At 34.3% G+C, this 115343-nt stretch carries 93 protein-coding genes (2 of these 93 running past the window's edge); 76 read left to right on the top strand and 17 right to left on the bottom strand.

Going from position 1 to position 115343, the window contains the following annotated elements:
• From EDD66_RS11545 to EDD66_RS11520, 6 genes are all read left to right on the top strand, one after another.
• On the top strand, window positions 1-852 hold the 3' end of the coding sequence (locus EDD66_RS11545; RefSeq protein ID WP_123609738.1) for a methyl-accepting chemotaxis protein. 1275 nt of this gene lie to the left of the window's left edge; only the last 852 of its 2127 coding nucleotides appear in the window; its start codon lies off the left edge, out of view; the stop codon is at window positions 850-852.
• Window positions 853-947: 95 nt separating this feature from the next.
• Window positions 948-1682 carry a glucosamine-6-phosphate deaminase gene (nagB, locus tag EDD66_RS11540; protein ID WP_123609737.1) on the top strand — a complete coding sequence of 245 codons (735 nt, stop codon included), beginning with the start codon at window positions 948-950 and terminating at the stop codon, window positions 1680-1682.
• Window positions 1683-1763: 81 nt separating this feature from the next.
• Window positions 1764-2882: an N-acetylglucosamine-6-phosphate deacetylase gene (nagA, locus tag EDD66_RS11535; RefSeq protein WP_123609736.1), complete on the top strand. Its 1119-nt coding sequence runs from the start codon at window positions 1764-1766 to the stop codon at window positions 2880-2882.
• A 199-nt stretch (window positions 2883-3081) separates the two neighbouring features.
• Window positions 3082-3444, top strand: coding sequence for a YccF domain-containing protein (locus EDD66_RS11530; protein ID WP_123609735.1), 363 nt, complete (start codon window positions 3082-3084; stop codon window positions 3442-3444).
• A 189-nt stretch (window positions 3445-3633) separates the two neighbouring features.
• Window positions 3634-4122: an RNA polymerase sigma factor gene (locus EDD66_RS11525; protein ID WP_123609787.1), complete on the top strand. Its 489-nt coding sequence runs from the start codon at window positions 3634-3636 to the stop codon at window positions 4120-4122.
• A 1-nt stretch (window position 4123) separates the two neighbouring features.
• Window positions 4124-5092, top strand: coding sequence for an RsiV family protein (locus EDD66_RS11520; protein ID WP_243115346.1), 969 nt, complete (start codon window positions 4124-4126; stop codon window positions 5090-5092).
• Window positions 5093-5168: 76 nt separating this feature from the next.
• Here EDD66_RS11520 and EDD66_RS11515 read toward each other — a convergent pair whose 3' ends face one another.
• Together EDD66_RS11515 and EDD66_RS11510 are read right to left on the bottom strand one after the other, a co-directional pair.
• Window positions 5169-5765, bottom strand: a complete 597-nt coding sequence (locus EDD66_RS11515; protein ID WP_123609734.1) for an ATP-dependent Clp protease proteolytic subunit — start codon at window positions 5763-5765, stop codon at window positions 5169-5171.
• A gap of 7 nt (window positions 5766-5772) precedes the next feature.
• On the bottom strand, window positions 5773-6162 hold the full coding sequence (locus EDD66_RS11510) for a helix-turn-helix transcriptional regulator (RefSeq protein WP_123609733.1): 390 nt from the start codon (window positions 6160-6162) through the stop codon (window positions 5773-5775).
• A 279-nt stretch (window positions 6163-6441) separates the two neighbouring features.
• Between EDD66_RS11510 and EDD66_RS11505 the strand changes: the two genes are divergently transcribed.
• Window positions 6442-7224, top strand: coding sequence for a polysaccharide deacetylase family protein (locus EDD66_RS11505; protein WP_123609732.1), 783 nt, complete (start codon window positions 6442-6444; stop codon window positions 7222-7224).
• Window positions 7225-7346: 122 nt separating this feature from the next.
• Here EDD66_RS11505 and EDD66_RS11500 read toward each other — a convergent pair whose 3' ends face one another.
• From EDD66_RS11500 to EDD66_RS11480, 5 genes are all read right to left on the bottom strand, one after another.
• Entirely contained in the window at window positions 7347-9203 is a 1857-nt protein-coding gene (locus EDD66_RS11500) for a glycosyl hydrolase family 18 protein (protein WP_170164338.1), read from the bottom strand.
• 158 nt (window positions 9204-9361) lie between these two features.
• Entirely contained in the window at window positions 9362-10024 is a 663-nt protein-coding gene (locus EDD66_RS11495) for a VanZ family protein (RefSeq protein ID WP_207667780.1), read from the bottom strand.
• 263 nt (window positions 10025-10287) lie between these two features.
• On the bottom strand, window positions 10288-11220 hold the full coding sequence (gene secF / locus EDD66_RS11490) for a protein translocase subunit SecF (protein WP_123609730.1): 933 nt from the start codon (window positions 11218-11220) through the stop codon (window positions 10288-10290).
• Entirely contained in the window at window positions 11217-12497 is a 1281-nt protein-coding gene (secD, locus tag EDD66_RS11485) for a protein translocase subunit SecD (RefSeq protein ID WP_123609729.1), read from the bottom strand. Before secD ends, secF begins: the two co-directional genes overlap by 4 nt.
• 32 nt (window positions 12498-12529) lie before the next feature.
• On the bottom strand, window positions 12530-12937 hold the full coding sequence (locus EDD66_RS11480; RefSeq protein WP_123609728.1) for a hypothetical protein: 408 nt from the start codon (window positions 12935-12937) through the stop codon (window positions 12530-12532).
• A gap of 227 nt (window positions 12938-13164) precedes the next feature.
• Here EDD66_RS11480 and EDD66_RS11475 point away from each other — a divergent pair, with 227 nt between their 5' ends.
• A complete protein-coding gene (locus tag EDD66_RS11475) occupies window positions 13165-14379 on the top strand; it encodes an amidohydrolase (RefSeq protein WP_123609727.1) in 1215 nt (404 codons plus the stop codon).
• 5 nt (window positions 14380-14384) lie between these two features.
• Here EDD66_RS11475 and EDD66_RS11470 read toward each other — a convergent pair whose 3' ends face one another.
• Window positions 14385-14744, bottom strand: a complete 360-nt coding sequence (locus EDD66_RS11470; RefSeq protein WP_123609726.1) for a DUF2512 family protein — start codon at window positions 14742-14744, stop codon at window positions 14385-14387.
• A 201-nt stretch (window positions 14745-14945) separates the two neighbouring features.
• Between EDD66_RS11470 and EDD66_RS11465 the strand changes: the two genes are divergently transcribed.
• From EDD66_RS11465 to EDD66_RS11445, 5 genes are all read left to right on the top strand, one after another.
• Window positions 14946-15125 (top strand): hypothetical protein, encoded by a 180-nt coding sequence (locus EDD66_RS11465; protein WP_123609725.1) that lies wholly within the window; start codon window positions 14946-14948, stop codon window positions 15123-15125.
• A gap of 170 nt (window positions 15126-15295) precedes the next feature.
• Window positions 15296-15964 carry an L-serine ammonia-lyase, iron-sulfur-dependent subunit beta gene (sdaAB, locus tag EDD66_RS11460; protein ID WP_123609724.1) on the top strand — a complete coding sequence of 223 codons (669 nt, stop codon included), beginning with the start codon at window positions 15296-15298 and terminating at the stop codon, window positions 15962-15964.
• Between the two features lie 42 nt (window positions 15965-16006).
• Window positions 16007-16876: an L-serine ammonia-lyase, iron-sulfur-dependent, subunit alpha gene (sdaAA, locus tag EDD66_RS11455; RefSeq protein WP_123609723.1), complete on the top strand. Its 870-nt coding sequence runs from the start codon at window positions 16007-16009 to the stop codon at window positions 16874-16876.
• Window positions 16877-16945: 69 nt separating this feature from the next.
• Window positions 16946-17308: an ATP-binding protein gene (locus EDD66_RS11450; RefSeq protein WP_123609722.1), complete on the top strand. Its 363-nt coding sequence runs from the start codon at window positions 16946-16948 to the stop codon at window positions 17306-17308.
• A 24-nt stretch (window positions 17309-17332) separates the two neighbouring features.
• A complete protein-coding gene (locus EDD66_RS11445; protein WP_123609721.1) occupies window positions 17333-17746 on the top strand; it encodes a flavodoxin domain-containing protein in 414 nt (137 codons plus the stop codon).
• Between the two features lie 86 nt (window positions 17747-17832).
• On the opposite strand, the gene msrA is transcribed toward EDD66_RS11445, so the two are convergent.
• Window positions 17833-18363, bottom strand: coding sequence for a peptide-methionine (S)-S-oxide reductase MsrA (gene msrA, locus EDD66_RS11440; RefSeq protein ID WP_243115344.1), 531 nt, complete (start codon window positions 18361-18363; stop codon window positions 17833-17835).
• Window positions 18364-18593: 230 nt separating this feature from the next.
• Here msrA and carB point away from each other — a divergent pair, with 230 nt between their 5' ends.
• Window positions 18594-21812 carry a carbamoyl-phosphate synthase large subunit gene (gene carB, locus EDD66_RS11435; protein ID WP_123609720.1) on the top strand — a complete coding sequence of 1073 codons (3219 nt, stop codon included), beginning with the start codon at window positions 18594-18596 and terminating at the stop codon, window positions 21810-21812.
• Between the two features lie 127 nt (window positions 21813-21939).
• Here the strand turns inward: carB and EDD66_RS11430 are convergent, their stop codons facing one another.
• The gene (locus tag EDD66_RS11430) at window positions 21940-22620 is read right to left on the bottom strand and encodes a Crp/Fnr family transcriptional regulator (RefSeq protein WP_170164337.1); all 681 of its coding nucleotides are present in this window, start codon (window positions 22618-22620) and stop codon (window positions 21940-21942) included.
• A gap of 134 nt (window positions 22621-22754) precedes the next feature.
• On the opposite strand from EDD66_RS11430, the gene EDD66_RS11425 reads away from it, so the two are divergent.
• The 10 genes from EDD66_RS11425 to EDD66_RS11380 all read left to right on the top strand — a co-directional run bounded on the left by EDD66_RS11425 (window position 22755) and on the right by EDD66_RS11380 (window position 33314).
• Entirely contained in the window at window positions 22755-23933 is a 1179-nt protein-coding gene (locus EDD66_RS11425; RefSeq protein WP_123609718.1) for a cation:proton antiporter, read from the top strand.
• A gap of 77 nt (window positions 23934-24010) precedes the next feature.
• On the top strand, window positions 24011-24652 hold the full coding sequence (locus EDD66_RS11420) for a phosphoribosyltransferase (protein WP_123609717.1): 642 nt from the start codon (window positions 24011-24013) through the stop codon (window positions 24650-24652).
• 270 nt (window positions 24653-24922) lie between these two features.
• Complete coding sequence (locus EDD66_RS11415) at window positions 24923-26617, top strand: ammonium transporter (RefSeq protein ID WP_123609716.1); 1695 nt, start codon at window positions 24923-24925, stop codon at window positions 26615-26617.
• A 256-nt stretch (window positions 26618-26873) separates the two neighbouring features.
• Window positions 26874-28964, top strand: a complete 2091-nt coding sequence (locus EDD66_RS11410) for a methyl-accepting chemotaxis protein (RefSeq protein WP_123609715.1) — start codon at window positions 26874-26876, stop codon at window positions 28962-28964.
• Window positions 28965-29269: 305 nt separating this feature from the next.
• On the top strand, window positions 29270-29692 hold the full coding sequence (locus EDD66_RS11405) for a putative ABC transporter permease (protein WP_123609714.1): 423 nt from the start codon (window positions 29270-29272) through the stop codon (window positions 29690-29692).
• A 280-nt stretch (window positions 29693-29972) separates the two neighbouring features.
• Complete coding sequence (locus tag EDD66_RS11400) at window positions 29973-30185, top strand: FeoA family protein (protein ID WP_123609783.1); 213 nt, start codon at window positions 29973-29975, stop codon at window positions 30183-30185.
• An 18-nt stretch (window positions 30186-30203) separates the two neighbouring features.
• Entirely contained in the window at window positions 30204-30422 is a 219-nt protein-coding gene (locus tag EDD66_RS11395) for a FeoA family protein (RefSeq protein WP_330511116.1), read from the top strand.
• Window positions 30423-30462: 40 nt separating this feature from the next.
• Window positions 30463-32517 carry a ferrous iron transport protein B gene (gene feoB / locus EDD66_RS11390; RefSeq protein ID WP_123609712.1) on the top strand — a complete coding sequence of 685 codons (2055 nt, stop codon included), beginning with the start codon at window positions 30463-30465 and terminating at the stop codon, window positions 32515-32517.
• Between the two features lie 173 nt (window positions 32518-32690).
• Window positions 32691-33086, top strand: a complete 396-nt coding sequence (locus EDD66_RS11385; RefSeq protein WP_123609711.1) for a Fur family transcriptional regulator — start codon at window positions 32691-32693, stop codon at window positions 33084-33086.
• A 48-nt stretch (window positions 33087-33134) separates the two neighbouring features.
• A complete protein-coding gene (locus EDD66_RS11380; RefSeq protein WP_123609710.1) occupies window positions 33135-33314 on the top strand; it encodes a FeoB-associated Cys-rich membrane protein in 180 nt (59 codons plus the stop codon).
• Between the two features lie 87 nt (window positions 33315-33401).
• Here the strand turns inward: EDD66_RS11380 and EDD66_RS11375 are convergent, their stop codons facing one another.
• The gene (locus EDD66_RS11375) at window positions 33402-34091 is read right to left on the bottom strand and encodes a Crp/Fnr family transcriptional regulator (RefSeq protein ID WP_123609709.1); all 690 of its coding nucleotides are present in this window, start codon (window positions 34089-34091) and stop codon (window positions 33402-33404) included.
• Between the two features lie 141 nt (window positions 34092-34232).
• Between EDD66_RS11375 and hcp the strand changes: the two genes are divergently transcribed.
• Entirely contained in the window at window positions 34233-35870 is a 1638-nt protein-coding gene (gene hcp / locus EDD66_RS11370; RefSeq protein ID WP_123609708.1) for a hydroxylamine reductase, read from the top strand.
• A gap of 166 nt (window positions 35871-36036) precedes the next feature.
• On the opposite strand, the gene EDD66_RS11365 is transcribed toward hcp, so the two are convergent.
• Complete coding sequence (locus tag EDD66_RS11365; RefSeq protein WP_123609707.1) at window positions 36037-36243, bottom strand: DUF1858 domain-containing protein; 207 nt, start codon at window positions 36241-36243, stop codon at window positions 36037-36039.
• A 268-nt stretch (window positions 36244-36511) separates the two neighbouring features.
• On the opposite strand from EDD66_RS11365, the gene EDD66_RS11360 reads away from it, so the two are divergent.
• Window positions 36512-37135, top strand: coding sequence for a hypothetical protein (locus EDD66_RS11360; RefSeq protein WP_123609706.1), 624 nt, complete (start codon window positions 36512-36514; stop codon window positions 37133-37135).
• Window positions 37135-37689, top strand: coding sequence for a hemerythrin domain-containing protein (locus EDD66_RS11355; RefSeq protein ID WP_123609705.1), 555 nt, complete (start codon window positions 37135-37137; stop codon window positions 37687-37689). The genes EDD66_RS11360 and EDD66_RS11355 overlap by 1 nt, the downstream gene beginning before the upstream one ends.
• 58 nt (window positions 37690-37747) lie before the next feature.
• Here EDD66_RS11355 and EDD66_RS11350 read toward each other — a convergent pair whose 3' ends face one another.
• Entirely contained in the window at window positions 37748-39955 is a 2208-nt protein-coding gene (locus EDD66_RS11350) for an S-layer homology domain-containing protein (RefSeq protein ID WP_123609704.1), read from the bottom strand.
• A gap of 323 nt (window positions 39956-40278) precedes the next feature.
• On the opposite strand from EDD66_RS11350, the gene EDD66_RS11345 reads away from it, so the two are divergent.
• The 26 genes from EDD66_RS11345 to EDD66_RS11220 all read left to right on the top strand — a co-directional run bounded on the left by EDD66_RS11345 (window position 40279) and on the right by EDD66_RS11220 (window position 73852).
• The gene (locus tag EDD66_RS11345; RefSeq protein ID WP_123609703.1) at window positions 40279-42660 is read left to right on the top strand and encodes a CDP-glycerol glycerophosphotransferase family protein; all 2382 of its coding nucleotides are present in this window, start codon (window positions 40279-40281) and stop codon (window positions 42658-42660) included.
• A 15-nt stretch (window positions 42661-42675) separates the two neighbouring features.
• Window positions 42676-44955 carry a polysaccharide pyruvyl transferase family protein gene (locus EDD66_RS11340; RefSeq protein WP_123609702.1) on the top strand — a complete coding sequence of 760 codons (2280 nt, stop codon included), beginning with the start codon at window positions 42676-42678 and terminating at the stop codon, window positions 44953-44955.
• Between the two features lie 31 nt (window positions 44956-44986).
• Window positions 44987-45763 carry an ABC transporter permease gene (locus EDD66_RS11335; RefSeq protein ID WP_123609701.1) on the top strand — a complete coding sequence of 259 codons (777 nt, stop codon included), beginning with the start codon at window positions 44987-44989 and terminating at the stop codon, window positions 45761-45763.
• Between the two features lie 79 nt (window positions 45764-45842).
• On the top strand, window positions 45843-46838 hold the full coding sequence (locus tag EDD66_RS11330) for an acyltransferase family protein (RefSeq protein ID WP_123609700.1): 996 nt from the start codon (window positions 45843-45845) through the stop codon (window positions 46836-46838).
• A gap of 175 nt (window positions 46839-47013) precedes the next feature.
• Window positions 47014-47715, top strand: coding sequence for an ABC transporter ATP-binding protein (locus tag EDD66_RS11325; protein ID WP_408632110.1), 702 nt, complete (start codon window positions 47014-47016; stop codon window positions 47713-47715).
• Window positions 47716-47957: 242 nt separating this feature from the next.
• Complete coding sequence (locus EDD66_RS11320) at window positions 47958-49100, top strand: sodium ion-translocating decarboxylase subunit beta (protein WP_123609699.1); 1143 nt, start codon at window positions 47958-47960, stop codon at window positions 49098-49100.
• Window positions 49101-49111: 11 nt separating this feature from the next.
• On the top strand, window positions 49112-49234 hold the full coding sequence (locus tag EDD66_RS11315) for a sodium pump decarboxylase gamma subunit (RefSeq protein WP_123609698.1): 123 nt from the start codon (window positions 49112-49114) through the stop codon (window positions 49232-49234).
• 356 nt (window positions 49235-49590) lie between these two features.
• Window positions 49591-51183 carry a peptide chain release factor 3 gene (locus tag EDD66_RS11310; RefSeq protein WP_123609697.1) on the top strand — a complete coding sequence of 531 codons (1593 nt, stop codon included), beginning with the start codon at window positions 49591-49593 and terminating at the stop codon, window positions 51181-51183.
• Window positions 51184-51340: 157 nt separating this feature from the next.
• Window positions 51341-52648 carry a type I glutamate--ammonia ligase gene (glnA, locus tag EDD66_RS11305; protein WP_123609696.1) on the top strand — a complete coding sequence of 436 codons (1308 nt, stop codon included), beginning with the start codon at window positions 51341-51343 and terminating at the stop codon, window positions 52646-52648.
• Between the two features lie 44 nt (window positions 52649-52692).
• A complete protein-coding gene (locus EDD66_RS11300; RefSeq protein WP_123609695.1) occupies window positions 52693-53235 on the top strand; it encodes an ANTAR domain-containing response regulator in 543 nt (180 codons plus the stop codon).
• 19 nt (window positions 53236-53254) lie between these two features.
• Window positions 53255-54112, top strand: coding sequence for a diaminopimelate epimerase (gene dapF / locus EDD66_RS11295; RefSeq protein WP_123609694.1), 858 nt, complete (start codon window positions 53255-53257; stop codon window positions 54110-54112).
• Window positions 54113-54138: 26 nt separating this feature from the next.
• Window positions 54139-55353, top strand: a complete 1215-nt coding sequence (locus tag EDD66_RS11290) for an LL-diaminopimelate aminotransferase (protein WP_123609693.1) — start codon at window positions 54139-54141, stop codon at window positions 55351-55353.
• 47 nt (window positions 55354-55400) lie between these two features.
• On the top strand, window positions 55401-55766 hold the full coding sequence (locus EDD66_RS11285) for a YkvA family protein (RefSeq protein ID WP_123609692.1): 366 nt from the start codon (window positions 55401-55403) through the stop codon (window positions 55764-55766).
• Between the two features lie 807 nt (window positions 55767-56573).
• On the top strand, window positions 56574-57914 hold the full coding sequence (aspS, locus tag EDD66_RS11280; protein ID WP_123609691.1) for an aspartate--tRNA(Asn) ligase: 1341 nt from the start codon (window positions 56574-56576) through the stop codon (window positions 57912-57914).
• A 77-nt stretch (window positions 57915-57991) separates the two neighbouring features.
• A complete protein-coding gene (gatC, locus tag EDD66_RS11275; protein WP_123609690.1) occupies window positions 57992-58279 on the top strand; it encodes an Asp-tRNA(Asn)/Glu-tRNA(Gln) amidotransferase subunit GatC in 288 nt (95 codons plus the stop codon).
• Window positions 58280-58289: 10 nt separating this feature from the next.
• Window positions 58290-59750: an Asp-tRNA(Asn)/Glu-tRNA(Gln) amidotransferase subunit GatA gene (gene gatA, locus EDD66_RS11270; RefSeq protein WP_123609689.1), complete on the top strand. Its 1461-nt coding sequence runs from the start codon at window positions 58290-58292 to the stop codon at window positions 59748-59750.
• A gap of 11 nt (window positions 59751-59761) precedes the next feature.
• The gene (gene gatB, locus EDD66_RS11265; RefSeq protein ID WP_123609688.1) at window positions 59762-61189 is read left to right on the top strand and encodes an Asp-tRNA(Asn)/Glu-tRNA(Gln) amidotransferase subunit GatB; all 1428 of its coding nucleotides are present in this window, start codon (window positions 59762-59764) and stop codon (window positions 61187-61189) included.
• A 279-nt stretch (window positions 61190-61468) separates the two neighbouring features.
• Entirely contained in the window at window positions 61469-62506 is a 1038-nt protein-coding gene (locus EDD66_RS11260; RefSeq protein WP_123609687.1) for a S66 family peptidase, read from the top strand.
• A 182-nt stretch (window positions 62507-62688) separates the two neighbouring features.
• Window positions 62689-63585, top strand: a complete 897-nt coding sequence (locus tag EDD66_RS11255) for a Cof-type HAD-IIB family hydrolase (RefSeq protein WP_123609686.1) — start codon at window positions 62689-62691, stop codon at window positions 63583-63585.
• 334 nt (window positions 63586-63919) lie between these two features.
• Window positions 63920-64387, top strand: coding sequence for a methylated-DNA--[protein]-cysteine S-methyltransferase (locus tag EDD66_RS11250; RefSeq protein ID WP_123609685.1), 468 nt, complete (start codon window positions 63920-63922; stop codon window positions 64385-64387).
• Between the two features lie 17 nt (window positions 64388-64404).
• Window positions 64405-65238 (top strand): deoxyribonuclease IV, encoded by an 834-nt coding sequence (locus tag EDD66_RS11245; RefSeq protein ID WP_123609684.1) that lies wholly within the window; start codon window positions 64405-64407, stop codon window positions 65236-65238.
• 2 nt (window positions 65239-65240) lie between these two features.
• Window positions 65241-65924 carry a DNA alkylation repair protein gene (locus EDD66_RS11240; protein WP_123609683.1) on the top strand — a complete coding sequence of 228 codons (684 nt, stop codon included), beginning with the start codon at window positions 65241-65243 and terminating at the stop codon, window positions 65922-65924.
• Window positions 65925-65946: 22 nt separating this feature from the next.
• A complete protein-coding gene (locus tag EDD66_RS11235; RefSeq protein ID WP_123609682.1) occupies window positions 65947-66531 on the top strand; it encodes a bifunctional transcriptional activator/DNA repair enzyme AdaA in 585 nt (194 codons plus the stop codon).
• Entirely contained in the window at window positions 66528-67457 is a 930-nt protein-coding gene (locus EDD66_RS11230; protein WP_123609681.1) for a DUF1848 domain-containing protein, read from the top strand. The genes EDD66_RS11235 and EDD66_RS11230 overlap by 4 nt, the downstream gene beginning before the upstream one ends.
• 384 nt (window positions 67458-67841) lie before the next feature.
• Window positions 67842-72071: an Ig-like domain-containing protein gene (locus EDD66_RS11225; protein ID WP_123609680.1), complete on the top strand. Its 4230-nt coding sequence runs from the start codon at window positions 67842-67844 to the stop codon at window positions 72069-72071.
• A 104-nt stretch (window positions 72072-72175) separates the two neighbouring features.
• Entirely contained in the window at window positions 72176-73852 is a 1677-nt protein-coding gene (locus EDD66_RS11220; protein ID WP_123609679.1) for a methyl-accepting chemotaxis protein, read from the top strand.
• 90 nt (window positions 73853-73942) lie between these two features.
• Here EDD66_RS11220 and EDD66_RS11215 read toward each other — a convergent pair whose 3' ends face one another.
• The gene (locus tag EDD66_RS11215; protein WP_123609678.1) at window positions 73943-74845 is read right to left on the bottom strand and encodes a helix-turn-helix domain-containing protein; all 903 of its coding nucleotides are present in this window, start codon (window positions 74843-74845) and stop codon (window positions 73943-73945) included.
• 111 nt (window positions 74846-74956) lie between these two features.
• Here EDD66_RS11215 and EDD66_RS11210 point away from each other — a divergent pair, with 111 nt between their 5' ends.
• The 10 genes from EDD66_RS11210 to EDD66_RS11165 all read left to right on the top strand — a co-directional run bounded on the left by EDD66_RS11210 (window position 74957) and on the right by EDD66_RS11165 (window position 88784).
• Window positions 74957-77746: a glycoside hydrolase family 3 C-terminal domain-containing protein gene (locus tag EDD66_RS11210; RefSeq protein WP_123609677.1), complete on the top strand. Its 2790-nt coding sequence runs from the start codon at window positions 74957-74959 to the stop codon at window positions 77744-77746.
• A 177-nt stretch (window positions 77747-77923) separates the two neighbouring features.
• Window positions 77924-79273 carry a glycoside hydrolase family 30 protein gene (locus EDD66_RS11205; protein ID WP_123609676.1) on the top strand — a complete coding sequence of 450 codons (1350 nt, stop codon included), beginning with the start codon at window positions 77924-77926 and terminating at the stop codon, window positions 79271-79273.
• Between the two features lie 126 nt (window positions 79274-79399).
• Window positions 79400-80758 (top strand): ABC transporter substrate-binding protein, encoded by a 1359-nt coding sequence (locus EDD66_RS11200; protein WP_243115343.1) that lies wholly within the window; start codon window positions 79400-79402, stop codon window positions 80756-80758.
• A gap of 159 nt (window positions 80759-80917) precedes the next feature.
• On the top strand, window positions 80918-81799 hold the full coding sequence (locus EDD66_RS11195; RefSeq protein WP_123609675.1) for a carbohydrate ABC transporter permease: 882 nt from the start codon (window positions 80918-80920) through the stop codon (window positions 81797-81799).
• Window positions 81800-81815: 16 nt separating this feature from the next.
• Entirely contained in the window at window positions 81816-82667 is an 852-nt protein-coding gene (locus tag EDD66_RS11190) for a carbohydrate ABC transporter permease (protein WP_123609674.1), read from the top strand.
• A gap of 16 nt (window positions 82668-82683) precedes the next feature.
• The gene (locus tag EDD66_RS11185; protein WP_123609673.1) at window positions 82684-84507 is read left to right on the top strand and encodes a sensor histidine kinase; all 1824 of its coding nucleotides are present in this window, start codon (window positions 82684-82686) and stop codon (window positions 84505-84507) included.
• 14 nt (window positions 84508-84521) lie between these two features.
• Window positions 84522-86066 (top strand): response regulator, encoded by a 1545-nt coding sequence (locus EDD66_RS11180; RefSeq protein ID WP_123609672.1) that lies wholly within the window; start codon window positions 84522-84524, stop codon window positions 86064-86066.
• Window positions 86067-86116: 50 nt separating this feature from the next.
• On the top strand, window positions 86117-86716 hold the full coding sequence (locus EDD66_RS11175; RefSeq protein ID WP_123609671.1) for an anthranilate synthase component II: 600 nt from the start codon (window positions 86117-86119) through the stop codon (window positions 86714-86716).
• Window positions 86703-88022, top strand: coding sequence for an aminodeoxychorismate synthase component I (gene pabB, locus EDD66_RS11170; protein ID WP_123609670.1), 1320 nt, complete (start codon window positions 86703-86705; stop codon window positions 88020-88022). The genes EDD66_RS11175 and pabB overlap by 14 nt, the downstream gene beginning before the upstream one ends.
• A gap of 42 nt (window positions 88023-88064) precedes the next feature.
• Window positions 88065-88784, top strand: coding sequence for an aminotransferase class IV (locus EDD66_RS11165; protein WP_123609669.1), 720 nt, complete (start codon window positions 88065-88067; stop codon window positions 88782-88784).
• A 62-nt stretch (window positions 88785-88846) separates the two neighbouring features.
• On the opposite strand, the gene pdxT is transcribed toward EDD66_RS11165, so the two are convergent.
• Both pdxT and pdxS read right to left on the bottom strand, forming a co-directional pair.
• Window positions 88847-89275 (bottom strand): pyridoxal 5'-phosphate synthase glutaminase subunit PdxT, encoded by a 429-nt coding sequence (gene pdxT / locus EDD66_RS11160; protein WP_123609668.1) that lies wholly within the window; start codon window positions 89273-89275, stop codon window positions 88847-88849.
• A 26-nt stretch (window positions 89276-89301) separates the two neighbouring features.
• Window positions 89302-90165, bottom strand: coding sequence for a pyridoxal 5'-phosphate synthase lyase subunit PdxS (gene pdxS, locus EDD66_RS11155; protein ID WP_123609667.1), 864 nt, complete (start codon window positions 90163-90165; stop codon window positions 89302-89304).
• Between the two features lie 318 nt (window positions 90166-90483).
• Here pdxS and EDD66_RS11150 point away from each other — a divergent pair, with 318 nt between their 5' ends.
• From EDD66_RS11150 to EDD66_RS11095, 12 genes are all read left to right on the top strand, one after another.
• Complete coding sequence (locus EDD66_RS11150) at window positions 90484-92859, top strand: glycoside hydrolase family 31 protein (protein WP_123609666.1); 2376 nt, start codon at window positions 90484-90486, stop codon at window positions 92857-92859.
• Window positions 92860-92899: 40 nt separating this feature from the next.
• On the top strand, window positions 92900-95050 hold the full coding sequence (locus tag EDD66_RS11145) for a methyl-accepting chemotaxis protein (RefSeq protein ID WP_123609665.1): 2151 nt from the start codon (window positions 92900-92902) through the stop codon (window positions 95048-95050).
• A gap of 294 nt (window positions 95051-95344) precedes the next feature.
• A complete protein-coding gene (locus tag EDD66_RS11140; RefSeq protein WP_123609664.1) occupies window positions 95345-96640 on the top strand; it encodes an extracellular solute-binding protein in 1296 nt (431 codons plus the stop codon).
• A 120-nt stretch (window positions 96641-96760) separates the two neighbouring features.
• Window positions 96761-98152, top strand: a complete 1392-nt coding sequence (locus tag EDD66_RS11135; protein ID WP_123609663.1) for a carbohydrate ABC transporter permease — start codon at window positions 96761-96763, stop codon at window positions 98150-98152.
• Window positions 98152-99432, top strand: coding sequence for a sugar ABC transporter permease (locus tag EDD66_RS19015; RefSeq protein ID WP_330511106.1), 1281 nt, complete (start codon window positions 98152-98154; stop codon window positions 99430-99432). The genes EDD66_RS11135 and EDD66_RS19015 overlap by 1 nt, the downstream gene beginning before the upstream one ends.
• A 198-nt stretch (window positions 99433-99630) precedes the next feature.
• A complete protein-coding gene (locus EDD66_RS11125) occupies window positions 99631-105381 on the top strand; it encodes a right-handed parallel beta-helix repeat-containing protein (RefSeq protein ID WP_123609662.1) in 5751 nt (1916 codons plus the stop codon).
• 98 nt (window positions 105382-105479) lie between these two features.
• The gene (locus EDD66_RS11120; RefSeq protein WP_123609661.1) at window positions 105480-106511 is read left to right on the top strand and encodes a LacI family DNA-binding transcriptional regulator; all 1032 of its coding nucleotides are present in this window, start codon (window positions 105480-105482) and stop codon (window positions 106509-106511) included.
• A gap of 175 nt (window positions 106512-106686) precedes the next feature.
• Entirely contained in the window at window positions 106687-107358 is a 672-nt protein-coding gene (locus EDD66_RS11115; RefSeq protein WP_123609660.1) for a response regulator transcription factor, read from the top strand.
• Window position 107359: 1 nt separating this feature from the next.
• Entirely contained in the window at window positions 107360-108364 is a 1005-nt protein-coding gene (locus tag EDD66_RS11110; protein WP_123609659.1) for a sensor histidine kinase, read from the top strand.
• A 139-nt stretch (window positions 108365-108503) separates the two neighbouring features.
• Window positions 108504-109271, top strand: a complete 768-nt coding sequence (locus EDD66_RS11105) for an ABC transporter ATP-binding protein (RefSeq protein WP_123609658.1) — start codon at window positions 108504-108506, stop codon at window positions 109269-109271.
• Window positions 109264-111240: an ABC transporter permease gene (locus EDD66_RS11100; RefSeq protein WP_123609657.1), complete on the top strand. Its 1977-nt coding sequence runs from the start codon at window positions 109264-109266 to the stop codon at window positions 111238-111240. The genes EDD66_RS11105 and EDD66_RS11100 overlap by 8 nt, the downstream gene beginning before the upstream one ends.
• 88 nt (window positions 111241-111328) lie before the next feature.
• Window positions 111329-111682, top strand: a complete 354-nt coding sequence (locus EDD66_RS11095) for a PilZ domain-containing protein (protein ID WP_123609656.1) — start codon at window positions 111329-111331, stop codon at window positions 111680-111682.
• A 114-nt stretch (window positions 111683-111796) separates the two neighbouring features.
• Here the strand turns inward: EDD66_RS11095 and fliK are convergent, their stop codons facing one another.
• Complete coding sequence (gene fliK / locus EDD66_RS11090; protein WP_170164336.1) at window positions 111797-113725, bottom strand: flagellar hook-length control protein FliK; 1929 nt, start codon at window positions 113723-113725, stop codon at window positions 111797-111799.
• Between the two features lie 382 nt (window positions 113726-114107).
• On the opposite strand from fliK, the gene gltB reads away from it, so the two are divergent.
• Window positions 114108-115343, top strand: partial view of a glutamate synthase large subunit gene (gltB, locus tag EDD66_RS11085; protein WP_123609654.1) — the beginning only. The gene runs 3324 nt beyond the window's last position; 1236 of the gene's 4560 nt are visible here — the first part of the coding sequence; the start codon lies at window positions 114108-114110; its stop codon lies beyond the right edge, outside the window.

Here is a 115343-nt window from a genome sequence, read left to right as displayed (position 1 = left end):
CTGTCTATATCCACCAATGAAATAACAAGTGCAATTGGTGAAATAGAAAGAGGAGTTGCCAATCAGGCTAAAGATACACAAGGATGCCTGACCCAGATGTCTTCACTATCTGACAAAGTAAATATAGTCTATAAGAATACAGAAGTGATACATAAAATTGCAAAAGATACCAAGTCTATTACAGGTGAAGGTATTATTATGATGGACGAATTAAGCGGGAAGGCAAAAGAAACTACGAATATTACCCAGACAGTAATTAAGAACATTGAGACCTTAAATAACGAATCAGCAGCTATTGGAAATATTATAAATACAATCAATGATATTGCAGAGCAAACAAACCTCTTATCATTAAATGCTTCTATAGAAGCAGCCAGAGCAGGGGAATATGGGAAGGGATTTGCAGTTGTTGCAGATGAGATTCGTAAATTGGCTGACCAATCCTTAGAAGCATCCAGTCATATTAAGGAGATTATTAATCAAATCCAAAATAGGACAAAGGAGACAGTCCATACAGCAAGACAAGCGGAAAATATTGTTGAATCTCAAAGTCTGGCCCTATGGCATACCATTGAATTTTTTCATGATATTAATGACAGGGTGGAAAATCTGACACATACACTTGGAGACATCACCAGTGGAATCGGAGATATTGAAAAGGCGAAAAATGAAACTCTTGAAGCGATGGAAAATATCACATCCATTGTACAGGAAACTGCAGCAATTGCAGAGCAGATGAACGGGTGTGCCGGTAATCAGGTAATAGCAGTGAAAAAACTTAATGATGCAGTAGATGGATTAAAAAAGGACACCAATATTTTAGATGATTCTGTACAGATTTTTGTCATATAAGTGGTACAAATGTTCATAATAAGAAACAAACCTTGCGTATATTGCAACAAAATGGTATAGTATGTAATTAGATAAAACTGAGAGGATGAAATGAAATGAAGATTTTTAAGGCAAAAGACTATAAGGATATGAGCAGAAAAGCTGCTAATATTATATCAGCACAGATTATTATGAAACCAGGTTGTGTTCTTGGATTAGCAACAGGTTCTTCACCGATTGGAACTTATCAACAATTGATCGAATGGTATGAAAAAGGAGATTTGGATTTTGCAGAAGTGAAATCAGTAAATCTTGATGAATATAAAGGATTATCAAGAGATAATGATCAAAGTTATTATTATTTCATGAATCATAATTTATTCAAACATGTAAATATTAATTTGGATAATACTTATATACCGGATGGTACAGCAAAAGACAGCGCTGCAGAATGCGATAGATATAATAAAGTAATTCAATCACTTGGTGGTGTTGATTTACAGTTATTAGGCTTAGGACATAATGGACACATTGGTTTTAATGAACCTGGGCAGGCGTTCGAAAAAGAAACCCATCTTGTTGAACTGGCAGAAAGTACAATTGAAGCAAATTCCAGATTGTTTGAGAACCCTGATGATGTACCAAGATATGCTTATACTATGGGTATTAAAAATATTATGCAGGCAAGAAAAATTGTTGTTATAATAAGTGGTGAAGAGAAAGCAGAAATTGTAAAAGAGGCTTTCTTTGGACCAGTGACACCTCAGGTGCCTGCTTCTATTTTACAAATGCACAATGATGTAACAATCATTTGTGATGAGGCGGCTTTATCTAAGGTAGACTTTATTTAAGAGTTGAAGCACTTTCTGAATGATTCGTATGAATAGTTTCATAAACGCCCGATAGTATATATGGAAAGAGAGGTGTGCAATATGATTATTAAAAATGCCAATGTATTTAATGAAAATAATGTTTTTGAGGTTAAGGATATTTATATCAAAGAGGATCTCATCGTGGATCAAAATGCACCGGATGATAAAGTGATTGATGGAACTGGTCTTTATGCTATACCGGGACTTACAGATATACATTTTCACGGCTGCGTAGGCTATGATTTCTGTGATGGAAGCCATGAAGCAATAGAAAGTATGGCAAAATATCAGGCAAAGAATGGTGTAACGACCATTTGCCCTGCTACCATGACTTTAGAAGAAGAAAGATTAATGAAGATTGCTGAAGCTGCGTCCAATTATGAAAATGAGGATGGTGCAATTTTATGCGGTATTAACATGGAAGGTCCTTATCTATCAGTGAAAAAGAAAGGTGCTCAAAATGCAGCATTTATTCGTAAACCGGATATTGACATGTATCGTAAAATGCAAGAAAAATCAGGAAATTTAATAAAACTCGTTGCTATTGCACCAGAAGAAGAAGGAGCAATGGAGTTCATCTCTGAATTAAAAGATGAAGTTATCCTGTCCCTGGCCCATACAACAGCAGATTATGATACTGCTCATGAAGCATTAGAGAAAGGTGCCAGTCATATAACTCATCTATATAATGCAATGCCACCATTCTCTCATAGAGAACCGGGTGTTATTGGAGCTGCCTGTGACATGCCTGACTGTAATGTTGAACTGATCTGTGATGGAATTCATATTCATCCAAGTGTAGTTCGCACTACATTTAAAATGTTTGGTGATGACAGAATCATATTAATTAGTGATAGTATGATGGCTACAGGAATGCCGGATGGAGAATATTCATTAGGTGGTCAGGCAGTGAAAGTAGTAGCAAATAAGGCAACTTTAGTAATAGACGGCGCAATTGCAGGTTCTGCTACAAATCTTATGGACTGTTTAAGAAATGTTGTGAGGAATATGGAAATACCATTGGAAACTGCAGTAAAATGTGCAGCTGTGAATTCAGCGAAAGCTATTGGCATCGATGATAAATATGGCAGTATTACATCTGGCAAGATTGCAAATATCGTATTATTGGATAAGAATTTAGATATTAAATCAGTTATCCTTAAAGGAAAAGAAATATAAAATTAAGGGCGGAGGTTAATGAGTTAATCTCCGCCTCTGATTTTATTCTGTTTTCGAAAAGGAGATTTTCTGATATACTGTATATAATATAAATGGTAGTAGACAATTGCAAAACTCTAAAATTATCTTACAAATTCAGAAAACTTAATAGTTTTGCAATTACCTATATATAAATGGTAGTGGTGTAAGGAGGATAAATATGGGATGTTTAGGAAATCTAATATGGTTTATCTTTGGTGGTTTTGTTATGGGGCTTAGCTGGTTATTAGCCGGAGTATTATGGTGTATTACCATTATTGGAATTCCCATAGGAATGCAGTGCTTCAAATTTGCAAGTTTAGCTTTTTTCCCATTTGGAAAAGAAGTAAGATATGGGGGCGGGGCAGGTTCTTTATTACTTAATATACTATGGATCATCATTACTGGAATTCCATTAGCCATAGAAGCAGCTCTTATTGGGATGATTTTTTGTATTACAATCATCGGTATTCCATTTGGAATGCAATGCTTTAAAATCGCAAAATTAGCTTTAATGCCATTTGGTTCAACGATAGTAAATTAATAAGGATGTTAAAATCTTATAGATGACCGAACGAAAAATCAAAAAATTTAGGTTTAATTTGATGAGAAAATGCAGATAACATGATAATGGAAAGTTATCTGTTATTTTTTTATGCAATTTTGAAACTATTTGGGAAACTCATACGTCTAATAGATATAGAACGGAAAGGAGATGAAATACTTGGTAGGAATGAGAAAAAAAGTGGAGCAAAAGTTCTTATCTAATTATCAGAACTATTACCGCCTGGCATACTCTTATGTAAAAAATGAAAGTGATGCCATGGATATTGTTCAGGAAAGTGCCTATAAGGCCATGAAGGAACATGCTTCATTAAAGAAAGAAGAGTATATTTCTACATGGATTTATCGTATCGTTATCAATACAGCTCTTGATTATATACGAAAAAATAAAAAGGAGATTGTGGGAATCATGGGGGAAGAAAAATCCTATGAAGATACTTATATGAATTTCGATATGATGGATTTACTGAATAATTTGGAGGAAGATGACAGGACAATTATTATTCTGCGTTTTTTTGAGGAGGAAAAATTAGAGGATATTGCCAGGATCACAGGAGATAATTTAAATACAGTTAAGACAAAGTTGTATCGATCTTTAAAAAAATTAAAGAGTAATATGGAAGATTTTGAATCTTCAGAGATAGGAAAGGTGTGGTGAAATGAAAAAAAAGACCCAATCTAATTACATAAAGGATATGGAGCAGATAAAAGAAGTAAAATCTTTTAAAGATGCAAAGGAAATGGATGATCTTAAATATATGAATGATATGAAGAAGGAATATAATGACATAATCATACCGGCAGCATTAAAAAATAAAGTGGAAGAATCTATTATGAAAGGGAAAAAGGATAATATGAAAAAAAATACAATTCAAGTTATGAAATCTGGGATAATTACAGCTGCAGCAGCATTGTTGGCAATAGTGATTTTAGCAAATTCAAATCAATCCATTGCACATGCCATGAAGAATATCCCTATTATTGGTGCTATTACAAATGTTGTGACTTTTAGAACTTATAAGGATAAGACAAAGGATTTTGAAGCCAATATTGAAGTCCCTAAAATAGAGACTGATGATAAAGATGAGAATATCAAGAAAGCAGCAGAAGAAGTAAACAAATCGGTGGAAGACTACACTAATATGCTGATTGAACAATATGAGACAGATATGGAAGCAAGTGAAGGGGAAGGGCATTACGCTGTGGATACCTCCTATCAGGTGATCACTGATAATGATAAAATTTTTACCCTGCGAATCGATACTGTGGTTGCAATGGGCGGATCTAACAGTTTCTCAAAATTCTATCACATTGATAAACAATCAGGCAATATTTTTACTTTAAAAGATGTATTTAAAGAAAATACAGACTATATCAAGGTAATCAGTGAAAACATTAAAAAACAGATGAGAGAGCAGATGGCAGCAGATGAATCTATCACTTATTTCTTTGAAAATGAAGAGACAAAAGAATGGAATTTTGAAGAAATTAAGGTTGATCAGAATTTCTATTTTAATAAAAATGAAGAATTGGTAATTGTATTTGATAAATATGAAGTAGCACCGGGATATATGGGAATGGTAGAATTTACGATTCCTGCTGAGGCAATAAAAGATATTATAAATTAATTTATTGAAGATATAATATTAAATATATAAGAAAAGGCACTACTATCTATAAATATAGGTAGAAGTGTCTTTTGGTTTAAAATAGGATTTTATCAATTAATCCATAATTTTTGGCTTGTTCAGCTGTCATATAGTAATCTCTTTCCATATCTTCTTTTATCTTATCGATGTGTTGTCCTGTAAGACTACTATATATTTCATGCAGTTTTCCTTTTGTCTTTTCAAGCCAGTCACTATGAATCTTAATATCTGTGGTTTGACCTTGAAGACCTCCGGATATTGACGGCTGATGAATCAGCACTTCACTATTTTTCAGGGCAAAACGTTTGCCTTTCGTCCCTGATGCCAGCAACAATGAGGCTGCACTTCCCGACTGGCCTACACTAATGGTGGAAACATCACATTTGATATAATTCATTGTATCCATAATGGCAAATCCGTCTGTTACGGAGCCGCCGGGGCTATTAATATAGAAATGAATATCTTTATTCCAGTCAGCAGATTCCAGAAAAAGCATTTGAGCTATGATCAGACTTGCAGATTCATTCGTTACTATCCCATTAAGCATTATTATTCTGTCATTTAATAATCTTGAAAAAATATCATAAGAGCGTTCTCCTTGGGATGTCTGTTCAATTACCATTGGTACAAAATTACTCATATTAACCTCCATGCGCTGTTTAAGCGGCAATATCCAGGACTTTATTGAAACGAATGACAATATTAACATTATTGGATTTGCTGCCTGAATACATCTTCCGGTATTTCCCTGGTGTCAAGCCATAAATCCTCCTAAAAGCTCTTGAAAATGCTTCCTGAGAACCATACTGATATTTCAGGGCAATATTAATAATGGGCTGACTGGTCTGGATAAGTTCTTCCGAGGCTTTTTCCATCCGCAGCTTGTTTATATATTTGGTGACAGATTCGCCTACTATTTTGTGAAAGAGCCTATGATAATAATATTTTGACAAATGAGCCTTTTGAGCAAGATCATCAAGGCTGATCTTATCATCCAAATTTTCTCCAATATACTCAAGAGTATCACACACTTTTGAGTAGTACTCCATATACATTCACCGCCTTTCAAAAAGATATGCTAATTATATACTTAATTTGAAATTAATTCTTGATAATTTTTGCGATAATTGTAATTAATATTAAATATAAGGAATAAGGTATGGTAATTAAGAAAGTGCGTCTAAGACCGTACTTTCTTTGCTATTCTTGATGCATTTGGGATCTAGTGAAGCAGATTAGTAATTTAATTCTAAAAGCATAAGGTATGAATAGATAAACATATATTCTAATATAAATATATTAATTACTTTATTTATTTGAGGCAATCTATGAATATAGAAGAAGAAAAAGCAAAATTAGCAAAGTTTATCAAGACAGGTATTGTTGTATTATCAACGTTCCTCCTTATAGCAGCAGGCATCTATTTAGTACCGAAAGAAATAACGGTAAGTAATTCAAGCAGTGGGAAAGAACTTCCCATTTATTGCGTAAACAGAACGGATAAGAAAGTGTCACTTACCTTTGATGCAGCATGGGGAAATGATGACACCGCAACAATACTGGATATACTAAAAAAACACGATATAAAAGCAACCTTCTTTATGACAGGTGGCTGGATTGAAAAGTATCCGGAAGATGTAAAGGCGATAGCAGATGCTGGCCATGATCTAGGAAATCATAGTGAGAAACATAAGCATATGTCCCAGTTAAGTAAAGAGGAATGTATAGAAGAACTTATGAAACCTCATGAAAAAGTGAAAAAGTTAACTGGTAAAGAAATGAATTTGTTTAGACCACCTTATGGAGATTATAATAATACAGTGATCCGTGCTGCCAGAGAGTCTGGATATGATACAATTCAATGGGATGTTGACAGTCTGGACTGGAAGGATTACGGAGTAGATTCTATCATTAATACAGTGATAAACCACAAACATCTTAGTAATGGTTCGATTATTCTCTGCCATAATGGAGCCAAATATACCAAGGATGCACTTGATACAATGATTACTGGGTTGAAAGAAAAAGGCTATGAAATTGTACCGGTATCAGAACTGGTCTATACAGGAAGTTATTATATGGATAATGAAGGAAGACAATTTAAGAAATAATAATTAAGGGGTATTGCAAACCCAGTGTCATTAAGTTAAGACGTTGAGTATGCAATACCCCTTTTAAAGTCAGTTGATATATTCTGGAAGCAGACAATGATATATCCTGGATATTATCCCTATTAATTTAAACTATCATATAAAGCATTAAGTAAGATCTTATCCGGATCCTGACTTATTTCCCAGATCATCGCTCCGCCCAGATCGTTATTCTTAATGTACGCGGCTTTTAGCTCCATAGATGTCTCATCTTCATAAGTAATAAATGTTGATCCATTAAAGAGATAAGGCACCTTTGATTCTGTATTAAAGTAACGTTTGTAAACAGGATTGTTTAAATAAGTTTTAGCAATATTTCCATAAGTGATAGATGCTCCCCCAGAGAAAGGCTGATATAAACCATTATTCGCGTTATTTACTGATTTATAAATGTATCCATAGAATGGAACGCCCATAATTATTTTCTCTTTTGGAAATTTAGCATTGATCCAGCTATTAACACTAGAATCTACACTGGTTTTATGAAGGGGTGAACTTGTTTTATAATCACCATAAAGTGGAGCATTAAAACCGGTATACTGTTCCCAGGTACCATGAATATCGTAAGTCATAAGATTTGCATAATCTACATATTTACTGACTTTCTCCAGTTCAATATTATTCACGTACCATGAACCTGCAGCACCGGCGAAAGAAAGGAGATAATCTTTTTTATCAATTTTACCTCTGGCATCTAGTTTTTCCCGCAGGGTTTTTAAAAGAAGCGTAAAGTTCTGTTTATCACCAGGTCTTCTGATATTAGATGCTAAGCCGCCGCTCACCGGATATTCCCAATCAATATCAATTCCATCAAAATCGTATTTTATCATAAAAGCAATGCAGCTGTCTGCAAATGCATTTCTTGAGGCTTCCGTAAGAGCTATATCAGAGAAACGTCCGGACCATGACCAGCCGCCAACTGCAATTAATGTTTTTAGGTGAGGATATTTTGTCTTTAGGCTGTTTAATTCTTTCATATTTACAGGGTCTATATCCGGATAACCTAAAGCAATCTTATTATCACTTCCTATATTTGCAAAGGAATAGTTAATATGGGTAAGTTTACTCGCATCAATCTTGTTAGGAGTATATCCTGAATATCTGGACCAGGCAGCATAATAACCAACTACTTTTTTGCCAGATGATGGTGTTGAATCACCGGGAACTGTCACTGATTGCTGTACTACCGTTACCTTACATATTAATTTGGTGTTATCAACATAAGCAGTCAGGTAAGCTGTACCAGGAGCCCAGGCAGTAACTTTGCCTCCAGTCAATCCAATGGTAGCTGCAGATTTATTGCTGGATACATATTTTACATTAGTGTAAGTTCCCGCAACTTTAAGTGTAGTTACTTCACCAACATTAAGTGATAAAGTTTCTGTACTGAGTTTAATTGGTGCCTTTACTGTAACATTGCAAATTAGTTTCTTTCCAGCTCCAGTAGCAGTGAGGGTGGCTTTACCAGGAGCCCAGGCGGTAATTTTTCCTCCAGTTAAACCAACAGTAGCCACAGATTTATTATTTGATACAAACTTGAAGGGACTTTTGGAATTTAAGATTTTCAGATAATTTACATCACCTATATTAAGTGACAGGGATGAGTAATTCAGTTGGATAGAATTTTTTACAGTTACTTTACAAGTTAATTTTTTGCCATTTACAGAAGCGGTAAGAGTAGCAGTACCGGGAGCCCAGGCAGTAATTTTACCACCAGTCAGGCCAACAGTAGCCACAGATTTATTATTAGATAAATATTTGACTTTATTTTTGGTTCCTGATATGGCTAAATATTTCGTTTGCCCTACTTCAAGATTTAAAGTAGTATAATTTATTTTAATAGTTGCCGCTTGTGATCTGAAAATATGATCAGTTGAGAAAAATGATGATAAAACCAGTATAAATATTAGTAGTATGCTGAAAAACTTTTTATAATTCAAATTCGCCCCTCCCCAAACACAAATTTCACTGTTCAACTCTGAATCACTTTAAAGTTATGGTTATCATTTATATTTTTATTATAAATAAAAATATCCATTAATTCATTAGATAATTAATGGATATTGATTGGGGGTCCGATTTCCCCAATAAAGTCGATCTACCAATTTAAAATATTCTGAACAGCCTTCGATTTATAAATTGTAAAACCTATAAAAGCACCTAATATTCTAAGTATAATATCATCTATATCAAATATACCTCTTCTGGTAATTAATTGTACTATTTCGATGATGAATAGTATGATAATCATACAAATGCAATAGACACTTATTTTGTTTGCTTTTTTTATACAGTATGGGAAATAAACACCCATTGGCAGGAATAAAAGTAAATTACCAAATAGATTTGTGAGAGGTATATCCATATTCATGCTGCCATCAAACAATGCCCTGGCATATGTACTTATATTTTTAAATGGGATAACATTTGATGATTGCTTTATATAATCTAATAATATCATACCAGACAGATATCCTCTTGGTTCAAAGAATAATACAAATACCAGTTCAAATAAGTAAAATATAAAACTAATACTTATGGTAATATTAATAAGTCGTTTCATTTTATGCTCGATACCAATGCCAATTATCAGTATGCTTATGCCAACAATAAATAATAACGGTCCGATACCACGAGGTACCAGACGGTAATATAAAACATTAAAAGAGCCCAAAATTATATTCCTCAAAAGAAACCAGGTCCCTGATAGTAAAAATACTAAGCCAGTAATCAATACTATAGATTTTTTTATGATATTCATATTTCAATACGCCCTCCTTTAATGACCATATAGATATCAATACCTGTGAAGATATTGATATTAGTTGAAATCCACTATATCATTATTATAAACTATATAATCTTATAAAACTACCATAATTTTACTTATATAATATAGCTATTCGATGGCAGGTAATGAGTACTCACTATGAATTCCATCAAAAATAAAAAAGCAGCCAAGTCTCTCATTCATGAGGGACTTGGCTGCTTTGTGCGTCATACTTCACTAACCTAAATCAAACCTTATCTGGCTAATTGGGTATCTTCTTTATGTTTTTTCCACATAACCCAAAGAGGTCCTGCAATACAGATAGTAGAATAACATCCACTAATAGAACCAACAGCCATTGGAAGGGCAAAACTTTGGATTGAATCAATACTATTTGCAGTAGCTAAAATATAAACCATGCTCACACTTATTAAAACTGCAAAGTTAGTATTAAGAGACCTTGTAATTGATTGGGAGATGGAAAGGTCTGTAATAGTATCTACGGCAATACCCGGGTGCAGAGTTGTATTTTCACGGATTCTGTCGTAAATTACAATTGTATCATTAACAGAGTAACCAATAATACTTAGTGTTACAGCTACGAAAGAATCTCCAATAGGTATTTTAAATATAACACAAGTGAAGAATACTACCAGTACATCGTGAAACAAAGCAACCAATGCCATGGCACCAGCAGAAAGTCCGCCGATCCTGCTAAAACGAATCCATACATAGACCATTACAAGTGCGGAAGCAAGTACGATTGCAATGACACCTTTTTGTAAGAATTTTTTACCGAAATATGCTTCTACCATGGTGGAATCGGAAAGTTTCAAGTTAGCATCAGGATATTTTTCTTTTAATGCAGTATCAAATTTACTTTGATCTTTTGCATCAATACCAGAATTACCCGCAACATTAATTACTATTTTTTTATCTCCATTAGAAAGATTGGAAGTAAGCTGGGTAGTTACCGGACGGTTTAATATTTCAGTTGCAATATCGGATATTTCATCTGCATTAATTTCACCAGTGTAATCATATTTTAATAATGCACCACCTTTAAACTGAATATCTAAAGTAATGCCATTCATAAATGCGCTAATAACACCAATAATCATGATTGTTATAGATATTCCGAAGAAAATCCAACGTTTTTTGTAAAAATCAATTATACCATTTTTCATAATGTAACCCTCCTTGACCTACAAGTGTAGAATGCAGGTTTACTCAAGGCTTTAAATTCACTTAAAGAACGAATCATTAAACGTGATGCTGTAATACCAGCAACAAAGTTAAAGAAGATACCAGTCAACAGTGAATAAGCAAAAGAAAGCAGTGAACCTGAACCAAATAGCATCAATATGACACCAACAATTAATACTGTGATATTTCCATCAAATACAGAACTAAATGCACCTTTAAATCCTGAAGTGATTGCAGAACGAACACTTTTCCCGGATTTTATTTCTTCGCTGATACGTTCTGAGATAATAACATTTGCATCTACACCCATACCTATGGAAAGAATAACACCTGCGATACCAGTTAGTGTTAAAGTGATCTGTGGGCCGGATAAAGCTAAAATTTGTCCTGAAATCTGGATCAATAGAGAGATACAGGCAACTACCCCCGGTAAACGGTAATATAAAATAAGTAGAACACAGATAATGCCAAAGGCTATCATACCAGCATCTACCATAACATCCATAGCGCCAGAGCCTAAAGAAGGACTGATCGTGGAATGATTTTTGGTTATCATTGAAAAAGGAAGAGAACCAGAATTAATTTTATCAGAGATATCTTTTGCAGTCTCATAATTTGGCATACCGCTGATCTGTGCTTTTCCACCTGGAATATGTTCTGTAACAGTAGCAGACTGGATTAATGTATCATCCATGTAAATATTAATAACTTCACCGATATGTTCCTTTGTGGCGTCACTAAATAACTTGGTTCCCTCGTCATCAAATTGAAGGCCTACAACATATTGATTCGTTTGTGTATTTCTTTCCGGCTGGCTTTTACTTACATGGGAGCCCTCTAATAAAACGTTACCTTCAGCATCTTTAAAGGTAAGTTGAGCAGTTTCACCTAATTCTGCCATGGCATCTTCAGGATTAAAATCTTTTTCATCTGCTTTCCAAGGAAAACGTACAATAATAGATCCATTTTCTTTATCAATAGTAACATCTCTATCTAAAATATTTTGCTGATCAAGACGAGTTTCTATAATGCTGCGTGCCGATTCTAACTCAGCTGCAGTAGCTTTACGGTCAATGCCAGTTGGCTCAAATACAGCATCTACCCCTCCTCGTATATCAATACCATAACGCATTTCTGGTGCTCCAGGAATGGTAAAGTTGGAAGAACCGATTGGAATTGAAACTCCAAAAATTGCACTATAGGTCATTAATAATGCAATTATTAATACAATAAAAAATACAGGTTTTTTATTTTTCATCATCTTATCCTTTCTTATATTTATTATATAATTTATTCAATAACAGGCGGGGCATGTCCACCTAAAGGTATTGCATTAGAAATTGAGGTGTTTTCAAGGTTATTATAAGTAACCATTAGTTTATATACAAACATTTTTACTCTATGATAAGAAAATATATTAGAGTAGTCGGTAATATATAAATTCTTCTGAAAATAAGGGAAACGTTCTTTTACGAAATATGAAATTGTTGATATTTCTTTTTCTGGAAGTATTGCATTCATAGAAAGAAACTCAAGATGAGATGGTTTTGGAAAATTGACCATGGAATTCAAAGGATTTATATTATGATTATCCATAGATATATCAGAAAAATGAAAAATGGATAAATTAAGCATTAAGATATATAGGGCAATTATGATAGATATTATTAAATTTTTATACTGTTTTACGAAAATCATATCTTTCACCCATCCTATAAAATAGTTACAGTTCAGCCATAAGCTCGATTTACCTTTGCTGCATCCTGAACAAAAATATTCACTTTATTAAGTTAACACATTTTTTGATTTTTGCATATATAAATTGCATAAAAATATCTTTTAATTTACTATTTTTGTAATTTATGTATACTTGACCAACAATTTGAGAAAATATATATTATTTTATAAACTGAAAGGTAGAATATATGTTATTAATTAGAAATGGTAAAATTATTACAATGGCTGGTAAAATTTTAGAGAATGGCTGTGTTTTAATAGAAAAAGATAAAATTGTTGCAGTTGATGAAAATATCCATATCTCATTAAGCGAAAACGATAAGGTCATAAATGCAGAGGGTTTATGGGTGATGCCAGGTATCATTGAATCTCATTGCCACATTGGAATTACTGAAGAAAAGAAGGGGACAGAAGGAGATGATTGTAATGAAACTACGAATCCCATTACTCCTTATGTAAGAGCATTAGATGCAATTAATCCCTTAGATCCGGCATTCCATGATGCGATTAAGGCAGGGATTACTTCAGTTATGGTTGGTCCTGGAAGTTCCAATGTTGTGGGAGGACAGTTTGTATTTATGAAAACACATGGCCGGGTCATTGATAATATGACTATATTAGAGCCGGCTGCCATGAAAGTATCTTTTGGTGAAAATCCTAAAAGTTTTTATAAAGAATTAAATATGTCACCGACAACAAGAATGGCGATTGCATCTTTATTACGGGAAGAATTATTTCAAGCGGTAGAATATAAGAAGAAAAGGGATAGGGCAATAGCAGGTGATGAAGAATTTGAGAAGGATTTCAGACTGGAACCCTGGATTCCAGTACTTAATAAACAAATACCACTAAAGGCACATGTACATCGTACAGATGATATCCTCACTGCAATTCGAATTGCAAAAGAATTTGATCTAAGATTAACTCTGGATCACTGTTCGGAAGGTCATATTATTGCAGATGAAATTAAAGAAAGTGGTTTTAGTGCAATACTTGGTCCAGATTTAGCAGCAAGAAATAAAATAGAGATACAAAATGCTGATTTTAAAACATCAGGAGTTTTAAGTAACAAAGGAGTAACGGTAGCTATCACATCAGACCATCCGGTTACATTAATTCAATATTTACCTATTTATGCAGGATTAGCTGCAAAAAAGGGATTGGGAATTGATGAAGGATTAAAGGCAATTACAATAAATGCAGCTAAGATATGTGGAGCAGATGACAGAGTTGGAAGTATTGAAGTTGGAAAGGATGCAGATATCGCTATATTTTCAGGCAACCCAATGGAAGTCTTTACTCATACTGTTTATACTATTATTAATGGAGAAATTATTTATTCTATAGAAGATGAGAATAAGGAAGAAAACAAAGGTAAGGGGAAAAAGAAAAATAAAAAGTAGCACTTTCATTTTTCCTTTATATTTGGAAAAACGAAACGTGCAACATACTTATGAAAGAAGCATTCTCCAACTCCTAAAGCGACAGAAGCTGTTAATGCTGAGTAAAAAGGTATCATTCTATCTTCCAGAATATAATTGAATAAATAGATTATCAATAAAGCAAGACCAATATCAACAATAGTTGCTGTGGTATTATCATATCGGGATAAAATAATTAAATCACCGATAATGTAAGCTAAGATTGTAACTGGAAAAGAAATATATAGAATATCTGTAACTGTTATATTGCTTGTTAATTTCAATATAACTCCAATAATAATGACAACCATCATATATTTTAAAATCAAAGATATCCCATGTTTCATTGACTAACACCTCTTTTTATTATTTTAATACTATTGTTTCGTATATATTTAAGAATATTCACTTAGAAAGAGGATAATTAGCTGAGTTCAACAAAATGTAATATTTTCACAGATGAATTATGCTGAATATTTTTTTGAAGAAAAAATCATAATAATCATGTAACTTAAATCCAACTATTTATCAGGAGGAAATAAATAATCATGAATAATTCCAATTTAAGAAATACTACAAGTACACGTAATGACGTTAATACAAGAAATGATGCAGGCACACGTAACGATGTTAATACAAAAAATGATGCAAATAGCCGTAATGCTAATGGTACTTCTTTTAGAAATGACACAGGTTCTAATAAAAATAACAACAATAGAAATAGATAAATTAAGCTCTGGATCTATCTGTTAAGATTATAATACGATTATCAGTGGAAAGTTTAAGGCTGTCTCAAAGGTTATATACTTTTGGAGAGCCTTAAACTTTTCCCTTTTCAATATTACATATTCTTGTTAGAATGAATTATATTAATAGAAGAAAAAAAGCAGGTGAAAATATGCAGGAGATGAGTGTTTTTGACATTATAGGACCTAATATGATTGGTCCTTCCAGTTCCCATACTGCCGGAGCATTAAAAATTGCTTTGTTAGCAGGAAGATTAATTGATGGCAAAATAATGAAAGCAGAATTTACTCTTTATGGTTCTTTTGCAGAAACATACCAGGGTCATGGAACGGATAAAGCGTTAGTTGCCGGTATATTAGGATTTGGTACAGAAGATACTCGAATTAAATATTCTTTTGAATTTGCAAAAAAGAATGGACTTGAATATAGATTCGTATTGAATAAAACAGAAAAGGATGTACATCCCAATACCGTTGATATCAAATTATATACACAGGATAATGAAATCACTCTGGTTCGTGGTATATCCATTGGTGGCGGTAATTGTAAAGTAGAGAAGATTAATGATATTGAAGTTAGTTTAACAGGGAATTATAATACTATATTAGTAAGGCAAAAGGATACCTTTGGTGTCGTAGCACAAATTACAAAAGTACTAAGTGAAAATCAGATTAATATTGCTTTTATGAGATTATATCGGGAAAATAAAGGCCAGCTTGCTTATACTATTATTGAAGTAGATCAGCCAATACCTAAAGCTATTGCTGGCAAATTGAAAGAACTTCCCAATATTGAAACTGTGAATATTATTTCTATATAATAGGATAAAAATTTGAGAAAGCAGGTAGAAAGAAGGAAATAAATGAATTTTAATAATGGTGAATCTTTAATAAATATATGCAATGAGAAAAATATGACCATTTCAGAAATAATGATTCAAAGAGAGATGGAAGCATCGGAAATGGATCGGAATGATACACTGGCTAAAATGGATAGGTCATACCAAATTATGAAACAAGCTGTCCACACGGCTTTAGAAAATGATCTAAAATCTATGGGAGGGTTAATAGGAGGAGAAGCAAAGCTGTTACAAAATCATAGGATGAATTCAAATACAGCCTGTGGTCCTTTCGTGTCTAAAGCGATCACATACGCTATGGGCGTTCTTGAAGTAAACTCATCTATGGGATTGATCGTTGCTGCCCCTACAGCAGGCTCATCAGGAGTAATTCCCGGAGCTTTTGTTGCTTTGCAGGAAGAGCACGGATATTCCGATGAGGAAATGGTACATGCCCTTTTTCATGCAGGAGCGATTGGCTATATTATTACAAGAAATGCTACTGTTGCAGGAGCAGAAGGGGGCTGTCAGGCAGAAGTAGGCTCTGCATCTGCTATGGCTGCCAGTGCAATTACCCAGTTAATGGGAGGGAATCCGGAACAGTGCTTAAGAGCTGCAGCTTTTGCACTCAGTAATCTCCTTGGGCTGGTATGTGATCCCGTTGCAGGACTCGTGGAATCTCCTTGTCAAAGCAGAAATGCAATCGGTGTATCAAATGCGCTGATATCAGCAGAGATAGCCTTAAGTGGAATCAAATTTTTAATTCCTTTTGATGAAATGGTCGATGCCATGTATCATGTAGGCAGAAGCCTGCCATTTGAATTAAGAGAAAGTGCATTAGGTGGTTGTGCTGCTACTCCAAGTGCCTGTCACTTTTGTAAGGGATGTAAATGATTTGAAAAGAATACCAATAGTTATTGTCAAAATGAGATTATAATGCTATATTGATTCTAAAAGATAAAAATGGAGGCTTTAGATTATGATGATATGGTATTAATTAATGCACCTTTTACAAGAGAAATACGAGATAATGAATATATTTCTAATCTAAAAAATAAACTAAAAGAAAAAGATGTACGGTTGGTAGTAATATGGGTTGAAACTTCTGTGGAAGTATGTAAACAAAGAATGATTGCCAGGAATAATGATAGAGATACGTGGAAGCTGGCAAATTGGGATGAATATATAAAAGGAGTTAATTTTAATATTCCTTCAAATTTAGATGATCCTGATATTATTGACGATTTATTAATATTTAAGAATTCATCAGAAGAAGAATATGAAAAATCTTTAAAATATATAGTTGATATATTGGAAACATCATAAATTCTTTATAAAGGGGGATACTACATGAATAATGTAAAAGTAGTTTATGCAACGAAAACAGGTCATTCCAGAAAGATTGCACAAGCTATAGCACAAAAGTTGAATGTTGAACCAATGAATATTAAAGAAAATCCACAAATAAAAGAGGTTGATTTATTATTTATTGTTGGAGGAATCTATGGGGGACAGAGCTTGCCGGAGCTGATACAATTTGCTGAATCCCTGGATAAAGATAAAGTGGGTAAAGTAGCGTTAATCACTTCCTGTACTTCTAAGAATACCCCACAATCTCTCGTCAGAACTAAATTACTTGAAAAAGGGGTAACAGTAGTTGATGATGAATTCATTTGTCAGGGGAATTTCTTATTCTTTGGTTTAGGGCACCCCAACAAATCTGAAATAAGTAATGCAGTAGAATATTCAAAAAGACTGCTATAAATTAAAAGGGACTTTTACAAAAATATATTTCTGGAACTTAGAAGAACTTTATATTTCTGCAAAAGCCCCTTTTCTTAATATATCAATTATTTTAAACTATCATCAACAGCAAGCTTTGCTTTTTCAAATTTCTCATGGCTTATGTGACAGTAACCGGCTGGATTTTTATCCAGATATTTTTGATGATATTCTTCTGCCGGATAATAATTTTCAAGCCCTAAAACTTCAATTGCAATTGGTTTATCATATTTTTTTTGAAGTTCTTTGATAGAAGTCTCTATTATATCTTTATCATCTGCCTCAACATAATAGATTCCTGTACGATACTGGGAACCTACATCGCCACCCTGGCGGTTGATACTGGTGGGATTGATTACATCATAATATAATTCTAAAATATATCCAAGACTGATTAAATTTGAATCATAGATAACCTTTACAGTTTCAGCGTGCCCTGTATTATTATGACATACTTCTTCATAGGTTGGGTTTTTAGTATTTCCATTAGCATAACCTACTTCTGTTTCAAGAATCCCATTTATATGGGATAAATATTTTTCAGTTCCCCAGAAACATCCGCCGGCTAAATATATTTCTTTCGTAGTTATCATAGACATTTCATCACCTCATCTAATTGAATTTTATATATTTATAATAAGCTTCTTCTAAAAATATTGCAATCAAAGAATCGAAAGATAAAAATATTTAATGATTAATAAATATTCACTCAAATGTAAATTTATTAAAAAACTTATTGCAAAAACATAAAAAGTCCAGTAAAATATATGCAATAACTTAATAACGACAATGGTGTCGATAATCTTGTAATCAATCCAGGAGGCATAGTATGAAGAAAAGAGAAGATATTCAAAAGATTTTAATTATTGGTTCCGGGCCTATTATTATTGGACAAGCCTGTGAATTTGACTACTCTGGTACCCAGGCATGTAAGGCATTGAAAAACCTTGGATATGAAATAGTACTGGTTAATTCAAACCCTGCAACTATCATGACAGATCCTGAGACAGCTGATGTTACTTATATTGAACCATTAAACGTCCAAAGGCTTACACAGATTATAGAGAAAGAAAGACCAGATGCTGTGCTTCCTAACCTTGGAGGACAATCGGGTCTAAATTTATGCTCAGAATTAGATAAAGCAGGTGTTTTACAAAAATACAATGTGAAAGTCATCGGTGTACAGGTAGATGCCATAGAGCGTGGAGAAGACCGTATTGAATTCAAGAAAACTATGAATAGCCTAGGAATTGAGATGGCAAGAAGTGAAGTAGCGTATACAGTAGAAGAAGCGGTCCATATTGCAAATGAATTGGGCTATCCCGTTGTAATTCGTCCTGCTTATACAATGGGGGGCGCAGGCGGTGGACTTGTATATAATATTGAAGAACTAAAGACAGTTGTATCCAGAGGCTTACAGGCTAGTCTGGTGGGGCAGGTTTTAGTAGAAGAATCCATTCTTGGATGGGAAGAATTAGAACTGGAAGTTGTCCGTGATGCAAAAGGTAATATGATCACGGTATGTTTCATAGAGAATATCGACCCTCTGGGAGTCCATACTGGTGACTCTTTCTGCTCGGCTCCAATGCTTACCATATCAAAAACAGTTCAAGACCGCCTTCAAGAACAGGCATATAAGATTGTGGAAGCAATTCAGGTGATTGGAGGAACCAACGTTCAATTTGCTCATGATCCAATCAGTGATCGAATTATAGTAATAGAGATTAACCCAAGGACATCAAGATCCTCAGCACTTGCGTCAAAAGCAACAGGATTCCCGATTGCTTTAATTTCTGCGATGCTTGCAGCAGGTCTTGATTTATCTGATATCCCTTGCGGGAAATATGGAACCTTGGATAAATATATTCCAAATGGAGATTATATTGTGATCAAATTTGCACGCTGGGCATTTGAGAAATTTAAAGGTGCAGAAGATAAATTAGGGACTCAGATGCGCGCAGTCGGAGAAGTGATGAGTATTGGTAAAACATACAAGGAAGCGTTTCAAAAAGCAATACGCAGTCTGGAGATCGGTCGGTATGGATTAGGGTATGCAAAGGATTTTCATTTAAAATCCAAGGAAGAGCTTCTTAGTTTATTGCACAATGCCACAAGTGAACGTCAATTCATTATGTATGAAGCTCTTAGAAAAGGCGCATCTGTAGATGAATTATATGAATTGACAAAGATTAAGCATTATTTTATTGAGCAAATGAAAGAAATGGTGGAAGAAGAGGAAGTATTAAAGGATCACATCGGGACTCTTCCTCCGGTAAAAGATTTAAAAACTGCAAAACTTAATGGATTTTCAGATAAATATTTAAGCCAGATTCTTAAAGTTCCAGAAGAAAAGATAAGAGAAGAAAGAATAAAATATGGAGTGAAACAGGCATGGGAAGGTGTGCATGTGAGCGGAACCAAAGATTTAGCGTATTATTATTCTACTTATCATATTGAAGATAAAAGTCCGGTAAATTCATTCAAACCAAAGATCATGATACTGGGTGGAGGACCTAATCGTATTGGGCAAGGAATCGAATTTGATTACTGCTGTGTTCATGCTGCAAAAGCATTAAGAGAACTTGGGTTTGAAACTGTAATGGTAAATTGTAATCCGGAAACGGTATCTACCGATTCGGATACTTCTGATAAATTATATTTTGAACCATTAACATTAGAAGATGTTTTAAGTATTTATGAGAAAGAAAAACCATTAGGCATAATAGCCCAATTTGGCGGTCAGACTCCCCTTAATCTGGCAAATGATTTAAAAAAGGCGGGAGTAAACATCCTTGGAACAACACCGGAAACAATTGATCTGGCAGAAGACAGGGATAGATTCCGTGAAATCATGGATAAACTTGAAATACCCATGCCAGAGTCAGGTATGGCAGTAAATATAGAAGAAGCACTGGAGATTGCAGATAAGATCGGATATCCTGTTATGGTACGTCCATCCTATGTTCTTGGGGGGCGTGGTATGGAAATCGTACATGATAATACAAGTCTTGAAGTTTATATGAAAGCGGCAGTTGGAGTAACGCCGGACAGACCGATTCTCATTGACCGTTTCCTTCATAATGCTTTGGAATGTGAGGCAGATGCCATAAGTGATGGAAAGAACGCATATGTGCCAGCAGTAATGGAGCATATTGAACTTGCCGGAGTTCATTCCGGGGACTCAGCGTGTATTCTGCCATCCATTCATATTTCTAAAGAAAATTTGGATATTATTAAAGAGTATACAATCAGGATTGCAAAAGAGATGAATGTAATAGGTCTGATGAATATGCAATATGCAATTGAGAATGGAAGGGTTTATGTACTAGAAGCAAATCCAAGAGCATCAAGAACTGTTCCATTGGTATCAAAAGTTTGTAATATTTCAATGGTGAAGCTGGCGACGATGATAATTACAGGCGGCTTAACGAATTTACCTTCCCCGGTACCAGAATTAAAAGATAAATTAATTCCTCATTATGGTGTAAAAGAAGCAGTATTTCCATTTAATATGTTCCAGGAAGTTGATCCATTGCTTGGACCAGAAATGCGTTCCACTGGAGAAGTTCTTGGTATTGCCTCCTCTTTTGGAGAAGCATTTTATAAAGCCCAGGAAGCGACCCAGACCAAACTGCCCACTTCAGGAACTGTTTTGATCAGTGTGAATGACAGAGATAAAACAGAAGTAGTTGAAGTAGCCAAAGCTTTTTATGAATGTGGGTTTAGTATACTTGCAACAGGAGGTACTTATAAGTTAATTACCGCTAATCATATACCAGCGGGCAAGATCAGTAAATTAAATCAGGGGCGTCCGGACATAATGGATGCAATCACTAACCGTGAAATAGATATTATAATTAACACTCCAAGTGATAAAAAGGGTGCAGCGGATGACAGTTATATCAGAAAAGCAGCTATTAAAGGTAAGATTGCTTATATAACAACTATGGCTGCGGCTAAAGCTTCTGCAAATGGAATAAAAGAAGTTAAGAAACAAGGAGCTTTGAAAGTAAAATCAATACAGGAATTCCATAAAGAGATTAAATAAGATTTATGACCTCCTTTCACACACAGATCGAAAGACACAGGATTGATTTGCCATGCCATAAACGTATACTTTTGTTCGCTTCCGGCATATCAAATCAATCCTGTGTCTTTCAAACTGTGCATTAAGTTTACCTTAAATGTTTTTTATATAAGTCAAGTAAAGTATAAACGTTTTTATCAAAATCTATGAGGCCATCCTGTTTCATGCGCTTTAATTCTCTTATCATTGAACTTCTATTTACACATAAATACTCCGATAATTCTTTATGATTTAATGGAGAAGTGATAGTGGGATTTTGCTTCTCAAATGATAATTGCATCAGGTATGTAAGTATTCGTTCCCGAAGTGATTTTTTAGAAAGAATTTCTATTTTATCCATTAAAGATCTACTTTTATATGCAATTAAATTTATGAGATTTTCAATCAATTTTTTGTGACCAGCGCAACTTTTTCTACACATATGGAGGATGTTATCATATTTAATAAATAATAAATCGCAATCAGTAATAGCTCTATAATTTACGGTACAATTTTGGATATGAGGACAGATAAATACTTCTCCAAATAAATTATTATGCTTTATCTCGGTGTAGAAATAACTATTCCCATTATAATCCTCCTTCTCCATAAATATTCTGCCAGTAACAATGATTCCTATAAAATTAATTTTATTTCCGGTATATATGATATACTCATCTTTCCTATAGGTTTTTTTGTAAACTTTCAAACATTGTAATAGTTTTTCTATTTCACTTTTATTAATTCCCTCAAATAAAGGATGTTTTTGTAAGATATCAAGTGTGTCCATAATAATCTCCATAATTCATAGTATTTCTATATAATTTTAGCTCTTTCGTGTTGCTATTGCAACAGTTAGAAATATTTTATTTGTTATAATTATCTATGGTAAAAATAAATTGATGTACAGTTAGGAGTATTGACATGGAATCATTTGAAATATTTAAAAGTTTAGCCATTATTATTATTGCGGCAAAAGGGTTTGGAATATTGGCCAGAAAATTACATGCACCCCAAGTTGTTGGAGAAATCATTGCAGGTTTAATTATTGGACCAACTATATTAGGTCTGGTTAATCAGACTGATTTTATTATACAAATGGCAGAGATAGGGGTAGTTCTGTTAATGTTTCTTGCAGGATTGGAAACAAATTTGAAAGATTTATTAAAAACAGGTCCAATAGCATTTTTAGTTGCATGTATGGGAGTAGCATTACCACTATTGGGTGGTTATTGTTTGTATACTGCTTTCTATGGCTTTTCGCCTATTGGCTCTTTAGAATTTTATAAAGCTGTATTTATTGGTGTTATCATGACAGCCACATCTGTAAGTATAACTGTACAGACATTAAGGGAACTTGGTCATCTTAAAGGACGTGTGGGGACAACAATTTTAAGTGCAGCAATTATAGATGATGTAATTGGGATCATAGTTTTAACTTTTGTGATTGGATTTAAAAATCCATCATCAAATCCAATTCATGTAGTTATAAATACAATATTATTTTTTGCATTCAGTTTTGCGGCAGGAATAATATTTTATTACATATTCAAATATTTAAATTATAAATATCCTCATAAACGCAGAATACCAATTTTTGGTCTGGTACTTTGCTTTCTATTATCTTACTTAGCAGAAAGGTATTTTGGAATTGCAGATATTACCGGCGCGTATATTGCTGGTATTATATTGTGCAGCATCCAGGATTCTGAATATATTGCAGAGAAATTAGATGTGAATTCATATATGATATTTGGTCCTATATTTTTTACAAGTATAGGTCTTAAAACATCAATTGACGATTTTTCTATTTCTCTTTTAATATTTTCCATTGGATTTGTTACCATAGCATTAGTCTCAAAAATCGTAGGTTGTGGATTAATTGGAAAGATATGTGGGTTTAACAATAACGAGGCTTTAAAAATAGGAATTGGAATGATGACAAGAGGTGAAGTGGCACTTATAGTTGCACAAAAAGGATTATCTGTCGGGCTGTTAGAAGAAAGATTTTTTACTCCGGTTATCTTATTAATTATAATTTCATCTATCATTACACCAATTATAATGAAATTATTATATAAAATACGGCCAGAAAATTGTTAGTTAATATCATTGTTAAATATTACTAATTGTCTTATAATAAAAATACCAGATGGTGCACAGATAAAGGAGGTATTTTTATGGAAAGCAGAGAAGTAAAATTTTACGCACCCATGAATAATAAAATAGCCCTAAAAGTCATACCGGGTCATTTTGCTACGAGTTATTCTCATATTAATTACTACATTGATATGACATCAATAAAGACGAGACAGAATGAAGCAGCTGAGGTCGCCAAAACATTGGCACAAAACTTTAATAATGATGTGATTATTGATACCATTGTCTGTATGGATGGGTGTGAAGTGATCGGAGGTTTTCTTGCATGGGAATTATCAAATGCAGGGATTCTTTCAATGAATGATCATAAGACTATTTATATTATCTCTCCTGAGTATAATTCTAATGGACAGATGATTTTCAGAGAAAATAATCAGCCAGCTATCTTAGGAAAACATATTTTATTATTGGTTGCCTCTGTTACAACTGGTTCTACCGTAAGTAAAAGCCTTGAATGTATTCAGTATTATGGGGGAAGAATACAGGGAATTGCTGCTATATTTAGTGTAATTGATAAGATCGATGGTGTTCGTATAGATACCATATTTAAAGAAAAAGATATTCCTGGTTATAAAAATTATAATATTACCGATTGCCCTTTCTGTAAATCAGGACAGAAAGTTGAGGCAATTGTAAATGGGTATGGATATGTGAAATTATAAAATAAGAATTATATAAAATATTAATTAATAATCATAAGTAAAATCAAATATTTATTTAATAAATCATAGTAATTAATTATTATTCTTTTTCGTGTTGACAATGCAGGTTGTCTTCCACTATAATTCCATTCATAATAAAATTTACAAAAACAAAGGCGTTTTAGATTGCAATCTAAGCGCCTTTTTTGTGAATTTATAAATAACACAAAGGCGTGTATCGATGTTGAGAAATCAATAGGATACGCGTCTTTTATCATGGGAGGGAATCATATGTTTTCAGCAGTTAACACAATTTGGGTTCTAGTTGGTGCAGCACTTGTATTCTTTATGCAAGCTGGGTTTGCTATGGTAGAAACAGGATTTACCAGAGCGAAAAATGCCGGTAATATCATTATGAAAAATCTTATGGATTTTTCGCTGGGTACTCCAATTTATTGGTTATTAGGTTTTGGCATTATGTTTGGTGGAAGTGGTGCACTAATTGGTGGATTTGATCCAATGGTTTTAGGTGATTATTCCAGTGTATTACCAGAAGGAGTTCCGCTCATGGCATTTCTGATTTTCCAGACAGTATTCTGTGCCACAGCAGCAACTATTGTTTCTGGTGCAATGGCAGAAAGAACTAAATTTTCATCGTATTGTATCTATAGTATGGTCATCAGTGCTTTTGTATATCCGGTATCAGGTCATTGGATCTGGGGTGGCGGCTGGCTGGCACAGCTAGGTTTCCATGACTTTGCAGGTTCTACTGCAGTTCATATGGTAGGTGGTGTAGCGGCTTTTATTGGTGCAAAGATTTTAGGGCCACGTATTGGTAAATATGATAAAAATGGCAAATCTAAAGCTATTCCGGGTCATAGCTTAACTCTTGGTGCACTCGGAGTATTTATACTATGGTTCTGCTGGTTTGGATTTAATGGTGCTTCTACAGTATCTGCAACAGGGGATGATGTATTAACCTCTATGGGTTCTATCTTTGTAACTACAAATATGGCAGCTGCAGTTGGCGCAGTTACAGTTATGTGTATTACCTGGATCCGTTATAAAAAACCTGATGTATCTATGACATTAAATGGTGCACTTGCAGGTCTGGTAGGCATCACGGCAGGCTGTGATGTGGTTACACCTCTTGGGTCAGCAATCATCGGTATAATTGCAGGTATTGTTGTAGTATATGGTATTGAATTTATTGATCAGAAGTTAAAAATAGATGATCCGGTTGGAGCAATTGGTGTTCATGGTTTATGTGGGGCAACTGGAACTTTATTAGTTGGTTTATTTGCCACAGATGGAGGATTATTCTATGGTGGAGGTTTCTCCTTATTAATTACTCAGGCTATTGGTGTAATTGCGGTTATAGGATGGGTTACTGTTACTATGTTTATTACATTTACAGTTATTAAGAATACGATAGGTCTTAGAGTTTCCAGAGAAGAAGAAATCAATGGTCTTGATTTTGAAGAGCATGGTCTTGTTAGTGCTTATGCAGATTTTGTTCCAACTGTAAATGGATTTTCTTCATATCAGGATTCAGAAATTGTAAGTGTGGAAACTGCAATTCCTGTCAGTGCCAGCAAAGAACTGCTCAATAATAACAGTGAAAATGATTATAAACTATCTAAAGTTGTCATACTTACAAAGCAAAGTAAATTTGAACAGTTAAAAGAGGCAATGAATAATATTGGGGTAACTGGTATGACAGTGACCAATGTACTTGGATGTGGTATGCAAAAAGGTGCAACAGAATATTATCGTGGAGTTCCATTGGAAATGAATTTATTGCCAAAGATTCAAGTTGAGATTGTGGTATGTAAGGTTCCGGTGAGTACTGTAATTGAAGCGGCCAGAAAAGCACTTTATACAGGAAAGATCGGTGACGGTAAGATTTTTGTATTTAATGTAGAGGAAGTTGTTAAAGTCCGTACAGGGGAAATTGGATGTGCTGCATTACAAGATGAAGATTAAAAATATAAATATATTTGTCTATAAATATTATTAATAGTATTCCAACAAATTGAATGCCCGCTGTCTGGTTGACAGAGGGCATTTCAACTTATAAGGCAGTTTATTCATTTCAGGCAGAAAGAAAGTTAATGCATGTAAAATCATACAATAAAATGTTGTAAAATGTCACATGTATAATTATAATGAAAGTTATGTTGTTAATTTATAACTAAAGATAAGCAGGACATCATGGTTTTAGCTGGTTTGGGAGGAAAATATGAAAATTAAGTTGAAGAACATATTTAGAAAGAAAATGAAACGGAACAGGAAAGATCAAAGAAGAAAAAAGATAAGTAGAAGTAAAACACCCATTAAAAATGAAATAAAAAATTCACACAGTATAAGAGGCAGAATTATTATGATGCTATTAGGGATAAGCCTGATCCCTGTACTATTAATGGGAATAACTTCTTATATAAGTTCTAAGAGGGTATTAAATAATAAATTAGAGACTACCAGTAGTCAGACGACACAAGAGGTGAGCAGAGGTATTGATAATTATTTTTCTGCCATGTCAAATACCGTTAATATCATTACTCAGGATACGAATGTGATAAGTGCAGATAATCCTATATATTTCCACTTCGCCAAAAGTTTTTTACAAAATATAAAAGAAACAGATGACAATATTGTAGGAGTATATGTAGGTAGTGAAAAAGGAGTTTATTATACATATCCAGAAAACAAATTAGAGAAAAATATAGATTATAAGGGCAGAGATTGGTATAAAGCTGCTATGGAACATCAGGGTGAGATTGTAATTTCAAAACCATATACCAGTACAACCACAGGGAAGAGAGTAGTGTCCATAAGTAAAACAATTACAGATGGTAACATTATTACCGGTGTAGCAGGTATGAATATCGACCTTGATAACTATTCTTCGGGCATATCTAAAATCAAAGTAGGTCAAAGCGGTTATATATTCATCTGTGATACAGATGGTCTGATGATTTCACATCCTAATAGTTCAATGATTGGAAAAGATATCGTTACAAAACTTTCATTCTGGGATGAGGCTCTTAAAAATAAAGATGGATTTACAACATACGAGTTTGAAGGAGAAGAAAAATTTGGAGCGTATTATACAAGTGAAGTTACCGGTTGGAAGGTAATGGCTTCTTTATCTGAGTCAGAGTTGACAAATGATACTCAAATAATCGTGCTTACATGTATTGTAATAACAATAATAATTGGTCTTTGTGCCATTGTATTAAGTATAAGATTTACGGAACCCATTGGCAAAAATATTCAGACATTATTAGATGGGATGGGGAAAATTGCCAATGGCGATTTAACTGCATCAGTAACCATTAAATCCAAAGATGAATTTAATCAGTTAGGGGTCCATTTTAATGAAATGGCTGGTAATATATCCAAGCTTATAAATGAAGTCAGCATATCTTCAAATACAGTACTTGATACAGCCGTAGTTCTTGCTGCCATGTCAGTAGAAACCAATGCTTCTGTCAATGAAGTTGCAAGAGCAGTAGAAGAAGTTTCAAACGGAGCCACAGAGCAGGCAAGAAATGCTGTAGAGGGGGCAAATAGTATTTCTGATCTGGCTGATAAATTAAATGTAGTGGAAGAATCTGCAAATATTATCGATCAGTTATCAGATAATGCAAACAATCTTACCAGCCAAGGTTTAATTAAAGTTCAAACCCTGATTCAGACATCCAGTGAAACAAAGGATTCAACCACTAAAATTTCTCAGTTAATAAATGATATGAAGAAAAGTATGAATCAAATCAATGCAATTTCAGATACGATTAATGGAATCACGGAGCAGACCAACCTTTTGGCTTTGAATGCATCTATTGAGGCAGCAAGAGCAGGGGAAGCCGGCAGAGGTTTCGCAGTTGTTGCTGATGAGATAAGAAATTTAGCGGAACAGTCTAAGGTATCAACAGTACAGATAAAAGGTATTTTAGATGAGATCCGGCATAAAACAGAACTTTCTGTAGAAGCAATGGAAATAACTGATGAAAATGTAAAAGAGCAGGTCGAAATAGTTGGACAAACACAAGCAGTATTTAGAGATATTATGAGTGCAGTAAGTAATTTATCTGAAAAGATATCAGAGATTAAAGAAAATACGATTGATATTGCTTCTAAGAAAGAGAATATAGTAGTACAGATAGAAAATATTTCTGCGATCTCTGAAGAGTCTGCATCTGCAACAGAAGAAGTTACAGCATCTACAGAAGAAATATCAGTAACAATGGATGAAGTTACAAAGCATGCAGATCAATTACGTGAACTTTCCAGTGAATTGCAGGAGAAAGTAAATGAATTCAAATTTTAATTAATATATATTATGAATTTATAATGAAAAATCTATAAAGCAAAAGGTTTAGAAATGAGTAATCATTTTTAAACCTTTTTTATTTTAAATGATTAAATTATTTTAGCTTGTACACAGACAATAGAACCATGTAAAATTTTTGAATATTTTGAACATTTAGTCTTTGTAGATAATACCAATTATAAATATTGCTAATTATTTTTGAAATAAGTGGACAAATTAAGTAAGGATATAATTTCACAAGACAAAAAAGTAGAAGGGAAAAAGAAAATTTTTCATTTTATTAAACTTTTAAGGAGGATTCTATGGAACATATTATAAAATATCCATTTCTTATGCTGGTAGGCGGTTCCATTTATTATGGGTTAGAGATAGTAAACAGGGGCTATTCCCATTGGACGATGGCAATCGTGGGAGGAATGTGTTTTGTGTTGATGGGATTGCTTAGTGAGTATAATAAATGGGATATACCTCTGCTGGGATTAATGGGGATATCATCAATAATAGTAACAACTGTGGAATTTATTGCAGGAGTTATTTTAAACTTATGGCTAAATTTAGGAATATGGGATTATTCTGAATTACCATTTAATCTACTGGGACAAATATGTTTACCATTTTCAATCATATGGTTTTTCTTATCATTGCCGGCAATATTATTAAACAAATATTTAAGGGGATGGTTTACAACCCAGAAAGATCAAGATAGAAATATTATTAATATTTAACAGGATATAATTACCATAGTTATTCATAAAGGAGGGGGCTGTCGCAAAACAATTATGAATCATGGAAGGAAGATCATATTTTAGGCAGCCATAGGATTTCCATGAAATTGATAAAAATATTAAAAAATTGATTGTAAATATTGACATGATGTTTGGAATGAACTATAATACTAAAAGAAAATGAAAGTTATTCTCAAAAACAATCTTAAAAAGAGGATAAAACACATCAAATTAATTGTCTAAATGTGATTGCCAAGAAGCAGGAAAGTGAGTGAAAGAGATGGCATTAGCTATGGTAGGTATCGGTGAAACTAGGGTAATATCTAACTTTCGCGGAAAAGAAGAAATGAAAAGGCATCTTCAAGACCTTGGTTTTGTTAAGGGAGAACTTGTAAAAGTGGTGGGCGAGAATGCAAGTGGTATGATACTGCTTGTAAAAGGTGTAAAAATAGCCCTTAACCGCGGGCTGGCATCCCAAATTATTGTAGAATAAATTCAGGAGGTAATGATAATGACGTTAAAAGATCTAAAGCCAGGGCAGGAAGGTACTGTGATTGGTATTGGAGAAAAGGGACCTATGAGACGAAGGATCATGGATATGGGAGTTACACCAGGAGTTTTAGTGAAAGTAGTTAAAGTAGCACCTCTGGGAGATCCCATTGAAGTTAATATTCGTGGATATGAGTTGAGTTTAAGAAAAGATGAAGCAAAACAGATCGAAGTAAAATAATATCATGTGGTTAGCCGAAACTAACCAAGAGGAGGAAAAAATGTCATACGTTATTGCATTAGCAGGGAATCCTAACTGTGGTAAAACAACATTATTTAATGAATTGACTGGATCAAAACAGCATGTAGGAAATTGGCCTGGTGTAACAGTTGATAAAAAAGAAGGTACATATAAGAAGAATAAAGAGATATCAATTCTGGATTTACCAGGAACTTATTCATTGTCTCCTTATTCAGCAGAAGAAATCATTGCAAGAGATTATATCGTGAAAGAGAAACCGGATGCAGTGATAAATATTGTTGATGCTACCAGTATTGAACGTAATCTCTATTTAACGCTTCAAATCGCAGAAACGGAGATTCCTATGATTGTTGCTCTAAATATGATGGATGAAGTAGCCCAGAGAGGGGACTCAATTGATTACAATAAACTTTCAAAAAGTCTTGGAGTTCCAGTTGTTCCAATTACTGCAAGAAGTGGCAAAGGGCTTAATGAGTTAATGGAAGTGGCAGCTACTGTAGTAAAGAATAAAACAGTAAATAAACCTATTGATGTTTTTGATGAAAATATTAAAAATGCGGTTCAAGAAGTAAAGGCTGTTTTAAAAGAAGAAAGAGAAGAAGATAAAGATTGGAAAGCATTAAAAATCGTAGAAGGTGACGAAATAATTACAGCAACTTTATCAGATTCTCAGAAATCAGTAATCGAAGGGATTATCAAAGAGGCTGAAAAAGCAGCAGACGGTGATACAGAAGCAAAAATCGCAGATTTAAGATACCAATTTATAGCTAAGCTTGTTAAGCAAGCTGTTAAAAAAGCTAATAAAGGATATTCTGAAACGAGATCAGATAAATTAGACAAGATATTAACAAATCGTATTTTAGCATTACCTATTTTTGCAGTTGTAATGTATATACTTTTCGCCTGTACTTTTAGTGAAAATTTCTTATTTATACCAGGTCTTCCAAGTCCGGGTATATGGTTAGCCGGATTAGTAGAGACTGCCTGGGGAACTTTGTCCGGAGCATTGGAAGGATTTCTTGTAGGGGCAGGTGCTTCTGACTGGTTATTAGGATTAGTGATTGGCGGCATTATGGATGGTATTGGTGCGGTGGCCGGTTTCCTTCCTTTAGTACTTGTCTTATTCCTGCTATTGTCCTTCTTGGAAGACAGCGGTTATATGGCTAGAATTGCCTTTGTTATGGATCGTATCTTTAGACGTTTTGGTCTTTCGGGTCGTTCTTTTATTCCACTGTTGATGGGCTTTGGATGTTCCGTTCCCGCTTTAATGGCATCAAGAACATTAGAAAGTGATAAAGACAGAAAAATTACCATGATGATTACACCATTTATGTCATGTGGTGCAAAGCTTCCTATTTATGCCATGTTTGCGGTGACATTATTTGCAGACCAAAATCAAACAATGATAGTATTTTCAATTTATATGCTTGGCTTAATCGTTGCAATATTAAGTTCATTTATATTAAATAAGTTTGTGTTTAATGGTGAGGCATCTAATTTTATTATGGAATTACCTCAATACCGTTTGCCGACTATTAAAAGTGTATTAATTCACGCATGGGAAAAAGTAAAAGGCTTTGCAATCAAAGCAGGTACGATTATTTTTGGCTCTACTATATTAATCTGGTTATTATCAAACTTTAATTTTGGCGGAATGTGCGATATGGAAGAAAGCTTTTTAGCATCCATTGGAAATGCGATTAAGATAATATTTGCTCCTCTTGGATTTGCTGACTGGAGAGCGAGTGTTGGTGTTGTTACAGGCTGGATTGCAAAAGAGAATATTGTTGCAACCTTTGGACAACTATATGCAGGAATCAATGATGAGGCAGCTATTGAGGCTATTAGCGCCGGTGAACAGGCACTGCCACAGATATCTAATGTATTTACTAATGTAAGCGCATATTCATATATGGCATTTAATCTTTTATGTATGCCATGTTTTGCAGCAGTTGGTGCAATCCGTAGAGAAATGGGTTCCATTAAATGGACATTGAGAGCGGTAGGTTTCCAGATGCTCGTTGCTTACATAGTAGCTTTAATTATTAATGTAGTTGGAAACATTATATTCTAACAGGATACAAGAGGCTTTTACAAAGGCCTCTTGTAGTTATACCAAATAGAATCAAACCAGCTTGATTCTGCTTGGCTTGGAGACAAAGAGTGAAAGAAAGACGTTTTCACTCTTGGAATTTGCGCCAAATAGAATCAAACCAGTTTGATTCCGCTTGGCTTGGAGACAAAATTATGAAGAATAAAGAGTTATTATTAAATCAATTAAGAGATAAAGGTTTTCGAATTACAAAGCAGAGAAAAATTATTTTAGATATTATCTTAAATAATAAGTGTTCCTGCTGTAAAGAAATCTATTATCAGGCAAATGAGAAAGACCCGTCCATTGGAATTGCAACGGTCTATCGAATGGTCAAGACTTTAGAAGAAATTGGAGTAATTGACCGAAGAAACCTTTATCGCATATCTTATGACAGTTCAAATAAGAAACAGGATGGGTTTGCGATTACATTAAATAATAAAAAAATTCTTTCATTATCCGCTACTGCATGGAAAGAAGCATTAGAGATTGGATTGAGAACGAAAGGATTTATAAAAGAAGAAGAAATTGAAACTATCATTATGAAGTAATCAGATCCTAAATTTTAGAACTGGTTTATAATATTGGAGGTAGATTATATGATAGATATTATTGTTGTAGGAATTATCGTTCTTTGTCTTGGCGGTGTTATATATTATAATATATCAAGGAAAAAGAAGGGGGAGACTGGATGCAGTGGATGCAGCGGATGCAGCCATAGCACGGTTTCAAGTTGTCCTTCCAGTAAAGAACAGAATGGAACAGGAAAATCTTTATAAAAACATAGATCGATTAAAAATTTAGGGCATTTGCAATGGTGAAACTATTCATAATTGCAAATGCCCTTTTTCTATAAATTATATAAGTTACATTAAACATTCTTTTAATGCATCCATATTCAGGATTTTAAAGGAATTCTGATAATAATCTATGATTTCTTCCTCTTTTAATTTAGCTAATTCCCTGCACATGGAAGTCCTGGATACATTTAGGTATTCAGCTAATTCATTACGATTTGGAATGACTTGAAATGTGAGACTATTATGTATTTTGGCTTCATTTAAAAGGAAAGAAGCAATCTTTTCACGCATACCTTTTAATGTCAGCAGTTCTATTTTAGTATTTAAGTTAAAGTTTTTCTCCCCAAGAATCATCATCATATTCTGTATTAAACTAATATGGAAGTTACATGAATTTCCGCAGCTTCTTGTGATCCGTTCATAAGGAATGAATAGTATCTTAGAATCTTCTTTCACTCTTATGGTAACAGGTGAAATTCTTGCTTTTGTGCACACAATACCCTCGGCAAATATATGGGAAGGACCTAAAAAGGCCATAATATGAACACTCCCGGCCTGGTTTTCTTTGATGATTTCAATAGAACCACTTAGAATGACGCCGATATAATTCACTTCTTTTCCAGCAAAGAATACATATTCATCACTTTTATAATTTTTAGTATAAGAATTTAAACACAGTAACAGATGTTCTAAATCCTGTTCTTTTATATTTTTAAACAAGGCGCATTTTAATAAAGTATCGGTATATTCAATCATTTTGGCCTCCTTATGAGCATTTATGGATTTTTTAAAAATTTTTAGTTTTTTACTTTTGTAGCTACAGCTACATTAAATTTAAATTAATTATATTATACTAAGCCTATCAAATCAATAACAAAATGAAAAGGAGTTAGATGGATGGATAATAAGATGTTTTGTTTTCAATGTCAAGAAACTGCAGGATGTACAGGATGCACTAGTTTTGGTGTCTGTGGAAAATCTCCTGAACTTGCTAATATTCAAGATTTATTAATTTATGTAACAAAAGGACTAAGTGTCGTAACGACGAGATTAAGAGAGCAAGGAGAAACAATCTCTGCAGCAGTAAATCATCATATTACTTTAAATCTTTTCACTACAATTACAAATGCTAACTTTGACAATGATGTTTTTTATCAAAGAATCATAGACACATTAAGAATAAAAGAAGAACTGCTTGCAAAAGTAACAGAGAAAGATTCATTACATGAGGCAGCATTATGGACTGCTTCTACAAGAGAAGAATTTGATGCAAAATCAGTATCAGTAGGTGTACTTGCTACTGAGAATGAAGATGTAAGAAGTTTAAGAGAACTTATCATATATGGATTAAAAGGTATGTCAGCATATTTAAAACATGCCAATGAATTAAATTACGACAACGAAGATATTGCTGGATTTATGCAAAAAGCATTAGCAGCAACTTTAGATGATAGCATGACTGCAGATGATCTTGTAGCGCTTACTTTAGAGACAGGTAAATACGGTGTGGATGGTATGGCATTATTGGATACTGCCAATACTTCATCTTATGGTAACCCAGAAATCACAAAAGTCAATATTGGTGTAGGTAAGAACCCTGGTATCTTAATCTCAGGTCATGATTTAAAAGATTTAGAACAATTATTAGAACAAACTCAGGGAACTGGAGTAGATGTATATACTCATTCAGAAATGCTTCCGGCTCATTACTATCCGGAATTCAAGAAATATAGCAACTTTGTAGGTAATTATGGTAATGCATGGTGGAAACAAAAAGAAGAATTCGAAAGTTTCAATGGACCAATTGTTATGACAACTAACTGTATCGTGCCTCCAAAGGATTCTTATAAAGACAGATTATTTACAACTGGTACTGCAGGATTTGCAGGATGTAAACATATTGATAAAGATGAAAATGGACATAAAGATTTCTCAGCTGTTATTGAAATGGCTAAAAAATCCAGTGCACCTACACAAATTGAAGAAGGTGAAATCATTGGTGGATTCGCTCATAATCAAGTATTAGCATTAGCAGATCAAGTGGTTGAAGCAGTAAAAACTGGCGCTATTAAGAAATTCTTTGTTATGGCAGGATGTGACGGACGTCAAAAGTCTAGAAACTATTATACTGAATTTGCTGCAGCACTTCCAAAGGATACTGTTATTTTAACAGCAGGTTGTGCAAAGTATAAATATAATAAATTAGAATTAGGCGATATCAATGGTATCCCAAGAGTACTTGATGCAGGACAATGTAATGACTCTTATTCCTTGGCTGTAATTGCATTAAAATTAAAAGAAGTATTTGGTCTTGAAGATATTAATGAATTACCAATCGCATTTAATATTGCCTGGTATGAACAAAAAGCGGTTATTGTACTTCTTTCTCTATTATACTTGGGAGTAAAGAATATTCACCTTGGACCAACATTACCAGCATTCCTGTCTCCAAATGTAGCGAAAGTTTTAGTTGAAAACTTTGGTATTGGTGGAATCACTAATGTTGAAGATGATATCAAAATGTTCTTAGCATAATTCATCTGGATAAATAACATACTCTATTTAAATATGGGGCTGCCTCACTAAACTGTGGGGCGCCTTTTTTACGTTAGATTTCTATACTATAAAAAAAGATACCTGTAAAGAAATTGTTTTTACTTTACAGGTATCTTTTATTTCATATAAGCTTTTTTATTATTGATTAGTTTGTTGCATCCAGATAATTATTTAAATCTTCTACTAATTCATCAGGATCGATTCCATGAACCATACATGCATCTTCAAGTGATTCCATCTGAGAAGAAGGACATCCTAAACAGTGCATGCCTGATTGTAAAAGAATAGGAACAACACCTTGATCTACTCTTAAAATATCAGCAATAATCATTGATTTATCTATTTTAGCCATAATAAGCCTCCTTTATATTTATTATTCTATTTTACATTATTATAATCCAATTTCAAGTACAATATAGCATAATTTTAAAAATTAGGGTGTAGCCATAGATACATATTAGAAATATTTTATAAAATAAATAATTTGTTAATAATATTTATTATACTAAAAACGAATTGTATCCAGGGATACATTGAAAAGTTGAATATACTTTATAATATCATTATAAGTAAGTGGTTACAATAATAAAATACAATTTAAAGACAAAACAGGAGGCAATATGAGCGCATTTTTAGGACCGATACATTTTTGGTTATATAATAAAATACAGATACAAAATGATTTAGTGGAAGACATTATAGCATTAAGTGAACAAAAAATACCGGGTTTCAACTTAAGAATGGAATTAGAAAATAAATATGGTGTTACGGAAACAAGAGCATTAGAACAGGTCATAGATGAGGGAAATATCCATGGATGGTTACAGAGCCTTGTTTCGCAAGTAGAATATAAATTGGCATATAGTGTAACTATATTATTAGAAAAAAATCGAGAGCTTTTAACTGAATTAGAGGAAATTTTCTTTACGAGAGGTAATGAAACTTCTTCTGCAGAAGAAAGTGCGGCTGTAATTTATAAAGCCATAAGTGATAGTTTATTGGATGGTATGCCATGCGATCATGCCAATAGTGTGATTGAAGGAGACGAAGAATTAGTAAAGTGGAAGAGAAATACTTGTGTTCATAAACAATATTGGAATGAAATAGGTGGAGATGTAAACAACTATTATATATTAAGAGAAGCGTTTATCCGGGGCTTTATCAGTGAAACAAATTTTGAATATATAAAGGTTGATGAAGTAACAAGTATGATAAAAAGTAGAAAACAGATCGGAGGATTATAATGAATAGTATAGATTTAATGGTTGCAGAACATAAATATATCTTAAGGATGCTGAAAGTTGTTCGAAATGCAAGTTTTAATATTTTAAAAGGTATGGAAATCAATTATGATGATTTTGCAAAAATGATTGATTTTATAAGAAATTATGCGGATGCACATCATCATGGCAAAGAAGAAAAATTCCTTTTTCAAGAAATGCTGAATAACTTAGGGGAAATAGGAAAAAATCTTATTTCTCACGGAATGTTAGTGGAACATGATCAAGGCAGATTATATATAAGAGATCTAGAACTTGCTTTGGAACGTGTAAAATCAGGAGATGAAGAGAGCAAACTGGATGTAATAGCCAATGGAGTAGGATATGCAAATCTTCTGGCCAGACATATTGGAAAAGAAGATGATGTGGTATATACATTTGCAGCTAAAAAGCTAAGCCCTGAAGTTCTGGAACATGTGAATGAATTATCAGCAGAATTTGAAAATGAAGCAAATAATAACGGTATTCAGGAAAAATATTTTAATCTGTTAGTTGAATTGGAAGGTAAGTACATTTAGGCAGAAAGAAAGGGACTGTTGCAAAGAGATAAGTATTTTGCAACAGTCCCAAGTGTTTTTATTTAATATCAGCTTTTAAAAAGTTAACAATCATCTGGGCGGCTTCTCCTCTGGTTATGGCAGCTTTTGGTCTGAAAGTAGTTCCATTTACAATTCCAAGACCCTGTGCCAGAGCTACATAACCTAAATCATCCTTAGGAATTTGAGCCTGATCTTTAAAGCTTGTTGTATAGATACCTTTTATCTTAGCTACATTATCCAATTCGGCTAATGTAATTAATGCTTTTACTCCATTGGTACGAGTAATGGTTTTTGCAGTTGTACTTAATTTTAAGTCCTCAGTACGATAACCAAGCTGTGTAAGAAGAGTAGTAAATTCTTTTGATGTAATCTTTTGGTTTGGGAGGAATTTACTTCCTTCAAAACCGACTCCCATATCTGCCAGAAGCAGAATTGCACTTTTAGCTTTATGAGATCCAATATCAGAGTAAGAATAATTAGTTTCTTTTACATATACTTCACCATTATAGTCAAGTTGTTTTCCTGTAAATGGTGAGATAGCGGTAGGATTAATATCAGTTCTATAGACTAATCTGACTTCATATTTTGTAATTTGATCATAAGTTTTAACTGTTTTATTACCGAGCTTATAAATGGTATTGATCTCATAAACAAGATCATATCCTTCTTTACCGATATAATGGGTAAATGCTTCTTTTGCCGACATAACTCCTTTTGAAGATTCGAATTTGATATTTTCATCCCAGTTATAATGATAACGATAGATTTTGCCGGTTACTCCATCCACGGAACCGGTAATTCCGTTAGATGCAAATGGAATACCTTCATTTACACGGTCATAGTTATAACGATATCCCCCATATACCGGATTTTGTTCTTTATATGCGATAATATAATCATGTTCCGTATTAGAGAGTTTGGACTTATTGTAATAGGAAGGAATCTGTTTCTTTAAGAAATTCTCAAAAGTCGTCTGACCTTGTTCTTTTGTGTAAATTACTTTAACTTCATTCCATTTATTTTCGCCAATATCATAATAATTAGGAACACTTGCATAGAAAGAAATAATCTGACCGGTTTTCGCATCTACAGATGCATTGGCATAGGCTCTGTAGCTTTCATTCTTAAGGTCTCTCGGATCAGTAAAATTAATATTCCAAACAAAGTTCTTTTCATTATTATTAGAATAGCTTTGTGTTAAATTAGCAGTAATTGCAGTGGCATTGCTATCAATAAGGAGGTTGTCTTCTCCCTTCACTTTATTAATAGCGCTTTCTTTAGAGATTAAATCATTCAACTTATCAATACTTTCGATTTCTTTGTCTGTTAATGGAGAACCAGCGTTTTTCTCTTCAGATGCTGCTTCATCCCTTGTAGCCCCTTCTGTGAAAGAATCAGAATTATAGACATATTCATTCTTCGTAAGATATACTTTTCCTGATTTTGCATCTACAGCAATATAATCTTTATCAGGCTCATATACAAGGAATGCTCTGGCAGTTGTTTTGCCGGATTTATCTGTTGTATAGGCTGCCCTATATGCCAGTTCCATTTTAACTTTATCATTAATCTTTTCTGTAGCTTCCTTTTTTGTGATAACCGCAGAAGAGGAGGGGATAGTAATATCATATAACCAGTTAATGGAGCAGGAGATTATTTCCCCAGTTTCATAATTCACAGATATTCTTACTCCATTATCCGGCATTGGAATATTGCCTTCCATACGTATATAACTATATGTGTACTGTCCGCTATAGATACTTACGGGATTAGAATCTGTAATTTTAATTTTTTTGGCCACAGCAGGAGCTATTTTTTTAATAAATTGTTCTGCTTTTCCCTGTAGCTGGGATTTTAAATATTTTGGTTTGCTGCGTGTGTATTGATTTTCTGAAAAGCGATAATAATTTAGTATATTACCCGCCTCATCACACATTACAGAGATTCTTTCAGTTTCTTTTGAATTGCTCCAGATTAATTCCCAGCTGGCAGCCCCATAATTATCTTTTGTATTATAATGATAATCAAAATTGGTGAAACTCTTAGGTATGGAAACCTTCCCTTTTACCGTGGATGTTATTTTTTTAAGATTCTCAGAGGTTGGTTCGCTGGCAGCAGATGCTTCCCTGCTAACAGATGCTTCTGGACTTATGATGGGATTTCCAATCTCACTGGCATGAATATTCATAGGGAAAGAACTAAGTAACATTGTACTACATAAAATAATGCTTAATTTCTTTTTCATAAAATCTCTCCTTTTAAAATAAAAATGTGTAAATCATCAGGTATATATTGCCATTGGTTCTTTATCGTTAAAATAATCAATTTAAACCTTATAATGGTAATACTAATAAAAACATCAAAAGGTTGCAATAAATAAAAAAAATATAAAATCTTTTTATAAAACTTGATAATAATGCCGGAAAAGTACATAACTTAAAAGGAATTGCGCCGATTACCATGGTATATAATAACGTTGACTTTTGTAAATACGTGAGATATTATAATAGGGACATTGCAATACGAGTGAGTTTAAATAATTATTACGAAGGAGTGTAATAAGCAAAAATGAAATTAAAAAATGTATATAAGAAATCAAAAGTAATTATACTGAATTCTTATTATTCATATTATTATTATAATGCAAAGCTAAATAAGAAACTAATACTGGTTGAATCTAAGAACGGCAGTGATTTAGCAGGTAATATGTTTCACATATTATTAGAGTTATCAAGACCGGAATATGAAGATTATACTGTTTGTCTGTCTGTATTAGAGAGCAAACGTGAATCAATACAGAATCAATTAGATAAGTACGGTATCAAGAATGTACAAATGATCCGTACAAATTCATATAATTATTACAAGTATTTGGCAATCGCTAAATATTTATTTACAGATACTTCTTTTAATCGGTCTTATGTGAAAAAAGAAGGACAAGTAATCACAAACACATGGCATGGAACTCCACTTAAGAAGATGGGACGTGATGTAGCAGACAGAGCTTATGCAATGGGAAACGTTCAAAGAAATCTTCTGATTGCAGACTATTTAATCTATCCAAACGATTATATGAAAGAAAAGATGGTAGATGCATATATGCTGAGAGGTTTATATGATGGAACTATTCTTAACGAGGGGTATCCTAGGAACTCTGTTTTTTTTCATAAAGAAATTGGACAAGATATTAAGAGAGAACTTGGACTGGAAGATAAGCAGGTGTTTATCTATATGCCTACATGGCGTGGTACAGTTACCAAAAAAAATACAGAACATTTACTGGCAGTAACAGAATATCATTTAAAACCACTTGATAAAAAGTTGAAAGACAACCAGGTGCTATATGTGAAATTACATCCATTTGTAAGTAAAGATGTGGATTACTCAAAATATAAACATATTAAACCTTATCCAGACCAATATGATGCCTATGAATTCATGAATATGTGTGATTGCTTAATTACAGATTATTCAAGTGTATTTTATGATTTTGCCAATACCGGGAAAAAAGTCATATTATTTGCTTATGATGAAACAGAATATATTGGAGAACGTGGGCTTTATGTTTCTCTGGATAGTCTGCCATTTCCGGTGGTTAAATCTGTGAAAGATCTAGTTCGTGAATTAAATTCTCCAAAAAAATATGATGATACACAGTTTCTAAAAGAATGCTGTACTTACGATGGTCCGGGAGCTGCAGAGCGGATTTGTAAGCATGTGATTAAAGGGGAAAAGGTATGCAGGGAAGAAAAACTTCCTAAGAATGGCAAAGATACGGTTATTATGTTTGGTTCTGCATTAGCAAAGAATGGATTGACAACTTCCCTTTTAAATCTTTTTAATAATATTGATCTAAAGAAACGAAATTATTTTGTTACATTTAATGAACATGCACTTAGAAAGACACCACTGCGAGCTGCACAGATTCCGGAAGAAGTTGGCATCTATCCCATGAGCAGCAGTGAAAGCTTTACATTATTAGAAGCGATAGCATATACTCTCTATTTTAAACTGGATAAAGAAAATGAATTTACTGAGAAATATTTAGACCGGCTTTATAAAAGAGAATGGAAAAAACAGTTTGGAGATGTTCATTTTGACCATGCAATACAGTTTGCAGGTTATGAGAAAAAGGCAATCAATTTATTTCAGAGATTTGAAGGATCAAAATCTATTTATGTTCATAATGATATGGTTGCTGAGATGAAAACAAGAGCCAACCAGCATTATCTGACCTTAAAGAATGCTTACCAAAAATATGATAAGGTAGCAGTTGTTACAAGAGATATTGTACCTCCAACCTTAGAGATCAGCGGAAGAGAAGACAATATTGTAGTCGTAAATAATTGCCATGCCCATAATGAAATAATTCGCAAGGCAAACGAACCATTAACTTTTGATGTTGATACAAAATGTAATATAACCCAGCAAGAGTTAGAAGGAATTTTAGCTGGTGATAAAAAGAAATTTATTACGATTGGTCGATTCTCACCGGAAAAAGGCCATATGATGCTCATGAAAGCTTTTGAAAAGTTCAGTGCAAAATATAAGGATGTTTATTTGATCATTATTGGTGGACACGGTGTCCTTTATAACCAGACACTGGAATATGCGAACAATTCTGAGGCTAATATAATAATAATCAAATCTATGAAGAATCCAATGCCGGTTCTGAAACAGTGCGATTTCTTTATGTTATCTTCTTATTATGAAGGTTTGGGTCTGACATTATTGGAAGCAGATGCTCTTGGCATACCAACCATGTCAACAGATATTCCTGGACCACAAGGCTTTGTGAAAGATCATGGCGGTTATTTAGTAGAGACAAGTGAAAAAGGCCTAAAGAATGGTATGATTGCTTTTATGAAGGGTGAAGTAAAAGCCATGAATGTTAATTATGATGAGTACAACCGAGAAGCAGTGGAACATTTTGACTCACTATTCGAATAGCTAGAGAGGTGTATTATGAAAATAGGAATTATAACGTTTAACAGTGCTCATAATTATGGTGCTGTTTTACAAGCCTGGGCCCTTCAGGAATACTTAAAAAATGAAGGTCACCAAGTTGAAATAATTAATTATAGATTACCAGCAACAGATAATTTATACAGCTTATACAAACCAAGAAACCCATTTAAACATGGTAAATTAAACAAAGCAGTTCATTTACTACAGTATTTGAAGAAGATGAAAACGGAGCCGGACAAAACCAGAAAATTTCGTGAATTTGAACGATTCATCAATCATACTTTAAATACCACAGAACCAATTACAAAATATCCTGATCTGAATAAGGCAAACTTTGATTATGATATTATGATTGCAGGGAGTGATCAAATCTGGAATGGTGGTTTGACAAAAGGTGTTAATCCTGCCTATCTGCTTTCCTTTGGGAAAGAAGAAATCAAACGTGTTTCCTATGCTGCAAGTATCGGAAGAGATGAGATACCAGAAGTAGAGCACACTCTGTTCCAAAGATACCTGCGTAATTTCGATTATATATCAGTAAGAGAAGAAAAGGCAAAAGAAGCAATTTCAAAACTTACCGATAAGGAAGTTTCAGTAGTATTAGATCCTACATTACTTTTAAAGAGAGAAATGTATGATAAATTAAAGAAAGATCCAAAAATAAAACAGGATTATATCTATGTTCATAATGTACACATAAAGAAAATAGATAAGAGATTGAATGCAATGGCGCAGGAGATGTCTAATAGAACCGGACTTCCTATCATTCATAACCGTGAAGATTATGACTTTACCAATGAGTTAAAGAAATTTACGAATGGTAGCCCGGAAGAGTTTGTTGGATATATTGCCAATGCAAAATATGTTATTGCCAATTCTTTTCATGCAACGGTATTTTCAATCATATATGAAAGAAATTTTATCACTATTCCTCATTTTCAGAATCCTGAGAGGATGAGACACCTTCTGGATTCTCTTGGTATTGTAAATCATATGATAGCAGAACCAGGTGATCTGCCAGAAGATTTAGCAGATTTAGATATCGATTATGATGCAGTGGAAAGAGCAAGACTTACACTTAGGGAAGAATCCATCCAGTTTCTTAAGACTGCAATTGAAGGACCGAAAACATCAAACAAGCCTATTACTGAAAATGATAAATATTTTGATACAAAAGATATCTATTCTTGTTTTGGATGTAATGCATGTAGGGACATCTGCCCTACTTCTGCCATAATTATGGTAGAAGATAAAGAAGGTTTCAAATATCCGGTCATCGATGAAGAAAAATGTATTCATTGTAACATGTGCAGAAAAGTATGTCCTTATGGGAACCACATGCATAAAGAAGAAAAGGTAGATATATTCCCTAAAGTATATGCAGCAATGCATAAAAGCGATGAAACACTTGAACAAAGTACCAGTGGTGGAATGTTCACGCCAATGTATAAAAATATTCTTGCCCGTGGTGGTAAGATTGTTGGAGTGAAATATACCGATGACATGGAAGTTATATATGATATCGCCGGAACAGAAGAAGAATGTCAGGCATTCCGAGGTTCCAAATATGTTTTTCCAGATAGCAGAGACGTAAAACCTCGAGTGAAAGAATTGCTTGATAATGGAACTCCTGTATTGTACTCTGGTAATCCATGTCAGATTGCGGGCCTTAAAAATTATCTTCGTAAAGATTATGATAATTTATATACGGTTGAGATTATATGTCATGGAACTCCATCACCAAAAGTATTCGGATTATATATTGAATATTTAGAAAATCTGTATAAATCAAAAGTGATCGACTTTGAGTTTAGAAATAAGCTTCGAGGTTGGAGTACACCATATGTATGCATTAAATTTGAATCTGGAGAAGTGCTATTAGAACAAGCGAATAAGAATAACTTTAACAGAGCATTTTTAAGCAACAATATTCAAAGACCATGTTGTTATACTTGCGAATTTGCGGATTTAAAACTAGGGGTCGGCGATATTACTATAGGTGATTATTGGGGGATTGAGAATCAGCATCCTGAGATGTTTGATCAAAAAGGTGTGTCTGTTATTAAAATTAATAACGAACAAGGTTTAAAGTTCTTTGAAGAATTCAAGGATCAATTTAATCTCATCGAATCCACCTATGATAAAGCATATGCAGCAAATCATAAGAAACCAATGAATTTAGTTGCAAAACGTAACCAGTTAATGTCACAGATAGATGATGTTGAAATCAATAAATTATTACAGAATTTCAATCATCTAAAGAAAAACATCAAATAATTTTGTAAAGATTAAGATATGGAGAGAAAAAGTGAACAGTTACATTAAAAACTTCATGAAGTATCGATTTTTATTGGTAGAGCTTGTTAAGAAGGATATAACTTTAAAATACCGCAGATCTTATCTTGGTATTTTATGGACCTTACTTGAGCCATTACTAACAATGATTGTACTAACAATCGTATTTGGTTCTCTGTTGGGAAATAAAGATCCAACATTTCCAGTGTACATTTTATCTGGCCGATTACTATATACATTCTTTTCAAATAGTACCAAAGCCGCAATGAAATCAATTCGTACTCATAGCGGCATGATTAAGAAGGTATATGTACCAAAATATATCTATCCACTTGCCAGTGTATTATCGAATTATGTAATTTTCTTAATTTCGTTAATCATTCTTGTAGTGGTGGCAGCTGTTTTAAAAATTAAGCCAAGCATCTACTTATTACAGGCATTCATACCATTGCTTATCATTGTGGTGATGACTTTTGGTGTCGGATTGATTCTGTGTACATTATCTGTGTTTTTCAGGGATCTTGAGTATCTTTGGTCTGTAGCATTGATGTTAGTAATGTATACATCTGCAATTTTCTATACTCCTGCCAGGATCATTAAAGCTGGTTATGGATGGTTATTGGAAATCAATCCATTATATTCAGTAATTATGAACTTCCGAAATGCTATTTATGGGCAGCCACTGGATAACAGAGCATTAATGATATCTTTAGGTTTTAGTTTTGCGGTAATGATTATTGGAATGATTATGTTTGTTAAGAAACAAGATAAATTTATACTTCATGTATAGTATTATTCACGGTTAACATGTATATCACAAGTACCTCCTTATCTGTCTTTATTGCCGGAAAAGGAGGTACTTGTAAATTATGCAAAGAGACAGTTATTTTGATAACTATAGGGGAATGTTAGCGGTACTTGTTGTGGTTGCGCACTTTATAGGACCTTTTCGTAACGACAGCCATACTATGAAATTTATTGAGACATCAATTTATTTATTCCACATGCCGGCATTTGCGTTCATATGTGCTTATTTTTCGAAACAAAATGATCTATTGAAACTGGTAAAAAGAATATTTGTACCATATGTTGGATTACAGATTGTCTATCATATTGTACTAAATTATGTATGGGGGAGACCAACAGATTTTCGTCTGCTGCTTCCCAAATACTCTTTATGGTTTTTGCTCTCTCTGTTTTGCTGGCGGGTATTAATTGACAAAATTATTTTAGTGAAAGGAATCGTACCAATATCTTTCCTCTTAGGTATTCTTGTTGGTTTTGATACTTCCATAGGAGAGTTTGCTGCCATTGGAAGAACGGTAGCTTTTCTGCCATTTTTTATATTAGGGTATAAATTTGACAAAAGTAAATTTATGGAATTTGGCAAAAGATACTCAGTAAAAATATGTTCCTTAATATCTTTATTATTGTTATTCGGTGTTGTGTACTTAGAAGCAGAACATATTAATTTTAGTATATTAAGTATGAAAAATTCCTATGAAAAGATCGGAGAGGCGCAATATGGGTGGCTCTACCGTCTGATTGCCTATCTATGTGCCACATTGATTATTTATCTTATTGCAATTATTATACCTAGAGGGAAGCACTGGTATACTAAACTGGGGCAGAGAACCATGAGTATTTATCTACTCCATGGATTGATTTATAAATCAATTGAGTATTTAACAGATGTATATACCAATATTGATACCAGATTAGAGATGGGATTAACAATAGTATTCTCTGTTTCATTGACCTTGTTTCTTTCTCTGAGGCCATTTCATTATATTGTTAGAAAACTTTCTGATGTACCGGTAGAGAAAATGCTAATAACAAATGGGAATGAACAACAAACTGATTAATGAAAACCAATAGGATTTGCAATTGCATTTTGATTCTTTGAATAGACTTGAATAATTAAGGGAAAACAGTTATAATAAGTGGATTATCAATTATAATCAAATGTGTAAGCTATACACCCCATACAGTAGGAGGTTCATCGTGAACAAAGTAGTAATAGATGTAAAGAATATTGGCATGAGATTTAATATGAGTACCCAAAAAGTAGATAACTTAAAAGAATATGTTATAAAAACAATAAAAAAAGAAATTAAATATAATGAATTTTGGGCTTTGAAAGATGTTTCCTTCCAGTTAAAAAAGGGAGAGCGCCTTGGAATCCTGGGATTAAATGGAGCAGGAAAAAGTACCTTACTTAAAATTTTAGCCGGTGTATTAAAACCAACAGAAGGCTCCTATTCTGCAACAGGAAGAATTGTTCCATTGTTAGAGCTTGGTGCCGGATTTGAAAAACAGTATACGGGTCTGGAGAATATATATTTATATGGTACCATGTTAGGTTATTCCAGAGATTTTATTAATGAAAAGTTGAATGAAATTGTAGAATTTTCTGAGCTTGGGGATTTTATTAATGTACCCCTTAAGAATTATTCTTCGGGGATGAAATCAAGACTTGGTTTTGCCATTGCAACAGTAGTTGAACCGGATATTCTTATCTTAGATGAAGTTTTAGCGGTAGGAGATGCAAAATTTAAAAAGAAATGTGAAAAGAAAATAAATTCCATGTTTGACAAAGGAATTACAGTTTTATTTGTATCACATTCCTTACCTCAAGTACAAAGAATCTGTAATCGGGCGATTTTACTTGAAAAAGGTAAATTAATTGCAGATGGATCTATTGAAGAAGTAAGTGCATTATATGAAGAAAAAACAAAATAATAATTGGGACAACATTGACAAGCTATTCTTGATTTGTTATCATAAAGTTAATATGGGGGAGTAGTTGGCACTGTCCGTGTAATTAAATCAACATCTTGGGAAGTACCCTGGTTTAATTTTAAATGACAAGACCTGTGTTCTATGGAACACAGGTCTTTTTAAGGGTTTGGGAATATATCTGAACTTTTATATATGGGCACAACTGCTCTTACAAAAATCATATACACTAGGAGGAACGTAAAATGGATTTTAGTTTTCTATTGGATGGTATTACTTCTGTAACTTGGCAGCAGCTGGTTATGTATGCCATAGGAGGGTTATTAATCTATCTGGCAATTGTAAAGGAATATGAACCGTCTTTATTGATGCCGATGGGGTTTGGAGCTATCTTAGTTAATCTTCCTTTATCTGGGGCAATTAATCAGACCATGGAGGGTATTGGCAATGTAAATGGTATTATCCAATGGCTTTTCGAAACTGGAATTGAAGCTTCTGAAGCCTTACCAATTTTGTTATTCATTGGTATTGGTGCTATGATAGACTTCGGACCATTGCTTTCTAATCCAAAGATGTTATTATTTGGAGCAGCAGCTCAATTTGGTATCTTTTTTGCTATCACGGTAGCGACACTTTTAGGATTTGATTTAAGAGATGCAGCTTCCATAGGCATTATTGGAGCAGCAGATGGACCTACTTCAATTTTAGTTTCTCAGATTCTGGGTTCAAAATATATTGGTGCAATTGCAGTGGCCGCCTATTCTTATATGGCATTGGTTCCAATCATCCAGCCTTTTGCAATTAAGTTAGTTACAACTAAGAAAGAACGTATGATCAGAATGCCATACAATCCAGGTTCCGTATCTAAACTCACCAGAATTTTATTCCCAATCATTGTTACATTCATTGCAGGTTTTGTTGCACCAATGTCAGTTTCATTAGTTGGTTTCTTAATGTTTGGTAACCTTATTAGAGAATGTGGTGTACTTGGAACGTTATCAGATACGGCTCAGAATATTTTATCCAATTTAATTACTTTATTACTTGGTATTACAATTGCATTTAGTATGAGAGCAGAAGAATTTGTAACATATCATACATTATTGATTATGGGGCTTGGTCTTATAGCATTTGTATTTGACTCTATTGGTGGTGTAATGTTTGCTAAGTTATTAAATCTGTTTACTAAGAACAAAGTTAATCCGATGATTGGTGCTGCCGGTATTTCTGCATTTCCTATGTCAGCCCGTGTTGTACAGAAAATGTCTCTGAAAGAAGATCCTGAAAATCACATCTTAATGCATGCAATTGGTGCAAATGTATCAGGACAGATCGGTTCTGTTGTAGCTGGTGGTATTATACTTAATTTAGTAGCAAGGTTCTTATAGGAGGTCAAAACATGAATGAGTACACTATTCAATCATTAAATATAATGTGGCAGGGCATGTTTGGGATATTTACAGTTATTATTCTAATTATGCTGGTGGTTATCATATTAACAAGAATGACAAATAAAAAATAAATAGAACTATTTACCATAATAATTTTAGGATTACAGGTAATAATAATATCAAGATAGGTGAAGAAAAGCATTGTTTTATTTTGGACTGTTTGCGAAAAACCTAAATTTTTTAGGATATTTCGAAAAATCAAGACCTCGATAAGTGATGTGGAGTAATCACTTATCGATACATATTTAAAAGCAGTGAATTCACTGCTTTTTTTGTCGTGATAAAATATACTCTTCATTTCCTACGTGTAGAAAATGGGTTATACTACTGAATATAAGAAAGAATTCTTGACATATCCCGTTAATATATTATATCATTAATTGGTTATCCTACTTAAATGTAAAGATTGAATATTGGAGGATTTATTGTGTCTGATTACACGAATGAAATAAAGAAAAGAAGAACATTTGCCATCATATCACATCCGGATGCTGGTAAAACTACATTAACGGAAAAATTTCTGCTCTATGGTGGAGCTATTAATACAGCAGGTTCCGTTAAAGGAAAGCAAAATTCAAAGCACGCTGTTTCTGACTGGATGGAAATTGAGAAACAAAGAGGTATTTCTGTAACTTCTTCTGTTTTACAATTTAATTATGATGGTTATTGTATCAATATATTAGATACCCCGGGGCATCAGGATTTCTCTGAAGATACGTATCGTACTCTTATGGCAGCCGATTCTGCAGTTATGGTAATTGATGCTTCTAAAGGTGTAGAAGCCCAGACAAAAAAATTATTTAAAGTTTGTTTATTAAGAGATATACCTATTTTCACATTTATTAATAAGATGGATCGTGAGGCCAATGATCCTTTTGATTTATTAGATGAAATTGAAACAGAACTGGGAATTAAAACATGTCCGGTAAATTGGCCGATTGGTTCAGGAAAAGAATTCAAAGGTGTTTATGACCGGAATACAAAAAATATTACCACTTTTAAAGCAGTTTCTACAGGGGGTCAAAAAGAGGCACAGACAACGGAGATTTCCATTAATGATCCTACCATAGATATGATTATAGGGCCAGATTATCATCGTAATCTTCATGATGAAATTGAACTTTTAGATGGAGCCAGTGATCCATTTGATATGGAGGCAGTAAGCCACGGTAAATTATCTCCTGTATTTTTTGGATCTGCTCTGACCAATTTTGGTGTTGAAAATTTCTTAAAACATTTCTTAGACATGACTACATCACCATTACCAAGAAAATCTAATATTGGTGAGATTGATCCTATCAAAGAAGATTTTTCAGCATTTGTATTTAAGATACAGGCAAATATGAATAAAGCTCACAGGGATCGTATTGCATTTATGAGAATTTGTTCAGGTAAATTTGAAGCCGGCATGGAAGTAATCCATGTGCAGGGAAATAAAAAGATGAAATTGTTACAGCCTCAGCAGTTGATGGCTCAGGAGAGAAAGATAGTGGAAGAAGCTTATGCAGGAGATATTATAGGTGTATTTGATCCAGGCATCTTCTCTATTGGCGACACTTTATGCACTTCAAATCAGAAGTTTGAATTCGAAGGAATTCCAACTTTTGCACCAGAGCATTTTGCAAGAATTCGCCAGGTAGACACCATGAAGAGAAAACAATTTACCAAAGGTGTATTGCAGATTGCCCAAGAAGGTGCTATCCAGATATTTCAGGAATTTAATACTGGTATGGAAGAGATTATTGTGGGCGTTGTAGGCGTTCTTCAGTTTGATGTGTTAAAATTCAGACTGGAAAGTGAATATGGTGTAGAGATACGTATGGAGTCTCTTCCATTTGAACATATCCGCTGGATCATGAATAAAGGTCTTGATTTAAATTCAATTAAAGGAATTACCGACATGAAGAAAGTAAAAGATATGAAAGGTAATCCATTACTGCTTTTTGCAAATCCGTGGAGCATCAGGACTCTTTTGGAGCGTAATGAAGGTTTGGAATTAGCTGAATTTAGCAGGGATTAATATTCAGGGAATAAAGATTATGAATTGATCAGCCTTCCCAAAATAGTTGACAAAATAAAATACGACTGTTATTATGATTTATAGTAAGAGCAAGGGCGTTCGGTATAGAAGCTTTTGCTCTTTTTTCGAATAAATCATTAATTAAGGAGTTGATATAATGAGTAAAAATTCTAAGGAAGATATTATACGGTTAGTGGAAGAAGAAGACGTTGAATTTATTCGTTTACAATTTACAGACATTTATGGAAATCTAAAGAATATGGCTGTTACAACGAGCCAGCTGGATAAAGTTTTAAATAATAAATGTATGTTTAATGGGGTTGCAATTGAAGGGTTCAACCGGAATGAAGAATTTGATTTTTATCTTTATCCGGATTTGGATACTTTTGTAATATTCCCATGGAGGCCTCAACAAGGGAAAGTCGCAAGAATTATTTGTGATGTCTATTGTAAAGATGGTACGCCTTTTGCAGGAGATCCAAGATATATTTTAAAAAAAGTAATTAAAGAGGCCAATGATTTAGGTTATACATTTGATGTTGGCCCGGAATGTGAGTTTTTCTTATATAATACAGATGAACAAGGGAATCCTACGACCATATTAGATGAAAAAGGTGGATATTTTGATGTAAGTCCATTAGATACTGGTGAGAATGTAAGACGAGAAATTGTACTTACTCTTGAAGATATGGGATTTGATGTAGAGACTTCTTATCATGCAGGTGCTCCAAGTCAGCATGAAATTGATTTTAAATATGCAGATGCACTTAAAACGGCAGATAATATTACGACTTTAAAAATGGTCGTTAAGACGATAGCCAAACGTCATGGCAACCATGCTACTTTTATGCCAAAACCGGTCCGTGGAATTAAAGGCTCTGGGATGCATGTTAATATGTCATTGTCGAAAGACGGGAAAAATATATTTGAAGATAAAGAGGATATTTATGGATTAAGTACCACGGCATATGAGTTTATGGCCGGTATTATGGAGCATATTAAAGGAATTACAGTGATTACGAATCCACTTATTAATTCATATAAAAGATTAGTTGCAGGATATGATGCACCAATTGAAATTGGCTGGTCTGCAATTAACCGGACTCCATTAATACGCATTCCCACTGCAAGTGGAACAGAAACAAGGATAGAGCTTAGAAGCCCGGACCCAACCGCTAATCCATATCTTAGTCTGGCGGTGTGCCTGGCTGCCGGTCTTGATGGAATTAAAAGAAATTTAACCCCTCCACCTAGTATTGAAAATAAAAATGAATCAGATAATATTTTAAGACTTCCAAAAAGTCTTGATGAAGCAATCAAAGAATTTGAAAAAGATGAATATATTAAAGATGTAGTAGGAAATCATTTTGCAGAACAATATATAAATACAAAAAAGGCAGAATGGAACGATTTTTGCACTCAGGTTACTGCTTGGGAGATGGAACATTATCTATATAGATATTAACTTTCAGTAACTCATACACTAGGACAGGTTGGATGTGATACAATATGGTTAGTATAATAATCGCGTTTCCAAAGATAGAAGACGCAAAAAACATAAAGAATATTCTCCTTAGAAACGGCTATGATGTGGACGCAACTTGTACCAGCGGGGCAGGGGTGTTAAATATTGCGAATGAGTTAGATGGTGGAATCGTTCTTTGTGGTTATAAATTGCCAGACATGCAATATAATGAGTTAATGAATTATCTCCCTAAGGGATTTAATATGTTATTGGTTGCCTCTCCTAAGAAATTTGAAGATTGTATTAATAATGATATCGTCTGTTTAGGAATGCCTATAAAGACAAGAGATTTATTGGATACCTTGCAGATGATGACATATAATTATAGTCGTCGTAAAAAGAGGGAAGCGAATAGACCCAAGGAGAGAAATGAAGAAGCTAAAAAAACGATTGCAAAGGCAAAAGCTATTCTGATGGAAAGAAATAATATGTCAGAAGAAGAAGCCCACCGCTACATTCAAAAAACAAGTATGGATAGCGGAACAAAAATGGTCGAGACAGCAGAGATGATTCTAAGTTTAATGTAAATAAATATGAGGTGATAATATGCAATTCACAAAAATGCAAGGATGCGGCAATGATTATATTTATATTAATTGCCTTAAGGAAGAAGTCAAGAATCCCTCCGAGTTAGCTGTTAAGCTAAGTGACAGACATTTTGGTATCGGTGGAGATGGTATTGTTCTAATTGAACCATCAGATAGAGCAGATTTTTTTATGAGTATGTATAATGCGGATGGATCAAGAGCAGAAATGTGCGGAAATGCCATACGTTGTGTGGGAAAATATGTTTATGAGAGACATATGACGGATAAAACCAAGTTATCAATTGATACTCTTGCTGGTATTAAATTTCTTGAATTAAAATTAGCCGGTAATACAGATGATGACAGACAAGTGAGCTATGTAACTGTAAATATGGGAAATCCTATATTAGAACCAGAGATGATACCGGTTCTGTCTAAAAAAGATGTGGTCATACAGGAAGAAATTATGATAGATCATATTACTTATCAGATAACATGTGTATCCATGGGAAATCCACATGCAGTCGTATTTGTAGATGATGTGAAGAGCTTGAATCTGGAAGAAATAGGACCTAAATTTGAACATCATGATCTATTTCCAAGAAGGATAAATACTGAGTTTATTCAAGTAGTAGATAAAAACCATATTATTATGAGAGTATGGGAAAGAGGCAGTGGTGAAACACTGGCATGTGGAACAGGAGCTTGTGCCAGTGTAGTAGCGGGACTTTTAGAAAAGCGTCTGGAAGAGCATGTGACGGTTGAATTGATTGGCGGAAGTTTAGAGATCTTCTATGACCAAACAACCAATATAGTATATATGACAGGACCGGCAGTTGAGGTCTTTACAGGTGTGATTGATGAATCAATTTGCTAAGTTTAAATATTTAGGAGGACAATACGATGTACAAAATTAACGAAAATTATCTTAAATTACCTGGAAGCTATTTATTCTCTACAATAGGTAAGAAAGTAGCAGAATTTACTGCTGCAAATCCAGATAAGAAGATTATTCGTTTAGGAATAGGCGATGTAACATTACCCCTTGCACCTGTAGTAGTAGACAGATTACACACAGCCGTGGATGAGATGGGAGTGAAAGATACTTTTAAAGGATATGCTCCGGATTTAGGATATGATTTCTTGAGAGAAGCAATCGCTTTACATGATTTTAAAGCCAGAGGTGTGGATATTTCTATTGATGAAATATTTATCAGTGATGGTGCAAAGAGTGATTCGGGTAATATTGGAGATATCTTTGATGTTGATAATAAAATAGCTGTATGCGATCCGGTTTATCCTGTATATGTTGATACGAATGTTATGGCTGGAAGAACGGGAGAGTATAATGCTGACCTTGGGAAATGGTCAAAAGTAATTTATATGCCATGTACCGCAGAGAACAATTTCGCTCCTGAATTACCAAAGGAAACACCGGATATTATATATCTTTGCTTCCCAAACAATCCTACCGGTTCAACAATCAAAAAGGCAGAACTACAAAAATGGGTGGATTATGCACTAAAGTCCGGTGCAGTCATTATTTATGATGCAGCTTATGAAGCATATATCACAGAAGATGATGTACCACATAGTATCTATGAATGTGATGGGGCAAAAGCTTGTGCAATCGAGATCAGAAGTTTTTCCAAAAATGCTGGTTTTACAGGAACAAGACTTGGTTTTACTGTAGTTCCTAAAGAATTAAAATCCGGTGATATCATGTTAAATAGCCTATGGGCAAGACGCCATGGTACGAAATTTAATGGTGCGCCATATATTATTCAGGCAGCAGGTTCTGCTATCTATACGGAAGAAGGAAAAAAACAGACCAAAGATATGGTTGCATATTATATGCAAAATGCTAAAATAATACGTGAAGGTCTGACGGATGCTGGATATTTAGTATCTGGAGGTGTAAACGCTCCATACATCTGGTTAAAGACACCTGATAAAATGACTTCCTGGGAATTCTTTGATTATCTTCTTAATGAAGTAAATATCGTAGGTACTCCGGGTTCAGGCTTTGGTCCAAGTGGAGAAGGTTATTTTAGACTCACAGCATTTGGTACTTATGAAAATACGTTAGAGGCCATGGATAGAATTAAGAAATTATAATATTAGCCAGAAATTTTAATAATTCAGAATTATAAGATGAGGAACATATGAAGATCAAGGAGATAGGCAAAAAATTAAAAAGAGATATTCCAGCAGTATATCTGGCCCTAAGGAAAAAAGAAACTCCCTTTATTGCAAAATTGATGGCTATGATTACGATTGGATATGCATTATCTCCAGTTGATCTGATACCGGATTTTATACCGATACTAGGGTACTTAGATGATTTATTAATATTGCCTTTATTAGTTTCCATTACAATTAGATTGATTCCTCATAATATATTTATTCAATGTCAGATAGAAGCAAGAGATTCATGGGAAAATGAGAAAGCAAAAAAATGGTATTTCTCCATACCTGTCATATTGTTCTGGCTTTTCATTTTAGCATTAATCCTAAGAAAGATATATTAAAAATAAAGATTTGACAGATCTTTGGTAAAAATAAATTTATTAATTTTTAAAATTAATTCTTGCTATTTAAAAAATAATATGATAATATAAGTCAACAACAAAGGTGTTGTGAATTCATTCACAACGCCTTTTTTTATAAAGATAAAAGCAATGAAAGAGACTGAGGTTTACGGATTTCTTCTATAAACAGGAATTTGATGTCACCGACTGAGAGCATCATTATGAAGATAGGTAGATTAAGGAACACTCTGGAGCTCACGGGTTGAAATCGTAGTAGGTCCGTGCGTGGCACGCGTTAAGTGTTGAGCGGAGAATTATAAATTCTCAATGCGGGTGGTACCGCGGGAAAAGCTTATCCCGTCCCGGAATAATGACTTATTCATAACGAATAAGAACATATTCTTGGGACTTTTTTGCGTGATGGCAACGAGCCGAGCAGCAGAATAATCAAACCGAACCTCATGTTTACATGAGAGGTCGGGCTTGATTATTCTGATAGTGGGCGACGCCCACGAACTTTAGAAGCACGAAGTGGTTCTAAAGTCTGCGAGGCGTAATGAATATCATTTTGCGACGCCCACGAACTTTAGAAGCACGAAGTGGTTCTAAAGTCTGGGAGGCGTAATGAATATCATTTTGCGACGCCCACGAACTTTAGAAGCACGAAGTGGTTCTAAAGTCTGCAAGGCGTAATGAATATAACTTCACGCTAAAGTCCTGAATAAGTCATTGCACAAAGCTTGAATATGAGAGCAGGAATTATTCCTGTGAATGAACAATTGTGTTCAATATTTAAGGAGGGATTTTATGGAATTTGTAACAGGAATCAAAGAAAAGGAAACTATAAACATTGCAGACATTATATCAGGTGAAAGATATGGCAGCACAGTTAAATTGAATGGTGCTGTTCATACCATCAGGGATATGAGTGAGTTTGCATTCGTCGTTCTTAGAAAGTCAGAAGGCTTAGTTCAATGTGTGTTTGAAGATGGAAGGCTGGCAGATTTTAATATTAAAAGCCTGCGGGAAGAATCAACGGTGGAGGTAGAAGGTATTGTTCATAAAGAAGATAGAGCCCCAAATGGTTTCGAGATTCTTCTCACGAAGATCATAGTCTTATCAGAACCCGCAAAAGAGACAACGATGCCTATTCCAATAAGTAAGTGGAAGCTAAATACATCTTTAGAAACGAAATTGGCCCTAAGACCAGTTTCTCTCAGAAATATAAGAGAGAGAGCAATCTTTAAGATACAAGAAGGACTTGTCAGGGGTTTTCGAGATTTTCTGTTTGCCCAGAATTTTACTGAGGTAAGAACACCTAAAATTGTTGCAGGAAATGCAGAAGGTGGAGCCAATGTATTTAAATTAGAGTATTTTGGGAAGAAAGCTTTTCTGGCACAAAGCCCCCAATTTTATAAACAAACAATGGTCGGAATATATGACAGGGTATTTGAGGTTGCTCCGGTGTTTCGTGCTGAGAAACATAATACTACAAGGCATTTGAATGAATATACCAGTATGGATTTTGAAATGGGATATATTGAAAGCTTTGAAGAGATTATGGAGATGGAACAGGCAATGCTTCTTTATACCTTTGAATTATTGAAGAGAGAATATGAAAAAGAACTTAAAATATTAAATATAGAACTTCCTGACATAACGAAGATACCAGCAGTTCGATTTGATGAGGCTAAGAGACTTGTATCTGAAAAATATAATAGAAAGATTAAAAATCCATACGATCTGGAACCAGAAGAGGAAGTATTGATTGGAAAATATTTTGAAGAAGAATATGGAAGTGATTTTGTGTTTGTTACCCATTATCCTTCCAAGAAAAGACCTTTCTATGCCATGGATGATCCTAAGGACCCAAAGTATACTTTAAGTTTTGATTTATTGTTTAAGGGAATGGAAATAACTACTGGTGGACAAAGAATTCACCAATATGATGAGCAAGTGGATAAAATGGTTGTACGTGGTATGGATCCAGAGGATTTTACAAATTATTTAATGATACACAAACATGGGATGCCGCCACATGGAGGTCTTGGAATTGGTCTGGAACGTCTTACCATGAGGTTATTAAATGAATCAAATGTCCGTGAAACGACGCTTTTCCCAAGAGATGTTTCAAAATTAGAACCTTAAGAAAGAAGTGCTCAGAGTATTAAATTGAACCTGGAAGGTGTAGTCATAAATAAAATGTAAGAAAGAAGGATTATAACATGACAATTACAGATGAAACAATAGATTATGTAGCTAAGCTAGCTAAATTAGAACTATCCGGTGAAGAAAAAGAGAGTGCTAAAAAGGATCTTAGCAGTATTTTAAATTATATAGATACAATGAATGAACTTGATACTTCTGAAATGGAACCAATGTCACATGTATTTCCAATCAAGAATGTATTCCGTGAAGATGTTGTGGTAAATGAAGCAGATAGAGATAATCTTCTTAGCAATGCACCAGTCAAAAAAGATGGATGTTTCATTGTACCTAAGACAGTTGAATAGGAGGGGCCATATGGATATCACAAGTTTAACAGCTCTGGAACTTGGAAAGAAGATAAGATCAGGAGAGATAAGTGTTTTAGAGGCTACAAAGGCACAATTAGAGATTTTAAAAGCAAGAGATAAAGAATATCATGCATATGTAACGATATTTGAAGAGGAAGCACTAAGTAGAGCGAAAGAAGTGCAATCATTAATAGATACTGGTGAATTAGGGGATTCTCCCCTTGCAGGAGTTCCAGTTGCAATTAAGGATAACATCTGTACAAAGGGGAATTTAACTACTTGCAGTTCCAAGATATTAAATAACTTTAAACCTCCTTATAATGCAGAGGTAATTGAACGATTAAACAGAGCAGGGGCAGTTATCATTGGAAAAGTCAATATGGATGAATTTGCTATGGGAAGTACTACAGAGACTTCTTATTATGGACCAACACTAAATCCCTGGAATACTGCCCATGTTCCTGGCGGGTCCAGTGGAGGGGCGGCAGCAGCAGTTGCAGCCGAAGAAGCCTTTTATGCGCTAGGTTCTGATACCGGTGGTTCTATAAGACAACCAAGTGCTTTCTGTGGAGTAACAGGAATAAAACCCACTTATGGAACAGTGTCCAGATATGGTCTGATTGCTTATGCATCTTCCCTGGATCAAATTGGACCGATTGCAAGAGATGTATCTGATTGTGCGGCAATCCTGGAAGTAATATCGGGACATGATGGGAAAGATTCTACATCCATTCATAGTGACAATATAAAATACACAACTGCATTAGTAGATGATGTAAAAGGTATGAAAATCGGAATTCCTAAGGGGTATATAGGAAAAGGACTTGATTCTGAGGTGAGGGATGGAGTATTAAAAGCAGCAAAAGTTTTAGAAAGTAAAGGGGCCATTGTAGAAGAATTTGACTTAGATATTGTAGATTATGCAATTCCTGCTTATTATGTTATTGCATCTGCTGAAGCAAGTTCCAATCTTTCCAGATATGATGGGGTGAAATATGGCTACCGTACCAAAGATTTCGACGGCCTTCAAGATGTATATAAGAAGACCAGAAGTGAAGGATTTGGAATGGAAGTAAAACGAAGAATGATGATTGGTGCCTTTGTTTTAAGCTCCGGTTATTATGATGCATATTATAATAAAGCATTAAAAGTAAAAGCCAGGATTAAAGAAGGTTTTGATAAAGCATTTGAAAGATATGATATTATTTTAGGTCCAACTGCTCCAACTACAGCAACGAGAATCGGAGAGAGCTTATCTGATCCGCTTAAGATGTATCTGGGGGATATATATACTGTATCTGTAAATCTTGCTGGCTTACCGGCAATTAGTCTGCCTTGTGGAGTTGATAGAAATAGACTGCCAATTGGACTCCAGTTAATTGGAAGACCATTCGGAGAAGCTGATATTATAAGAGCTGCATATTCTTATGAACAGACAAGGGAATATGCAAGACCAGATTTAAGATAGGAGGAGCAAATATGAAAGTATATGAAACGGTCATAGGTCTTGAAGTTCATGTTGAATTAGCGACCAAATCAAAGATATTCTGTTCCTGCACTACTGAATTTGGAGGAGAACCAAATACTCATTGCTGTCCAGTATGTACTGGCATGCCAGGAACATTACCAGTATTAAATAAGAAAGTTGTGGAATATGCTATTGCAGCAGGATTAGCAACTGGTTGTACCATAACCAGGAGATGCAAATTCGATCGAAAGAATTATTTCTATCCGGATCTACCAAAAGCTTATCAGGTGTCTCAATTATATCTCCCAATTTGCCGTAATGGTGGAATTGAAATTGAGGTAGATGGGGTGAAAAAAACGATTGGGATCCATGAGATTCATATGGAGGAGGATGCAGGTAAATTAGTCCATGATCCTTGGGATGATTGCACATTAGTGGATTACAACCGATGTGGTGTACCGCTGATAGAGATCGTTAGTGAACCAGATATGAGATCTTCGGATGAAGTCATAGCATACCTTGATAAATTGAAACTAATCCTTCAATATCTTGGTGTATCTGACTGTAAAATGCAAGAAGGTTCCCTGCGTGTAGATATTAACTTATCTGTTCGGGAACTTGGTGCAAAAGAATATGGTACCAGGACAGAGATGAAAAATATGAACTCCTTTAAAGCCATCGCAAGAGCAATTGAAGGGGAGAGAAAACGTCAGATTGAATTATTGGAATATGGTAAACCAGTGGTCCAGGAGACAAGGAGATGGGATGACAATAAAGATAGCAGTTTTGCAATGCGTTCCAAAGAAGATGCACAGGATTACCGCTATTTTCCGGAGCCAGATCTTGTTCCCATTGAAATAAGTGATGAATGGCTGGAGGAGATTCAAAAGAAACAGCCAGAACTTAGAGATGAGAAAATGCTACGTTATGAGAAGGAATATGATATTCCTGAATATGATGCAAGTATCATTACAGGCTCTAAAAAACTGGCAGATATTTTTGAAGCCACTGTTGCCCTGTGCAAGAAACCAAAAGAAGTATCTAACTGGTTGATGGTTGAAACTATGAGGCTATTAAAAGAATTTGAGATGGATCCAGAGGAAGTACAGTTTAGTCCCAAAAATCTGGCCAAACTAATTCATCTAATTGATTCCAATGGTATTAATAGAACCGTTGCAAAAGAAGTGTTTGAAAAAATATTTGGAGAAGATATTGACCCTGAAAAATATGTGGAAGAACATGGGCTTAAGATTGTAAATGATGAGGGAACTCTTAGAAGTACGATTGAACGAATCATTAAGGAAAATCCTCAATCAGTAGAAGATTATCATGCTGGTAAAACAAAGGCAATGGGATTCTTAGTCGGTCAGACCATGAAAGAGATGAAGGGAAAAGCAGACCCTGGAATGATTAATAAGATTTTACTGGAATTGTTATAGGAAACAAATATAAGGTGAATAAATCATAACATGGATAAGGCTATAATTCTTAGAAAAATTCTGGAATTATAGTCTTTATTTTAATATATCGGAATTTGTGTATCTGAGGATAAGAAAGTGATTGGGGATCTAAACATTAGAAATAATTGCGAAAATTAACATAATACATTATCATAATAGATAACTTTTAACCATATTAGTGAAATTTAAGGAACTGGTATAAGAATTTTCAGAAACTATTGAGCAGGCTTAGGAATTTTAATGAAAGAGAGGGCATATATGAAGAAATTAAAGAAACCGGACATGTTAAAGAAAGGGGACAAAGTAGCATTAGTCAGTTTATCCTGGGGTGGAGCCGGAGATGAAGATATTCGTTGGCGTTATCAGCAAGGAAAAGATAGGCTGGAGCAGATATTCGGTCTTGAAGTTGTTGAAATGGAACATACGTTAGCTGGAACGGATTACATATATCATCACCCTGAAAAGCGTGCCAAAGACTTAATGGATGCATTTCTTGATCCTTCTATAAAAGGAATCATAGCATGTATTGGAGGGATTGAAAGTATACGAATGCTCCCTTATATAGATTTTAATATCATCCATCAGAATCCAAAGATATTTATGGGATATTCCGACTCCACCACGACCCATTTACTTTGCCACAAAGCGGGAATATCCAGCATTTATGGACCAACTCTATTGGTAGATTTTGCAGAAAATATTGCTATGGATCATTATACGATCGAATACCTGGAGAGAACATTATTCAACAACAAACCTATTGGGGAAATAAAAGCTGCCACAGAATGGACCAGTGAATATCTTCCTTGGAATGAAAAGAATAAATTTACACAAAGAAGTTATAAGAATAATAAAGGATATGAATTATTACAAGGAAAAGGAATTGGAAAAGGGAGATTGATCGGTGGCTGTATGGAAGTATTTGATATGCTCCGGGGAACTGAAATTTTTCCGCCTATAGATGAATTTGAGGGTGCTATTTTATTTTTAGAGACCTCTGAAGAAAAACCGCCAGTCTGGTTTGTGGAATGTGGTCTTAGAATTTATGGCATTACTGGCATATTAGATCGCCTTGAAGGAATTATCTGGGGAAAACCACAGGATGAAGAATATTCTGAGGAATATAGAGAGGTTATTTGCAAAGTAATGAAAGAGTTTGGAAAAGCTGATCTGCCAATTCTATATAATATGAATTTTGGTCATACAGAGCCTAAAATATGCCTTCCATATGGTGCATTGGCAGAAATTGATTGTAACAAAGTATCTTTTACAATTTTAGAAGCGGCAGTTAATTAAGGCAAGGTTGTAATCGCTCTAAGGTTCAAAAGTTTATCAAAACCAATGGGCACTCGCCCTTGAATGAATGGAAGATATATAGTAGACTTATATCCGTAAGAATATTTGATTAGTAAATATACTAAACAATTGAAATTGTGAGATAATACGTATCAAAGATCTGTTAGGAGAAAGGAAATACTATGATTAAAGTAATTGCGTCTGATTTAGATGGTACATTGTTAGATGATAGACATGAAATTACGGAAGATACATTAAAAGCAATCAATCTGGCAAAAGAAAATGGAATAAGATTTATCATTTCTACTGGCAGAAGTTTTAAAAATACTATGTCAGTGCTTAAGAATCATAAAATTGAATGTGATTATATCCTGGCCAGTGGTGCAGAGATCAGAGATCCCAATACAAAGATTATAAAACAGGTTCCAATGGACCAGAGCGTTTTTGAAGAACTTTATGAACGGATTAAAAAATTTAATGTGGGAGTTCATTTTTGTTCTGATGAGTATGATTATATGATAGGTACCGAAGAAGAAGTGAGAGAACATCTTATCGAACAGGCAATGCTTTTTCATATGACAGGTACCAGAGAAGAAATTATCAGGTCTGTTGAATTTGAAGAATTTTGTGAGAAGAAAAAAAGTATAAAAGATATTAAGCAGTTGGAAAAATATCAGATATATAAAATATTCATATCTTCTGCCAATGAACAGTTAGTAAAAGATATAGATGAAGCTATTGCTGATATTCCGGGAATCGCATCGGCATCTTCCTTTTCTAATAATCTGGAATTAACCCATATTGAAGCACAAAAAGGAATTGCTTTAAAAGAATATATTACTGATTTGGGTTATTCGATGGATGAGGTAATGGTTCTTGGAGATAGTATGAATGATTATTCCATGTTATCCATGGATTTTGGAGTAACTGTGGCAATGAAAAATGCAATGGAAAAAGTAAAAGAAGCAGCGAAATATATGACAAAATCCAATCGGGATAATGGAGTTGCTTATGCAATCCATAAATTGTTGAGGGGCAAAATTGAAGAATTAAAAGTAGAAAAGAGCGTTAAAGGTTAATAATTTTAATAGCAGTTATAAAATAAGGTCTGGTTCAATTTAGAACAAGGCCTTTTCTATTCCAGAAAGACGAAAGTATGTTCGTTTTTTGTTGATATACTATATTTTATATGCTATAATTTTACTGGTAAAGAGGGATAACGTCCTAATGCCCCAGGGATCAATCAGTAAGTGAGTATTTATTACTTTGGTACATAGCATATCTGCTCCAGATTGCAGGGGTTAATATATAATTAGAATATGAAAATCCGTAAGATAATCTATTAAATTTATGATATTCTATCTTCATAATAAAATAATCAAAGAAATTTAAAATATGGATGAGGTGTTGAGAATGATAAATGTAAATTTTTACAATACTAGAATAGGCTTATTTAAAATTGCCGAAGATGGTATTGGTGTGACAGAATTAGAAATAGTCGATGAGAAGGAAAAAGATAATCTTGAGATTTCAGAAACTCCATTACTTGCAAAAGCTGCAAAGCAATTAGAAGAATACTTATCTGGTAAGAGGATGATATTCGATTTTCCCCTTAATCCTAAAGGTACGGAGTTTCAGAAAAAGGTTTGGGAAGTTTTGAAAACGATACCTTACGGAGAGACCTGGAGCTATAAACAAGTTGCAGTGGCACTTGGGAAACCAACGGCTTCCCGCGCAGTTGGTATGGCAAACAACAGGAATCCAATTATGATTGTTGTTCCATGTCACCGTGTGGTTGGTTCAAATGGTGATTTGGTAGGCTACGCAGGGGGACTTGATCTAAAGGCTATGCTTCTTAAATTGGAGAAAGAACATGAATAAGATAAAGGAGGAGTCATATGCTAAATATCGGCTGCCATTTGTCCATATCAAAAGGATTTTATGCAATAGGCAAAGAGGCATTAAAAATAAATGGGAACACATTTCAATTTTTTACACGTAATCCAAGAGGAAGCAAAGCAAAGGCCATAGATACCAAAGATGTGGAATTGTTAGCGGACCTATTATCAGAGAATAATTTTGCTCCAATATTGGCACATGCACCTTATACTTTAAATCCTTGTTCCCCTGATGAAAGAACAAGGATCTTCGCCAGACAAGTAATAGAAGATGATTTAAGACGATTGGAGATCATACCGTGCAACCTGTATAATTTTCATCCGGGAAGTCATGTGGGACAAGGGATTGAAGTGGGTGTTCATTATATTACAACGTTGTTAAATGATATTATTAAACCGGACCAGACAACTATTGTATTATTGGAAACAATGTCTGGGAAAGGTTCTGAAATCGGCAGCACCTTTGAAGAGCTAAAGCAGATTATCGATGAAGTGGAATGTAAGGATAAGATAGGTGTATGTTTTGATACCTGCCATATGCATGATGCAGGATATGATATTATAAATGATTTAGACGGAGTCCTTGACGAATTTGATTCCATTATTGGAATGGATAAACTTTATGCAATCCATCTTAACGATAGTATGAATGAAGCTGGCAGTAAAAAGGACAGACATGAAAAAATCGGACAGGGCCTAATCGGTCTGGAGGCAATAATAAGAATTATTAATCACCCTAAATTAAGAAATTTACCATTTTTCTTAGAGACACCTAATGATAATGAAGGATATAAGGAAGAAATACGTATCTTAAGAGAAGCTTATGAGGAATAAAAATGGATAGATCAATAAAAAAGCAATTACTGGAACAGGCTGAGGAGGAATATAAAGTATTTTCCACAAAGCTTATACCTAATACAGAGAATATATTAGGAGTTCGTCTGCCGGCTCTTCGTAAGATTGCAAAACAAATTGCAAAAGATGATTGGAGAACGTTTCTCTCCAATGCAGATAATGAATATTTTGAAGAGATTATGTTACAGGGGATGGTCATTGGTTGTTCAAAAGCTGATATTGATGAAACTTTAGATCATGTCAAGAAATTTGTGCCTAAAATTGATAATTGGTCAATATGTGATAGTTTTTGCGCCGGATTAAAGATAACGAAACAGAATAAGGAAAGGGTATGGGAATTTTTAAAACCCTATTTTTCTTCAGAGAGAGAATATGATATTAGATTTGGTGTGGTAATGCTTTTAAACTATTATATTGTCGATGAATATATTAGAAAAGTCCTTACGACTTTGGACCATATAAAGCATGAAGGTTATTATGCCAAAATGGCAGTGGCATGGGCTGTATCAATCTGTTATATAAGACTTCCAAAGCAAACCTTAAGATATCTTAAAAATAATCAACTGGATGATTTTACTTATAATAAGGCGCTGCAAAAGATAACGGAATCATTAACAGTTGATAAAGATACAAAAGTTATTATACGAAGTATGAAACGAGTTTAATGTAATCAAAAGAGGGATAAAGATGGATGAAGGGAAAAAATGGGATGCGGTTGTAAGATGTGATGCTGATTATGATGGAAAATTTTATTATGGTGTGAAGACTACAAAGATATTTTGCCGTCCGTCATGTAATTCAAAAACTCCACTAAGAAATAATGTGGCATTTTTTGCAGATCAAAAAGAAGCTCTTGAAAATGGATTTAGACCTTGCAAACGCTGCAGGCCGGATTTATTGGAATATGAACCCGTACAAGAATTAGCTGAAAGGGCAAAGTTTATCTATGATAAAAATCTTACAGAAGATTTATCTATGAAAGAGGGAATACAGGAACTTCATGTGACAAATAATCATTTAGTTAATATATTTTTAAGGCAGTATGGTATGACTCCAAGAGAATATATATTAAGAAAACGAATAGAGCTGGCGAAGGAGCTGTTAGTGAATACACAGTATTCCATAATTACTATAGCAGCCTCCTGTGGATATGAAAGTTTATCTACCTTTTATGATAATTTTAACCGGCTTGTTAAGGTCAGCCCCGGGCAATATCGCAGGGATGCAGCAGATCAAAAGCTAAATATTAAGGAAGAAGGCAATGAAATATGATTTTATCCGCATCACGTCGTACTGATATCCCGGCATTTTATCCAGAGTGGTTTATGAATCGAATGAGAGAAGGCTATGTTTTAGTTCGAAATCCCATGAATTATAATCAGATAAGTAAGATTATATTATCTCCGGATATTATTGACAGTATTGTATTCTGGACCAAAGATCCCCAAAATATGATGCCTTATTTGCCAAAACTTGATGAAATGGGATATCAATATTATTTTCAGTTTACTTTAACCCCCTATCAGAATGATATAGAAAGGAATCTAAGGGATAAGACAGAGATTGAAGATACCTTTCTTAAATTAAGCGATCAGATTGGAAAAGAAAGAATGGTATGGCGGTATGATCCAATTATATTGAATCATCAGTTAACAATTCATTATCACATAGAACAGTTCCAGAGACTATGCAATAAACTTCATAATTATGTGGATTCGGTAATCATTAGCTTTGTTGACTTATATTCTAAAGTAAGAACAGATCTGATACGCACTGTCCAGAGGGAAGAGATAGAAGAGTTATGTACAGTAATAGTATCAATCGCAAAGGATCATGGCTTGATTGTGAAAGCCTGCTCTGAAAAGATGGATTTATCTTCCTATGGAATTGAGAAAGCAAGTTGTATAGATAAAAATTTACTTGAGAATCTGTGTGGTTCAAGATTAGATATCTATAAGGATAATAATCAGAGAAAGGATTGCGGATGCATTGAAAGTATTGATATTGGTGCATATAATACCTGTTTGAATGGCTGTATCTACTGTTATGCTAATTTCGGACAGGATTCAATTCAAAGAAATATAGAGAAACACAATAAAAATGGAGAATTTTTAATTGGAAGTTTATCTGATGGAGAAAAGATAAAAGAAAGAAGTTTTAAATCCAATAAGAATGGACAATTATTCTTATGGACATAGAATAGATGTAAATAAAATGCAAGATGCAAAATACAGCATTTATATAGAATACCGCAAAAGAAACTATATTTTGAGAAAATATAGTTTCTTTTTTTATAAAGGGAATTGTTTTATAACAGTTCCCTTTTGTAGTGTAAGGATTAAAGCTCCATAGATTCGTAAATAATTTACTAAATTCGTAAATTGATACCTTTTAACGTTGCTCTATAAATGATAGTATCAATTAGAGCAAAATGTAAAAAAATGGTATTTATATTAAGCGTTGAACAGTATTAAGAAAAATACTGTTGCAATTTTGAACAAGGTTATTGAGAAAGGAGGATTTTAAACATTTTATTAATGATCATGAAATCATGAAATATTCAGAGAGGAGAAGGAGATTCTATGTTTAAAAAGTTTCAGAAAGTTTTATCAATTATTTTAATAGCATGTATGCTTTGTACAACATCTGCTGACTTTTCTTTTGCAGCAGAAGTACCAGCAGACAATACAACAGAAGAATCAGAAGAAGTAGAAGTATCTGAACAAACAGAAGAGGCGGAAGAAATAAAGATACCAGAAAGTGATCAGGTAATGGAAGGAACGGAAACAGAAGAGATAAAAGCAATAGAAGAAACAAAAGCACCATTGGGTGATGTAAATTATGAACCTAATGATGCTTATACATACATTGTGTCCGTAAAGACAAAAAAAGCAATTCAGGTAACAGGTGATAATCATCAGGCAGTTACCGCAGATGGGGAAATCATCGAAAATAATGGAAACAATTTATCTAATATGGCACTTTTTCAAATGAGAAAGAATCCACAAAATAATACCCAGGTAAGTTTCTCATCCAAAGGAAACGGATGGAGGATGCTTAAATCAGAGAATATTTCCGGTGAAGATATCATTAATACAAATCAACCTGTAAAAACAGAGGTCAGTGGATGGGAAGCATTCTATTTATACGATTTGGGAAATGGTATTGTGGCAATTAAGGATGGCAGATTACAGAAATATCTGACGGTCGGTACTGATAATCGTCTGATGGTTACAAATGAAGTATCTGGAGAAGGGGAACAATTTATCATTGTTGAAGCAAAATATGAACCAGAGGAAGAAGTGAATGCAGAGGTTTACATAGAGCACAAGGGAACAGGAAAGTTAGTTACAGTGGATGGTATAAATGATCATTCCATTGATGTAAGTCTTTCACAAACAGATACAATTCCGGATAATGGGAAGTTTACTGCTTACTATGGGGCATTTAATAACGCTCCGGTAATTAATTTCCAATCAAAGCAGTATAATACCATGTGGAAAGCCACGAGTAATTCAGTATTCCAAATTAACAGGCAGCAGCCAACGGGTTGGGAATCTGTTACCATGGAACCACAGGGAGATGGAACAGTAGCGTTTAAAAATAATGCTACCGGAGCTTATCTTACGGTTCAAAATCAAAAGCTTGTAACTCCTTATGAAGGAATTCTTACAGAGAATGAAAAGTTTATTATTCATACCCAGACACCGCCGAAAAAGGTAACAAAGGTTAAAGCAGAAAATATAGAAGGAACCTCCATAACACTTACCTGGGAGCAGGTAGAAAATACTATCTTTACCGGGTACGAAATATGGCGTGCTGACAGCAGCAATGGAAATTATATAAAGGTAGGAAATGAAACGGTCAATACTACTTTTACAGATACTGGTCTTGGATTTAATACAACATATTATTATGTTATTTATACTGTAAATGGAAATGATTCTTTTTCACAAGGAAGGGAATATTCTGTCACCACTCTGGCAGGAAACCGCCCTGAGATACCAAAGGAGCTGGATATCCAACAAGATGGCAATAGCATGAAGCTGACCTGGAAAGCAGACGATGCAGCAGAAAATTATGAAATCTACAAGGCATCCAGTAAATTTGCCCCATATATGTTAATTGGTACAACAGATATGGAAGAATATATTGATACGGCTCCAAATAGTGATAAATATGCAAATTATTATAAAATTATAGCAAGTAATATATATGGTAAGAGTAATGAGTCAGAACCGATATCGTTAGAAATAAAAACCTTCGGGAAAAATATGATTTTCTTTTCAAAGACAGATGACACAGCATTAATAGATAAGGAAGTGGCAAGAATTTATGAGATCCAGAAAAATGAGCAATTTGGACCGGAACGTTATGCACTAATGTTTAAACCAGGTGATTATACAGATACCTCCATGATGCAGATCGGTTTTTACACACATATAGCAGGTCTTGGTAAAACACCTCTTGAAACCAAAATTAAAAATATAGAAACACCTGCATATTTACCTAACAATAATGCAACCTGTAATTTTTGGCGTTCTGCAGAAAATCTCAGTATTATAGATACGGATAATAATGAAGATCTATATTTCAACTTTAAGTGGGGAGTTTCTCAAGCAGCGCCCCTTAGACGTATGAATATAGAACGCAGATCTGTTTTTGACTGGTATTATGGATGGGCAAGCGGCGGTTATGCAGCCGATAGTATCTTTCATAAAGAAGCAGGTTCTTATTCACAACAGCAGTATTATACCAGAAACTGTAATTTAGAGGCAGGTTTTTATGGAGTCAACTGGAATGGATTCTTCCAGGGAGTAGCTGGTGCACCGGAAAATAACTGGGAATTAGGTCAGGGAGGCAACAATTATACGAATATCGAAACGACTCCGATTATCAGGGAGAAGCCATTTTTATATTTGGATAATGATGAGTATAAGATATTTGTTCCATCTGTCCGTAAGGATTCCATAGGTGTAACCTGGTCAGAAGGCAATATAGGAGCAGGAGAGTCTTTAAGCCTTGACCAGTTTTATATTGCAAAACCAGATGTAGACAATGGAGCAACCATTAATGCAGCTTTAGAAGCCGGAAAACATATTTTAATGACACCTGGTATCTATTATGCACAAGAGCCGATTGTTGTAAAGAATCCAAATACCATTATTCTGGGCATTGGTCTTGCAACCATTATACCAACCAATAGCAAAGCAGCAATGATCGTTAATGATGTGGATGGTGTTACTATTGCAGGAATCATTTTTGATGCAGGAACCTATTCCGATCACCTGTTATTGGTTGGAGAAAAAGGAAGCAGCAAAGATCATTCTTCCAATCCAATCCTATTATCCGACTTATTCTTTAGAGTAGGAGGTGTCCATGGAGGCGTTGCATCTGCAGATATTGCACTGGAAATAAACAGCGATGATGTTATTGGTGACCATTTCTGGATCTGGAGGGCAGATCACGGTGATGGGGTGGCATGGGATTTGAATAAGTCAAGAAACGGACTTCTTGTCAATGGAGATGATATGACTATGTACGGTCTGTTTAATGAACATTTCCAAGAGTATACCACATTGTGGAACGGTAACGGCGGACGTATGTACTTCTATCAATATGAGACACCTTATGATCCACAGAACCAAGAGGAATGGATGAGCCATGACGGTACAGTAAAAGGTTATGCTGCATATAAAGTTGCTAACAGAGTAGAAACCCATTATGCAGTGGGACTTGGTGTATATGATGTACTTATTAATACTAATGGTGCCAGTATATTTTTGGATAATGCAATTGAGGTTCCAAATAAAGAGAATGTAATTGTAGAAAATGCCTGTATTGTAGAAATTGCAAATGGAGATGGCCCTCTGGTTGGGATAAACAGTATCGTAAATGGTACTGGAAATGGAATCAGTACCGGCGTGGGGGGAAAAGGATATGCCAGAGAGTTTATTCTTAAATATCAAAACGGTGTTGCAACACTAATTGATGGAATAAAAGAAGGAAAGCAGCCTTCAGATTCTGTTGAAGATGTAAAATTTGTTTTAGAAAAGAAAATTGCAGAAGTTAGTGATTTGAAGGAGGCACAGTACACTGCAGCATCCTGGAAAATGTTCGTAGATGGGTTAAACAGAGCTAAAAGTATCCTTATAGACGAAAAGGCAAGCAGGCAGGAAGCAGAAGAAGCGATGGTAAAATTGGAAGCAGCAGTAAAAGGACTTGTGAGAAAGGGGACGGCACCTGGTCCAACCCCTGGACCAACAAATCCACGGAATGATATACCGGCACCTGTAGTTCCTGATACAGTAACAGATCCGGTCACTACCATTAAACTATCAAAGACATCTGCTACCATCGCCAAAGGCAAAACTTTAAAGCTGACAGTCGCATATACTCCAAAGAATGGGGAAAACAAAAGTGTCACATGGAAGTCCAGCAATAAAAAAGTAGCTTCTGTTGACAAAAATGGAAAAGTAACGGCGAAAGGAAAAGGAATTGCCACCATTACAGCAATATCTAAAAGTGGACAAAAAGCAATCTGTAAAATTACAGTAGCAGAAGTAAAATTTAATAAGGCCAGCATTACATTACAAGTGCAGAAAACAACCACAAGCTTGAAATTGTCATCCAGATATCCCTCAGGTGACACAGTCAGAAAGTGGAACAGTTCCAATAAGAAAGTCGCAACCGTTGATAAAAAAGGGAAAATCAAAGGTATTGCAGCAGGAACTGCTACCATAACTATTACTATGAAGAGTGGAGCTACTGCAAGTTGTAAAGTTAAAGTACAGGGCAAAAAGTCACGATAGGATTATTGGACTATCAAACTATTTACTTTAAAATCAAAATAGTTTATAATGTATTAATATGTAAAAAAACATAGAAAAATGCAGAAAACGGGGAGACAGAACAAATGATAAACTCATTAACCAAAAAAATTCTTACAGTCATTATCTTACTTATATTTATTTGTACGGTGTCGTTTACAGGGTTGTCCTATTATATGCTTCAAAATGCGGTTACAAATCAAATGGAAAGTGATGGGAGGACATTGATTACCAGTATTAAAAGAGAGATCAGTAAGAATAATATTACGAATATTAAGGAACTTCAGGATATTTTTAAAGAAATTAAACAGGAGAGTAATGAAAATATTGAGTATATTTCTCTTTCAGATGAAAACTCAATGGTTATTGTTTCAGACAACAGTGAAATTAAAGAGGCATCAGATGACAATACTGCCGACGGGGTTTCAGCAGCGACCTCAGAAGGTGATGTGTCTGAAGTAGTAAACCAGCAAAAAACAGTAGGACATATTTTAGAAACATCTGATGGGGAAAAAGTATATAATATTTCAACAGACTTTGTTTATAACGAAGAATTATCAGGAGCATTAAATCTTGGAATTTCACTCAAAGGTATGTATGGTCAAATAACACAGTCTGTGATTGAAACAATCATTATATCTGTAATTATTATGATTCTTGCAATAGTGATAGGAACTGTAGTGGCAAGAAATATTATCAGACCGATTACAATGATGTCAAAAAGGCTTAAAACTTTTGCAGAGGGAGATTTTACCGGAAGGTTTGAACATAAGAGCAAAGATGAAATCGGAGAGATGTGTGTTGCCATGGAACATATGAGGGAAACTTTAAAGGGAATGGTTGGGGATATACAAAAGAATTCCAATCAGGTTTCAAAAAGTTCACAAAATCTTGCATCAGCCATAGAAGAGACATCGAACGCATCCGAGGGGATATCAAAAGCTTCAGAAGAACTTTCCATTGGATCTGCTAATTTAGCTGCCAATTCACAAGAGGGACTGGAAGTATTAAATATGCTGGCTCAGGAAATAGATATCATTTCCCATAGAGCTGATATGATGAAAGAAAGTATACAAAAGACAAGGAATGCGAATCAACTGGGTACAGAAAGAATACAAGATCTTCAACATGCAATCATTGATAATGTTAGGATGACATCACAAATAAAAGAAATGATAGATATGCTTAGTTCAAAATCAGAAGCTATCACACAAATTACTACTGTTATAAAGAATGTGGCAGAAGAAACCAATCTGCTTGCGTTAAATGCAGCAATTGAAAGCGCAAGAGCCGGTGAACATGGAAAGGGATTTGCAGTAGTTGCAGATGAAATCAGTAAGTTATCTGAACAGACCACAAATTCCATATCAGGGATAGAGAATATTATACAAGAAATTAGTACTACTATATCTACAACCCAAAATTATATGGAACAAAGTTCAGAGGTTATGGACAAAACTACGTTAGTTTCCCAGGAAACAGGAGAAGCTTTTGAAACCATTGATGGTACAGTAGCCGGTATTATTGAAGAAATACAAGTATTGATTGATGGCATTACGAAAGTAAATGGTGATAAAAATGAAGTAGTAGGTGCCATTGAAAATATTTCCGCTATCTCTCAAGAGTCCTCTTCCTTTAACCAGGAGATATATTCTTCCCTGGAACAGCAATTAGCCAATATGGGAAGTATTTCCCGGTCAGCAAGTGAATTGCAGGAAATTGCAATTGATCTTGAAAAATTAACGGGACAATTTAAATTATAAGGAATAAACAGTTACATAAAGGGTTATTACAAAATAAGCATCTTGGTAATTTAAGATGAATATATATTTTGCAATAACCCTGTTTTGCATTTATTTAGAATCACGAGAGATTACAAATTCTTTTCGGAAATGCTTCGGTGAGATATTTTTACAAGATTTAAAAAGTTTTATAAAATAACTGGTAGTATTAAAACCTACAGCTACCGAAATCTCTGTTATATTCATAGTTGTGGAGACTAATAATTTCTCGGCTTCCATAATTCGTACATGGTTTAGATATTCATTAAAATTCATATTCATCTGACGGTTAAAAACCCTGGAGAAATAGCTGTAGCTCATATTGCATAAATCAGCCATATCTGTTGCTTTTATCTCTTCATCATAATGCTCAAGCACATAATCAAGGGAAGGCTGCAAGCGTTTTATAAGGTCGTCATAGGTATCCTCAGATATGGTAAAATCAACACCTTTTTCGTGGAAATAACGTAAGATCCAAAGAAAGATCCTACCAATGTGGTTTTTGACTGCCAGTTCATATCCATAACCTTCCGTTTCAAATTCCTTTAATATTTCATAAAAAAGTTCAGGGATAAAAGTGGACTGAATATCTTTTTTTTCAATTATTTTCTGATGGTTAGAGCTTTCTAAAACAAAGGGAAGCACATATTTTAATTCCAGATAATTATGAAACATACTATTATAAATAATTTCAGGTTCAAAGCGAAGAACAATATACTGCCCTCCAGTGGGAGATTGAGAATTTATTTGATGAACTTCTTTGGAATTAATTAATGTCATATCCCCCTCTGTAAATTTATGATGCTTTCCATTTAAGAGAACGTCATAAGTACCGGAGATACAGTATAATATTTCAATATAACTATGATAATGGGCCGGGTATACATTTCCTGGACCAGTGACCTCCTGAATGTGGCACAGGTAGTCATATGGAATTCCATTGATGATTTCTCTTTTCTGTTCAGGATAATTCATTGCAGACTCCTTCCATGACAAAATATTTATATTTTTGTGTAGAGAAATTATATCATAGTTTTATTTCATTCGCTATAATAATATCATTCTTATAGTTGGAGGTAGGTAAAAGTGAATGAACAAAAAGTTGGTATACCATTAAAAGGGTTTGCAGAGTTTTCCAGAAAAGTGGCAGCAGAAGGGGCAGTGTTATTAAAGAATGACGATCAAATATTGCCAATTGGGGAAGGAGAAATAATTTCTGTATTTGGAAGAACACAGATTAATTATTATAGAAGCGGTACAGGTTCAGGTGGAGCAGTCAATGTTGAATATACAACCAATCTTTTAGATGGACTTAGGAATGGTAAAAAAATAAAGGTGAATGAAGAACTGGCAAAGATTTATGAAGATTGGATCGGAGAAAATCCTTTTGATAACGGAGGAGGAGGCTGGGCAGCAGAGCCTTGGAATCAGAAGGAGATGTTTTTGCCAGAAGAGATTGTAATAGAGGCGAGGGCTAAATCAGAAAAAGGAATTGTAGTGATTGGACGTACCGCAGGAGAGGATAAAGACAATGCAGACATCCCAGGAAGCTATCAGTTGACCCAGGAAGAAAAAGATATGCTTGAGATGGTCTGCAAACATTTTGAGCAGGTAGTGGTGGTATTAAATGTAGCCGGGATTATTGATATGAACTGGATGAATAATGCCAGTTATCAGAATTCTCTAAAAGGAGTCATTTATGTATGGCAGGGGGGAATCGAAGGTGGGAATGCAGCAGCAGATGTATTAACAGGCGTTATAACACCTGGTGGAAAATTAACAGATACAATTGCATACTCCATAAAAGATTATCCATCCACCAGTAATTATGGTGGAGAGAATAAAAATTATTATCAGGAAGATATCTATGTAGGATATCGATATTTTGAGACATTCTGCCCGGAAAAGGTGCAATTTGAGTTTGGATATGGGTTGTCTTATACTGACTTTAATATCAGACCCAAAGAAGTAAAGATTATTACGAAAGAGAGTAAAGAATATATTCAACTTGAGGCAGAAGTGACCAACATTGGGAAACAATTTCCGGGAAAGGAAGTTGTTCAAGTCTATTATGAAGCACCACAAGGAAAATTAGGAAAACCGGTAAAAGAGTTAGGGGCATTTGAAAAAACAAAAACGCTGCAACCGGGAGAATCACAAAATATTACTCTATGTTTCCAGGTAAATGATATGGCTTCTTATGATGATAGCGGGATTACAGGGTATCCTTCCTCCTATGTCCTTGAAAAAGGGGATTATCATATCTATCTTGGAAATAGTGTAAGAAATATAGTAAAAATCGAGATAGATGAAAAAGCTGTTTATCATGTGGAAGAAACCAGAGTAATAGAGCAATTAGAGCAAGCCTTGGCACCTGTAGAAAGCTTTATGAGAATCACTACTGGTGAGAGGAAAGTGAATGGTACGTATGAAGTTATATATGGAGAAGTTCCAATACAGACCATTTCCCTGAAAGAACGTATTGAAGAGAATCAGCCTAAAACAATAAGACAAACAGGGAATCAAGGGATTAAATTAAGGGATGTGTATGAGAAAAAAGCGAATATGGAAGAATTCATTGCACAGCTTACCAATGAGGAACTTGCAACTATTGTAAGAGCAGAAGGTATGAGCAGCCCTAAAGTAACTCCAGGAACAGCATCTGCCTTTGGAGGAGTGGGAGACAGCCTTTTTGATTATGGAATTCCTATTGGATGTACTGCAGATGGCCCTTCCGGTATTCGTATGGAAAGCGGATTAAAAGCAACCCAGCTCCCAATTGGAACATTGCTTGCAGCTACCTGGGATAAAAATCTGGTAGAAGAATTATATGAAATGGAGGGTAGAGAATTATTAAGTAATCATATTGACATTCTTCTTGGACCTGGACTAAATATTCACCGGAATCCCCTAAATGGACGTAACTTTGAATATTATTCCGAAGATCCACTGGTTACCGGAGTTTTTGCATCAGCAGTAGTACGCGGCATTATGAAGGGAGGATCGAATGCAACCCTAAAACATTTTGCATGCAACAATCAGGAGAAAGCCCGTTCTGTGGTGGATGCAATAGTTTCAGAACGTGCCCTTAGAGAAATCTATCTGAAAGGATTTGAAATAGCTGTCAAACAGAGCAATGCAAATTCTGTTATGACATCTTACAACCCTATTAATGGGCACTATGCAGCATCAAATTATGATCTGAATACAACCATTCTTCGCAAAGAATGGGGATTTAAAGGGATCGTTATGACCGACTGGTGGGCAAAAATGAATGATGTTATAACCGGAGGTCCTGAAGATACAAAAAGTACCAACCATATGGTACGGGCTCAGAATGATCTATATATGGTTATAAACAATAATGGGGCAGAAATTAATTCTGGAGATGACAATACAATAAGATCACTGGAAAATGGTTCTTTAACCATAGGAGAATTACAACGCAGCGCCATGAATATTTGTCGTTTCTTAATGGAGGCACCTGTATTCTTTAGAAAACAGGAGACAAGAGAAATAGTAACGAAATATAAAGCCAGAAAGGAACTTTTAGCAAAAGAAATACAGCATTTGTATGATGATTCCAAAATAGCAGTAAAGGAAAAATCCTCTGTATCCATAGAAGTATCAAAGGCAGGAGTGTATGGCATTATTGTAAACATTATGTCTCCCGATACCAATTTATCCCAAACAACCTGTAATGTTATTTTAAATGATGAATTTATGGTTACCATTCAGACCAGTGGAACAGATGGCAGATGGATTACCCAAAAGCTCATTAAAATTGAGCTGGAAGAAGGGTTCTATGAATTAAAACTGGATTTTGTAAAACCGGGTATGCAGATTGACTGGATTCAATTTAATTTAGTGAAATAAGTAAGAAGGTCATAGTAAAAATAAAGTATTTTAAATGAATAGGATAAATATTCAAAATAATTACACCTTATTGATAATTTGTTATCTGTTTCTATATTAATAAGCCTGCCATAATGGAACCAGCTGGTGAAATTATGGCAGAATCAAAATGAAATATAGATTTAAGGAGGAGACATCATGAAACCAAAGAATATTAAATTAATTACTACAAAATATGAATCAAGTGAATTGAAGAAAGAGGAAAGTATAACTGATTTTACTATGGATAATGGGATCGAGATGCAGGCAGTGAACATTTATCCACAGGTGGAATATCAGACTTTTCATGGTTTTGGAGGTGCAATCACAGAAGCCGCAGGATACACTTACTCTAAAATGAATGAAGAAGTTAAATTAGATATCCTTGAGAGCTATTTCGGAAAAAGCGGCAACAACTATAATATGGCACGCTGCCATATTGACAGCTGTGACTTTTCCCTGGGTTGTTATGAAGCTATGAGTGATCCGGAGGATACCGGGATGGAGTCCTTCTCTCTAGAGAGAGATGAAGAATATATTATTCCTTTACTAAAAGAAGCAGAGAAAAAACATGGAGAGCCTTTAAGTATTATGTTAAGTCCCTGGTCACCTCCTTCTTTTATGAAAACAAATAATAATAAAAAGGGAGGCGGCAAATTAAAAGAGGAGTACAGGGAATTCTGGGCAGAATATATCTGCCGGTATATTAAAGAATACCAAAAAAGGGGATTTCAAATAGACCGTATTACCATACAGAATGAACCGAATGCAACTCAGACCTGGGATTCCTGTGTTTACAGCGAAGAAGAGGAAAAAGTTTTCTTACGCGATTTTTTATATCCTTCTCTTGTAAAGAACGGTCTTGAAGATATTAAGATAAATATCTGGGATCATAATAAAGAAAGAATGTTTGAACGTGCTCAGGCAATTATTGATGAAGAGACAGATAAAATGGTATCAGGAATTGCATTTCACTGGTATAGTGGCGACCATTTTGAAGCAATCGGTCTGGTAAAAGAAATATATCCTGGAAAAGAATTGATTTTTACAGAAGGTTGTGTTGAATACAGCCGTTTTGGAGGAGCAAGTCAGCTTGAGAATGCCCAGATGTATGCCCATGACATTATTGGAAACATCAATGGCGGTATGACTGCTTTTATTGATTGGAACATTCTGTTAGATGAAAAAGGCGGTCCAAATCATGTGGGAAATTATTGTGATGCACCGATTATGTGCAATACAATAACCGGTGAAATACAGAAAAATTTATCCTATACCTATATTGGACATTTCAGCAAATATATTAAACCTGGTGCAAAGCGCATTGCCTTTACAAAATACACCGGCAACATTGAAATAACGGCAATGAAAAATGAGGATGGTTCAATCATCTTAGTATTCTTAAACTGCTCTAACAAAGATGTGAATGTGGCACTTCGTCTGAATGGACAAGTGGCAGATCTGGTGATTCCTGGAGGAATTACTACCGGAATCATTGATTTTTCATGATTACAGTAGTTGGGGAAAAGTATAAAAGCAATTTCGAAAAAAATGCACTTTATTGGAAATCTGTTATCTGTTTATTTTTTCATACCCCTGTTACAATAGGACCATCAAATAATAGGAGGTAAAGTTATGAGAAAAATGAAAAGAGTTGTTGGGTTATTTTTAATGTTTACATTAATATTATCAATCACGGCATGTGGCAGTAAAACGGAACAAAAAGCAGACAAAGAAGCAGATGTTCAATCAGAAGAAACCACACAGGAGACCAATACAGAGGATGGGGCTGGGACGGAACCTGTTACGATTAAATTATTTACGAACTTACCTGATAGAACCACTGGACAAGGATTTTTGGAGCAACAGATCATTGATAAATATATGCAGGAAAATCCTAATGTTACTATTGAAATTGAAGCATTACAGGATGAGGCATATAAAACTAAATTTACTGCATATACATCTTCCAATAATCTTCCTGATGTGTTATCCGTATGGGGACAGCCTGCCTTTATTGATCCCGTAATTAATAGTGGATATCTTGCTGAATTAAACGAAGCAGATTATGCAGACTATAATTTCATTCCAGGTTCTCTTGCAGGTTTCAGCAAGAACGGTAAAATTTACGGATTACCAAGAAATACTGATATTCAAGTAGTATTCTATAATAAAAAATTATTTGCAGACAATGGCATAAGTGTACCAACAACTATGCAGGAATTATATGATGTGGCAGATAAATTTAATGCCCTTGGTATCGCTCCATGTTCTATTGATGGTAAAGATAAATGGCCTCTGGCTATTATGTATACAGATTTTATCATGAAATTAACCGGAGATAATACTTTATTACCAAATTCAATTGGGGCAAAAGACTTATCCGATCCAAATTTCAAGAAAGCTGCAGACGCAATGAATGAATTAATCAGTAAAGATTTCTTCCAGAAATCATTTACTGCATCTGATTACGGTGCATCCAGAAATCTTTTTGCACAAGGGAAAGCAGCTATGTTCTACATGGGTTCCTGGGAAATGAGTATGGCAACAGATGAAGCAATTCCAGAAGAAGTAAGAAATAATATTGGTGCGTTCAATTTACCATCCCCTGATGGAGCAAAATCCAAAACCACGGACCTTTCAGCATGGAATGGGGGCGGATACGCAGTTGCTGAAAAATCACCTGTAAAAGAAGAAGCAATCAAGTTCTTAAATTACATATATAAACCGGAGAACTGGGCTAAGGGAGCATGGCAGAACGGAATCTGCATTCCTGCACAAAGTTATGAAGAGTATTTGACAGGAAATGAAACAGAAGTACAACAAACATTGACCAATCTGTTATCACAGGCAACAAATATCTCAGGAACACCAATTAACGATTGTGGAACTCCTACATTCAAAACAACAAGCGAAGATCTAAGCCAGCAATTTGCAACAGGTATGATTGACTCAGAAACATTTGTATCAAAATTAAATGAAGCTCTTCAATAATACATATTGATGTAAATTAAGATTTCATACAGGGGCTGTTGCAGATCAGATACTCTGCAACAGCCTGTTTAAATGAAACAATCATATTACTGCTTTTTATCGACTTGCCCTTAAAATGTGACTTGTAAGGCCTTATATTCATCTTAGTGGAGGAAACTTATGCATAAATTATTTAGTAATAAATGGATTATTTTATCATTGATCGCGCCTGCTATAATCCTGTTTGCATTTGCAATATTGGTACCAATCATCATGAGTGGTTATTATGGAATGACAGAGTATGCAGGTATGGGAGAACCTATATTTACTGGGATGAAGAATTACAAAAGATTATTTTTTAATGACCCTACATTTTGGAAATCTTTACGGAATGCTTTATTGCTAGGTCTGGGATTTGTCTTTATCCAGCATCCAATATGTATGATTTTTGCAATACTTGTGGATAAAGTATCAGGTAAATGGGAGAAATTCTTTCGGGCAGCTTATTTTATCCCAAATGTAATTTCAGTTGCAGTCATCGCTTCTATGTGGGTCTACATATTCAATTATGATTTTGGATTAATTAATAATGTATTAAAATGGATTGGCCTTGAGAATCTGCAGGCAGAATGGCTGAATCCGGATCATGCTCTGGGATCTGTTTTATTTGTCTTAATATGGCATGGTTTTGGCTGGGGGATGCTGATTTATTATGCAGGAGTAAAAGGAATTGATCAGGAATTGTATGAAGCAGCAGCTATTGATGGAGCTACTGGTTTAAGAACATATCAGTATATCACACTGCCATTAATGAAACCGGTCATCCGTGTAAATGTAACACTTGCTATCATCTCAGCATTAAAACAGATGGAGACGGTATATTTACTCACCAATGGCGGACCAGGGGATACGACCCAATTTCTTGCAAACTACTTATATTTAAAGGCATTTCGTTCTTATGAATATGGATATGGAAATGCAATATCAGTTATATTTGTTATTGTATGTATTTTAGCTACTGTTATCTTAAATAAAATATTTAAATCCACAGAAGAATACTAGAGAGGAGTGAGGAATTATGGATTTTGTCGGAAAGAATACAAGGTCAAAGAAGATTGGAAGGATTTTTTTAATCGGATTTATGATAATCGTTGCAATAGGACAGCTTTTTCCTTTGATTTGGTTATTTGATTTCTCACTTGCAAAAAGTGGTGATTTATTTGCTTCTGATTTGTTAATTATACCTGATCCACCTCAATGGGTGAATTATGTTACAGCATTTGTAGATGGTAAGGTATTAAAATATCTGTTTAACAGTATTATTGTCAATGTCATAACAGTGGTTGCTACAGTGATGATTTCGCTATTAGTGGCTTTTGCATGTACAAGAATGAAGTGGAAATTAAGTAAGATGACTATGGGAATTCTGCTTCTTGGAATGATGATCCCAATACATGCAACCCTATTGCCAAATTTTATATTGTATTCTAAAATGAATTTAACAGATAGTATCTTTGCCTTATTAATTCCTTACATAGCTTTTGCACTTCCACAGGGGATCTTTATTATGTCAAGCTTTCTTGAAGGAATTCCAAAAGCATTAGAAGAAGCAGCAGTTATGGATGGGTGTGGAATCTATAGGATCATATTCCAGATCATATTCCCAATGATGAAACCTGCTATGATTACTATATCTATTATGACTTTTTTAAATAGCTGGAATGAATTTACTATGGCAATGACTTATCTTGAAAGTGATAAATATAGAACATTACCTTTTTCAGTTCTTAATTTTGCAGGACAGTATGCATCTAATTATGCAGTACAATTTGCAGTTATGGTACTAACGGCATTACCGGCACTGGTGGTATTCATCCTGTTAAATGAACAGATCACCAAAGGGATTACGGTAGGAGCAGTAAAAGGTTAAGATAAGGTGGTATCGTATGGCAAACGGCTTATGGAATAAACTGAGGTTTAAGAATCTAAGTATAAAATACAAGCTTATTTTTATGCTTTATATTGCAATCCTTCCTTTTCTTCTTTTCCTGAGCGGTTACCTGTATTATACCATGCAAAAAGGAACAACAGATTCTTTATCGTCAGCCTATCAGGAGATAGCAAGGCAGATCAATGAAAGTATTAGTTTCATTCAGACAGACGTAACAGATATCTCTACTTATGTTGCTATTAATGAAAATGTGAAGAAGGTATTAAGTGAAGCCGGCACGGCAGAAGAAATGTCTCAGACTTGGACCAAAGACAGTTCCATGAATTTTTTCATGGACATCATTGGGACCAAGTCTTATATTAGTTATATCGCCCTATATACAAATAACGGTTATGAACCGTATTATATCACTACGGATACCAGTGTTTTAAAAAATGATATAAATGATATCATGAAAACAAATTTTTATAACAGAGCGGATGAAGCCAAAGGTGCCGCTGTTTGGCAGAGAGTGGATAAGAATGATAAAAGTATCTTTGAAATTAATAAATCCAGCAAGATAATGATGTCCAGAGTTATTATTGATCATATGGAAGTAAAGAATATTGGTTATCTCATATTAGGGATCAATGCCGGTTATCTGGAAAAAATCTGTAAGGGTTCCATGACAACGAAAGATGAGGGCATGATAGTACGTATGAATGGAGAAACCCTCATTGAGACAGGAAATCTTAATAAGGAAATAGAAGGATATATTTTATCCGATACTTTAAAGAATACGATTAAAGGGAAAGCTAAATTAAAAAGTGTCATATACAAAGATTATATGATATGTTTCAGCCAGATAAATGAAAATAGCTCCGAGGTCTATTATATTATTCCAAGATCTACAATGATCGATAAACTTGGTACAGTAAAACTGGTCCCTATCTTAATTATCGTGGGGGTACTTTCTTTGATGCTGCCTATCTCATTCATTATGTCGGGAAGCATTGCAAGACCTTTAAAAAGATTGACAGTGTCTATGAAGAAATTCCAGTTAGGTGATTTTAGCCAACAGGTAAAAGTGAATTCCACAGATGAAATAGGTGAAGTATCATTGTGTTATAATGATATGGTACAGACTATGAAAGAACTCATTGATACCAGTTACATCTCTAAGATCCGGGAGAGGGAAGCGGAACTAAGTGCATTGCAGGCCCAGATCAATCCTCATTTTTTATATAATACATTGGACTCTATCTATTGGAAGGCATTGACCGATGGCAATGATGGAATTGCAGAAATGGTATATTCTTTGTCAAGGATATTCCGGTTAAGCCTTAACAGAGGACAAGGGATGACTACAGTTGAGAAGGAAGTAGAATTAGTTACCCATTATCTGATGATACAGAAGATGCGTTTTAATGAGAAGCTGGAGTATTCTATTGAGGTAGATAATAACTTAAATAATTATATTGTTCCCAAGCTGATTCTCCAGCCTTTTGTGGAAAATTCCATTATTCACGGGATTGAAAAGAATGGTTCCTGTGGAACAGTTGCAGTTATCATAGAAAGAATTGGGGATAAATTAAATTTTATCATCCTTGACAGTGGAAAAGGTATGAAAGAAGAACAGGTCGAGAGCCTGTTATCAAAAGCAGACGGTGACGTAAATACGAAGAAGACTCCGGGAGGTTACGCAATTAGTAATGTATATGAAAGACTTAAATTGAAATTTAAGGATGACTTTAAACTTAGTATTCAAAGTAAAAGAAACAAAGGAACAAGAGTGGTCATTGAAATACCGATTACTGAAGTATTAAGCGAAGAAGTTTAGTTGGGGTGGATGGTATGAAAGAGATTAAATTATTAATTGCAGATGATGAGGAAAATATAAGAAATGCACTTTGCAATGTTATTGATTGGAAGAAGATTCATGTGGATATCTGCGGTATTGCAAAAGATGGAAAAGAGGCACTGGAAAAAATACATCAATTAGAACCGGATATTGTACTAATGGATATTCGAATGCCATTTATGACAGGACTTGAAGTCCTGGAGGTAATGAAAAAGGAAAAACTCAGGATTAAAACAATCATGTTAAGTGGTTTTGATGAATTTGCATATGCAAGAACTGCAATTGCCAATGGAGCTGTGAATTATTTGTTAAAACCCTGCAGACCGGAACATATTATGGCAGCAGTCATAGAAGTGAAAGAAGAAATTATTAAAGAACTGGAAAAATCAAAGAAAACAGAACTGCTGAATATGGAATTGGAATCCAGCAGATATGAAGTGAAAAATAAATGGATTGCTGACTTAATATTAACAACCAATGAACAGATGGTGGAGGAATGTGTAAATAAGATAGGATATGAGATTAAGAGAACAGCATATTGCTTTGTGATTCATCCAACGGATGATACATTATTCTTTAGAAACCAGCAGCAGGCAATCATTGACTATATTGAAGGATATATTGATTCTATTGCCGGCAGTGTGGCAGAGAATATTATAGTGATCGCCAATGGAAGTGACGAGAATGATAAGAAAAAATTACGGGATATTTTAATAAAGGTAAAAAACTTTATTTCTAATAATTATACTATTTCAGTCAGTGTTGGTGTAGGTAATGTGGTAAACCGATCCAAAGGATTAAAAGAATCTTATCAGAATGCTTTAAGAGCGTTGGATATGGTTCACTTTATAGGAACGGATTTTATTATTTTTTATGATAGTATTTACGGTACTAATGATTCAGAATATCCTGTTCCAATAGAGGAGAAAATATTTACTGCAATCAAGCAGAAAGATATAGATGAATGTAATCAAAGAATCGATGAATTCTTTCAGGTTGCCTCGAATCAGGATACTTATGGTATTATTAAAAATGCAATCGCAATGTTACTTTCTCTTTATCACTATACAATCCTTTTAGGATTAAAAGCAGATGATATTTTTGGAAAGCCATTAGAGTTAATGGAGAATATTCAAAAATGCAAAAGCAAAGAGGAATTGGCAAAACGGATTAAAAGCCAGTGCAGTCTAATGATAGGCCAGCTGGAGAATCATCAGACTGGAAATCCTTTTGTGAATGCGGCAAAAATGTACATAAATAAAAATTATATGAAAGACATTACTTTATCTACGGTGGCAAACGAAATATATATCACATCAGGGTATTTAAGCACTTTATTTAAACAGGTAACCGGGGATAGTTTTGTGAATTATCTGAACAAAGTACGTATTGACCATGCCTGTGAACTATTAAAGGATGTCCGGCTAAAAACATATGAAGTGGCCTATCTGGTTGGATTTCAGGATGAAAAGTACTTTACCAGGGTATTTAAAAAATTAAAAGGTCATAACCCTTCCCAATATAAGAAACATATATAGGGCAGGACTTAAAAAATCAGTAAAGATTTCTGTAAGGAAGAGAGAATATAATGAAATACTATATGGTTGATAATAATGATTCTTTTGTATATAATCTGGCAGCATATTTTGAAGAATTGGGGCATGACATCGTAGTTGAAAATATAAATAATATCAACTATCATGATATAGATATAAAAAGTCTGAAAGGAATCATCATATCCCCTGGTCCGGGAACTCCTGAACAAGCACTTATTTCAAAATCCATAGTTAAATCTTTTGCCGGAAAAATTCCTATTCTGGGAGTCTGTCTGGGACATCAGGTGATTGGCCATTGTTTTGGTGCCACAGTAAAAAAGGGAAGAAAACCGATGCATGGTAAAGTATGTACCCTCCATAATGAAGGAAAGGGTTTATTTAAAAGACTTCCATCCACATTTAACGTAACAAGGTATCATTCTTTAGTGATAGATCAAAGTACACTTTCCAAAGAATTTATTGTAGATGCCGTTACTGAAGATCAGGAAGTCATGGCAATATCCCATGTGAAATATCCCTTATACGGAGTACAATTTCATCCGGAGGCACTTTTGACTGACTATGGTCATGATCTATTAAGAAATTTTAATGAAATATGTGAAATATGGGAGTATACGAATGACTCAAATTAAGGAATTAAAACATTATAAGCCTATACAGGACATTTTTCCTCTGTTCCATCAGGAAGAGGATGCAGTCTTCTTAGAATCCTCATTAAAGAACCATTTAGGGCAGTTCTCAATTATTGGGCGTAAACCCTACCTTAAGCTGGTGAAAGATAAGGTTTTCACTATAAATGGCAGGATAAGTGATATTCCTTTTGAAGGATTCATAAAAGAGTATTTTGCCAGGAACTTTAAAGAGAATAAATCAGGATTGCCAATAATATCAGGAGCCATCGGTTATTTTTCCTATGATTATGACCGAAAGAAAAACAATCAGATTCCAGAAAGTATTTTAATCTTTTATGATGAATTTATTATTGAAAACCATGAAACAAATTCTGTTTATCTTGTTGCAAATGGAGAAACAAAGAACCCGAAAGAGGCGCTTGATGAGCTGGAAGAAATTATTATGAACAGAAGAGAAACAAATACTTCCATCGGTGCCGAATATCAGAAACCTGATATAAAATATAATTTCAAAAAAGAAGAATATTTAAAAGCTATTGAGAAGATGATGGAATATATTGTGGAAGGTGATATTTATATAGCAAATATGACACAGCAGCTATTCTTAAAAAGTGGGAAAACTCCTTACGAATTATATAGAATTCTTTCTAAAGATAATCCTTCGCCTTTTGCGGCATATTTAAATTATAAAAATTTTCAGGTAGTATCTGCTTCCCCTGAGCGTTTTATTCAAGTCAAAGACAGAAGGATAGTAACACGGCCTATAAAGGGAACAAGAAAAAGAGGAAAGACTCCTGAGGAAGACTGGTTATTAAAACAGGAATTAGAAAATTCGGAAAAAGATAAAAGTGAATTATTGATGATTGTTGATTTAGAACGAAATGATCTTAATAAAATCTCTAAGCCGGGTTCCGTAAAAGTGAATGATCTCTTCCATATTGAAACTTATGCCACTGTTCATCATCTTGTTGCCACTGTCAGTGGTATTTTAAAAGAAAATACTGATATCATGGATATTATTAAAGCCACCTTTCCAGGGGGCTCCATTACCGGTGCCCCCAAAATCAGGGCTATGGAGATTATCGAAGAACTTGAGAACAATCAAAGAGGCCTATACACAGGTTCTATCGGATATTTTTCATTAAATGGGGACTGTGATATGAATATTGCAATACGGACAGCCATACATCAGGAAGGAATTTATAATTTAGGTGTAGGAGGCGGAATTACATGTGAATCTCAGATCATATCCGAATATGAGGAAACACTGCAAAAAGCAAAAGCATTTTTGGATGCATTGAGTTAAAAGAGCGGATGAGAGTCTGTTTTGCATATTGGAGGAAATAAAATGTTTGAAATGGATGAAGGATATTATTATGGCATAGGAGCTTTTGAAACGATTCTGGTTAAGGATGGGAAGCCGGTCTTTATTATGGAACATATTCAAAGACTGAATATTGCATTAGAATATCTCCAAATTAATAAGAAAATAACACCGGATGAAGTACGGGAATTTTTAAGTATAAATAAAATTGTGGAAGGAGTACTAAAAATTTCTGTATCAGAGAAAAACACCAATTATACTACCAGAAAAAATCCATATACAATTGATAAGTATCAAAAAGGCTTTCAATTAACTTTAAGTTCTTTTCGAAGAAATGAAACGTCTCCCCTTACTTATCATAAAACACTTAATTATGCTGAAAATATTATTGCCAGACAGGAAGCAATCCAAAGAAACTATGACGAGGCACTTTTTCTAAATACAAAAGGAGAAATATGTGAAGGAAGCTGTTCCAATATATTTTTCGTGAAAGAAGGGCAGTTATTTACACCATCAATATCCTGTGGATTATTGCCAGGAATTTTTAGAAATCATATATGTGCCAATGAGAATGTTGTGGAGTGTATTATTACAAAAGATGATATAAAAAAGTTTGACGAATGTTTTATAACAAATTCTATCCTTGGTGTTATGAAGGTTATTAAATTAGGGGATTGTGACTATCATTCTGATACTTATACAGAAGCAATCCGAAATAAATATAAAGCTTATCTCGGGACATAGGAGCTATCTCTCCCCTTTTAGAATAGGAGAGAATAGCTAATAGTTATTAAATAAAAGAATATTTATGAATCTTTCATATTACATTTCACAATATCTATAAAATACTGATGTACTTTATCACTATCGGTAAGTTCAGGGTGGAAAGCTATCCCTAACTGGTTTCGGTACTGGACTGCAACAATTCTACCGTCAACAATGGATAAAACTTTTACATCTTTGTTAGCGGATTTAATATAGGGAGCACGAATGAATTTCATGGGAATATTTTTGAAATCTCCAAAAGATGCTTCTGTACAAAAACTGCCTAATTGTCTGCCGTATGCATTTCTAATTACAGTAACAGGGAGAGTCTTAAAATAAGCTGCGTCATTATCTGCAATTTTAGAGGCAAGTAAAATTAAGCCTGCACAGGTTCCCAGAACCGGTAAACCAGATTCAATTCTCATTTTTAGATCATTCAATAAATCTAATTCCTCTAATAATTTTCCCATAGCAGTGCTTTCACCACCAGGAAGAATTAAGCCATCAGTAATTCAATTTCTGTTTCGTTAATACCTACCATAGCTTCTCCTAAATCTTCGGACAACCCAGCAATTATTTTTGGATCATTATAGTTTGTTACCGCTTTTACAATGGCAGCAGCTCTTCTTTCAGGGCTGCCGGATTTAAAGATACCAGAACCAACAAACACACCCTCTGCACCAAGCTGCATCATAAGTGCTGCATCAGCGGGTGTTGCCACACCGCCAGCTGCAAAATTAACAACCGGCAGCTTTCCATTTTGATGTACATATAGAACAAGATCATAGGGAACTTGCAATTCTTTGGCGGCTTGGTATAATTCATCTTCTCTCATGGAAGTTAAGCGTGCAATTTCACGATTCATCATTCTAATATGACGAACAGCCTGAATGATATCACCTGTACCGGGTTCACCTTTGGTACGGATCATAGAAGCACCTTCCCTGATTCTTCTTAGTGCTTCTCCTAAGTCTTTGGCACCACACACAAAAGGAACCTGAAAATTTGTTTTATCAATATGATATAAGTCATCAGCAGGGGAGAGAACTTCACTTTCATCAATATAATCAATCTCAATGGCTTCTAGAATTTGTGCCTCTGCAAAATGGCCGATTCTGCATTTTGCCATAACGGGAATGGATACTGCTTGCTGGATATCTTTAATCATTCTAGGATCTGACATTCTGGCTACTCCCCCTGCAGCACGAATATCTGCCGGGATTTTTTCCAGTGCCATAACAGCACATGCACCAGCTGATTCTGCAATTTCGGCCTGCTCAGGAGTAGTAACATCCATAATGACTCCACCTTTTAACATCTGAGCTAATTCTTTGTTTAATTCATATCTGCTTTCTTTCAATATTCTTTCACCCTTTCATTCTTTCTTTTGAGAACTTAGAAATAGTATTGTTATTCAATTATTATATAAAATTGCACCTGTTACAATAGCCAAATTAATAAAAGTTAACAGTGCCAGATTTTTCATCAAGGTAAATAAATTGATTTGTAAAAAAGAGAAGGAAAAGATGTGAATGGGATAGTACTATTTTATCTAAGTTTTTTATATGTATTATTGTTGACAAACAATTAGGAATATGGTTATAATAAGTTAACCGGTTAACAACCTATATACTAAAGAAGAATGAACCAAAATATGAAAATAGCGGAGACATGAAAAATGAGTAAATACGACTTAGAAATAAATCCAATAGCCAGGCAGGAAGTAGTTGTAAAAGGCAATCATTATCGTTTTACAGTACTGACATCTCAACTGATTCGCTTAGAGTATAGCGAACAAGGAACTTTTGAAGATTTAGCAACGCAAATTGTTATCAATCGGGATTTTCCTGTGCCACAATATCGTGTCATTGATAAAGAGGATAATCTTGAAATTATAACAGAACATCTGCATCTAAAATATAACAAAAAGAAGTTTACTAAAAATGGATTAAGCATACAGGTAAAAGGTAATTTAAGTGCTTACCACAGCATCTGGTATTATGGAGAAAAGGGAGAAAACCTAAAAGGAACAGCAAGAACCTTAGATGAAGCAGATGGAGAGATCCCATTAGAAGATGGACTTTTATCCAGAAATGGATTTGCTATCATTGATGACAGTAAGTCTCTTTTAATTACTGAAGATGGATGGGTGGCACCAAAGAAAGAGGAAACGATAGATATATATTTTCTGGGGTATGGGAGAGAATATCTGAAATGTCTAAAAACTTTCTATAAACTATGTGGAAATACCCCTATGCTGCCAAGATATGCGTTAGGAAACTGGTGGAGTAGATTTTATCCATATACAGATATTACATATAAAGAATTAGTAGAAAAATTTAAATCAGAACATATTCCATTTTCGGTAGCTGTTTTGGATATGGGATGGCATTTAACTGATATTGATCCAAAGTACGGAAGTGGCTGGACCGGGTATACCTGGAATAAAGAGTATTTTAGACAACCAGAAGAATTTCTGACCTGGTTACACAAAGAAGGAATGCATGTCACATTAAATGAACATCCCGCAGATGGTGTTCGAGGGCATGAAGAAATGTACATTCCAATGGCAAAAGAACTTGGAGTTGATTACCAAAAGGAAGATAAGATTTTATTTGATATCTCGGATCGCAAATTCTTAAATGCATATTTTAAATACCTCCATCATCCCAATGAAGAAATCGGTGTTGATTTCTGGTGGGTTGACTGGCAGCAAGGTGGTACTACAAAGATAGAAGGATTGGATCCATTATGGATGTTGAATCACTATCATTTCTTAAATAGTGGTCGAGATGGAAAGAGACCAATGACATTTTCCAGATATGCAGGACTGGGAAGTCATCGTTATCCAGTGGGATTTTCCGGTGATTCTTTTGCAACCTGGGAGACGTTAGAGTTCCAGCCTTATTTTACTGCTACAGCATCCAATGCAGGCTATGGTTGGTGGAGTCATGATATTGGTGGACACATGCATGGTGTAAAAAGTGATGAGATGTTAGTACGATGGATACAGTTTGGAGTGTTCTCACCTATCATGAGAATTCATAGCTCAGATAATCCTTTCTTTGTGAAAGAACCATGGAAATTTAACCCGTACATTGGAGAAACGTTGAAAAACTTTTTGCGTTTACGCCATCAAATAATTCCTTACTTATATACTATGAACTATAAGTTTGCAAGGGAAAGTATGCCGCTCATAAGGCCGATGTACTATCATAATACAGAGGAAGAAGAAGCTTATCAGGTTCCAAATCAATATTATTTTGGTACAGAATTAATTGTATGTCCAATTACAAAACCAATGGATATGGATTTGAACATGGGTGCATTTGAAGGATGGCTTCCAGAGGGTATCTATTATGATTTCTTTTCAGGAAGGGTATACAAAGGAAATCGCAGGATTACATTTTATCGTGATATTACAACAATACCGGTACTGGCTAAAGCAGGTGGGATTATTCCAATGGAAACAGTTGCTAAAGTAGCGAATGCTGCTAATAATCCAGAAGATATTGCAATTAAGATATTTGGGGGAGCAGATGGCAACTTTATGATGTATGAAGATAATTCTGATGATGAACAAAATTTTGTACTAACCAATATGGAATTTAAGTGGGGAAAACAAGCCCAAATTATAATTGATGGAGTTTTTGATGAATGGAATGTGATTCCTAAAACACGTAATTATGAAATTGCCATAGCAGGTGTAGCAGATACTTATGATATACAGGTAGATTCGGAAGGAAGAAGAACCCTTTTCGAAAAGGTTTATCAGGTAGATAACAATACATTGCTTATTAAAGTTCAATCTGTTGATACTGACAAGAGACTAACAATTCACTTAGGTGACATAAATGAAATTATAGGTAATAATATAGAAAATCAAGTATTCCATATGTTGGATAAAGCACAAATTGATTATGACTTGAAGAGTCTGATCTATCAAATTGTTAGAAAACATGTTAGTAGAGAACAGTTACTTGCAGAATTACAGACTTTACAGCTAAAACAATCTTTATTAGGTGCATTATATGAAATAATAGCAGCTTATTAAACTAATATGATGTATTAGATTATAAGAAGGAAGGTTTTTTATGAACTATAAGAAAAATGAGAAACCAAGGTACAAAAAGTTCAATGGGGTAAAATCTGAAAAACATCATAGAGAAAGGAGAGTAAAGGATAAGAAAAAATCATTTAGTATATTTCAAAAAATTCATACAAAATTGATTTTAGGATTTTTATTACCAGTGTGCTGCATTATTGTATTAGGGATAATCTCTTATCAGAAAGCCCATACAGTTATTGTAGGAAATTATGAAAAATCCATTAGTCAGACATTAGATATGACTGGGCAATATTTCACATTTTCCCTTGGAATGGTCAGATCACAAATTGATGAATTCTATACAGATGTTGATATTAATGATTATTTTGCAGGCTTATATAGGATTTCTGCCACAAAGGAAATTCAATTTTTAAACTCAACTACAGAAGCATTAAAAAAGAAAATCAGAACAGATGATTTACTAGAAAATGTGTATATTTTATCAAGTGATAATGATTCCATGGTGACTACAAAAGCCGATGATGAAGAATTATATACTAAATATATGGAATCTGCACAAGGTCAAAAGATTGCAACAGATTCGAGCCGCTACTATTGGTTTGGCAGTAATAATGAGATGGATGGGCTATTACAAACAGATAGTACCAGCAGTGCCCTACGCTTAGCAAGAAAGTTTAAAAAAGGGAATACTTGCGTTATAGCAGATATTAGTAACAAGGCAGTACTTGAAATATTAACACGTATTAATATGGGAGAAAGTAGTATAATTGGGTTAGTTACTGAAGATGGTGTAGAGATAATACCAGATAATGAAGAATATTTGTCTGCTATGAGAGTAGGTAAAGAACCTATATTCTATGGAAAAAAGTTCTACGAAGAGGCAATTACAAATGAAAAAGAAAATGCTTTTGATTATATAAACTATAATAATGAGAATTATATGTTTGTATATTCTAAAGTTGGTACTACAGGGGCAATGATATGTGCTATGGTTCCAGAAGCAAATATCATTGGCCAAGTGAAGGATATTAAGAATATAACATTTGTGGTTGTGGTTTTAGCAAGTATTCTGGCGTTACTTACAGGAAGCATCATTTCTGGCGACCTAAGTAAAGCGATTAATTACATGGCGAATGTACTTAGAAAAGCTGCTGGCGGTGATTTTACTGTGGAATTAAAAGTTAACCGTAATGATGAGCTGGGGATTTTAGCGAAAGATTTATCAAATATGATTACTCATGTAAAAGGATTAATACAAGAGGTTAAAGAGGTTGGTGACGCCTTATTTGCGGATGCCAATCAAGTGGCCATATCTTCCAAAGTATATGTTGAGAGCACAGATAATATTAAGCAGGCTATATCAGAAATTGAAGAGGGCATCGTTCAATTAGATGAAAATTCTGCAGATTGTATAGGCCAAATGGACTCATTATCCAATAAAATTACGTTAGTTGCTAATAGTACATCTCAAATAAAAAATATTACAGATGCTACTGAAAAAGCAATTGATAGTGGTATTCTGGCCATGAGTGTATTAAATGAAAAGACAAAATATAGTACTGAAATAATGAGTAATGTGATTGCAGCCATTAAGCAGCTTGAAGAAAAATCAAAGAGTATTGAAAGTATAATAGAAGTAATCAATGAGATAGCGGAGGAAACCAATTTACTTTCTCTAAATGCTTCCATTGAATCAGCAAGAGCCGGAATATATGGACGTGGTTTTAGTGTGGTGGCTGATGAAATCAAAAAACTGTCAGATCAATCAAAAGAGTCCACGAATCAAATACGCGGAATTATTGAAGATATTTTAAGTAATACTGCAATGGCTGTTAAAATTGCAGAGCAAGCCGATGTTATTGTACTACAACAGGAGTCTGCAGTTAATAATACCACGGAGTCTTTTACTATCATGGACGGGCAAATAGAATTGCTTATGAATGAGCTAAAGTCAATTTTAAATAATATTGAGAACATGGAGCATGCAAAAATAAAAACTTCGGAGGCAATCATGAGTATATCAGCTGTGTCTGAAGAAACTACAGCATGCACTAATACAGTAAGTGATACAGCTCATCATCAATTAGATGCAGCCACTCAGTTAGACGAATCCTCCAGTGAGTTATTAAATAGAGCAAAACAACTGGAACTTGCTATGAATCAATTTCATATTTGATTCATTCATATTTATGCGTCGCCTGTCAGCTATAATATGAACCGGGGAAATGTTCTAATAGAATTTGTGAACAAAAATAATACATAATATTAGTAAAACAGTCTTGACAAAGTAAAGTCAGAGTAGTAAACTTAGCTTAGTTAACCGGTTAAACCAAAGGAGGTATAGCACCTATTAAGTTAACCGATTAACCGAATAATGCCAATCAAATTACTTTCTAAAATAATAGTACAGGTTGGCGAAAACAATAGGTCGAATATTATGGTATAATATTCATTATGAGGAGGTCATTTTATGAAAAAAGTTAAAAAGTTATTATCCCTGCTTATGGTGCTGGTATTAATGGGTGTTTTTGCCGCTGGTTGTGGCAACAAAAAAGCAGAATCAACAGATGCTATTTCTTCCGAAGATACACAAGCAGAGGAAAGCACTGAAACAGCAGCTCCAGAAAAGATTACCTTAAAGGTTTGGGCCCCAGAAGAAGAACAAGAAGTAACAAAGGAAATGTGTGATTTATTCCAAAAAAATCATCCAGAATATGAGATCACATTTGATGTTGGTATTATGAGCGTAGCGGATTCTATTGATGCGATTAAAAAAGATTCAGAAGTAGCAGCAGATGTATTTGCTTATCCTTCTGGTGGAGTTCCGGAATTAGTTGAAGCTGGGCTTATCCTGCCAATTACAGTAGATTTAGATTCTATTAAAAATATACATAGTGAAGCAGCGATTAAAAGTTGTACTTTAAATGATTTACTATATGGTGTTCCCCAGTCACCAAATTCATGGTTCATGTACTATGACAAGAGTAAATATACGGAAGATGATGTGACTTCCTTAGAAAAAATGTTAGCAAAAGATTTGGGAAATGATATTAAAAATTTCTCATGTGATATTGATAATAGTTGGTATATGTCAGCATTTTTCTATGCCAATGGCGGTACCTTATATGGTACAAATGGAGATGATCCCACAGAATGCTCATGGAATGATGAGAAAGGTTTAAAAGCAGCAAAATATTTACTTGATTTAGCAAAAAATCCAAAGTATGTTGATGATCAGGATGGATTAGGTGGATCCTTAATGAAAGAAGGAAAACTTGCAGCTTTATGTTCTGGTACCTGGGCAGCAGAAGATCTTCAAGCGGCATTAGGAGATAATTATGCAGCAGTTAAATTACCAACAATTAATATTGATGGTACGGATTATCAGTTAAGTAATTTTGCAGATTTTAGAGCTGTTGGTGTGAATTCAGCATCCAAAGCTCCAAAAGCAGCGCAGCAATTGGCAGCCTGGTTAGGTGGAGAAGAATGCCAATTATTACGTTTTGAAAAAGTAAATTCAACAGCTCCAACAGTAAAATCATTAATTGAAAATGATCAAGTGGCAGCTAATGCAGCAGTATTAGCTTTAAGTACTCAAACAGGATTCTCAACTCCAAATCCATCAACATCTCAGTTAGCACAATACTGGACTCCGGCATCTGCATTTGGTGCAGGTATTTTAAATGGTGATATTAAAGAGGATAATTTACAAGCAAGTTTAGACGCCATGGTTGAAGGCTTCTTATCTAAAATAGCAGCAGAATAATCGTTTAAAGTTTGTAATCCAAAATAAAAGGACAACGGGGTGAGCATATGGTTCACCCCCAAATTATCTTTAGTCATTAAACAATAGAAAGGAATTTCAAATACAGTTGGAGGGACAGAAATGGGATATAAAGAAAAAGCAAATCCATTCAAGGTATTGCTTAATAAATTCAAATGGATTGGTACTACGTTTCATAAAGGAGATAATTTGACAAAGCTGTCCTTTGTAATCATGGGTTTATCGAACCTTTTAAGAGGGCAAATTATAAAAGGGCTTACATATATGGTCCTTGAAATTAGTTTTATCTTTTATACATTGATTTATGGTATTAACAATTTTATTGGATTACTCACATTAGGAACGAAGCAGCAGAATATGGTATATAACGAAGAATCAGGGATATATGAAGTTTTACCTGGTGATAATTCAATGATTATGTTATTAGCCGGTGTTACAACATTATTTGTTATCTTATTCTTTATAGTAGTGTGGGTATCCAGCATAAAATCAGCCATTCATGTGCAAGAATTAAAGGAAAAAGGGAAAAAGATTCCGAATATAGTAACAGATATAACATCGTTATTTAATACGAATATACATAAACTATTATTAACAATACCGATTATTGGATTGGTATTATTTACTGTGGTACCATTAGTATATATGATATTGATGGCATTTACTAATTATGATGTGAATCATCAACCGCCAGGAAACCTGTTTACCTGGATAGGACTTAAGAATTTTAAATTAATGCTTTTATCAAATGATAAAATTGCTAAGACTTTTTGGCCTGTATTTGGATGGACAATGGTATGGGCATTTTTTGCAACGTTTACCTGCTATTTTGGAGGCATGTTATTAGCAATCTTAATCAATTCGAAGGGAATTCGTGGTAAAGGATTTTGGAGGACCATATTTGTTATTACGATTGCAGTACCTTCTTTTGTTTCGTTACTGATTATACGTGTTATGCTTGCGGAGCACGGTGCTTTAAATATTTTATTACAGGAATTAGGATTCATCACAAAGGCATTGCCTTTCTTTACAAATCCTACATGGGCCAGAGTTACTGTTATCATAGTTAATTTATGGGTAGGTATTCCTCATACTATGTTAATAACCACCGGTATTCTTACCAATATACCGGCTGACTTATATGAAAGTGCAAAAATTGATGGTGCCAGTCCCATTAAAACATTTCTAAAGATTACAATGCCTTATATGTTATTTATAACTACACCATATTTAATAACGAATTTTATTGCTAATATTAATAATTTTAATGCAATTTATTTCTTAACAGAAGGGAATCCTGCAACTTTAGATTATTTTAAAGGTGCTGGTAAAACTGATTTACTTGTAACCTGGTTATTTAAATTAACAATAGAGAGTAAGGATTATTGCTATGCATCAACCATTGGCATAATGATCTTTACAATATCAGCGGCATTATCCCTGATTGTATACAGAAGAACAGGAGCATATAAAAACGAGGAGGGATTCCAATAATGAAAAACCAGATTATCGGATTAAATATAAAATCTTTAAGAAAAATTCCTATACTTGGCTTATTGCTCATGATCTCCTTTTTCTTTCCTTACATAGAAATTAAAAGTGAAGGAATTAGAATAGCAGGATATAGACTATTTTTAGAGACGATGAACAGGTTAAATGATGGCGGCAATTATATAGTATTTATATATGCAGTAATTTTAGGCATATTTATTCTAAGTGTTATTCTTTCCTCTATCTTTGTTATTGTTAAACCAGGTAAAAAAAGTGTGATATTATCTATCTGTACGTATATTTTTAATTTTACCGGTGCGATATTAATATTATTTACAATTACTAAGACAATCAATGGGTCTGGGCTGTTATCTATAAAGTTTTTAATCAGTTATCTTAGCTCTGGATATTGGATATTTTTATTTGGAAGCTTAATAGGATTGATCCTTTCATTAAGGGCGGCTAAGATGAATCCGGGATATATTATATTAGTAATTATGGGAATTATATGGGTATTTCCAATTGCATGGATCATAATGATATCATTCCGCCTGGAATCAGGTTCTTATACCTCTTATTTCTGGCCAAAAGAATTTACATTTAAAAACTATCTTGTTTTATTGACTGATAGTAGCAAATTCCCTTATTTAAAGTGGTTTGGAAACACTTTATTTGTTTCGGTATTTTCTTGTGCCCTAACAACATTTATCGTATTATCAACAGCTTTTACCTTATCAAGAATCCGCTTCTCCGGCCGCAAATTATTTATGAATATTGTTTTAATATTAGGAATGTTCCCAGGGTTTATGTCTATGATTGCCGTATATTATATCTTAAAAGGGATGAACCTTACTCAATCTTTGATAGCATTGATTTTAGTATATTCAAGTGGTGCGGCTATGGGATACTATATTGCGAAAGGATTTTTTGACACGATTCCAAAAGCATTAGATGAAGCTGCCTGTATTGACGGGGCTACAAAATGGCAGGTATTTACCAGGATTACAATTCCAATATCAAAACCGATTATAATTTATACAGTACTAACTTCTTTCATGTCACCTTGGGCAGATTTCATCTTTGCAAGGGTCATCATGGGGGATGATTATGAACATTATACGGTTGCGTTAGGATTATTCACTATGTTATCGCGAGAAAATATCGATACATGGTATACGAGATTTGCGGCAGGTGCAGTATTAATATCTATTCCAATCGCAATCCTGTTTATTACTTTACAAAAATATTATGTAGAAGGCCTATCCGGTTCGGTAAAAGGATAATACAAAACAGACAAAAAAGAGTTGACCTTAAAATGCCTGGCATTCTGGGGCAGCTCTTTTTAAAGCTATAAAGTCAGACAAATCATTTATGCGAGATTATTTTTTTACCTCATTAGTTAACCGGTTAATAAGAAAGGAGGATTTGGCTTTCATTATAGAAAAATTAAATATGAATAAAAAATTAGAGGAGGAATTTTTATGAATTGGGTGTTTAAGAAACGTATCATTGCATTATTGCTCAGTGTTATTATGGTTATTGGAGTTATGCCAATGAATTCTGCTAAAGTTATAGCAGCTACAGAAGGATCACAGGAATCTATATTTTATATACGCAATAATTATTTGAATAATGAGTATTTATATGATGATAATGGAACCTTACGATTTGGTCAACCAATATCAGGTACGGATACAAGGTATCAATGGGCAGTTGAAGAGTTAGATGGAAATAAGGCAATAAAAAATATTGGAACACAACAGTATATTAATGTAAATGGATGTGAAATCGTATGGAATGGAACGGTTAAAGTATCTGCATTTGCAGAAGGCAACAGTGATTTTCTATGGAGCTTCGATACATCAAGCACAACTTTTATTAGTTCTGTCAGTAATATGGGAGCGAATCTAAGTATAGCAACCTCTGAAAGTTTTCCTGACCGAACAGAGGTAGAATGTCGAAATGATGGTGCGGCTACCTGGGGAACTTCAAAATGGGATTTTATTAAATTAGAAGATTTTAGTGAACCATCGATTCAAAGCAAATACTATATTAAAAATAATTATAAACAAGGGGCTTATCTTTATGATGATAATGGAACTCTACGATTTGGTCAACCAATGTCAGATACGGATACAAGGTATCAGTGGGCGGTTGAAGAGGCTGGTGGAAATAAGGCAATAAAAAATATTGGAACGCAACAGTATATAAATGTAAGTGGATGTGAAATCGCATGGAATGGAACGGTTAAAGTATCTACATTTGTAGAAGAAGATAATGATTTCTTATGGAGTTTTGATACATTAAACACTACATTCATCGGTTCTGTCAGTAATACAGGAGCAAATCTAAGTATAGCAACCTCTGAAAGTTTTCCTGACCGAACAGAGGTAGAATGTCGAAATGATGGTGCAGCCACCTGGGGAACATCCAGTTGGGATTTTGTAAAAGTAGAAGATTTTGTGGAACCAGAGACAGAGATTTATGTAAATATTCAAAATTCTTATTACCAACTTTATATGATGGAAGAGAATGGTATCGTTATATATGGCAATACAAAGCGTAGTAATGAATATGCACAGTGGCTTCTTATGGAAGGTACTAATAATTTATATGCAATAAAAAATAAAGCTACAGGCCATTATATTCTTCCTATATCAGGTTCCGATAAATTACAATGTATCGATTCAGAAGATCCATATTATTGGACAAAAGAAGTTGGCATGAATGGTATTGTATTTGGGGATTCTCTTGCTAATTCAGGAATAGAAGAAGGAGAAACGTATATTAAATGTATTCACATGGAAAATAAAAAAGGATACTCAGAGAATTCACATATTCAAAAGAATTGGGGTACACCTCAATGGATATTAAAAGAATATTCAGAAGTGGATTATAAATTCATAAAGGCTGGGGATTCAGATTTATATATGTATGAGGATACAGACAATAATATTAAACTGGGAACATTAAATCAAGAGGATAGCAGCTATTACTGGGCTATAGATTCTTCAGGAGATAGCTCATATATTAAAAATAGAAGGACAGGTCATAATATTACCATAGAACATCTTTATCAGAATGGTGATCGTTCTCTTCCATTAGTAGGAATGACAGGAGAGCCTGGTTGGAGCAGTATAAAATGGAAAACCACAAAAGTGGAAGGCGGGCCAGATACCTATACCATTGAAAGTGGTTGGGATTGGTATACAAATTGCATTATACATCATAAAGTTCCAAGTGATGGAAGTATTTATTGTAATGACACAGGAGCAACAAAGGAAAATGCTAATGCCTGGTGGATATTTGAAACAGCACCTGAGTTAATTACCAGGATTGAGATTCCGACCGGGTATATCCGCCTGATATCAAGCTCTTCAAATAATTCTTTATATGAAATCCAAAAAAGCCATGCCTTGGTATATGGTAATAATCCAGAGGATGATCTGAGAACTCATTGGCTAATAGACGAATCTCCAGAGGATGGTTATTACAGGATAAAAAATAGGGTAAGTGGTCGTTTTATATCTAGCGATAATAATTTAACTTATTTACAGTGTCTTGGTTTCGGAGAACTGGCTGATGGAGCCTTGTGGGAGATAGCATTTGCTGATGGTACACAAAATATAGTATTCCGGAATAAATTAAATCCACTTACTTATTTAAATATTGGAGCTGGCGCCGGGTATGCACAAAGTACATTAGTATCTACTGAAGCAGGGACAACTGCCTGGGTCATGGAAGAAGCACCAGTCCAGGGAAATAATCCGGAAGGAGAAGAAAAAGATGAGATAGCAACTGGAATGATAGTGGATACAAATAAATACTATGTTCAATATGACAATAACTATATTTCGGCAAAAGAAGGAGCAGTTATTGAAGAAAGTATACCGAATGATAATGCAGTCTGGTTAGTGGAATATTATAACGGACAGACAAGAATCATTAATAAAAATACAGGTGAATATCTATATGGGAATGAGAATATATTAGAACTCCTGATTTGTGATACCCCGGAAGAAAAGAAACAGGTCCAATGGGAAAAATCTGAAAGAAACGGCATAATAACATTTACTTCGGATGCCCTTTCAATTCAACTTATAAAAATACCAGATACCGCCGTGTACGAAGCAGCAGAAGCATTTATAAGAAGAAATGAAACAGTGTTTACTATATTTTCAAATGATACATATACTAAGACAATCACTATTTCCTATAATAGCAATGGCACTTCCACTTATCAGGTAAAGGTGAATGGAATATTAAAAGGAGAGGTAAATTTTAGGAACACAAAAGGGACAATGAAATCAAAAACATTTGAAGTCCTGCTAAATAAAGGAATTAACACCATTGCATTTACTCCTAAATCCGGTAATGTTACGCTGGATAAGCTGCAGTTGGAAGACATTCATACAAATTACCGTGGGGCTTCTTCTACTTTTATTGGGTATGAAGCAGAACAAAATGAAACCAATGGAGAAATTTTAGAAGACGACCGTGAATACCGCCAGTTTATGAGTGAGGCTTCAGGCCGAAGGGGAGTGAAGTTAAGTAATACAGGGGATTATGTTGAATTTACCTTACAAGAAGCAGCAAATTCCTTAGTTCTGCGCTATTGCATTCCAGATGCATTTTCAGGTGATGGAATCAATACGACTTTGAGTATGTATGTGAATTCCAGTAAAGAAAAGTCATTGGATTTAACATCAAAATACAGTTGGGTTTATGGAAGTTATCCATGGAGTAATACTCCGGATGACAAGCCACATCGTTTTTTTGATGACAGCCGTATTTTACTGGACAAAGTATATCCGGCAGGGACGAAAATTCGTTTGCAAAAGGATAATACAGATACAGCAGCTTATTATATCATTGATTTTGTTGAAACAGAATTGGCAGATCCGGCAGCGGAACAACCTGGCAATAGTTTATCCATAACTTCTTATGGAGCAATCCCTGGAGATGGATTGGATGATACGGATGCTTTACGAAGATGTATCACACAAGCTGCCAATGCTAAGAAAGAAGTTTGGATTCCAAAGGGAAGCTATGATTTTACCCAAGATGAATCCATTGAAATAATACCAGAAGGAATAACTATCCGTGGCGCAGGCATGTGGCATACTATATTGCAAGGCCCTGGTGCGGGATTCATGGTAAAAGCGAATAAAGTATCCTTTTATGATTTCAGTATTTTGGGAGCTGAGACAGGAAGAGATGATGCTCATGGAAGGACAGGAATTGAGGTCTCTGATAAAGCAGGAGATTTAAATGATCTGACTATCCAGAATATTTGGATAGAACATGTAAAAGCCGGTATATGGACGTACTATATGGACAAGATGCATATTGTCGGATGCCGTATTAGAAATACATATGCAGATGGTATCAATTTATGCGGGGGTACCAGCAACTCAGTAATTGAGCAATGCCAGATAAGAAATACAGGTGATGATGCTATTGCACTCTGGTCATCAGCAAAATATCAGAGATACGACAGTAACAATAAAATCCGATATAATACGGCAGGATTACAATGGTTAGCAAGCAGTGTCTCCATCTACGGCGGGAAAGATAATGAGATCACAGATAATCTGATTCACGATACGATTGGTTTTGGGGGCGGTATTAATATCAGCGGAAATCATAACCCAATTGGATTTGAAGGCGAGGTAAATGTCAAACGTAATACATTACTTCGATGTGGTGGGCATGAATACAATTATAATCAGGATTATGGTGCAATATGGATCTATCCTGTTACAGATATAAATGCTAATATTTCTGTTGAGGACAATGAAATACTGGACAGTACCTATCAAGGTATTTCCATAATCGGCGGATCTAGAGTTAAGAGTATTTCTTTGTTCAGTAATATTATTGATACCTGTGGAACCTGGGGAATTGATATTGCTTCTGGAATTTCAGGTATTATGGAGAATAAGAATACGGTTTTTCGTGGAAATATGATCAACACCTTAAATAACGGTTCAGATATCTTTGATATCAATACTTCAATTGATAATAATCTGGTACATGAAATCTATCCTGTGGGAATTATTACAGATGAAAATGATGGCCTGAATGGACTTATCAACATTACACCAGAGGATCAAAATTCAGGAAATAATCAACACTCATCCACTGATGGTGAAAAAGATTCAATTTTAAAGCCGGAACAGCCAGTTTCTATCAGTAAAATATTAGCCGGTAATATGGTAATTAATAATAAAATTGGCAATCTGACATATGCAGTATCTGCAGAAGAATTACAAAAGATGATTGGAAATGGGAAAAAATCAAATATAGCCCTTATTATTGATAAAGATCATCTCATAGATATTATGAATGAAGGAAAAGTTGCAAAAGTAAATATTGAGATTAAGGTTAATGATGGAATATTAGATAATAGTAAAGTTAACATAGCATCTATAATTTTGCCAAAAGAAGTAATAGAAGCAGCCAGGAAGAATGAAATAACAATCATTACTTCAATTGAGAATCAGAAGGATAAGATTCAAACCTCTTATACTTTCGATGGGGAACTATTAAAGCAAACAAAAAGAAAAATGAATGACATTAATTTATTGTTACATACATCATCTGTAATGAGCCAGGATAGCAATGATATTCAATCGTTATTGGAGCAGGATAAGAGAAGCAAAGATGGAATCACTCTTGATTTTAGTCAAGATACAGTATTCCCAGCATCTGCAAAAGTAAAAATATATATTAAAGATTTAGCCGGGATAAAAGTCGGCAGCAAAGTATATATATATCGATATAATTCCCAAAATAAAAAATTAGACATATTGCCAACAAACCAGGCTAAGATCGATAAAAATGGATATATAACAATTAATATTGCAGCCGGAGGTAAATATCTATTATTACCTAGGGCAGCGAGCAGTAAAGTTACTACGAGTTTATTAAACCAGATTACTGTAAATGCCTCTGATAAAACCTTAGATAGAAAAAGCAGTTCAAGTGCAAAATCCCAGATATTAATCAAAGTGCCGGATACTATTCAAATTGTAAGAAGTATGTCCAAATCAAAAGATAAAGCTATAGTACAGGCTATAGTAAGCCATAAATCCAGTAATGTAAAATTGGCAACGGTATCTGCCAATGGGACAGTAACCGGGAAAAAGAAAGGCAGGGTAACAATATCTACAACAGTAGCTATTAATGGTCAGAAACGTATCATAAAAACTTCGTTCAATATAAAATAAAACTATTGACTTAAGGTGCGGGATTATCTACAATAGCAGATAGATTGAACCATTATAAGGTTTCATAGTATACAAAAAATGCTAAGGAGGAGATGCAGATGGAAAAAAAGATCACGATTCGTGATGTTGCAAAACATGCTGGTGTTTCTGTTGCGTCTGTTTCATATGCATTAAATGGCAAAGATAAATTATCACCAGAAACAAAGCAACGTATTATGGAGGCCATTGAAGAATTAGAATATGAACCAAGTTTGACTGCAAGGTGTCTGTCCAATGGAGATTCCAAGTTAATTGGTGTTACCTTACCAATTACAGAAAAAGGAGATATCCCTGGTGTTTTATTAAATAATCCGTTCTTTGGTGAATTTATCAGCGGCGTAGAATATGTAATCCGAAAAGAAGGATATGACATTCTATTTTCAGGAGTTGAAACAGACAGACAATATAAAGACTGGATTCAACGCAGAAGATTAGATGGAATTATCATGTTAGGGGTATATCCCCACAGTTTATTAAAAGAGATTAAAAATCTTGATATCCCCATAGCTTTAACAGATGCATATGAAGATTATACAAAAGATTTCCACAGGGTAATGGTAGAAGATAAATTGGGTGGATATTTAGCGACAAAGCATTTGATAGAGATGGGGCATACAGAAATTGCATTTGTAACAGGCAGTTTAAAAAAGAGCCCATTGAATAATCAACGTTATTTAGGATATCTTCAAGCATTGGAAGAAGCTGATCTAGAGGTAAAAGAAGAATATTTTATTGAAGAACATGTAAATTTTGAAGGTGGATATAAGGCTGGCATTGAATTGCTGAAAAGGAAGATAAAGGCCACTGCAATCTTTGCTATTGCAGATATTATGGCTATTGGTCTTATGAAAGCTTTCCGTGAAAACAATAAAGATATCCCAGGGGATTATTCTATCATTGGGTTTGATGATATCAAATTTGCAAGTTATGTAACCCCTGGGTTAACCACCATGAAGCAAGATATTATGAAAAAAGGTATGATCTGTGCTGAGATGGTTCTTGAGGCTTTACAGAAGAAATCAAGTGAAAGAAAAACAGTTATATTAAAACCAGAACTGATAATCAGAGACTCTATAAGAAAAATCAAATAATCTTTTCCATATCAATAAAGATTTTGAATGTAAATACGGCTACTATTATATTACTGGAATGAATATAATAGTAGCTTTTTATATTTAAGGAGCTGCAGAATTTGGTTGTGGATAAATTATCCTGTGGTATAATTTTGGTAATGGAAATGGAATAAACAGGATAGGAGGATAAGGAATGTATAAAGTACTCATCATCGAAGATGACTTTACAATTGGAAATACATTGAGAAACTATATAAGAACCTGGGCCTATGAAGCAGAATGTGTAACGGATTTTAAAGAGGTACTATCGGAGTTTATTGCTTATAAACCTGATCTTATTCTACTTGATATCTCCCTTCCCTTTTATAATGGATTTCACTGGTGCAGTGAGATAAGAAAGATATCTAAAGTACCTATCATTTTTATATCCTCTGCAGCAGATAATATGAATATCGTAATGGCTATGACACAGGGTGGGGACGATTTTATAGCAAAACCATTTGACTTAAATGTATTAATGGCAAAAGTGCAGGCACTCCTTAGACGAACTTATGATTTTGTAAATGAGACAAATCTTCTGGAACATAATGGTGCTATTTTAAATATCAGTGAAGCTACTTTAACTTATAAAGATGAAAAAATAGAATTGACCAAAAATGAATTTAAGATATTGGAAATTTTGCTTGAGAATAAAGGGAAGGCTGTATCAAGAGATTCGATTATGACAAAGCTTTGGGAGACAGACAGTTTTATTGATGATAATACTCTTACTGTTAATGTAGCCAGACTGCGCAAAAAATTAGAAGATGCAGGATTAAAAGATTTTATAACAACAAAAAAAGGGATAGGATATATGGTGGTATAATATGAAACAGGTATTTGTATTAGATTACTTAAAAAAACGATGGAAACTAATTCTGGTATTCCTTCTATTTGCATCTTTATTTTTTGTAACTTTCTACTTATATCAGATTCCGGTAGAACCAGTTTTCTATGGAACGATATTATGTGGTGTGATCGGACTACTTTTATTATTTTATGATTTTATTCAATGTAGAAGGAAGCATTTATTATTAGTTAAACTCAGAAATTGTATTACTATCACAAAAGAAGAATTACCCATAACGAAGAACTTCTTAGAAGAAGATTACAAAGAACTTATAGATATTTTGTTTAAAGACAAACAGGATCAGTCATTATTGGCAGAACACAATCGTATGGAGCTTATGGATTATTATACTATGTGGGCCCATCAGATTAAAACGCCCATCGCTGCGCTCCGGTTATTAATACAATCTGAAAACTCAGAACAAAATGCTGATTTATTGGCAGAATTATTTAAAATAGAAGAGTATGTGGAGATGGTATTACAATATCTCCGTATGGAAAGTATGTCAGCAGATATGATGCTAAAGAAATATTCTTTAGATGACATAGTAAAGCAGGCAGTTCGCAAATATGCTGGAATATTTATCAGAAAGAAGATAAGCCTTGATTTTTCTGAATTGAATTGTACTGTTCTAACGGATGAGAAATGGCTTGTATTTGTACTGGAGCAGCTTCTATCCAACTCTTTAAAATATACAAAAGAGAATGGAACGATCCGGATTTATATGGATAAAGCTATGGAAAAGACACTAATAATAGAAGATAATGGCATAGGTATCCATGCTGAAGATATACCAAGAGTCTTTGAGAAAGGGTTTACGGGATTTAATGGCCGGGTTGACAAGAAATCAACAGGAATAGGCCTCTACCTATGTAAAAGAGTTTTAAATAAACTTTCTCATACGATTGAAATCGAATCGGCAGTTGGGGCCGGGACCAAAATTAAACTTGGACTGGATACAGTTGATCTATTTACAGAATAAAGTGAAACTTAATTCAGGTGTGATTTATTACTCTAATCTTACAGGAATGTAAGATTAGCCTATAAAATGTAAGCTAAAGTTATGGTGAGCCAAATTCTTTCTTTGATATACTGAACATGTAAAAAAGGAGGTTATACAAATGGCAATTTTAGAAGTAAATAATCTTAAAAAAGTATATACAACACGTTTTGGTGGAAATCATGTTCAGGCACTTTCTAATGTTTCTTTTTCTGTGGAAGAAGGAGAGTATGTGGCAATCATGGGGGAATCCGGCTCAGGGAAAACAACATTATTAAATATTCTTGCAGCACTGGATAAACCTACTGGCGGAGAAGTAACGTTAAATGGAGATAATCTGTCAGGAATTAAGGAGAAGAATATTTCAGCATTTCGCAGAAATAATCTTGGTTTTGTATTTCAGGATTTTAATCTTTTAGATACTTTTTCCCTACAGGATAATATCTTTTTACCTTTGGTATTATCAGGAAAGTCTTATGATGAGATGAGTTTCAAATTAAAACCAATCGCGAAGAAATTAGGAATTCATGATATCTTATCTAAATTTCCATATGAAGTTTCGGGCGGGCAAAAACAAAGAGCAGCAGTAGCACGTGCATTAATAACAGAGCCTAGTTTGATTTTAGCCGATGAACCTACAGGTGCTTTAGATTCTCATGCAACAGATCAATTGCTTCAATTATTTAATGATATTAACAATGATGGGCAGACGATTCTAATGGTAACCCATAGTACGAAAGCAGCAAGCCATGCAAAAAGAGTTTTATTCATTAAAGATGGAGAAGTATTTCACCAATTATATAGAGGGACCATGACAAAGGAAGAATTGTATCAGAAGATTTCAGATACTCTTACACTGATTGCGACAGGTGGTGTTAGAAATGAATAATCTGATCTATCCTAAATTAGCTCTAACGAATATTAAGAAAAACTCTAAAAATTATGTACCATATATATTGACTTGCATTGGAACTGTAATAATGTATTATATCATGTATTCCATGTCTATTAATCAGGGCCTGGATCAGATGTCCGGTGGAAATGATCTAAAAATGATCCTCAATTTAGGAAACTATGTGATTGCTTTATTTTCTGTTATATTTCTTTTTTATACTAACAGTTTTTTAATTAAACAACGTAAAAAAGAGTTTGGTCTTTTTAATATATTAGGAATGGAGAAAAGACATTTATCAAAAATAGTCATGTATGAAACATTGTATGTGGCATTAGTGAGTCTTATATTAGGACTTCTTGGGGGAATTTTATTAAACAAATTAATGTTTTTAATGTTATTAAAGATCTTAAATTTTGAAGTTCCAATGGGATTTTTCATATCAATAAAAGCAATCATTGCAACACTGATTTTATTTGGGATTATATTTATTTTAACACTATTAAATACAATGAGACAGATTCATCTTGCCAAACCAATTGAACTATTAAAAGGTGGTCAGACCGGGGAGCGGGAACCCAAGACCAAGTGGGTATATGTAGGTATAGGTCTGCTATGTCTTGGAGGTGGTTATTATATTGCCATTACGACCAAGGAACCTTTAGCTGCCCTTAGTTACTTTTTCCTGGCAGTAATTCTGGTGATTATTGGGACATATTGTCTGTTTACTGCAATTAGTATTGCATTTCTTAAATTTCTTCGTAAGAATAAAGGGTATTATTATAAAACGAAGCACTTTATATCTGTTTCAGGAATGATCTATCGTATGAAACAAAATGCAGTTGGTCTTGCCAATATTTGTGTTTTATCCACCATGGTCTTAGTTATCGTGTCTACAACAATTTCTCTTTACATTGGTATGGAAGACGTGCTGCGCAATCGATATCCCAGAGATATTATAGTCAATACCGGAACGTTCTTAGAAGAAGATGGGGATCAAATTAGAAAAATTATTGATGACACATTAGAAAAACATCAGCTTACCGGTAAGAACAGAATAGACTTGGAGGTTATTTCTTTTGTTGCGAAACAAAAGGGCAATGTGTTTAGTACCGGGCAGATGACAGATAGCAGCTTAACAGGTTTTACCGGATTATATTTTATCCCATTGGAGGATTATAATCGTAACACAGGGAAGGAAGAAATCTTAGAAGAAAATGAAATTTTGCTATTTACCCAGGATAGAACTCTTAAAGGAAATGAAATTATAATATTGGATGAAACATTTACAGTTAAGGATCGATTGAAGAACTTTATAGATGGTTTTGATAAGGTAGATGTGGTAAATAATCAATATATTGTTGTTAAAAATATGAGTGTAGTAGATGAGATCAGAATTAAAGTTGGGGATGTTTATGGTGAAGAAATGGCGAATCCTACAACTTACATTGGATTTGATCTGGATGCAAGTGATGAAGAGATTATTGCAGTTCATAATGAAATGCGTGATATTATAAAAAAAGACTATCCTGATTGTTTTTTTGACGCAGCAGCAGTTTCGAAAGAATCATTCTATTCTGTATATGGAGGCCTGTTCTTTCTTGGAATATTCCTTGGAATACTCTTTATGATGGCAACGATATTAATCATCTATTATAAACAGATATCAGAAGGATATGAAGATAAAGAACGCTTTGCAATTATGAAAAAAGTAGGGCTCAGTCATGATGAAGTGAAAAAGATCATTCATAGTCAGGTACTAACGGTATTCTTTTTACCACTTATTACTGCAGTCATTCATATTGCTTTTGCATTTCAAGTAATTACCAAATTGCTTACAATATTTAATCTGACCAATGTAATGTTATTTGCATTATGTACTTGTGGAACTATTTTAGTATTTGCCTGCTTTTACGGAATTATCTATACAATGACAGCAAAAGAATATTATATGATCGTAAAATAGTTGATTTACTTTTAAGAAAACAACCTTGTATATTTTACCAATATGTAATATAATGATACCAATATTTGTAAAGTATTCGGAGGTTAAAATGATTGAAAAAAGAAAAAGCAAGCGATTTCCAATTAGTTTAAAATTAGAGATTTCATCATTATTTAAACAGGATAATATTCATGTGGATAATATTAATGAACCAATTGAAGTTATTAATGTTTCAAAAACAGGAATAGGCTTTAAATCAAAGGGTGATCTGCCTCTGGAGTATTATTTCAATGCCTGCATTCAATTAGGAGGTCCGCTTTCAAAACTTTATACAGTGGTAAAAATTGTTCGAAGAGAAGATCGTGATGAAAGTAATCTCTATGGATGTGAATTTGTAGGAATGTCTTCTGTTTTAAATTATATATTCGATGAATTTGAGGCAGGTTTTTTAGAAAGCAATTAAAAATATCAAGGTCTAAGTTACAAATAATATCAGCGTATATATTCAGTAGATACCAATCAACTGAATATATACGCTGTTTTCACTTTTTCACCGCTTGATTCAAAGTTTTGATACTTAGGCACGTATATCAAAACTATATCTTTTCAGACTGGATATTTGAGGTTCTTTTTCGATAAAGTCTTTTACAATATCAATCTCTTTTTCTTTTTTTAGAATCTCTGAATGAACAAGGAATCCTTTTCTGATCAATATTTCTCCCAATTCATCAATATGTTCACTTACCAATTGAATGGAGTCATCGGTTTCCAGATAGAATTTCGCCAGAATCTGATTATAATTTAGAGTTACGTGAATATCCATGCTGCCCAGATGATCCATATCAAGATGCAATAGGGCACTTACATTATTCTTATTCTTTTTCAATTCTTTCTTATTGGTATATACATACAATTCGCTATGAACCGTTTTGTTTCTTAAATGCAATGGCAGTTGGACATAGGTAAATAACTCATTTAATGTTTTCATAAAATCGAGATTTTGCTTTGTGGCTGTGATATCATTCTCTAGTTTATGGATGGAGGTATTTGTACTTAGTTCTTCAAATGTCTTGTTTAAGTTAGTAGTTAGTTCTTCCAGTTCAGATAGCTGTTTGTACATTTTTTCATAAAGAGAAGGAACAGAGTTTTCTTTCTTAAGAAAGTCAGGCGTCAGGGTCCATTTGGATAATGAATGTTCTTTTAGTATATTTTTATAGCTTTTGCCTGTAAGGATACGATTCATTAATTTTTCATCCATCAGTGGAAGATAATCTTTAATATAAGATAATACTTCTTTGGTCGTAATTGTTCCGGACAAGATTGCCTGTTTGATTTCCCTGGAAGGTGGAATACTCTCCAATTGCTGTAATAAATCAATTCGATCTTCTGAAGAAAGAAAAGCACCTATTTGTCCTGATTCGTATTGATAGGATGAAAATTGTTCCATAATCTCATTTATAAGAGGGATTTTAAATGCATCCTGATTGAGGTTTAGCCTTGAAGGATCTACTTCACCATCCGCCATTAAAGATTCCAGAATATTCTCGTCGGCTTTTATTGCTAATTCAAAATCTTTATAGAGAGTGGTAACTACATCCATAAAATCAGCTTTTTGATTCATTATATCAGCCCTTAAGCCGGTATCCAGAGGATATTTCTCAAGGAGCAATAATAGTTCCTGTGTTTCTTTATTTGCAAGGCTAAGAGTAGAAGGAACAGTGGTGTTATCTGTTTTAGTGTCATCAGATAAGAGTATTTGAAGTATTTGTTCATTAAAGGCAGCCATTTTGTCAGCAGAGCCCATTTTTCCTAAGTCTTCCATTAAGTTTGGGAGGATATTTGTGATCTGCTCTACTTCTTTTACTATTCTGTGCTCGTAATTCCGATAATTTTCAAACTGTTTTCCATTGGTTTCATTTATAGGTATATTATGCTTGGTCATTAAGACTAATGTGGATATACTGGTATCTTTATGTACTAAGGAAGCACGAAAGATATCCTGGATACTTTGTTTATCAATGGACATCTGATGATTTAATAATTCCTGTACAATTTCCTGATTGGAATTTGTCTTAGGAAGACCGGCTGCCTCTAACGCTTCCATTATTGTTGATTTTAATGGAGAAGAAGTAGTATTCATTAGTTCAAGACCAGGATGATTATTTTGATCTATTATTACTTGAAAAGTTATCCTTTGCCCCATTTTTAATTCAGAGGTTCCTTTATATGGAACAGTAATAATATCTTTATTTGGAAGCTTAATAGATACTTCATTTCTTTTAATATCAATGACTTCTCCGGTCAGGATCTGTCCTGTTGGGACATTTGCTGTGGGAGAAGCTGTCTGTGTGCCTGTCAAAGAAGTATTATTTAAATTTCCCTGTGTATTTGAACCAGAGGATACAGCACTATAATTACTATATCCCGTCTGCCTTCCAGTATTTCCATTACCTGACAGGGAATTTGATGCTTTATTGGAGTTTTGGGAAACTTGTATTGAATTCATGGTACACCTCGATTCAAAGGAAAATCCAAAGTTCATGATCTTGTGATATTTGCTGTTATTAAATATATCGTACCATCAGTGAAAATCATTATATGAAAATAAAATAAAATCATATTAAAAAAATTCAGGTAAAACAAAGAGTTATCCATGTAACACAAAAAACAACTTAATTATTTAAGAAATTTTGAATATAAGCGTTATTTGTTTAATTAAAATTAAAAAATAGTTGATTTTATTAATATAATATATTATAATCACCACATTGAACAAAGACGTTCTTGGAATTTATCCAAGGGCGTTTTTTTTCGCAAAGGCAACGTTATTTATAGAATGTTATGTAATGATTAATATGCATAAAAGTAAAGGAAAGAGAGGAAGGCATATGAGTTATAGCATGTTAGAAGAAGGAAAACAAGGACCATGCGGATTATACGACCCTAGATTTGAGCATGATAACTGCGGTATTGGTGCTGTTGTTAACATTAAAGGTAAGAAAACACATAATACAGTGGAAGATGCACTTACCATTGTTGAGAATCTGGAACACCGTGCAGGAAAAGATGCAGAGGGCAAGACAGGAGATGGTGTTGGTATCCTTTTGCAAATCTCCCACAATTTTTTTTCTAAGGCTGTAAAACCACTTGGAATTAAGCTTGGAAATGAAAGAGATTATGGAATCGGTATGTTCTTCTTCCCTCAGGATGAGTTAAAAAGAAATCAGGCAAAAAAAATGTTTGAAATCATTGTTGAAAAAGAAGGTATGGAGTTTTTAGGATGGAGAGATGTGACGAATGTTCCTGAAGTATTAGGAAAGAAAGCGTTAGATTGTATGCCTTATATTATGCAGGGGTTTGTTAAAAGGCCTAAAAATGTAAAAAAAGGTCTTGATTTTGATAGAAAACTTTATATTGCAAGAAGAACATTTGAACAAAGTAATGATAATACTTATGTTGTTTCTTTATCAAGCAGGACTATCGTATACAAGGGTATGTTCATGGTGAAGCAGTTACGTCTGTTCTTTGAAGATTTACAGGATAAAGATTATGAATCAGCGGTTGCAATCGTTCATTCCCGTTTTAGCACCAATACAAATCCAAGCTGGCAAAGAGCACATCCAAACCGTGTGATAGTACACAATGGAGAGATTAATACTATACGTGGTAATGCAGATAAAATGCTTGCAAGGGAAGAAACTATGGAATCTAAATATTTAACAGGTGAGATGCATAAAGTGCTTCCTGTAATTAATAGCGAAGGTTCTGACTCTGCAATGCTTGATAATACATTAGAATTCCTTGTAATGAGTGGAATGGACCTGCCTCTGGCCGTTATGATTACAATTCCGGAGCCATGGTATAAAGACAATAATGTTACCGGTGCGAAAAGAGACTTCTATCAATATTATGCAACAATGATGGAACCTTGGGATGGTCCTGCATCTATTCTCTTTAGTGATGGAGATATTATGGGTGCAGTACTGGATCGAAATGGACTCAGACCATCCAGATATTACATTACAGATGATGACAGGCTGATTCTTTCATCAGAAGTAGGTGTATTGGAATTTCCAGCTGACAGAATCGTGAAGAAAGAAAGATTAAGACCAGGTAAAATGCTT

This window comes from Mobilisporobacter senegalensis, assembly GCF_003752155.1.
Taxonomy (GTDB): domain Bacteria; phylum Bacillota; class Clostridia; order Lachnospirales; family Lachnospiraceae; genus Mobilisporobacter; species Mobilisporobacter senegalensis.
The sequence above is the reverse complement of the archived record's forward strand: the minus strand, read 5'-3'. Positions and strand labels throughout refer to the sequence as shown.

What these genes read in the sequence shown, in the direction of transcription:
- nagB (WP_123609737.1), top strand. Translation starts at nt 948, where the DNA reads ATGAAGATTTTTAAGGCAAAAGACTATAAGGATATGAGCAGAAAAGCT.
- nagA (WP_123609736.1), top strand. Translation starts at nt 1,764, where the DNA reads ATGATTATTAAAAATGCCAATGTATTTAATGAAAATAATGTTTTTGAG.
- EDD66_RS11530 (WP_123609735.1), top strand. Translation starts at nt 3,082, where the DNA reads ATGGGATGTTTAGGAAATCTAATATGGTTTATCTTTGGTGGTTTTGTT.
- EDD66_RS11525 (WP_123609787.1), top strand. Translation starts at nt 3,634, where the DNA reads ATGAGAAAAAAAGTGGAGCAAAAGTTCTTATCTAATTATCAGAACTAT.
- EDD66_RS11520 (WP_243115346.1), top strand. Translation starts at nt 4,124, where the DNA reads ATGAAAAAAAAGACCCAATCTAATTACATAAAGGATATGGAGCAGATA.
- EDD66_RS11515 (WP_123609734.1), bottom strand. Translation starts at nt 5,765, where the DNA reads ATGGAGGTTAATATGAGTAATTTTGTACCAATGGTAATTGAACAGACA.
- EDD66_RS11510 (WP_123609733.1), bottom strand. Translation starts at nt 6,162, where the DNA reads ATGGAGTACTACTCAAAAGTGTGTGATACTCTTGAGTATATTGGAGAA.
- EDD66_RS11505 (WP_123609732.1), top strand. Translation starts at nt 6,442, where the DNA reads ATGAATATAGAAGAAGAAAAAGCAAAATTAGCAAAGTTTATCAAGACA.
- EDD66_RS11495 (WP_207667780.1), bottom strand. Translation starts at nt 10,024, where the DNA reads ATGAATATCATAAAAAAATCTATAGTATTGATTACTGGCTTAGTATTT.
- secF (WP_123609730.1), bottom strand. Translation starts at nt 11,220, where the DNA reads ATGAAAAATGGTATAATTGATTTTTACAAAAAACGTTGGATTTTCTTC.
- secD (WP_123609729.1), bottom strand. Translation starts at nt 12,497, where the DNA reads ATGAAAAATAAAAAACCTGTATTTTTTATTGTATTAATAATTGCATTA.
- EDD66_RS11480 (WP_123609728.1), bottom strand. Translation starts at nt 12,937, where the DNA reads ATGATTTTCGTAAAACAGTATAAAAATTTAATAATATCTATCATAATT.
- EDD66_RS11475 (WP_123609727.1), top strand. Translation starts at nt 13,165, where the DNA reads ATGTTATTAATTAGAAATGGTAAAATTATTACAATGGCTGGTAAAATT.
- EDD66_RS11470 (WP_123609726.1), bottom strand. Translation starts at nt 14,744, where the DNA reads ATGAAACATGGGATATCTTTGATTTTAAAATATATGATGGTTGTCATT.
- EDD66_RS11465 (WP_123609725.1), top strand. Translation starts at nt 14,946, where the DNA reads ATGAATAATTCCAATTTAAGAAATACTACAAGTACACGTAATGACGTT.
- sdaAB (WP_123609724.1), top strand. Translation starts at nt 15,296, where the DNA reads ATGCAGGAGATGAGTGTTTTTGACATTATAGGACCTAATATGATTGGT.
- sdaAA (WP_123609723.1), top strand. Translation starts at nt 16,007, where the DNA reads ATGAATTTTAATAATGGTGAATCTTTAATAAATATATGCAATGAGAAA.
- EDD66_RS11450 (WP_123609722.1), top strand. Translation starts at nt 16,946, where the DNA reads ATGGAGGCTTTAGATTATGATGATATGGTATTAATTAATGCACCTTTT.
- EDD66_RS11445 (WP_123609721.1), top strand. Translation starts at nt 17,333, where the DNA reads ATGAATAATGTAAAAGTAGTTTATGCAACGAAAACAGGTCATTCCAGA.
- msrA (WP_243115344.1), bottom strand. Translation starts at nt 18,363, where the DNA reads ATGTCTATGATAACTACGAAAGAAATATATTTAGCCGGCGGATGTTTC.
- carB (WP_123609720.1), top strand. Translation starts at nt 18,594, where the DNA reads ATGAAGAAAAGAGAAGATATTCAAAAGATTTTAATTATTGGTTCCGGG.
- EDD66_RS11430 (WP_170164337.1), bottom strand. Translation starts at nt 22,620, where the DNA reads ATGGACACACTTGATATCTTACAAAAACATCCTTTATTTGAGGGAATT.
- EDD66_RS11425 (WP_123609718.1), top strand. Translation starts at nt 22,755, where the DNA reads ATGGAATCATTTGAAATATTTAAAAGTTTAGCCATTATTATTATTGCG.
- EDD66_RS11420 (WP_123609717.1), top strand. Translation starts at nt 24,011, where the DNA reads ATGGAAAGCAGAGAAGTAAAATTTTACGCACCCATGAATAATAAAATA.
- EDD66_RS11415 (WP_123609716.1), top strand. Translation starts at nt 24,923, where the DNA reads ATGTTTTCAGCAGTTAACACAATTTGGGTTCTAGTTGGTGCAGCACTT.
- EDD66_RS11410 (WP_123609715.1), top strand. Translation starts at nt 26,874, where the DNA reads ATGAAAATTAAGTTGAAGAACATATTTAGAAAGAAAATGAAACGGAAC.
- EDD66_RS11405 (WP_123609714.1), top strand. Translation starts at nt 29,270, where the DNA reads ATGGAACATATTATAAAATATCCATTTCTTATGCTGGTAGGCGGTTCC.
- EDD66_RS11400 (WP_123609783.1), top strand. Translation starts at nt 29,973, where the DNA reads ATGGCATTAGCTATGGTAGGTATCGGTGAAACTAGGGTAATATCTAAC.
- EDD66_RS11395 (WP_330511116.1), top strand. Translation starts at nt 30,204, where the DNA reads ATGACGTTAAAAGATCTAAAGCCAGGGCAGGAAGGTACTGTGATTGGT.
- feoB (WP_123609712.1), top strand. Translation starts at nt 30,463, where the DNA reads ATGTCATACGTTATTGCATTAGCAGGGAATCCTAACTGTGGTAAAACA.
- EDD66_RS11385 (WP_123609711.1), top strand. Translation starts at nt 32,691, where the DNA reads ATGAAGAATAAAGAGTTATTATTAAATCAATTAAGAGATAAAGGTTTT.
- EDD66_RS11380 (WP_123609710.1), top strand. Translation starts at nt 33,135, where the DNA reads ATGATAGATATTATTGTTGTAGGAATTATCGTTCTTTGTCTTGGCGGT.
- EDD66_RS11375 (WP_123609709.1), bottom strand. Translation starts at nt 34,091, where the DNA reads ATGATTGAATATACCGATACTTTATTAAAATGCGCCTTGTTTAAAAAT.
- hcp (WP_123609708.1), top strand. Translation starts at nt 34,233, where the DNA reads ATGGATAATAAGATGTTTTGTTTTCAATGTCAAGAAACTGCAGGATGT.
- EDD66_RS11365 (WP_123609707.1), bottom strand. Translation starts at nt 36,243, where the DNA reads ATGGCTAAAATAGATAAATCAATGATTATTGCTGATATTTTAAGAGTA.
- EDD66_RS11360 (WP_123609706.1), top strand. Translation starts at nt 36,512, where the DNA reads ATGAGCGCATTTTTAGGACCGATACATTTTTGGTTATATAATAAAATA.
- EDD66_RS11355 (WP_123609705.1), top strand. Translation starts at nt 37,135, where the DNA reads ATGAATAGTATAGATTTAATGGTTGCAGAACATAAATATATCTTAAGG.
- EDD66_RS11350 (WP_123609704.1), bottom strand. Translation starts at nt 39,955, where the DNA reads ATGAAAAAGAAATTAAGCATTATTTTATGTAGTACAATGTTACTTAGT.
- EDD66_RS11345 (WP_123609703.1), top strand. Translation starts at nt 40,279, where the DNA reads ATGAAATTAAAAAATGTATATAAGAAATCAAAAGTAATTATACTGAAT.
- EDD66_RS11340 (WP_123609702.1), top strand. Translation starts at nt 42,676, where the DNA reads ATGAAAATAGGAATTATAACGTTTAACAGTGCTCATAATTATGGTGCT.
- EDD66_RS11330 (WP_123609700.1), top strand. Translation starts at nt 45,843, where the DNA reads ATGCAAAGAGACAGTTATTTTGATAACTATAGGGGAATGTTAGCGGTA.
- EDD66_RS11325 (WP_408632110.1), top strand. Translation starts at nt 47,014, where the DNA reads ATGAGATTTAATATGAGTACCCAAAAAGTAGATAACTTAAAAGAATAT.
- EDD66_RS11320 (WP_123609699.1), top strand. Translation starts at nt 47,958, where the DNA reads ATGGATTTTAGTTTTCTATTGGATGGTATTACTTCTGTAACTTGGCAG.
- EDD66_RS11315 (WP_123609698.1), top strand. Translation starts at nt 49,112, where the DNA reads ATGAATGAGTACACTATTCAATCATTAAATATAATGTGGCAGGGCATG.
- glnA (WP_123609696.1), top strand. Translation starts at nt 51,341, where the DNA reads ATGAGTAAAAATTCTAAGGAAGATATTATACGGTTAGTGGAAGAAGAA.
- EDD66_RS11300 (WP_123609695.1), top strand. Translation starts at nt 52,693, where the DNA reads ATGGTTAGTATAATAATCGCGTTTCCAAAGATAGAAGACGCAAAAAAC.
- dapF (WP_123609694.1), top strand. Translation starts at nt 53,255, where the DNA reads ATGCAATTCACAAAAATGCAAGGATGCGGCAATGATTATATTTATATT.
- EDD66_RS11290 (WP_123609693.1), top strand. Translation starts at nt 54,139, where the DNA reads ATGTACAAAATTAACGAAAATTATCTTAAATTACCTGGAAGCTATTTA.
- EDD66_RS11285 (WP_123609692.1), top strand. Translation starts at nt 55,401, where the DNA reads ATGAAGATCAAGGAGATAGGCAAAAAATTAAAAAGAGATATTCCAGCA.
- aspS (WP_123609691.1), top strand. Translation starts at nt 56,574, where the DNA reads ATGGAATTTGTAACAGGAATCAAAGAAAAGGAAACTATAAACATTGCA.
- gatC (WP_123609690.1), top strand. Translation starts at nt 57,992, where the DNA reads ATGACAATTACAGATGAAACAATAGATTATGTAGCTAAGCTAGCTAAA.
- gatA (WP_123609689.1), top strand. Translation starts at nt 58,290, where the DNA reads ATGGATATCACAAGTTTAACAGCTCTGGAACTTGGAAAGAAGATAAGA.
- gatB (WP_123609688.1), top strand. Translation starts at nt 59,762, where the DNA reads ATGAAAGTATATGAAACGGTCATAGGTCTTGAAGTTCATGTTGAATTA.
- EDD66_RS11260 (WP_123609687.1), top strand. Translation starts at nt 61,469, where the DNA reads ATGAAGAAATTAAAGAAACCGGACATGTTAAAGAAAGGGGACAAAGTA.
- EDD66_RS11255 (WP_123609686.1), top strand. Translation starts at nt 62,689, where the DNA reads ATGATTAAAGTAATTGCGTCTGATTTAGATGGTACATTGTTAGATGAT.
- EDD66_RS11250 (WP_123609685.1), top strand. Translation starts at nt 63,920, where the DNA reads ATGATAAATGTAAATTTTTACAATACTAGAATAGGCTTATTTAAAATT.
- EDD66_RS11245 (WP_123609684.1), top strand. Translation starts at nt 64,405, where the DNA reads ATGCTAAATATCGGCTGCCATTTGTCCATATCAAAAGGATTTTATGCA.
- EDD66_RS11240 (WP_123609683.1), top strand. Translation starts at nt 65,241, where the DNA reads ATGGATAGATCAATAAAAAAGCAATTACTGGAACAGGCTGAGGAGGAA.
- EDD66_RS11235 (WP_123609682.1), top strand. Translation starts at nt 65,947, where the DNA reads ATGGATGAAGGGAAAAAATGGGATGCGGTTGTAAGATGTGATGCTGAT.
- EDD66_RS11230 (WP_123609681.1), top strand. Translation starts at nt 66,528, where the DNA reads ATGATTTTATCCGCATCACGTCGTACTGATATCCCGGCATTTTATCCA.
- EDD66_RS11225 (WP_123609680.1), top strand. Translation starts at nt 67,842, where the DNA reads ATGTTTAAAAAGTTTCAGAAAGTTTTATCAATTATTTTAATAGCATGT.
- EDD66_RS11220 (WP_123609679.1), top strand. Translation starts at nt 72,176, where the DNA reads ATGATAAACTCATTAACCAAAAAAATTCTTACAGTCATTATCTTACTT.
- EDD66_RS11215 (WP_123609678.1), bottom strand. Translation starts at nt 74,845, where the DNA reads ATGAATTATCCTGAACAGAAAAGAGAAATCATCAATGGAATTCCATAT.
- EDD66_RS11205 (WP_123609676.1), top strand. Translation starts at nt 77,924, where the DNA reads ATGAAACCAAAGAATATTAAATTAATTACTACAAAATATGAATCAAGT.
- EDD66_RS11200 (WP_243115343.1), top strand. Translation starts at nt 79,400, where the DNA reads ATGAGAAAAATGAAAAGAGTTGTTGGGTTATTTTTAATGTTTACATTA.
- EDD66_RS11195 (WP_123609675.1), top strand. Translation starts at nt 80,918, where the DNA reads ATGCATAAATTATTTAGTAATAAATGGATTATTTTATCATTGATCGCG.
- EDD66_RS11190 (WP_123609674.1), top strand. Translation starts at nt 81,816, where the DNA reads ATGGATTTTGTCGGAAAGAATACAAGGTCAAAGAAGATTGGAAGGATT.
- EDD66_RS11185 (WP_123609673.1), top strand. Translation starts at nt 82,684, where the DNA reads ATGGCAAACGGCTTATGGAATAAACTGAGGTTTAAGAATCTAAGTATA.
- EDD66_RS11180 (WP_123609672.1), top strand. Translation starts at nt 84,522, where the DNA reads ATGAAAGAGATTAAATTATTAATTGCAGATGATGAGGAAAATATAAGA.
- EDD66_RS11175 (WP_123609671.1), top strand. Translation starts at nt 86,117, where the DNA reads ATGAAATACTATATGGTTGATAATAATGATTCTTTTGTATATAATCTG.
- pabB (WP_123609670.1), top strand. Translation starts at nt 86,703, where the DNA reads ATGACTCAAATTAAGGAATTAAAACATTATAAGCCTATACAGGACATT.
- EDD66_RS11165 (WP_123609669.1), top strand. Translation starts at nt 88,065, where the DNA reads ATGTTTGAAATGGATGAAGGATATTATTATGGCATAGGAGCTTTTGAA.
- pdxT (WP_123609668.1), bottom strand. Translation starts at nt 89,275, where the DNA reads ATGGGAAAATTATTAGAGGAATTAGATTTATTGAATGATCTAAAAATG.
- EDD66_RS11150 (WP_123609666.1), top strand. Translation starts at nt 90,484, where the DNA reads ATGAGTAAATACGACTTAGAAATAAATCCAATAGCCAGGCAGGAAGTA.
- EDD66_RS11145 (WP_123609665.1), top strand. Translation starts at nt 92,900, where the DNA reads ATGAACTATAAGAAAAATGAGAAACCAAGGTACAAAAAGTTCAATGGG.
- EDD66_RS11140 (WP_123609664.1), top strand. Translation starts at nt 95,345, where the DNA reads ATGAAAAAAGTTAAAAAGTTATTATCCCTGCTTATGGTGCTGGTATTA.
- EDD66_RS11135 (WP_123609663.1), top strand. Translation starts at nt 96,761, where the DNA reads ATGGGATATAAAGAAAAAGCAAATCCATTCAAGGTATTGCTTAATAAA.
- EDD66_RS19015 (WP_330511106.1), top strand. Translation starts at nt 98,152, where the DNA reads ATGAAAAACCAGATTATCGGATTAAATATAAAATCTTTAAGAAAAATT.
- EDD66_RS11125 (WP_123609662.1), top strand. Translation starts at nt 99,631, where the DNA reads ATGAATTGGGTGTTTAAGAAACGTATCATTGCATTATTGCTCAGTGTT.
- EDD66_RS11120 (WP_123609661.1), top strand. Translation starts at nt 105,480, where the DNA reads ATGGAAAAAAAGATCACGATTCGTGATGTTGCAAAACATGCTGGTGTT.
- EDD66_RS11115 (WP_123609660.1), top strand. Translation starts at nt 106,687, where the DNA reads ATGTATAAAGTACTCATCATCGAAGATGACTTTACAATTGGAAATACA.
- EDD66_RS11110 (WP_123609659.1), top strand. Translation starts at nt 107,360, where the DNA reads ATGAAACAGGTATTTGTATTAGATTACTTAAAAAAACGATGGAAACTA.
- EDD66_RS11105 (WP_123609658.1), top strand. Translation starts at nt 108,504, where the DNA reads ATGGCAATTTTAGAAGTAAATAATCTTAAAAAAGTATATACAACACGT.
- EDD66_RS11100 (WP_123609657.1), top strand. Translation starts at nt 109,264, where the DNA reads ATGAATAATCTGATCTATCCTAAATTAGCTCTAACGAATATTAAGAAA.
- EDD66_RS11095 (WP_123609656.1), top strand. Translation starts at nt 111,329, where the DNA reads ATGATTGAAAAAAGAAAAAGCAAGCGATTTCCAATTAGTTTAAAATTA.
- fliK (WP_170164336.1), bottom strand. Translation starts at nt 113,725, where the DNA reads ATGAATTCAATACAAGTTTCCCAAAACTCCAATAAAGCATCAAATTCC.